Origin of the sequence: Yinghuangia aomiensis (genome assembly GCF_039542225.1) — a bacterium.
Taxonomy (GTDB): domain Bacteria; phylum Actinomycetota; class Actinomycetes; order Streptomycetales; family Streptomycetaceae; genus Yinghuangia; species Yinghuangia aomiensis.
On record NZ_BAABHS010000027.1, the window covers coordinates 1 to 108,210 of the forward strand.

Sequence of the window (108,210 nt, forward strand, 5' to 3'; positions counted from 1 at the left end):
TCGATTGGCTTCGACACCACCGAGATTCCAAGAGGCCCTGCTTTCATGCGCGTACGGCTCAGACTTCACCCCATCGGGAAACCAAGTCCTATAACCCGACGCCAAGTTCGGTACGACCACAGCTTCTTAATCCGCTCATCGACGAAGCCGGACCGGACTGTTTGCTCTACCGGGCGGCAATCGCAGACACCCTCTCAGCACAGGGCCTTACTGTGCTGTGGACCGTCCTCGGCGAGAAACACCGCATGGGCGGCGAAACTTGGGACCAGCGCCGCCAAGACGACTACCACTGGGTTGAATTCTCCGCCTCCTACTTCCTCGCTCCCGAGGGCCCTGTCCTCAACCACACACACGGTGTACGCAAGCGTGCACGTGGCAATGCGGATTGCACTTTGGACTGGGCGGTGTGATTATCGCGCCGAGCACTAACGACGCTCGGCGAATATCCCGCCCAGAGGCCCTGCCAACGCAGCGGATCTGCTTGCCCGGTCGGGCCTTGCTACTGGCTCGCGACTCCTGGACGGCGAGCTGTCGAGGCCCACCATCTACCCTCAGCCCCTGACAGCGCAGACTTGCCGGAGATCAGCGTGAGGCTGCTTCGCTGGCCGCCGCCCCGCCCATCGCGCCGTCATGCCGCGATCGCTCCAGCTACCGCGCACAGTTCCCGCATCGTCCCCGTGAACTCCTCGAGAAGACCCAAAGCCACGGCCCATCGTTCCACCTGCGTGCCCAGCGTCGCCTGGGTGATGACGCCGAGTGCCGCCCGTGCGTCAGGCATGCAGTCCTGCGCCGGCGTGCCGAACACCATCAGCGCGCACTTCGCCGGCGCTCCGTCAGCCAGGATCGCGGACGCTGAGAGCAGCCCTCGTCGGTGAACCTCCCGAACCTTCGCACGTGCCGCCCTGTCTCCCAATGCCGTGCACAACGGAAGCACTGCCTGACGCGTGCGATTTGCGTCTCTTCGTCTTTCGAAGACCGGTCGCGTGTTCGGCATAAAAGGTCGGCTCTGCAACTCGGGCGGACAACCGTGCTGAACCCTCAGCGCCATCAAGGCGTTCTCATCGAATGGCCTTATACGGTGCGCCTCGACAAGCATCGCCCAGTTCAACAGCACACGTGGGGCCACGAGCAGCAGATCGAAAGCCCGCACGGCGAAACGATGGTTGGCCATCCGGTCAATGATTACCGGCATGCTGCGCTCGTGCTCCAGAGCGTGCCTGACGAATCGGGCGTCGCCCGGGTCAGCGAAGGCTTCGCGCACCACACGCGGCACGTACTGATATTGGCGTCGCTGCAGTCCTGCGATGATGCCAACCGCGGCGGCGCGAGTGGCATCGGCGCCCACGGTGTCGAGAAGACCGACGCAGCCGCGCAGGATGACAGCCGGCAGCCCAGGGAGATTCGCGGTCCAGTCCAACGCCCCGAACACCCGCGCAGTCAGATCTGCGTCATCCAGTTCGACGAGCGGGTAGAGGCGCCGTTGTGCGTCGAACCTCGTCTCAGCATGCCGTACCGAGAACGGGTCGAGGTCCGTGACGGTGGCCGACATCATCGCGCGGAGCATGACTTCGCGGGTTGCGGAGCCGTTGCGGTACAGCTCAACGGCGACCTGCCGGTGACCGAACTGTGCCAGGGCAGCCAGGACTTCAGGATCGCATCCCAGGTTCGCCGCCAAGGCAGCTCGGTCGTCGACCGTTCCAGCCTCCAGTACACGCTGGATCAGCACCTTCCCCGGAGCCTGACTACCACCGAGCAGCACACGACGGATTGGTGCGCCGAGGCGCGCCAGCAGGGCGTGCTGCACCTCGATAGGGGCTTGGTCCGCCAGAAAGGCGTGCGGATTCATGAGGTGGTCATTTTAGCCGTCATCTCTGGGCGAGTTCAGGCACACGAGATAAGCGCAAGTAATAGCAGCAATGGTTCAAGAACGTCTGTCACGGCACGAGCTTCCCTGCGGTGGAGATGGCTACGGCCGCCTTGTCCGGAACCGCGTGGTGTCGGTGAATTCGGCCGCTAAGGGCTGTCCCGTTACTGGTGTGGCCGGTGGGATGATCTTGGTGTGGCTGGTGTGATCACGGCGTCTGAGCCCTCCTGGATAGCTCCGTTCACCGGCCTGAGCCCGCGTCAGTTCGGCAGGCTGGTGCGGGCGTTGCGGCATGAGGGCGCCGACCCGGTCCGGAAGGGCCGGCCGTGGGCGCTGCCGCTGGAGGACCGGGTATTGCTGGTCGCCGCGTACTGGCGCACGAACCTGACGCTGCGCCAGCTCGCGCCGTTGTTCGGGGTATCGAAGTCCGCGGCCGACCGCGTCGTGGACCACATCGGGCCGCTGCTCGCGCTCGCGCCGCGCAAGCGGTTCCGCAAGGACGCCGTGCTGATCGTCGACGGCACGCTGGTGCCGACGCGCGACCACGCGGTCGCCGAACGCTCGAAGAACTACCGGTACTCCACGAACCACCAGGTCGTCATCGACGCCGACACCCGCCTGGTCGTCGCCGTCGGCCGCCCGGTCACCGGCAACCGCAACGACTGCAAAGCGTGGGGGCTGTCCGGTGCCGAGGCCGCCGTCGGCAAGACCAGGGTGATCGGCGACGGCGGCTACCGCGGCACCGGAGTCCTCGTCCCCCACCGCCGCGAACGCGGCCAGGACGAACTCCCCGACTGGAAACACCGGCACAACGCCGACTTCCGCCGCGTTCGAGCCCGCGTAGAGCACGTCTTCGCCCGCATGAAGGCATGGAAGATCCTCCGCGACTGCCGACTCAAAGGCGACGGCGTCCACTTCGCCATGCTCGGCATCGCCCGCCTCCACAACCTGGTCCTCGCCGGGTAACCGGCGAGCCGAGCCGACCTCGGATACCCCAAGATCAATTACGGGACAACCCTTAGGCGGTGCTCGTGGGTGACTACAGCGAGGGCCGTCCCGTGGTCCGCGCACCTGGAGCGGAGGAGTTCCATGATGGCGGTGGTGGTTGCGGGGCCGAGGGCGCTGGTGATCTCGTCGCAGAGGAGATAGTCGGGCTCGGTGGCCAAGGCGCGGGCGATGGCCACGCGTTGGCGTTGTCCGCCGGACAGCTCGGTCGGGTACCGGGTGGCGAAGTCCGCGGGGAGTTCGACGAGGTCGAGGAGTTCCGCGATGCGTTGCCGTCGGCGTTCGCGGCTGAGGGCGGTGTGCAGCTTCAGCGGGCGTTCGAGTGCCGCGCCGACGGTACGGCTGGGGTTGGGGGTAGCGAGCGGGTTCTGCGGGATGAGTTGGATGCGGCGTTGCCGGTCCCGTCCGCGACGGCGCACCGAGGCCGGCATAGGAGTGCCGCCGAGGCTGACGGTTCCCGCCGCTGTGGTGGTAAGGCCGACGAGCACGCGCAGCAGGGTGGTCTTGCCGGATCCCGACGGACCGACGATGGCCACCGCCTCGCCGGGATGCAGGGTGACGTCGACCGTGTCCAGCGCGCGGGTTTGGTGTTTGCCGCTGCCGAAAGCGACGGTGATCCCTCGTGCCGCGAGGCCTCTTTTGGCCTGTGCTGTCGGTCGAGTTGCGGCGATCGGGTCGAGTGCCTTCCCTTGTCCGTCCCGCGGGGCCGCCGGACACGGTTCGGCTGGACGACTGGACGGGGACCGACAGTGGCCGTTCGGCAGGTGGCGCAGCGACTGTTCCGGCGTCACGTCCGGCGTCGAGCGTGACGTGGTTATCGGCGCATGCGTCGACCAGTTCCGGGTCGTGGCAGGCCATCAGCGCACGGTAATGCCGCGCGTGGTTGCGAGGTGGCGCAGCAATTCCGCGATTTCGTCGCGAAGTTCCGGGTCGAGTCCAGCGGTCGGTTCGTCGAGCAGCAGCAGTTTCGGCTTGCACGCCAGCGCGCGGGCGAGGGCGACGCGGCGTTGCTGGCCACCGGATAGCGCTCCGGGCCTGCGGTCGGGCAAGCCGTAGGCGAGGGGCAGGCGGCATTCGGCGAGGAGCACGTCGACGGCGCCGCGCCCGGAGTCCGCGGCGGTTTCGGCCACGAGGCGCCGGACGGTCATCCTGGGGTTGAGGGCCGAGCCTGGGTCTTGGCCGACGTAGGCGAGTTGCGTGCGGCGGAGGCCGGTGAGTGCGTGGCGGTCCAGGCGCAGGACGTCGTGTCCCAGCACGTGGAGTCCGGCTTCGGCGACGGCTCCCGCGGGGAGGTGCCCGGCGATCGCTTTGAGCAAGGTGGTTTTACCGGAGCCGGAGGGCCCGGTGATCGCGGTGATCCGGCCTTCGGGGACGAGGGCATCCGTCGCCCACAGCAGGGGGTTCCGTCAATAGTGTGGATGGCCAGCTTGGTGCCATATCCGGGCAGCACCTGCTTGACCATGGCGTCCCGGTCGACGACAAGGCGGAACGCCTCGCGGACGCGCGGGTCGTCAGCCTCATTCCGTTCAAGGCCGACCGCACCGCGGTGCGGCGCCTGATCGGCCTGGGCGTGCCGATCGCCGCGACCTACGGCTCCGAAGCCGGCTTCTTCTCCCTCACCGCGCTGCTCGCCGGCTCCTTCGGACCGGCGGCACTCGCCGCGCACACCGCCGTCAACCAACTCGTCTACATCGTCTTCCAGGTCGCCGTCGGCCTCTCCCACGCCGCGTCGATCAACGTCAGCCGGGAGATCGCGCTCGGGAACCACGCCCGCGCCCAACGCCTCATGCGCACCGCACTCGGCTGCGCCGCGCTCGTGATGGCCGTTGTCGGCGCCGCGTACGTCTCGGTGCCGCGCCTGGTGCTGGCACCGTTCCTCGACGCGTCGTCCGACGATGCCGTCACGGTCGCCACCCACCTGCTGATCGTCGCCGCGGTCCTGCAGTTCTTCGACTGCACCCGGAACATCGGCGTCGGCCTCCTCCGCGGCCTCGACGACACCAAAACCGGCTTCCGGGCAACACTGATCGGCTACTGGGCCGTCGACCTCCCCGCGTCGTGCGTGTTCGCGTTCGGCTTCGGCTGGGACACGGTCGGGCTGTGGCTCAGGCTCCTGGTCGGTCTGGCCGCCACCGCGGCGCTGCTCATGCGGGCTTTTGACGCGGGCGTCTCCCGCCTCGCCGCAGCGAGCGCCGCCGTCTAGGGTTCCGAGGCCGTCCACCAGGCCATCGGGGCACACCTGGCTCCGACGGCACTTGGCCCCCAGCTGCGGTCACGGAAGAGGAGCCGGGGTGTAGCGGGCAAGTGCCTGGCCCGGGCGGACGACCAGCTCCGTGCCGGACTCGGCGGTGCGCAGCGTCTGTTCGACGGCGGCCGCGACCTCGTCGGCGCCCAGCATCGGGATGCCCGCCGCGCGGAAGCGCTCCCGGCCGCCGGCAACGAGCGGGGTGTCCACCAGGCCGGGGCACACGGCGCTGAAGCGGATGCCTTCCTGGGCCAGTGGGCCCGACAGCGACCGGACCAGGCCGATGACCGCGTGCTTGGTCATGGTGTACACGGGGTCCTGCGGAGTCCCGCGCAGGGCAGCGAGCGAGGCGGTTGCCACGATGGAGCCGGCGCCGTGGCGGCGCATCACGGGAAGTGCCGCACGGAGCCCGTAGACCACGGAATGCTGGTTGACTCCGACGACCGCCTGATACCGGTCGAGGTCGAGGTCGGCCAGATCCTTGTCAGCCGAGTTCACACCCGCGTTGAGCACCAGCATGTCCAGGCGGTCGCCGGCCGCGGCAACCGCTCGGAGCGACAGGTCGGGGTCGGCGAGGTCACCGACGAGGGCCGTTCCGCCTATCGCCACGGCGACTTGCTCGACCATCGGGTTCCGGTCCACCACAACGCATCGCGTCCCTGTCGCGGCCAGTCTGCGTGCGACGGCTTCCCCGATCCCGCCCGCCGCTCCCGTGACAATCGCTGTTTCTCCCACGCGCGTTCCTCTCGGCACTCCGTAATCAGCCACCCGTCGCGCCGGCTCCGGTCCGAGCGACCCACCACACCCAATGACATTCTCTCAATGGAGAATAGTATTCTCATCGTTGATGCGCCGCACGTGCGGGCGGCCGGAAGGGAGCGAGATGGGATTCGCGGACGACCTCTTCGACCTGACCGATCGGGTGGTTCTGGTCACCGGAGGAAGCAAAGGGCTCGGGCGGGAGATGGCCCTGGCAGCCGCCCGCTGCGGTGCCGACGTCGTGATCGCCAGCCGCAAATCCGAGGCCTGCCAAGCGGTCGCGAAGGAGATCGAATCGGCAACCGGCCGGCGTGCGATGCCCTACGGCGTCCACGTCGGCCGTTGGGACGAGCTTCCCGGCCTGGTGGATGCCGTCTACGACCGCTTCGGCAGACTGGACGCACTGGTCAACAACGCCGGCCTGTCGCCCGTCTACGACACGCCGGCCTCGGTGAGCGAGAAGTTGTTCGACGCCGTCATCGGCGTCAATCTGAAGGGCCCGTTCCGACTGGCGATTCTGGCCGGCGAGCGGATGGCGGCCGCGGGCGGCGGCGTCATCGTCAACGTCAGTTCGAGCGGCTCGCTGCGCCCAGGACCGGCGATCCTGCCGTACGCGGCGGCCAAAGCCGGCCTCAACGCGTTGACTGAGGGACTGGCGCACACCTTCGGGCCGAGCGTGCGTGTCAACACGCTGATGGCGGGCCCGTTCGCGACCGCCGCCCATGACTGGGACCCGGAGCAACTCGCCGCCGGCGTACGGCATCACGCACTCCAACGCATCGGCCGTCCGGAAGAGGTGGTCGGGGCGGCGCTCTACCTGATCTCGGACGCGTCGGCGTACGCCAGCGCCTCGACCGTCCGGATCGACGGCGGCATGCGCTGAGCGGTCCGCGGGCAACCCGCGCGGGGCGGCGGCCGGATGCCCGCCGCCCCGCGCAGGCGTTACGCGCGAGCGATCTCCGCCTCGGCCTTCGGCCACAGCGACTCGGCGTATGTGTGCAGCCCTTCGCCGAGTGCCCGGTCCATACGGCCCTCCAGGGCACGCACGTAACTTCCCTCGAGCAGTGCCGCGAGACGGAAGCACGCCAAGACCTGGAACCACGGGAAATCGCCGGTGTCGCGTCCCGTGAGGTCGGCGTAGTGGGCGATGAGTTCGGCGCGGGTCGGCATGACGTCCCACGGCCGGACGTACGGGTCGGCGCCGGGCGGGTCGCCCTCCTCACGCCACGCGGTCAGGATCCAGCCGAGGTCGACGAACGGGTCGCCGAGCCCTGCCATCTCCCAGTCCACGATGGCGGCGAGGCGCGGCTCGTCGTGGGCGAACAGGACGTTGGCGAACTGGAGGTCGCCGTGCACGATGCCGATGCGCACGTCGGCGGGCCGATTGTCGTCCAGCCACTTTCCGATGGTGTCCACCAGCGGAGACTCTGCGTCCCGGTACTCGGCGTTGCTTCGATAGCCACGCAACATGTCCCAGTAGCGCGCGACTTGGCGCTCCGCCCAGTGCTCCGTCCGGCTGAGGCCGTCGAGGCCGATCGCGTACGGATCGACAGCCGCCAGCCGGGCGGCGCCGCCGACGAGTTCGAAGGCCATCTGTCGGCGCCACGCCGGGTCGCTGCCGTAGCCGCCGGGCAGGTCTCCCTGCGGACTGAACCCGTCGATCTTCTCCAGCACCGAGAACGGCGAGCCGATGACCGACGCGTCGGTGCAGCTCGCGTGCAGGCGCGCGTGCGGGACGGCCGTGCCGGCCAGCGCGGTCAGGACCCGGTTCTCGCGGAGGAACGGCTTTGCGGCATCGGGTCCTGCGGACCGGCCCGGCCTGCGCAGGACCAGCTCGGTGCCGTCGGTGCGGCGCATCGTGTGCAGAATGTTCTGCGCTCCCCCGGTGAGACGGGTGAGCGAGACGACCGGTCCGCTGCCGGGCAGGTCCGCGCCGTCGAGCCAGGCGTTGAAGCGGGCGAGATCGACCGAGGAAGACGTCGAGTCGGTCATCGGGCAACCACCGTTTCCCCGGCGAGCAGCTCCGCGTACTTCACGCGGGCGGCGGCCAGCCGTGTCGGAATGTGCTCGGACCCGAAGAGCCGGTCTTCGGCGGGCTCCGCATCGGCGAGCAAGAGCTTGGCCACGACGTCCTTGTGCACTTCGGTGGGCCCGTCGGCGATGCCGAGCACCGGTCCCGCGTTCCACATGCGGGTGAGCGGCAGTTCGTTGGAGACACCGAGCGCGCCGTGGACGTGCATCGCCCGGTAGACGATGTCCACAAGGGTCTTGGGAGTGGCGGCTTTCACCGCCGATATGTGCAGGCGCGCCGAACGGGCATGCCCGCGGTCGCCGGTCCGTGCCGAACGATCGACCTGCCAGGCCGCATGCAGCACCTGGAGGCGGAACTGCTCGAGCTGGATCCACGTGTCGGCGAGCAACTGGCGGACGGACTGCTGATCGGACAACCGGCCGCCGCGCGTCGTCCGGCTTGCGATCCGTTCCGTGGTCATCTCCAACGCCCGCTTGCCGAGGCCGACCGAGCGCATGGCGTGGTGGAGCCTCCCACCGCCGAGCCTGGTCTGCGCGATCGCGAAAGCCGACCCGGGGTCGCCGAGGAGGTTCTCGGCCGGGACGCGGCATCCGGTGAAACGCAGGTAGCCGTGCGCTCCTTCACCCAACTTCTCGTTGCCGAGTCCGGTGCCGCGCACCATCTCCATTCCGGGGGTGCCCTGCGGAATGATGAACATCGACGCGCCGCGCTGGACGGGAACGTCGGGATCGGTCACGACCATGGCGATGACGAACGCGGCGTGCGGGTAGTTGGACGCGAACCACTTCTCACCGTCGATGACCCACTCGTCACCGTCCCGGACAGCCCGGCAGGTGAAGCCGCCCGGGTCCGCGCCACCGCTCGGCTCGGTCATGGCGAACGTGGACACGATGCGGCCGTCCAGCAGCGGCTCGAGGAACGTCCGGCGCTGCTCTTCGTTGGCGTAGTGCGCGAGGATCTCGGCGTTCCCGGAATCCGGGGCCTGGGTGCCGAAGACCATCGGCGCCCACGACGAACGCCCCAAAATCTCGTTGAGCAGCGCAAGTTGGACCTGGCCCATGCCCATGCCGCCGAGCGAGGGCGGAAGGTGCGCGGCCCACAGGCCCCGCGCCTTCACCTGCTCCTGGAGCGGACGGACGGCCTCGCGGTAGACCCGTCCGGCGCGGTCGTACGGCTCATCGTTGCCGGGGAACAGCAGGTCGAGCGGTTCGATCTCCTCGCGGACGAACTCGCCGGCCCAGTCGAGTTCGGCCTGGAAACCAGGATCGGTACTGAAATCCCACATGCGGGCTCCTTCTCCCTGACGGGCGCGATGCGGTGATCCGCAGGCGGGTGCCGAGGCGCGTGCGGAAGCCACAGGTGCGGAATGTCATAGGAACCCTAGCAGAATGCCATTCTCCAATCTAGGAATGTGATTCTGCTTCTGCAAGAGCGAAGCGCGCCAGTCGGGCGATGTCCTCGTCGTCGGGCGCCGACGCGCGGAACAGATGGTCCTGCATGACGCCGACGACCGCCGCGGACAGCGTGCGTGCGACGCGCTCCGGGTCTGCAACCCCACATTCTGCGATCGACCCGGCAAACAGTTCCGTCAGCGCGTCCACGAGCCCGACCGAGACATGCCGCGAACTCGACGGCATACCCGTCGCGTTGGCGAGCACCATGCGGGTCTGTGCGGCCAGCCCGCTGTCGGAGGCCTGCCTCATCACGGCCGAGATCCCGGCTCGGACGCGGTCCTCGGGATCGCCGGCCGCGGCCATGCAGTGGCGAACGTAGCTCACGACCGTGCGCGCACCTTGCTCGACGATCGCCTCGACGAGGGCGCCCTTGCCCGCGAAGTAGCGGTAGAACGAGTCGTTCGACAAGCCGGCGGCCGCCACGATGTCGGCGACCCGCGGCGCCCGGCGGCCGCCGTCCGCCAACATCAGCGCAAGCCCGGCGTCCATGAGCGCCTGCACATCGGACCGCGCGGATTGCTGCAACTCACCGGTCCGGCGCCGGACGGCACTCTCGGCCAGCGTGGGCCGATCGCCGGGAATGACACTCTCGGTGGCCATACGGCTCCCTCCGGGCGATGAAGATGCGAGATCAAGATTCCCTCTAAGTGGAAGCATGATTCTCGCACCCTGAACGTGGCAACAGAGCCCTGCATGAAGCCGCGTCGCACCGCCCGACCGACACCTCAGCGGCTATCGACAGCCGTTGCCCGGACGGCCATGAATTCCTTGCCCGGCATGCTGATGCGGCATATGCCGCGATACACGCCGGACAGGCGGGTGACGGTCATCTCCCACGTATCGATGACGTCGATGTGGAAGTCGCGATCGGGCGGCAGCCGCAGAGAGGCGAATGCCGGCTGCTGACGTCCGTAGTAGTAGAGGTGGTGCACGCCGACGATGCCGCCGTACGGAACGCCCACGTACGTGGACAACGGCTCCAGAACGCCGCCGGGCGACTCGGCGACGATCCTGCCGAGAAATGCGATGCGGTCCGGTGAGTCGCCGGTGAGGTCGCCGCCCTTCGCCCACCAGAGTTGTTCGTCGCTGCGGTAGTACGTCTCGCCGTGACCGACGTAGCCGCCGCGGATGGCACCCTCCCAGCAGCGCCGGACCATCTCCTCGCCCGTCAGGTTGCCCCAACCGTGTTCGAGGTCGCCTTCATACCCGCATTCGTCGACGACAACGGGTTTGCCCCACATCCGGCGCCAGATGTCGACCTCTTCAGCGGTGCGGTACTGGTCGATGCGCTGGACGCTGGCATGGGTGATCCACGGGCGGGAGTGGTCGTAGAAGGCCAGCCCGTTGTGGATGGACAGCAAATGCCGAGCCGGGTCGTTGGCCACGACGATGTCCGCGAGGCGCTCCCAGTCGGATTCGGTCTTCCCCAGCACGAAGTCGTACTCGTTGGCCATCGACCACCACACGTTCGGATACGCCCACAGGCGCCTCACGAGGTAGCGGGTGTAGCTGTCGTCGGTGGCCTGGCCCAGCTCCGCAAAGCCCCACCGGTCGTACGGGTGGAAGAGGATGATGTCCGCCTGGATGCCGCGGCGCCCCAGCTCGACCACCGCGGACTCCAGACGCCGGAAGAACTCCGGGTCGAACCGGCTGTGATCGAAGCCCTGTTCAGGGTCTCCGGGGAAGGGATACAGCTCCGGTTCATCGGCGTTGTAGTCGTACGCCTTGGGGAAGACCAGCATCCGCAGTTTGTTGAACGGCGCCGATTCCAAGGTGCGCAGCGTTGCCTCACGGTCGGCTTCGGGCTGGTGGATCCACGCGTATGCCGTCGTCCCCCAGGGGCTGTACCGCGTTCCGTCCGCGTGGGCGAAGTGGAAGCCGTCCACACGTACCGGTCCGTGCTCGCCGAGGGGTGCCTCCGCGACGTCGAAGCGCCCTGTCAATCCATGCAAGCTGCGGGCATTGGAAGATGTGACGAACTCCCAGCAGCCGGAGCTCTCCGGGAGAAAACGAATGATCCACCGGCCATCCCCGTCGTAGAACCCGCCCACAGTGACGGTGGTCCCGTCGCGGCTGAACCGTGCCGTCAGCTCGACATCGATGAACGGATTGCCGTGCGAGGGCCCCGCGATCACGATCTCCGCCGGAGACCAACGTGTCGCCCCGCGGGGAACCTCCGGCTTGGCCGAGGCCTCCGCAACTCCGGGCCCCTCGTAGTCGGGACGGCCGGCCGTCGAAGGGACCGCAGAAGTGACGGGGATGGGCGGCGTCTCCAGGCCGGCGAGTGCCTCCCAGAGAAGCGCCGGATCGGTCGTCGCCGCGGTGGCCGTCGAGAATTGTTCGGCAAGAAGCCACATCGGCCAGGTCCGCAAATGTTCCAGCGCAGGATGGCCGAGCAGACTGGGGAAGGCCGTCTCCACCACGCGTCGCCCTTCAGGGCTCCGCAAGATGTCATGTACCCGTGAGTTGCGATCGAAGCTCATGAGGAAGCCTTCCTGTCGTGGCCGGGCGACAAAGAGCACGAGGGTCAGGGGCGCCGCTACCCGGCGGAGGTCGCCCGGGGTTCGGCGAGATGCGTGTCGTAGGCGAATTCCGTCAGAACGGCGTCGCCTTCCAGAGCCTCGACGCCGACCACGCGCCCGGTGAATCCGCACGCCACCTCGGTGGACAGGTAGCGGCCGTCCATTTCGGCAAGCACCCGGAATCGGCCGTCTTGGACGTAGCCGAGTTCGAGCCGGTCCGGGCCGTTGTGGAGACCGTAGGCCTCGGACATGTCCACGGCGCGGATCGCCAGCGGGCTGTGTGCGGAGACACCGGCCGCGGCACCCAGTTCCTGGTCGAAAGGCCCGACGACCGCCCGTGCCGTGAGTACATCGCCGCGTCGCTCGACGCCGACCCAGTGCTCAGCGTCGATCTGGACGACCAACGCGACGTCGCCGACGGGAACAGTTGCCTTCGCCTGCCACTCCGCGTCGCGGGCCCGGACCGCCAGGAGATGGTGCGGCTCTCGTCCACCTTGCGGACGTCCGGCACGGAGGGTCACGCCGCCGTCCCGAGGCGCGTCGGCGTCTTCGCACCGGACGAAGGTGTCCAGGGTCACGCCTGGTGAGATCCACCTCGGATGCAGCACACCGTCGGCGAAGTCGTCGACGAACGAGGTCGGCTGAGGCGGGACGCCGAAGGCGTCTTCGACGACGACCGGCCAGTCGTCGACCCATTCGACCCCCGCAAGAAACGTCTCTCGGCCGTTGACGTGGAACCCCGGCGTGCTGCCGCGCGGACGAACACCGAGATAGACCATGGCCCAGCTGCCGTCAGGCGAGGCGACCAGGTCCGCGTGGCCGGTGTTCTGGACCGGGTGACGCGTGCTCCGATGCGAGAAGACCGGGTTGGCCGGGTGGGGGTCGAAAGGTCCGCCGACGGAACGTGACCGGGCGACCGACACGGCATGACCGCGTTCGGTTCCGCCTTCGGCAATGACCAAGTACCACCAGCCGTTGCGGGCGTACAAATGGGGTGCCTCGGGATGCGCCAGTCCGGTTCCGGTCCACACCGTACGGGGCTCGGACAGCAAGTGGCCGGTGCGAGGATCGACCGCCGCCTGCCGGATGCCGTCCTCGTGCGCCCACGTCAGGTGGCAGGTCCCTTGCTCGTCCCAGGCGAGGTCGGGGTCGATACCGATCGCTCCGTCCGTGTAGACGGGGGCGCTCCAGCCCTTGCCCGGATCCGTTGTATGCACGATCAGATGGCCCTTGGCGCGCTCGATGAGATTGGTGGTCACCAACCAGAACTCACCGTCGTGGAACCGGAGCGTCGGCGCGAAGATGCCCGTGCTCCCCGCGGCAGCACCTCGCACCACCCGCAGTTGCTCGGCCCTGTCCAGAACGTTGCCGACCTGCTCCCACCTCAGCAGGTCCGTGCTTCGAAAGAGCGGGACCCCGGGGAAGTACTCGAAACTTGAGGTCGCGAGGTAGTAGGCGTCCCCTGCCCAGCAGACGGAGGGGTCCGGGTGGAAGCCGGGAAGGATCGGATGCGTGCTCATGCCTTGTCTTTCTTCATGATCGGAAGTGCGGGCGCCGGCCCTGCCGCGCGCGAAGCTCCACGTGTCTACGTCGGCGCGTCCGCCGTCCGGCGTCGTGTGCCCGTCCCCGGACCGGGCGCGGTGCTCCGTTCGATGGCCCTTTCGTCGGTGCCGAGGTAGCTGGCGACGACCTTCGGATCGTTGCGGACCGTTTCCGGCGCTCCCGACGCGATCACCCGGCCGGCTTCGAGGCAGTAGACGCGATCGCTGATGCCCATGATCAGCGGCATATCGTGCTCGATGACGAGCATCGAGGCACCCATTTCGCGGCGGACCTCCAGGATGAGCGGCCCGAACGCTTCGGTTTCGCGCTGGGCGACTCCGGCGGTGGGCTCGTCCAGGCACAGCACGCGAGCATCCAGCGCCAGCAGACCGGCGAGTTCGACGATGCGCCGGGTTCCGGTCGACAGATCGCCGATGAATGCGTCCGCATAGCGGCCGAGTCCGAGGAAATCGATGAGGTCGTCGGCGTCCGACCGCTTCGCCTTCTCGTGCTTGAACGTGTGCGGCAGGTGCAGCGCGGTGGACAGCAGGCCGGTCCTGCGGCGGGCTTCCAGAGCGATCTGAACCGTCTCGCGAACGGTGAGTTCCGGGAACAGCGTGGCGGCCTGGAACGTGCGCCCCAAGCCCACGCGGGCACGGGCCGCAGACGCCATGCCGGACACATCCTTGCCCAGCAGTTCCACAGATCCGCGGGCCGGAACGAATCCGCCGATCGCGTTCATGAGGGTCGACTTGCCCGCACCGTTCGTGCCGATCAGACCGACGATCTCGTTCGGCCCCACCTCCAGGGTCACGCCGTCGACCGCCTTGCGTCCCCCGAACTTGACTCCGATGTCCGACGCCGACAGCACGGCCCGGTCGTCCGGAAGAGGCCGGGGGCGCTCACGGGTCAATGCCCGGGGCGCGGAGGTTGCGGTTTTGGCCGGCAGCGCAGGGGCAACACGCTTGTCGGCCCACGCCAAGACGGCGTCCCGGGCCGAATAACCGATCTGGACCAAGCCTCCCGGGAAGTACAGCAGCAGGACCAGCAGGCCGAGACTCGACGTCAGCAGCGGTACCAGCTCGTTGCCCGGGAAGATGGCAGGCAGGCCTATCACCCAAAGCGCGCCGAGGACCGGCCCGGAGACGGACCCGAGACCACCGATCACCACAATCGACACCAAGGTCAGCGAGTCCGGGCTCAGAAAGTACTTGTCCGTGTACGGCACCGTCTGCACGGCGCCGGCCAGGAGAGCCCCGCCGAGGCCGGCGATGCCGCCCGCAAGCGCGAACGCCCGGAGCTTCACCCGGGTCGCACTGACGGTGTAGGCCGCAGCCGTCGCCGCATTGTCGCGAACACCGATGGTGGTCCGCCCGATTCCGGACTTCCGCAGCCGGGCGACCACGGCCAGGACGACGACCAGGACGACGAGGACGACGTAGTAGTAGGCGCGTTGCGTCGAAACGTCGATCCCGAAGACCGTGCTGCGCGGGAACGACGCCGTGTCCATACCCGCATCGTGGAAGACGTCGCGCCGGTAGAAGTACTGCTCGGCCGCGACAGCAAACGCAAATGTGCTGACCGCGAGAAGGAGCCCGCGAACCCTGAGCGCGCCGGCGCCGACGACGGCGGCGAGAGCGGCGGCCGTCAACGTCGCCACGGCTACCGCAGCCGGGAACGTCAGAGGCCGCAGGGAGTAGACGTTCGCTCCGATTTCGATGTGCATCCCGCGGTTGAGAGCCGCGGCGACCAGGGCCCCGAGCCCGGCGAAAGCCATCTGTCCCAAGGACAGTTGGCCCGCCCATCCCGTCAAGACCGTCACCGATGCGGCGCATATCGCGTACGCCAGGATGACCGTGTACAAGAGGTGACGCGACGGCTGGGTCACAGCCAACGGCACGATCACCGCTGTCAGACCGAGGACGACCAGACCTGCGCGTTCCATGTGGCGGACCCACCACACCGTGCGCAGACGCTCGGGCACGGGCTTCACCTTGGGAGCGAACGAGAACGTCGACGCCTCGGCTCCGCGGCCCCGGCCGACGAAGAACACCGCAGTCAGCACGACGGCGAAAACGACGAGGTCGGTCAAGCCCGGCTGGTCCAACCAGTTGAACTGGATGAACGACTGCATCAAGCCGAGAAGCACCCCGGACACCAGAGCCACGCCGAAGGACACCATTCTGGCGACCACCGCCGCAGCCAGAGCCCTCAGCAGCGTCGTGGGACCGAGTTCGGTGACCTGGGTGAGAGAGGCGTTCTGGGCCGAGATGAGAATCATGCACAACGTTGCGAGCAGCCCGGCGATGGCCCACACAGCGGTGGACACCAGCTTCGGGTTGATCCCGTTCAGCCGTGCCAGTTCCGGGTTGGCCGCGGAAGCCTTGACGGTCTTGCCCAGGACGGTGCGGCCCAGGAACAAACTGAGCGCGATCGCGGCGACCGGGACCCCGACAAGGACGGACACCTGCGCCCCGGTGATCCGGAGATTGTCGACGGGCGACCAGGTGCCCGACCACGGCACCGGATATGTGTGGTCGGAGTAGCCGTCCAGGTCCGGGTACGCGGTGACGATCGTCAGCGCGAGCTGGGCAATGCCAATGGTGGCGACCAGCATGATGACACGCGGCGCTTGGAAGAGCCGCCGGACGACCGCGAGGTCGACGATGGCGCCGAAGACGGTGCCGGCGAGCAGGGCGATGGCCAGGGCGATCCAGTACGGCACGTGGTAGCGCACCGCGAGCAGGGCGAACAGTCCCGAGCCGACCAGGCCCATGTTGGCGACCGCGAAGTTGATCACCCGGGTGGAACGGTGTACCAGGACGATCCCCATGGCCAGCAGACCGATGATCAGTCCGGTGACCGCCCCGTCGAACAGCAGTTGCATCGTGGGCATTTGCATGACCTTCAGCCTCCTTCCCGGCCGAGGAACACGGCGCGCGCCAAGTCGTCGCGCTCGGCGAGTTCACGGGCCGGCCCGGTGAAGCGGACCTGCCCCTTCTCCAGGAACACCGCACGGTCCGCGATCGCCAGGGCGATGTTGAGGGACTGCTCGACCACGATCATCGTGAGACCGTCGGCCTTGAGGCGTTCGAGGATCACGAGGAGTTCCTGCACCACCACCGGGGCCAGCCCCAGAGACAGTTCGTCGATCAACAGGACCTCGGGCTCGTGCATGAGCACCATCGCCAACGCCAACATCTGCTGCTGGCCGCCCGACAGCGAACCGGCAACCTGGCTCTGGCGCCCCGCCAGATCCGGGAAGAGATCCAAGACATAGGCGAATTGCTGATCCCGGCGCCCGACGTCCCGCCGCATGCGGAAGGCCGCCATTTCCAGGTTCTCCCGCACCGTCATGTCCGGGAACACGCCCTTGCCGCCCGGCAGGAGATGGATGCCGTACCGCCCCCTCTGCTCGGGCGCGACGTAGGTGATGGTCCTGCCACCCAGACGCACCACACCTCGCGACGGTGTCCCCAGACCGCAGACGACCTTGAGGATCGTCGACTTGCCCGCACCGTTGGTCCCCAGCAGCGCCAGGGTCTCGCCGCGCCGGACGTCGAACGCGACGTCGAACAGCACCTGGACGTGGCCGTACGAGAAGTCGATGTTGTTGACCTGCAGCACGGGGATGTTCTCGGGGTCCTCCTTCTGGCGTTCCGCCTCGTCCAGTTCCTCGCGGAGTTCCTGAACCACCAACGACAGGTCGTTCCGGATGAATGAGGCGCTGCGGACCATCAGCAGGCCCCCCACCGCGCTGGCGGGCACTCCGAGCACCAGGACGGCGACGCGCGGATCATAGGCGTTGCTGATCAGACCGGAGAGAATGGCACCGCCGGTCGCCCCGACGAAGAAGATGTACAGCGATCCCAGAGCCGCCCCCAGCCCACGCAGGCGATAAGGGATGACCGACTGCATGATCGGCGCCGTCATCGCGAAGGCCACCGAACTGAGCATCCCGCCGGGAATTCCCACCAGCATGAACGCCCAACCCGTCGGCATGAACCACTGCAGGGGCAGCAGAACCACACTGGGCAGAAGCAGATATCCGAGCATCACCAACGCGCGAGCCGGGTCGCGGTGGTAGACCCGGTCGTACCAGGGGCCGACGAACGGAAGCAGCGCCAGCACGGCGACGCCTGTGACGGAGCCCCACACGCCGCGCTCAAACGTGGACATGCCGTAGTGGTCGTCGGCCCACAGGTTGCTCAGCACCGAACCCGTGAAGAGGCTGAATCCCAGCGCGGAGAAGGCGAGGATGGCCGTCTTCATGGTGCGGATCCGCATCAGTCGAGCGAACGCCGCCTCGACCGAAATAGGCATGGGCCGAGCGTCTTCGATCACATCGCCGAGCACCGACTTCATCTCGTGCCGGCCCCGCTGCGGCTCGGGAAGCCGGAACGCCCACAAAGCCACTACGAGCGTAGGCAGCCCGAGCACCAGGAAGGGCCATCGCCACCCGTTCGCCCCTCCGGCCCACGTGGCGATGCCCGCGACGATGAGCGGGCTCAAGGCCCCGGCTGTGCGTGCCGAGCTGAAGGTGACCGCGGAAATCCGTCCGCGTACTCCGATCGGATAGGCGTCGGCAAGCAACGACCCGTTCGCCGTGTTGTTGCTGGCCTTGGCCACACCGACGCCGAAACGCGCGAGGAAGAAGAGGAAGGCATTTGCCGCCAAGCCGGACGCCAGGACCATCGCGGAAAACATGACCCCCGCCGCACCGATGACCCGGCTGCGCCGGTACCGGTCCGCCAGCCAGCCCATCGGCAGTGCACCGAGCACCAGGAAGGCGCCCGCGGCTGCCGAGATGAAGACGATCGCCGCGTCGCTCAGCCCGAAGGAGTCCCGGATGTCCGGCGCGAGGATGCCCAGGGTCGCCGACTCGAGTTCGTCGAGGGTCGCCAGGGCGGCCAGTGTCAGGAAGGTGACCGATCCGCCGGCCGCCAATCCGTCCCGCAGCGTGAGGTGTTCGCCACCTACCCCGGGGAGCAGCTCGTCCGCGAACAGCACTTCCTTCTGCGCTTCGGCCTGCTGCTCGCGCCTCTGGGTCTCGGCGTCGATCAGTCCCGCGGCGAGTCCGGCCGCCGACGTTTGCGGTTCTCCGGGAGACCGGGCGGAGTCGTACGGCGCGCTCACCGAACGAGCCGGTTCGCGCGCAGGAAGGGAACAAACGGTGGCATGACAATCTCCGCGGATTACGGGACGGGAGTGCCGCCGACGCGACGCCCCGGATCCGAACTGCCGGTGCGGCCATGGTGTTCGGGCACCCGGTCGGTCGCGTCGGCGACGCATCCGGCGGTTCAGGAGGTGGCGACGAACTTCCGCTTGGCGGGGTCGAAGACGGCCAGCCGCATCGGAATCGCTCCGTGCGGCGTTTCACGCGAGTAGTTGGCCTTGTCGGCGTTTCCGGGCAACTGCAGCGGGCCGAGGCCGAATCCGGCGTTCTGGAAGGTCTCGTAGTTCAGGTCCTTGCCGGCCTTGTCGGCGATCGCCTTGAACAGCGTGAGGGCGCGGCAAGCCGTCTGGGTGGACACCTGCGGCGTCGGCTTGCCCGCGGGCACGGTCTCGGGATCCACGGACAACGTGCCCTTGAGCGCGGGAATGGCCGACTCGACGGTGGCGACGCAGTCCTGCAGCGTCGGTTCGTTCCACGTCGTCTTCGGACCGAGCGCGGCGGCGTTCGTCACGGGAGTCAGATCCCGCGTGTTCGCATCACCCGTGTAGATGGATGCCGACGACGAGCTGGTGAACAGCAGGCGCGGCCGGTAGTCCGTCTTCGCCAGCTGCTTGGGGAACTCCCCTCCCATGCCACCGACCACGACGACCGTGTCGGCCCCCGCCGCCTGGAACTTCTGGATGAACACGCCCGTCTGCTGGGCGACCGCGGCCGCGTCGCGGAACGAGGCATCCAGGATGCCGGTCGCGACCGGGGTGACGCCGATCTTCTGCAGCGCGGGAATCACGGTGTCCGACACCAGGGACTGCTCGTTGACGACGCCGACGACGGCGACCTTCTTGCCCGCCAGCGCGTTGTCGGCGTTGAACAGGGCCATGGCGTCGCCTACTTCGTCTCCCCCGCGCTGATCGGAGAACCAGGGGGCTTGCGCCTGCGCATAGTTCTTGGAGGTGAGCGGGCCGCCGACGACGGCGGTCTTGTTCGTCTGCACATAGCAGAGCGGTTCGTTGGCGTTGAAGGTGCCGACAACGGCGAAGACCTTGGCGTCCTGGGTGAGCTTGACGCAGGTCTCCTGCGCGGCCGCCGGCGAAGCCACGTTGATCGCGCCGAATACCGGGACGATCTTGCGGCCGTTGATGCCGCCCGCGTCGTTGATCTTCTTGATCAGCGCGTTGTACGTCGCCTCGTAGTCCCCCTGGTCGACGTTCAGGTACTGCTTGACCGCGGACAGGTCGGGGTAGGCAATGCCCACCTTGATCGAATCCTGGGTCACCCCGGGCGCGGTCTTGGCCGCCGGAGGCGCGCCGCCCTGCGAACCGGCACTGCCGGGGCTGTTCTTCTTCTCCGCGGAGCAGCCTGTGGCGACAAGCGTCGCGGCGGCCGCCAGCACGAAGGCTGTTCTCCATCTGGTGCGCAGGGACTTCATCTCGGGCTCCGATTTCGTCGGGGTCGATTCGGTGCAAGCCGTGCGGTGCCGTCACGTCGCGGCAGTAAGGGGCATTGCCGAGCCGGATGGTGAAGGGCTCAGGCGACCGGCGGGAGCTGTGCGGGCCGTGTTCGATGCGGGCCGGCCGGTGCGGCCGGCACGGGAGGCTCTGCAACCAAGCCGTCTTCCACGACCTATAATGCGCATTACTAATGCGGAACATCACACTCCCAGCCACCTGGGAGACCGGCAAGACACCTGCCGGTTACATTTCGGTAACCGGATGACCTTGTGGATCGAGCGCGCCGCGGACGTCCGTCACATGCGGATGTCCCGTCGACGACGCCCGTCCGGGCCGTATCCTGAGCCCGGTCACCCACCCGGCACTGCGACGAGAAGGCAATGACGCGTCCTCGAAAGCGCCCCACCAGCACCGATGTCGCCCGCGCCGCGGGGGTCTCGCAAACGACGGTCAGCTTCGTGCTCAACAACCGGCCGGGGCATTCGATCCCCGAAGAGACCCGGCAGCGAGTACTGGACGCCGCACGTCAGCTGGACTACCGCCTGAACGCGTCCGCGCGAAGCCTGGCCGCGGGGCGCAGCGACATTGTGCTCTTGGCCGTCCCGGACGTTCCCCTGGGAGCGGGCCTCAGCCACTTCATCGAGGGGCTTGCCGACGCCTTGGCCGCCCATCGCCTGACCCTGGTCACCCACCTGGCCGGGCCGCGCGGGCGCGCGCTGCCCGATGTCTGTGCCAGTGTCGGTGCTTCGGTCGTCGTCGGTTCCGAACCGTTCGACGCGGAGACGGTCGAAGCACTGCACCGCGCCGGCGCCGATGTGGTGCTGCCCGCCGCCGCCGAAGGCGTCTCCTCAATGGCGCCCATAGGCCATATGCAGGCCCAACACCTCATCGATCGCGGTCATCGCCGCCTCGGCTACGCGATGCCCGCTCACCACGCGCTGCGGCGGATGGGGGAAGAGCGTCTCCGCGGCGCAAGGGACGCCTGCACGGCCGCGGGTCTCCCGGAACCCGTCGTCGCAACAATCGGCCTGGCCACGGCGAGTGCCTCCGAGGCGGTGGCCGGCTGGCGGGCGGAGTCGGTGACGGCCGTGTGCGCTTTCAACGACGAGACCGCGATCGCGGTCCTCGCGGGCATGCGGGCCCATGATCTCCGGGCGCCGGGGGACATCGCCGTGATCGGTGTCGACGACATCCCCACCGCGCCCCTCTCCGACCCGCCCCTGACCACGGTCCACTTCGACGTGGACGCCGTGGTCCGCCGCCGCGCCGAATGGGTCGTGGCCGAACTGAGGGGGGGCGAGCCGGTCCCCGTGACCGAAGGGTTCGCACCGGAGTTGGTGCTGCGGTCCTCGACATGAAATCGAGGGCAGCGGAAGCATCCGCCTCGCCATGACGCGCCGTCCCCGGAACGGGCCGGCGAGCGGTCGACGATGCGGAACACGGGAACCGGCGCGTGTGGCCGGGCGAGTCCGTCCGTCGGCCTACACGTGCTCCCCGGCATCGAAGAGGCCGAAGATCTCTTCGGGGTCCATCCGGCCCCCGCTCATCGAGACGAGGCGGGACAGCGGCAGCGACTCGACCATTCGCATCACCGTGGGGTCGCTGGCCGCCGCCGACCCTTCCACCCGGCTCATGGCTCGGAGGAGTGCCGGGCCGGCCTTGGGGTGTGCCAGCCACTCGCCGACCGTGGAGTCCGGGGTGAGCGCCGCCTGCTGTGCAGGCGCATCGATGGTTACGCGGGCGGCCAGGCGGCAGTCCCGGGAGGAACCGCCGACGTGGATGTCGAAGTCTCCCGCTTCGAGGACCCAGCCGCCGCGCGTGCTGCTGTAGAAGGAGAAATCGCGTGCGCGCAGTTCGAATTCGACCTGCGTCGACGCACCGGGGGCGAGTTCGACCTTGGCAAACGCCTTCAGTTCGCGCACGGGCCGGTCGATCGAGGATTCGGGGTCGCCGACGTACACCTGCACGACCTCTTTGCCCGGGAGTGAACCCGAGTTGGTCAAGGTGAACCGAAGGCGTACCGCGACGCCGTCCCCCGCGCCGGCAATGCTGGTGCCGAGATCGCTGTACTCGAAGGCCGTGTAGGACAACCCGTGCCCGAACGGGTAGGCAACCTGCATGTTCCGGGCGTCGTAGTAGCGGTAGCCGACGTACAGCCGCTCGGCGTAGGAGACCACGCTGTCACTGCCGGGGAAATCCAGAAACGACGGGGTGTCCTCCAGCCGCAGCGGGATGGTTTCTGCCAGTCGCCCGCAAGGGTTGGCACGGCCAAACAGCAGATCGGCTATCGCCCCGCCTCCCGCCTGCCCGGTGAGCCACCCCTCCAGCACGGCCGCGGCGTGCCCTTCCCAGCTCGCAACGTCGACCACGCCGCCGTTCGCCAGGACGACGACCACACGGCTGTTGACCTCCGCCACGGCCTCCAGAAGACGCCGCTGGTCCGCCGGCAGCTCGATGTCCGTGCGATCGTGCCCCTCGGACTCCACTCCTTCGGACAGGCCGAGGAACAACACGGCGACATCAGCCCTCCCGGCCGCGGCCACCGCTGCGGACAGCAGCTCCGGGTCCTCCTCGCCGGAGAGCCGGAAACCGGGTGAGAACTCGAGGCGCATCGACTGCCCCGCAGTCTCGGTCATCGCATCGAGGGTGTTGTCGACCTTGGTCGCGTTGACACGCGAGCTGCCCGCGCCCTGGTACCGCGGGGTGCGCGCGAACTCGCCGATGACCGCCACGCTCACGTCCGCGTCGGGGTCCAGCGGCAGAATCGCGTGGTCGTTCTTCAGCAGGACGGCGGATTCCGCGGCGGCGATCCGCGCCAGCGCGTGGTGACCGTCGAGATCGACGGCTCCGCCGGGCTCGCGCCCCGGTGCGGTGCGGCCGACGAGTTCGAGCAGGCGCGTCACGGCACGGTCGAGCACCGACTCGTCCAGTTCTCCCGCGGTGACCGCCCGGACGAGCGACTCCGCGCTCGCGCCGTTGTTGGACGGCATCTCCAGGTCCAGGCCGGCCGACACCGCGGCAACGGGACTGGTGACCGCCCCCCAGTCGGAGACCACCACACCGTCGAAGCCCCACTCGTCGCGCAGCACCTCAGTGAGCAGCCAGGAGTTCTGGGTCGCGTAGACGCCGTTGAGCTTGTTGTACGCCGCCATCACCGTCCACGGCTTGGCGGTGGTGACGATGTGCTCGAACGCGGCGAGGTAGATCTCGCGGAGCGTGCGCTCGTCGACGCGCGCGTCGATCCGCATGCGGTCGGTCTCCTGGTTGTTGGCCGCGAAGTGCTTGACCGAAGCAGCGACGCCGGCGCCCTGCACTCCGGTCACGAAGGCGGCTCCGAGGTGTCCGCTCAGCAGCGGGTCCTCCGAGAGGTACTCGAAGTTCCGCCCGCACAGCGGCGACCGCTTGATGTTGACACCCGGCCCCAGGAGTACGGAGACCCCGGCTGCCCGGCTCTCCGCCGCCACGGCCTCGCCGATCCGGCCGATCAGGCCCACATCCCACGAGGACCCGAGTGCCGCCGCGGTGGGGAAGCATGTGGCGGGAATGCTCGCCTCGAAGCTGAACCGCTCGGCGGCGGGATCCTGCATGCGGAGACCGTGGGGACCGTCGGTCAGCACGATCGACGGCACGGCGACCCGCTCGACGGCGAACGTGTCCCAGCCGCCTCGGCCGGAGAGCAGCCTCGCCTTCTCCTGCAGGGTGAGAGCAGAAACAACCAGCCGGATGTCCGTCGCGTCGTGCACAGCCGTCCTCCGAGTCATGTCGAAGAGCCCGCGGGTCCGCACCGACAACTGCCGGCGGCCCACAGTCGGAATCTTGTTGTAATGCGCATTACTAGCGCCCGTAGGCAAGATAGGCGAACAGTGAGGGCTCGACAAGCGGCTATCTCGAGCAGCGGCCGGGGATTTGCCTCGGCAGCCGAGGGTAGGCAACGGGCGCCGCCGGCCGCCCATGGCTGGGGCGGCAGGTTTCGAGACTGTTGCCGGCAGGTGTCTTGTGCGCCATCCGCCGATGTGCATACAGTGCTATTCCACGGTAGGTAATACGCATTAGCGCGAGGGTTCCTGCTTCGCCTCGGGCGCATACCTCCGCCGGGCGACCCCTCGCCGAACATCCTCTGTGCCGTCGGCAGCCGAGGGCGAAGGCCGCCGTTCACAACACTGCCTTCTGAACCCTGCGACGTCTGCTGCGACGCCCCCTGCGAAAGGCACCACCCCATGGTTCTCGCCATGCCCAAGGCGTCGGCACCACCTTCCGCCGACCCCACGCGATTCGGCGCCCGCCACGCCTTGACGCTGACTGCGTTGCTGCTGGCGGTTCAGCTTGTCCCCATCGTCGGGTTGATCGGCGGGAACGCTCAGTCGGAAGTGGCGATCCACTTCCATACGACGAAGATCGCGTGGTTCAACCTGACCGGGGCGCTGGTCGGCACGTTCGTCATGCCGTTCGCGGTCAAGGCAGCCAACATCTACGGCAAGAAGCGCATGATGGTCGCCCTGACGATCTGCGGCCTCGTCGGCGACCTCATCGCGGCCGTCGCGACGAACTACAGCACGCTGCTGATCGGGCGCGGAGTGGCCGGCCTCTACAGCCCGCTCGGGCCGCTGGCCTACTCCATGGCGCGGGACGTCTTCCCGCGGAAGCTGGTCGGCCCCGCGAGCGGGCTCCTCGGGGGAGGTGTGGGGCTGGTTGCGCTCGGCGGCCCCTTCCTGTCCGGCTGGCTGATCGACAGCCACGGGTTCCGCGGCGCGCTGTGGTTCATGGTCATCGCCACCGTGGTCGTGCTGGGCCTGATCCTCGCCTTCATTCCCGAGAGCTCCGTCCGGGAGCGGGAAAGCCGGATGGACTGGCTGGGCGGACTCCTTCTGGGCGGCGGGCTCACCATGGTCGTCTACGCCATCGGCCAGGGTTCGGAATGGGGATGGACCAGCACGACGACGCTGGCGTGGGCCGGGGCGGGTGTCGTGGCCGTAGTGGCGTTCGGCTTCGTGGAAGGCCGGGTGGCGCATCCGCTGTTCCCGAAGGCCCTGCTCAGCCGCCGCCGGGTGTGGACGGTGCTGCTGGCTACGTCCGTGGCCGCCGGGGCCGTCTACGCCGTGGGAACCATGATGCAGCTCCTGGCACTGATGCCGGCTATTCCCGGTGTCTCCGACGGACTGGGGTGGTCGGCGACCCGGAACGCCACGGTCACGGCACCGATGAGCGCCCTGCTCCTGGTCGTGGCAGTGGCCACCGGCGCACTGGCCCGAAGGACCGACACCCGCATCCTCCTCGCGGTGGGCGGCATCTTCACCGCCGGCGGATACGGCCTCGCTTCGCAGCTGCACCACTCTGCCGGCGACATCCTCGTGGTCGGACTCATCGCAGGCGTGGGCATGGGCATCGTCGTCGCGGTCGTGCCCATCATGGTCATCCAGTCGGTGTCATCCGAAGAACAGGCACTCGGCAACGGCGCGCAGAACATCGCGCAGGGCGTGGTCCAGGTAATCGCGACCCAGGTCGTGTTCGTAATCATGGCGCGCGACGGCAAGGTCATGCACGGGACGCAGTTCTACCTCGACTCGGGCTTCACCCACGGCTTCTGGCTCATCGCCGCCATCTGCGCCGTCGGTGTGCCGCTCGCTCTGCTGATCCCGAAGATCCCGCGTTCCGAAAAGGTCGATTCCGCCGCCGACATCGGCTGACGTCACGCCCCGGTAAGCCGTGGGGACATCGGTCCTTGCAGCACCTCCTCTGCGGTCACCGACAAATCGGGCCGCCGGCACCACACAGGGAGCACGAGTGATCCGCCGTTCGTTCAACGAAGACTGGCAGATGCGGCCGAAGGTGAATCCCTTCGCCGAGTTGTCCGGCCAGGCCGTGCCCTACACGGCGGTCACTCTGCCCCACGACGCGATGATCGGGCTGCAGCGCGACAAGGAGTCGGGGGGCGAGGCAGGAGCGAACGCCTACTTCCCCGGCGGGGCGTTCGAGTACCGGAAGAACTTCTTCGTCCCGGCCGACCATCGTGGGCGGCACATTCTCGTCGAGTTCGAAGGCGTCTACCGAGATGCCACGGTGTATGTCAACGGCGCCTATGCGGGGCAGCGTCCTTACGGCTACTCGCGGTTCCACGTCGACATCGCACCGTTCCTGCGCTTCGGACAGGACAACGAGATCCGCGTCGAAGCCCGGGCACACCGGGACGCCCGTTGGTACACCGGCGCCGGCATCTATCGCGACACCTGGATGCTCGTCGGAGGTCCGGTGCGGATTGCCGCCGACGGCGTCCGCATCACCACCCCGGACATCGACGCGGACCTTGCGACCGTCGACGTGGCGAGCACCGTCGAGAACAAGTCCTGCGAAACGCGCACGCTGAGCCTGGCCACCGAGATCCGTGACGCCGACGGGACTACGGTCGCCCACGCAGACTCCCCCGTGACCGTGCTGCCCGGTGAATCCGCGGTCGTCCGCGCGAGGCACTACGTCGAGAGCCCGCTGCTGTGGGGGCCCGACACTCCCCACTTGTACACCGCGCACGTGAGCCTCACCGACGAAGAAGGCGGCCTCGACAGCGAGACCGCGACATTCGGTATCCGCTCCCTCCGCCTCGATCCGCGACGCGGCCTGCGCCTCAACGGTGAGCCGGTCAAGCTGCGCGGTACCTGCGTGCACCACGACAACGGTGTGCTGGGCGCCGCGACATTCGCCTCGGCCGAGGAACGGCGCGTCCGGATCCTCAAGGAGGCCGGGTTCAACGCGATCCGCATGTCCCACTACCCGATGAGCGTTGCCATGCTGGACGCGTGCGACAGGCTCGGCATGCTGGTCATGGACGAGACCTTCGATGTGTGGACGTCGGCGAAGAGCCCGTTCGACTACAGCCTCGACTTCCCGGAATGGTGGGAACGGGACGTTGAGGCGATGGTGGCCAAGGACTTCAACCACCCCAGCGTCGTCATGTACTCGATAGGGAACGAGATTCCCGAGACCGGCTCTCCGGCGGGCGCAGTGTGGGGCCGTCGGCTCGCCGAGAAGGTGCGGTCGCTCGACCCCACCCGGTACGTCACCAACGCGGTCAACGGAATGCTCGCCGTGATGGACGACCTGGCGAGCCTGCGGAAGCAGGCGGCCGAGGGCGCCGGCATCAACACGCTCATGGCGACTGATCCGGGCGACATGATGAACGCGGTCAGCACGTCGGAGCTGGTCACCCGGCGTACAGCCGAGTCGTTCGGTGTGCTCGACGTGGCGGGTATCAACTACGCGGAGGACCGCTACGGTCTCGACCGGGAACTGTTCCCCGACCGCATCATCGTCGGCACCGAGACGTTCCCGACCCGGATCGACCGCAACTGGCAGCTGGTCACAGAACACCCCCACGTCGTCGGGGACTTCACCTGGACGGGCTGGGATTACCTCGGCGAAGTGGGGGTCGGCCGAGCCCAGTACATCACCGAGGAGAACCCGCGGCCCGCCTTCGTCGCGCCTTACCCCCATCTGGTGGCCGGCTGCGGCGACATCGACATCACGGGCCACCGGCGCCCGGCGTCCTACTACCGCGAGATCGTCTTCGGGCTTCGCGACCGCCCCTACATCGCCGTCCAGCGCCCGGAACACCATGGCAAGACCTTCGCCGGTACACCGTGGGCGTGGAGCGATGCCCTGCCGAGCTGGACCTGGCCCGGCTTCGACGGAGCCCCGGTGGTGGTCGAGGTCTACAGCGACGCCGACGAAGTCGAACTCCTGCTCAACGGCCGTTCCCTGGGACGTCGTCCGGTCGGCAAGGGTCACCGCTTCCGTACGGCGTTCGATGCGACCTACGAGCCGGGCGAGCTGACCGCGGTCGCCTACCGCGAGGGCCGGGAAAGCGGCCGCTGCGCCGTGCGGACCGCTGAAGGGCCACTCTGCCTGCAGACCGAGATCGACCGTCCCACCCTCAGCGCGACGGCCGGGGAACTGGCGTACGTGACCTTCACACTCACTGACGCGCACGGCACCCCGCACTCGGCAGCCGACCGACCCCTCTGCGTCGAAGTATCGGGCGACGGCGTGCTCCAGGCCTTCGGCAGCGCGGACCCGTCCACCGAGGAACGCTTCGACACGGCGGAACGCCGAACGTTCGAGGGACGGGCCTTGGCCGTGCTCCGGCCGACAGGCCCCGGCAAGATCCGCCTGGTCGCCACCGCTCCCGAGTGCGAACCGGTGGAGGTCCTGGTGACGGTCGAGTAGACCGCGTGGCGCAATCAGCGAATCTTCATCACGACCACTATGAGGAAGGCACGATATGGCTCAGCCGAGCCGCGTCGCCTCGACGCGCAATGACTTCCGCGGCGGTGCGCATGCCCCCCGTACGAGGACCCCACCCTCCCCGTCGACCAGCGGATCGAGGACCTCCTCGCGCGCATGACGCCCGAGGAGAAGGCGGGGCTGATGTTCCAGCACATCGCCATGCCTGGCGCGGACGGGGAACTGGTCGACGATCCCGCCCAGACACGGTGGCTGCCCTTGGTCCGCGACATGATCGACAAGCAGGCGATCAACCACCTGAACCTGGTGGGGAGTGCCCTGCCTGCGCAGATCGCAGCCTGGCACAACACCGTGCAGGAAATCGCCGTCTCGACGCGCCTGGGCATTCCCATGACGCTGTCGAGCGACCCGCGGCACCACTTCACCGACAATCCCGCGACCTCGGCCATCGCCCTCGGATTCACCCAGTTCCCGGAAACGACCGGGCTTGCGGCCATCCGCGACGAAGAGCTGGTCCGCGAGTTCGCCGACCTGGTGCGCCGTGAGTACTTGGCCGTCGGAATCCGGGTGGCGCTGCACCCGCAGATCGACCTGGCGACCGAACCGCGCTGGTCCCGCATCAACGGCACCTTCGGCGAGAATGCGGAGCTGACCGGCCGTATGGCCGCCGCCTACATCCGCGGACTCCAAGGGGACCGGATCGGGCCGAACTCCGTGGCCGCGATGACGAAGCACTTCCCCGGCGGCGGCGCACAGAAGGACGGGGAAGATCCCCACTTCCCGCATGGCCGCGAACAGGTCTACCCGGGCGGCAGGTTCGACTATCACCTCGCCCCCTTCCTCAAGGCCTTGGAGGCGGGGACTTCCCAGATCATGCCGTACTACGGCATGCCGGTCGGCACCGAGATGGAGCCGGTGGGGTTCGGGTTCAACCGCGGCGTGATCACCGGACTCCTCCGGGAGAAGCTCGGTTTCGACGGCATCGTCTGCACGGACTGGGGGCTGATCACCGACGCCCCGATCTACGCCGCCCGCGCGTGGGGTGTGGAACACCTGAGCGAGTCCGAGCGGGTGCTGAAGGTCATCGAGGCCGGCTGCGACCAGATCGGCGGTGAGGCCTGTCCCGAGCTTCTCGTCGACCTCATCCGCGCCGGGCGGATCTCCTCGGAGCGGATCGACGCATCGGTACGGCGGCTGCTGCGCGAGAAGTTCGTCCTCGGCCTCTTCGACAACCCGTTCGTCGATGTCGACGCCGCCGCCGCGCTGGTCGGCGCGCCCGCGGCGCTCGAGGCAGGCCTCCTCGCACAGAGTCGGTCCGTCACGGTCCTGAAGAATCCCGCGGCCCGGGAAGCGGCCGGGGACCCGTCCGCGCTCCTGCCGTTGGCGCCGGGAACCAGGCTGTACGTGGAAGGTGTCGACCCTCAGGTTGCCGCCGCCTACGGCACGGTCGTCGCCAGTCCCGAGGAAGCGGACGTGGCAATCCTGCGGCTGAAGACCCCGTACGAGGAGCGCTCCGGCTGGATCGAGCAGAGCTTCCATTCCGGCAGCCTGGCGTTCGCCGACGAGGAGATCACGCGAATCCAGCGGGTGTGCGCGGCGGTGCCGACCGTGGTCGACATCTACCTCGACCGCCCGGCGGTGTTCCCGGAGATCGCCGAAGCAGCGGCCGCGGTCGTCGCGAACTACGGTGCCGCCGACGCGCCGCTGTTGGACGTCCTCTTCGGGCATCGCCGGCCCGAGGGCAAACTGCCGTTCCAGCTTCCGCGTTCGATGGCCGACGTCGAACGTCAGCGCAGCGACGTCCCGAGCGACGGTAGCGAGGCCGTCTATCAGTTCGGGCACGGCTTGGCGTACTGACCGACTCCCCCGACCACGCACGCCGCGACGGGCGCGACGCCGCCCATGGCGCCGCGCCCGTCAACGACGAGGAAAGCCCGACGATGAACCCCGACCACACCGACGTGTTCCGCGTACAACCTTGGGACGCGCCCGAGCTGACGTCGTCCAACCGTGTGCCGATGCACGCCGTGCCTCATGCCGAGCAGCTCTCGCTCGACGGCGCATGGGACTTCCAGCTGCTGCCACACCCGACAGCCGAACGAAGCGACCAGTGGCAGACCGCCCAGGTGCCCGGTCTGTGGACGATGCAAGGTGCAGGCGACCGCCCGCACTACACCAACATCCCCATGCCGTTCGCGTCGAACCTCCCGCATCCGCCCGATGAGAACCCGACCGGCGTCTACCGGAGGACGTTCACCGCCGGTGATTGGGACGGCCGCCGGGTCGTCCTCCACGTCGGGGCCGCGGAGAGCGTGCTGCTGGTCCGGCTGAACGGATGGGATGTCGGGTTCAGCAAGGACTCCCACCTCGCGGCGGAGTTCGACATCACGGCGCAAGTGCAGCCCGGTGACAACGTCCTGGAACTGACCGTCGTCAAATGGTCGGACGCCACCTACGTCGAGGATCAGGATCACTGGTGGCACGGCGGTATCAGCAGGCCGGTGTTCATCTACACCACCGGCACGACGTACCTGGCCGACGTCCACGCGGTCGCGGACTTCGACGCTCAGCAGGCCGACGGTGACCTGAAGGTGGAGGTGCTGGTCTCCAGCACTGGGGTACTGGCGCCCGGGTGGACCGTCCGTGCCCGAGTGCCGGACCTGTACGCGTCGGAGCCCGCAGCGGTCCCCATCGACGAGCCGCCGCCGGCCGTCCCGCAGGCAAGCGGCAAGAAGTACCCGGACGAACCGCCGGTTTCGCGCATCGCGGACGGGATGCTGGACCTGCGGACCTTGGACGCGGCGGGCGCAGCATTGTCCCCCGAACACAAGGCGATCGCCCAGCGCATGCACAAGCAGGCGATGCCGGGACGCATCGGCCACGTCGCGTTCCACAGCCCGGTGCCGACCGTCCGCCCGTGGTCGGCCGAGCAGCCCACCCTGTATCCCCTGGAAGTCGAACTGGTTTCGCCCACCGGGGAGTCGGCCGAACGTATCACGGTCCAGGTCGGGTTCCGCCGTGTCGAGATCCGCGGCCGGGACCTGCTGGTCAACGGCGGCCGGGTGTGGATCCAGGGGGTGAACCGCCACGACTTCAACGCTCGCACCGGCCGTGTCATCTCCCGCGATCAGATGCGCGCCGAACTCGCGATGCTCAAGCGCTTCAACGTCAACGCCGTCCGCACCTCGCACTACCCCAACGATCCGTACTTCCTCGAGCTGTGCGACGAATACGGGATGTATGTCGTGGACGAGGCGGACATCGAAGCGCACGGCCATTCCGGAACCGCTTGCGAAGACGCCCGTTACCTGGGGGCGTTCGTGGATCGAGTCTCCCGCATGGTGCGTCGCGACAAGAACCACCCGTCGGTGATCATGTGGTCGCTGGGAAACGAGAGCGGGTACGGCACCAACCACGACGCCGCCGCCGGATGGGCCCGGTCCTACGACCCGACGCGTCCGCTCCACTATGAAGGTGCGATCGCCGAGAACTGGCACGGCGGTCATCGCGCTACCGACGTGGTGTGCCCCATGTACCCAGCCTTCGACGCACTGCGGGCCTACGCAGCGCACCCCGCAGCCGACCGGCCGGTGATCGCGTGCGAATACGCCTACTCCCAGGGGAACTCGACCGGCGGTCTCGGCGACTACTGGGACTTGTTCGAGTCGACGCCGGGTCTCCAAGGCGGCTTCATCTGGGAGCTGTACGACCACGGACTCGACCCTGATTGTGACGGCCGTTTCCGCTTCGGCGGCGACTTCGGAGACGAGCCCCATGACGGCGCCGTCTGTATCAACGGCATCGCGTTCTCCGACGGCACGCCCAAGCCCGCGCTTTTCGAGGCGCGGTACCTCTTCGCACCGGTCCGCATCCTGTCCGGTGCCGATGAGGCCAAGCACGGGCTGGTGCGTTTGCGAAACCGCCAGACCTTCCGCGACCTGTCCGGTCTCCGCCTGGGGCTGACCGTGGAACGGACGCAAGGACCAGGTGACTTGGTCGTCGTCGAAGCACCCGATATCCCCGCCGGCGGCGAAGGCGTCCTCGAGTTGCCCGAGGACATCGGTGCACAGCTCGCGGCACCCGATGCGGTCGCACTCACCGTGGTGGTACAGCTTGCCGAGGCAACCGCGTGGGCGGAAGCAGGTGACGAACTCGTCCGCCTCCATGTGCCGCTGCCTGTCGTCCCGCCGCGTCGGGCCGCCACCCCGGGGTCCGAAGCCGTGCTTCGCCTTGACGACGCGGGCCTCCTGGTGCACCCCTTGCTCAGCGACGCTCCCAAACTGTCGCTCTGGCGTGCGCCGACAGAGAACGATGTCTCCATCGGCTTGGACTCCCGGTTCGTTCGCAGCGGTCTGTTCCGCGTCAGCCGCGCCCTGGTCGAGACGCGTGTCCGCGGTGCCACAGCAACTGTCGTCTGCGAGTACACGACCGCTTACGGCGCGGTCATCCAGCATCGTCAGGAAGTAACTGCGCTATCCGACGGTCTGTATGCCTTCCACGAGCACGTCGTCATTCCGGCGGATATCGACGACATCCCGCGTCTGGGCATCGCATTCGCCACCGTTCCGGGTTTCGACACCGTCTCATGGCTCGGCTTGGGACCGCACGAGACGTATCCGGACCGCAAGCGATCCGGCACGTATGCGCGTTGGAACTCCACTGTCGACGATCTGTTCGTCCCCTATTTGGTCCCCCAGGAGAACGGCGGGCGGGCGGATGTCAACGAATTCACCCTGGCCGACAGCGCCGGGAGCCGTGTCACGGTCATCAACGACCGGCCTGCGCAACTGAACGCATCCCACTACCTCCCCGCTGATCTGGAAGCCGCGGCTCACGCCTGGGAACTCGAGCCCCGGCCGGAGACCTTCATTCACGTCGACATCGCCCATCGGGGGATGGGAACCGGCGCGCTCGGCCCCGACACGCTGCCGCAGTACCGGGTGGGTGGCGGCACCTACAGCTGGTCGTGGCAGCTGGAACTGGCTCAGGGAACGTAATCGGACACGATGCCGAATGACGCCGCCGGCGCCCCTATGGGCACCGGCGGCGTCGTCGCGTGTGGCCCCGCAGCGGGCGGCGTCAGGCCTCCTTCACCGTGTGAGGCGCCACAGCCCGGATGTCCGTCGCGGACGCGGCCACGATGATGTCGTACTCACCGGGATCGACAACCCACCCATGGCTCGCCAGGTCCCAGCGCGCGAACGAACGACTACTCAACTCGACGCGTGCCGTGGTGGTTTCGCCCGGGACCAGATGCACCTTGGCAAAGCCGGCCAGTTCCTTGCGCGGCCGGTGGACCGGCGCGGCCTTGGGCGCTATGTACACCTGCACGACCTCGCTGCCGGGCCGTTCGGAGGTGTTGCTCACCAGGACGTCGACAGCCAGATCAGTACCGTTGCCGCTGACCTGGGGGGCGCTCCAGGTGAACTGCGCGTAGGAACCACCGTGTCCGAAGGGGACCAAAGGCTCGATCTTGCGGGCGTCATACCAGCGGTAGCCCACGTAGATCCCCTCGCCGTAGTGAACCGTGTCGGCTTCGCCGGGGAAATTGAGATACGCGGGAGTGTCCTCCTCGCGGTGCGCCCACGTGGTCGGCATGCGACCACCGGGATCGGCGTCGCCGAGCAGCACGTCGGCGATGGCCTCGCCGCCCTCCTGCCCGGGATACCAGGCGAGCAGCGCGGACGGAGCGTCCTGCAACCACGGCATGGTCACGGGAGCACCGCAGTTGAGGACGACAACAGTGGCGGGGTTGGCCGCAAGCACGCGTCGGACCAACTCGTCCTGGTTGCCTGGGAGGTTCATGGACGTGCGGTCTTGGCCTTCGCTCTCCCATTCGTCCGTGGAGCCGATGACCACAACTGCCACATCGGCCGCTGCTGCCGCCGCCTCCGCTTCGCGCAGCAGTTCCTCGGCGGAGTGGGGGTCGTACTCCAGCCCCAGGCGAGTCATGACCAGGGGCACGGGCATCTGAGGGGTGTGCTCGAGGACGAACTCATAGGCGCGCCCCGCCTCAAGGTGGATCGGAACGGTGGTCGCGTTGACTGCCATCCACGCCGGGAACGTGTCACCTGTGTTCTCCGCCGCCAGTACTCCGTCGACAAAGACCCGAGCGAGCCCGAAACCACCCGCCATGAGGAGATGGCGGCCGGACGACTCCGGGGTGACGACGGCCCTGAGGCGCACCGAAAGCGCAGCGGCGCCCTCGGCGGGGCGGTAGGTACCCCAGTGGCCGTCGAAGTCCTGCCGCGACTCCACTGCCACCGGTTCGCCGGAGCAGGTGTCCCCCGCGAACAGTTCGACGGTGACTCCGTCCGGTCCGAGCCAGCTCTTGGGCACCGGGTCCGCCTTGCGGCGCAAGCGGACACCCGCGGCGGACGTCACCACCTCACTGCCGAGCCGATCGGTCAATGCCGCGAGCACGTTAGTCGTGCGGTAGGGCTCGATCGTCGCCGATCCACCACCGAGCAGGCTGGTCTCTGCGGCGCATGGGCCGATGACTGCGACCCGGCGATCACGAGGCAACGGAAGCAGCCCGGTTTCGTTGCGCAGCAAGACGAAGGAGGCCGCGGCGGCCTTACGGGCAATTACCCGGTGCTCCGCGGTCTCCCGAGGCGACTCGTCATTGTCGGTAATGCCGGGCAGTCTGCCGCGCCATTCCAGGAGAGCAAGCAGGCGGCGGACCTTGTCGTCGACCAGTGCCTCGTCGACCGATCCGGACTCCACGGCGGCCTGGAGCTTGCCGTTGCCCCAGTGGTCACCTGGGCCGGGCATCTCCACGTCCAGGCCGTGAAGTGCCGGGGCGACCGTCTCCTTCGCCGCACCCCAATCCGAGATCACGACGCCGTCGAAGCCCCATTCCTTCTTCAGGAGCCGTTCCACCAGGTCGGGCTGGGCGCAGGCGTGCGCCCCGTTGACGTAGTTGTAGGCGGCCATGACGGAGCGGACGCCAGCTGCCTTGACCGCGGCTTCGAACGGCGGCAGGTAGATCTCCCGCAAGGCGCGTTCGTCGACGCGCACGTCCACCGTGTGGCGGTTGGTCTCCTGGTCATTCGCGACGAAATGCTTGACGCAGGCACCGACCCCGGTCGACTGGAGGCCCTCGATGTAGGCCACGGCCATCGCGGAGGACAGCCGCGGGTCCTCGCTGAAGGACTCGAAATGCCTGCCGCCTCGAGGTGACCTGTGCAGGTTGACCGTCGGCCCGAGCAGCACGTCCACGTTCTTGTCCAGGCACTCGGCCCCAAGCGCCGCGCCGATCCGGCCGACGAGGTCGGGATCCCACGTAGAGGCCAGCGCCGAAGGCCCCGGCACCAACAGGCCGGGGCCCATGCGTCGCCCGCGGACGCCCACAGGCCCGTCGCTGACCGTCACGTCCGGAATGCCCAACCGTTCGCAGCCTGCGATGGTCCAGCTGCTCTGCCCTGCGACCATCACGCACTTTTCGGCGAGTGTCAGCTCGCCCAGCAGCGCTTCGATTCGGTTGTCCCTGCTCAATGCGCTCATCCTCATCCGCTGGTCCCTGGGCCGACGGCCACAGGGTGGTCCGCGTCTCTGCCAAAGGCAGGACACCAGCCACAGTAATGCGCATTATCTCGGATGTCAGCACTGTCGACCCGCAGAGGCCCGAAGGGCCGCTGCCCGCGATGCCCTCACGGGCGACGGCAGGCGGGCGACGATGGCTCAGTCCACCGCGGTCAACCGCAGCGCGATGAATTCCCGGCCCGGCAAATCGATGCGGACGGTTCCGGCGTACGTGCCCGGCAGGCGGTCCACGGTCATGTTCCAGGTGTCGATCACGTCGATGTGATAGCTGCGCCCGGACGGCATGTTCACATGGCGGAACGAGGGCCGGTTGAAGCCGAAGTAGTACAGGAGGTACTCGTCGCCGACCCCGACCTGGACGACGTCGGGGTGCGGGGGACGAGGCTCGAACAGGCCACCGGGTGCCTCTTCGACGATACGGCGGAGGAAAGCGATGCGGGCCGGCGAGTCGCCCACGAGGTGTCCGCCTTTCGACCACCAGATCTGGTCGTCGGTGCGATTGTACGTTTCGCCGTGGCCGACGTATCCGCCGCGGACGGCGCCTTCCCAGAAGCGGCGCACCAGCTCCTCGCCGGACAGATTGCCCCAGCCGTACTCGAGGTTCCCCTCGTAACCGCATTCGTCGACGACGACGGGCTTCCCCCATTTCCGACGCCACTCGTCGACGTGGACTGTCGCCTCGTACGGATTGGTGGTCTGGAGGCTGGCGTGGGTGATCCAAGCGCGGCTTTGGTCGTACACAACGGGGCCGTTGTGGATGGAAAGAAGATGGCGCACGGGGTCGTTGGCCACGACCAACGCAGCCAGCCGCTCCCAGTCGGCCTCGGTCTTGGACAGGATGAGGTCGTATTCGTTCGCCATGGACCACCACACGTTCGCAAAGGCCGAAAGACGCCTGACCACGTAGCTTGTGTAGCGGTCGTCCGCGCCGGCCCCCATCTGAACGAAGCCCCAGTCGTCGTAGGGGTGGAACAGGATGACGTCGGCCTGGATCCCCAGTCGGCCCAGATCGATGACGGCGTCCTCCAAGTGCCGAAAGAACGCGGGGTTGAAGCGGGTGAAATCGAATCCTTCCTCCCGGCTCCCGGCGAACGGGTAGAGTTCCGGTTCGTTGGCATTGTGCAGGTACGCCTTGGGAAAGACGCACATCCGCATCTTGGTGAACGGCGAATTCGCGAGCGTGCGCAGCGTCGCCGCGCGAACGTCTGCGGGCTGGTGGATCCATGCATAGGCGGTGGTGCCCAACGGCAGATGACGGGTCCCGTCGGCGTGCGCGAAGTGGAACCCGTCGACACGGACCGGCCCGGACTCGCCTTCGGCGGCATCGGTCACGTCGAACGTCCCCGTGACCGCGTCGAGGCTGCGGGCGTTCGAGGACGTGGTGAACGTCCATGGCCCGACGGCCTCCGGGAGGAATCTGACGACCCAGCTTCCGTCCCCGTCGTAGAACCCGCCGGCCGAAACGGCCTTCCCGCCGTCGGGACCGCCGAGGGTGAAGTCGGCGGTCAGTTCGACATCGGTGAAGGGATTGCCGTGGGAGGGGCCGGCGATGCGTATCTCGACGGTCGACCAGAGCGGCGCAGAGGCGGGATGAGCAGCAGTGGCGGATCCGAGCGGGACGTCGTCGCTCTCGTAGTCGGGGATCGGGACCGACACGACACCGATTCCGCGGTGCCTGACCGCCATCTCGACGGCGCCGAGCGCAGCCCAGAACTCCTGGATCGCTGCTTCGTCCGGGGAGTCTCCGGCCTGGTGGTACACCAGAAACTCGACGGACTTGTCACGGATCAAAGCCACCGCCGGGTGGTCGGCGAGCCCCGGGAACCGTTCTTCGACGACCCGCCGGGCGTCGGGGTGTTCAAGAGCGTCACCGAGGCGGGACGAGGGACCGAACTTCACAGGCTGACTCCTGCCGGTGTGGGTGGTGCTTGGTTGTTTGTGTGCGTACCGGATCACGCCGGCCAAGACCCTCACGCATGAGGGTCGGCAGTCCCCTGACGTGCCCTGCGCAGGGCGTCGTGCCAGCGGAGTAGCGCCTCACGACGCCATTGCGCACCGCGGGTTGGGACGAAAACGACGCTGGGCGTGGATTGTCCGACCACGTGCTCGGTGTCCCACAAGCCGAGGGCAAGCCCGGCAAGGCGGGCTGCGCCGAGGGCGGAGTTCTCCGGCCGCGCACTGCGGGCGACTGGGCGGGCGCAGAGGTCTGCCTGGAACTGCATCAGCGCGGTGTTCGCGGTCGGCCCTCCGTCGGCGCGCAGTTCCTGGCAGGTTCCCAGCGCGTCGTCGAACAGAGCGAGAGTGTCGGTGATTTGGTAGGCGACCGACTCGATTGCGGCTCTGGCGATATCGGCTTTGCCGGTGCCGAAGCCGAATCCGGTGATCAACGCCTGCGCATCGCGGTCCCAGTACGGCGCCCCGAGACCTTCGAACGCGGGAACGATGACGACGTCGGTGTGGTCGATCTCGGCGGCCCATGCCGCGAGTGAGGCCTCGTCGGTCCCGAGAAGGTCCGCCGCCCACCGTACGGTCGTCCCGGAAGCGGCGATGTTGGCTTCCAGCGCGACTGCGGGCCTCTCGCCCGGCATCTGCCACGCGATCGTGCGGGCCAGCCCGGCCCCGGCCTCGTCAGTCCCGGGCGCCAGTGCCATGAGCGACGAACCGCTGCCGTAGGTCGCCTTGACGATCCCGGTCCGCCCCGCCGACTGGGCGAACAGCGAGGCATGCGAGTCTCCGAGCACCGCCGCGACGGGCGTTCCGTCCGGCACCCCTGGTAGGCCGATCGTCCCGCCGAACGGTCCGGTGGATGCGGTCGGTTCCGCCAAAGCGCTGCGCGGAATCCCGAAGAGGTCAAGCAGCACGGGATGGTAATCGCCGGTGGAGATGTCGAGCAGAAGGGTGCGCGAGGCATTGCCCATCTCGGTACGGTCCGCACCGGTGAGACGGCACAGAAGCCATGCATCGACCGTGCCGACGCGAAGTGCGCCGGCCCGGGCGGACACGCGCCCCGCATCGAACTCGTCGAGCAGGGCTTCGGCTTTGGTGGCGGAGAACATGGGGTCGATCGGCAGGCCAGTTGCGGCCCTGACCATCGTCGCGTGGGGACCCGCAGCCACGTCGGCGCAGCGCGCGACTCCGCGCCTGTCCTGCCAACTCACCAAGGGGCTCAACGGGTTTCCCGTATCCGGATCCCACAGGAGTACCGATTCGCGTTGTGTGCTGAGTGCGACACTGGCGACGAAAGCATCGGGTTGCTCGTGGGTGAGCTTCCCCACCGCTTCGATGACGCTGGACCAGATTTCGTGAGGGGATTGCTCGACCCGGCCCGGCCCGGGGTGGTGCTGGGTCAGCTTCCGAGTCGTCGATGCCACGGCGTTGCCCCGGGCATCGACCAGGACGGCTTTGGTGCCGCTCGTGCCCTGATCGATGGCCAGAATGTGGGGAGCGGTCATGGGCCGGTTCCGACGATCTCCAGTGCGGCGGCCGCAACGGCCTGCGGGGTCAGTCCGAAGTGCTCGAACAGGAAGCCAGTGCTGCCGGTCGGCGCAAAGACTCCCGGCACACCGATGATGCGCATGGGCGTCGGCCGGCTGGTGGCGACGATTTCGGCGACCGCGCCTCCCAAACCCCCGCGAACGGTGTGCTCCTCGATGGTGACGATGCCTCGGGTTTGCCCGATGGCGTCGTGCACCGCCTCGGCGTCGAGCGGACTGACCGTCGACATGTTGAGAACGCTTGCGCTGACACCCTGCTCATCCAGCAGGTCGGCGGCGGCGAGGGCGATCGCCACGGTGGTGCCCACGCCGATCAGCGTGATGTCGCTGCCCGCGCGAAGCTGGGCGGCACGACCGGGAGCGAACGTGACGTGCGGCTCGAGGTCGGGGACCGCCGTACGGCCGATCCGCAGGAACACCGGACCCTCGTACTCGTACGCCCAGCGGACCGCCTCGCGGGTCTCGGCCGGGTCCGCGGGCACGACGACGGTGATATCGGCGAGAGCGCGCAGCCAGGCGAGGTCTTCGATGCTGTGATGGGTGGGGCCGAGTTCACCGTAGGCGAGCCCGGGGCTCATACCGCACAGCTTGACGTTCGCCTGCGAGTAGGCGACGTCCGCTTTGATCTGCTCCAACGCACGGCCCGTGAGGAAGGGGGAGGCGGCGCAGACGAACGGGATGCGGCCGCCGTTGGCGAGCCCCGCACCGATGCCGACCATCGCCTGTTCGGCGATACCCACGTTGACGAGTCGGCTGGGATGCCCGTCGGCGAAGGCTTTGAGGTTGCTGGAGCCGACGGAGTCGTTGCACACGGCCACCACGCGCTGGTCGGCGGTGGCGAGTTCGTGCAGGGTCTCGGCGAACGCCTTGCGGCAGTCGTGAAGCGCGCTCAGGGGCGCAGCTGCTTCTGTCGTGCTCATCGGGACAGCTCCTCCAGGGCTTGTGCCGCCTGGTCGGCGGACGGAACCTTGTGATGCCACTCGACGCGGTCGGCCATGAAGGAGACACCGCGCCCCTTCGAGGTCCGCGCGATCAGGCACGTGGGGCGCCCCGAGGCCCGTGGTGAGGCGGACAACTCACGGTAGAGCGCTTCGTGATCATGACCGTCGATCTCGCGGGTGGTGAAGCCGAATGCGGTCCACTTGTCCGCGAGGGGCTCCAGCGCCGAGGTGTCCTCGGTGGGCGCGCCTTGCTGGAGACGGTTGCGGTCGACGATAACCGTGAGGTTGTCCAGGCGGTACTGGGCCGCGGACAGGGCCGCCTCCCAGTTGCTGCCCTCTTGGAGTTCCCCGTCGCCGGTGAGGACGAAAGTGCGCTGCGGGCGTCCGTCGAGCTTGGCCGCCATCGCCATGCCGACGGCGACCGGGAAACCGTGCCCAAGCGGGCCGGTGTTGGTCTCCACGCCCGGGACCTTGCGCCGGTTCGGGTGCCCGTTGAGCGGCGACAGCGGCGCCATGAAGGTATCGAGCTCTGCATCCGGAAAGTACCCGACCGAAGCCAGAGTCGCGTAGAGCGCTCCCGCACTGTGCCCCTTGCTCAGCACGAAGCGGTCGCGGTCCACCGAGTCGGGCCGCTCGGGGTCATGCCGGAGTACCAGGTGGTAGAGCACCGTCAGGATGTCGATCGCGGAGAAGTCTCCTCCGATATGCCCCAGTCCGGCGCGGCGGATCATCTCCAGATCACGACGGCGGATCGCGTTCGCGGCGGCGGCGAGCCGCGCGTTCCGCTCGACTGGGGTGGCTTCCACCAGGGACTGCCGGAGTTCACGCAGCCGGTCGCTGCTTCCGGGAACCGCCTTCAGCGTCATGTGAATACCTATTCACTCATGAATGTTGATGCAGGCTCACGCTAACCTCGGGTGCGTCGCGTCGTCAACGACGCCTCGACCACCTGGTGGCGCCCCTGGTCAGGGCACCCGGGGTGTTCACGGAGATGCGCACAGCCGCGCGTCAGTACAGTTGTGCGCCACAGCCGACGCGGGCCCCACGGCGTCCGGCATGGCCGAAAGGACACGAGGAGCAATGGCGTCGGCCGAAGAGCTGCGGATCATGACGCGGGTCGCGCACATGTACTACACCGAGCACATCCGCCAGCCGCAGATCGCCGCGCGCCTCGGGCTGTCGCAGGCCCGGGTCTCCCGGTTGCTGAAGAAGGCCGAGACCGAAGGCATCGTGCGGATCACCGTGGCGACTCCGCCGGGCACGCATCCGGACCTCGAGGACGCGCTGCAGCAGCGCTACGGCCTCAAGCTCGCCCTGGTCGTCGACGCCGCCGAGGACGACGAACAGCACATCATCAACCGGCTCGGCCCGGCCGCCGCCTACTACCTCGAAGCCACGCTCCGCTCCGGGGACGTCGTGGGCATCTCGTCGTGGAGTGCTTCCCTTTTGGCCACCGTGGATGCGATGCACCCGCTGCCCAACCTGACCGAGGTACGCGTGGTGCAGATTCTCGGCGGCATCGGCGACCCGGCGGCCGCCGAACACGCCACTCGATTGACCGACCGCATGGCCCGCCTCGTCGGAGGCGAGGCCGTGCACCTGCCCTCGCCGGGAGTCGCGGGATCCGCCGCCAGCGCCAAGGCGCTGCGGGAGGACCCCTTCGTTTCGGCCGCGACGGACCTGTTCGACGAACTCACCCTTGCGTTGATCGGCATCGGCGCGCTCGAGCCGTCCCGCGTGGTCGCCGCCAGCGGCAATGTCTTTTCCGCCGAGGAACTCGACGACCTGCGTGCCGCAGGCGCGGTCGGCGACGTGTGCATGCGCTTCTTCGACGCCGACGGACGCCCCGCGGACTCCGCGACCGCGGACCGCGTCATCGGCATCGACCCGGAACGCCTGCGCGCCGCACCGCGCAGCGTTGCCGTGGCCGGCGGGCGGCGCAAGACCGAGGCGGTGCGCGCGGCCTTGCGCGGCGGGCTCGCCAACGTTCTCATCACCGACCACTTCACGGCCCGCCGCCTGACGGACTGAGGCCGACTGCACCGAGCGGCACCCGTGAGCTTGGCCACTCGGTGTGGCTGACGGACGTCGACTGTGTGAATATCTACGCAGCAGCAAATTTCCATACGCGTTGGCGGGGTTCGGTGGAATTCCGAACCGGCGGTGACAGCCCGCGACCCGGTCGAGCGATCGATCGGCTGACCCGGTGGAACTCCGGGGCCGACGGTGAGAGTCCGGAAGAGAGTCCGCGCGTAGGCGATGACGCACATCCGGCGAAGTCGGCGTCCGCAGGGAGAGGAGCGTCTCCCCGTGCCGAGCCCGCCGTGCGTCCTCGCTGTGCCGTTTTGCGGCGCTCCCACCCCGCCGAGCCCGGACCACCGAGCGCCCCAGCGGGAAGGAAGCACCATGAACCAGCCGGACACCCTCGCCCCCGACATCGCCCTCGATTCGATCGAAGAGGCGATCGCGAGCATCGCCGTGGGGCGCGCGGTCGTCGTCGTCGACGACGAGACGCGCGAGAACGAGGGCGACCTGATCTTCGCCGCGGAACACGCGACCCCCGAACTGGTCGCGTTCATGGTCCGCTACACATCCGGGTACGTCTGCGTGCCGCTGCTGCCGGAAGCCTGTGACCGGCTCGAACTTCCGCCGATGTACCACACCAACCAGGACCGGCGCGGAACTGCGTACGCTGTCGCCGTCGACGCCCGCGAAGGCGTGGCCACCGGAATTTCCGCCGCCGACCGCGCCCGAACCATCCGCCTGCTCGGTTCCCCCGCAACCAGCCCGGGCGACCTGTCCCGCCCCGGCCACGTCGTCCCCCTGCGTGCCGATCCGGGCGGCGTTCTCGCCCGTCTCGGCCACACCGAGGCGACGATCGACCTCGCTCGCCTCGCCGGCTGTGAACCCGCCGGCGTGCTGTGCGAACTGGTCAACGACGACGGCACCATGATGCGCTTGCCCGAACTGCGTGCGTTCGCGGACAGGTTTGGTCTGCGGCTGGTGAGCATCGCCGACCTGGTGGCCTACCGGCAGCGCATCGGTGACACCGCAAGCAGCCGTCGAGTGGACCCGCTCGGCTGACGCCGCTGCGGCATCCGCACCGCATCGAGCGGTCGGGCGGTCGGGCGGGGAGACCCTCAGGGGGCACCCCGCCCGCTCCGACATCACCCAGGCGTCAGCCCGACGCGCCACGGCATGCCGCTAGGCGTACGAGCCGGCCTCGGCAACAGCTGCCCACCAAATGTGCTGCACCGCAAGGGCATCCTGTGCGCGGCGCGCATCGCGCACCGCGGCGAGGTCGGCCCCGTCCACGACGGCGTCCAGCCACCGGATCGTCCGGATGCTGTGGGACAGCGCCGCGACCGGGTCCTCGCGGAAGGGGAACTGGTCCAGCAACACCGGCTGTTCCCAGCCGATCTCGCGCAGGGCGAGCAGGAACTCCAGGGTTTCGAACAGGTGCACCGACGCGACCGGAAGATCGTCGTCCCAGGCGCGCCAGTTGTCGTTCAGCTCTGCGGACACCAATTTGCCGTGTCGGTGCACCAAATGCAGCGCTTCCGCGGGGCTCTCGCCGGCCATCAGCGAATGGCCGAAGTCGAGAACGATCCCGACGTTGTCCACCCCGGAGGCCGCGATCGCCAGCAGCGTCTTCGCCGCGTTGCCCAGCGTGATCTGCACGCGCGGTTCCTTGGGCTTGTACTCGATGGCGAACTGCACGTCCGGATGTTCGGCGGCGAGTTCGCGCACCGTGTCCACCGTCAGATCCCACATCTGTGCATGGTCCACCTGCCCCGGCATGTCGAATCCGTCCTGGCCGGGCCAGAACTTCACATAGCCGGCGTCCAGTACCCTCGCGACCTCCACCGCCGCGCGCACCCGCTCCTTCGCGGCCTCACGCACCGCAGGGTCGGGATTCGTAAAGGCTCCACGCGCGAACTGCCGCGTATAGATGTGCGGAGTGACGGCACGGGCTTTGAGCCCGAGGTCGTTCAACTGCACCGCCACGGACTTCGCCGTGGTGGAGTCCTCGACGAACGGGTGGTTGATGTCGAGGTAGTCCAATCCGTCGACACTCGCTGCCAGCTCCAGCATCTCGGCGGTACTGCGGGCCGGGCCATATCCGTCGGCGGCGTACCGGTCGACGATCTGACCGAAGGCCCAGATACCGGCTCCGAAGGAGAACTGCGACATGACCACTCCATGTGACTATATATTCATGACTGCATGAACATGCACGCCGATTATGCACTGTCCATGTCATGTGGGGTCGGCCGGCGGTGGGCACGGGTCCTGACTGGACGAAGCGACCGCCGAACGCTCAACGCGTGCGGTATTCGGTACCCCGCGCCGCGAACCGGCGGTTCTGCTCGGCCCAAGGCAGGCTGCCGAGCGCGGTGAGGTGCGGCGCCACCGACAGGGCCTGCGCGCGCGTCATGTCACGGGCCGCCCAGACCGCCCGAACCGTGCCTTCGACCGCGTGCGGAGGCTGCTGGGCTATCACCTCGGCAGCCCACTGCGCGGTCTGCCGGAGTTCGGCGGCCGGGACGACCTGGGAGACCATGCCGATCTCGTACGCCCTCTCGGCCCCGATGCGTTCGGAGCTTCCGAGGAGTGTCAGCCGGGCGACTTCGCCGAGCGGCATGCGCTGGAGCAGGTGCATGGACTCGAAGCCGGAGACCATGCCGTAGGTCGTGTGCGGGTCGAAGAACGTCGCGTGGTCGGCGGCGATGACGAACTCGCATTCGCCCAGGAGGTAGAAGGCGGCGCCGCACGCCATGCCGTTGACGGCGACGATGACGGGCTTCCACAGGTCCGAGTACTTCGGCCCGATCTTCGGCATCGGGTCCTCGGGCATGTACGGGGAGGTCGGCTGCGCGATCTCCACGCCGCGATCGAGGCCCGTGCAGAAGGCACGGTCGCCGGCGCCGGTGACCACGATGACGCGAACCTCGTCGTCGTGGCGCAGCGCGAGCCACAGCTCGTGCAGTTCCTCGATCATCGTCAGGTTGATCGCGTTGTGCCGCTCCGGACGATTCAGGGTGACCCACGCCACCCCGTCCCGCTGCGTGTATTCGAGCGTGGCGAGGTGGTTGCGGTCGATGTCCATGCACGCTCCCGTACCGGTCGATGACGTCACTCTGCGAATGCGAGAGTATCGTTCTCGCCATTCAAGAGGAATACATGCCAACCGTTGCGGGAGCGAATCCCGTTCAGACCGTGTAGCCGCCGTCCACGTCCAGACACTGCCCCGTGACGAACCCCGCGCGGTCCGAGGCCAGGAAGGCGACCGCCTCGGCCACGTCGACCGCATCACCGAAGCGGCGCAGCGGGATGTTGCGCACCGTCACCGCGAGCGCGGCCTCGTCGAGTTCACCGGTCTGGATCAGGCGGCCGCCGATGCCGTCGGTCAGCATTCCGGGGCCGACGCAGTTCACCCGGACGCCGAAGCGCCCTTCCTCCGCGGCCAGAGCCCGCGCGACCGCTTCCACCGCGCCTTTGACGCCCGCGGACAGCCCGTCGCGGACCGGGAAGCGACGGGTGGCCGCCGTGGTGACGGCCACGATGCTGCCGTGCGCCCGCCGCAGTTCGGGGAGCACGGCGTGGGCGAGATTGAAGAAGGCAGCCGCATCCGCATTCAACTGCTCGCGGTAGCGCTTCGGTTCGACGCGGCTCAGGTGGATCATCGGCACATGCGGGCCCGCGGCATAGACCACGGTGTGGATGCCGCCAAATGCCGCGGCGATCTCCGCCACGGTGTCGGCGGTTGCCTGAGCATCGCCCAGGTCCAAGCTGTAGGACGAGGCTTTGCGGCCCAGTTCGCGGATCTCGCCGACCAGGGATTCGGCCGCTTCCGTGTTGGCGCGGTAGGTGAAGGCGACATCGCTGCCACGCCGCGAGAGAAGGCGGACGACTGCCGCACCTATGCCTCCCGTGCCGCCTGCGACGAGTGCGGCGCCTGTCTTCCCGGAGAAGTCCTGCATCGATGTTCCTTACAGTCCCAAGGACTTCGCGATGATGACCTTCATGACCTCGCTCGTTCCGCCGTAGATGCGGGCGACCCGGGCGTCGGTGAATAGGCGGGCGATCGGGTACTCCATCATGTAGCCGTATCCGCCGAAGAGCTGAAGGCAGCGGTCGACCGCGCGGGCCTGCACCTCGGTGCAGAACAGTTTCGTCTTGGCAGCGTCGGCGCTCGACAGTTCGCCGTCGACCAGTTCGACGACGGCGCGGTCGAGCATGGTCTGCGCGGCCTCGATCTCGGCGGCGACCGCGGCCAGTTCGAACTTCGTGTTCTGGAAGGACGCCACCGGCGTGCCGAAGGCCTTCCGTTCCTTCACGTAGGCGATGGTCGCGTCCAGGGCGGCCCGCGCCTGCGCCACCGAGCCCACCGCCACCGTCAGCCGCTCCTGCGACAGGTTGTGGCCGAGGTATCCGAAGGCTGCGCCTTCCTGACCGAGACGGTTCGCCACCGGAACCCGGACATCGTCGAATGCCAGCTCGACCGTGTCCTGGACCTTGTTGCCCATCTTGTCCAGCACACGGCCGCGGGTGAACCCGGGCATGCCGTCCTCGACCACGAGCAAGGTGAGTCCGGCGCGGCGGTTGTCCGGGTCCTTCGAAGTGCGGGCCACCACGATCACCAGATCCGCCAGCAGTCCGCCGGTGATGAAGGTCTTCGCACCGTTGAGAACGTAATGGTCGCCGTCCCGCACCGCGGTCGTGCGGATGCCCGCGAGGTCCGATCCGGTGCCCGGCTCGGTCATCGCGATAGCGGTGAGCAGGGTGCCCGCGGCCAGGCCGGGGAACCAGCGCGCCCGTTGCTCCGAGTCGGCGTACTCGAGGAAGTACGGGTGGATGACGTCCAGTTGGGTGCGCACCGTGCTCATCGTGACCAGGGCACGGGCGGCCTCTTCCTGGAGGACCACGTTGTAGCGGTAGTCGCGTTGCCCCGCTCCCCCGTATTCCTCCGGGATGGCGATCCCGAACACACCGATGGCGCCCAGCATTTCGAAGACCGAGCGCGGGGTGCGCCCGGCGTGTTCCCAGTCGGAGTAGTAGGGGGCGATCTCCTTGGCCACGAAGTCGCGGACAAGTCCGCGGAAGGCTTCGTGGTCCTCGGTGAAGAGCGTTCTGCGCACGGCGATCCTCCGTCAGGACACGAGTTCGACGAGGGTGGCGTTGGCGGTGCCGCCGCCCTCGCACATGGTCTGCAGGCCATAGCGGATGCCGCGGTCCCGCATGTGGTGGATCATGCGGGTCATGAGCACGGCGCCGGATGCGCCCAGCGGGTGGCCGAGCGCGATGGCACCCCCGAGCGGATTGACCAGCGTGGGGTCGGCACCCGTCTCGGCCAGCCAGGCCATCGGGACCGACGCGAAGGCTTCGTTCACCTCGAAGACGCCGACGTCGGCCAGTGCCACGCCGGCTCGCCGCAGGACCTTCTCGGTCGCCGGGATCGGCCCGGTAAGCATGAGCACAGGGTCGGATCCGGTGACCGCGCCCGAGTGGAACCGCACGATCGGCGCGAGTCCGAGGGAGTGCGCCTTCTCCGGCGTCGTGACCAGCAGCGCGGCCGCACCGTCGGAGATCTGCGAGGAGTTGCCCGCGTGGATGACGCCGTCGTCCTGGAACGACGGCTTCAGTCCCGCCAGGGACTCGACGCTCGTCCCGCGGCGAATGCCCTCGTCCGCGGAGACCAGGGTCTCTCCGGTCGCGACCGGCACGATCTGCGCGGCGAACGCACCGCCGTCCTGCGCGGCCGCGGCCCGTTCGTGCGACCGCGCGGCGTACTCGTCCAACCGGGTCCGGGTGAGTCCCCACTTGGTGGCGATCAACTCGGCCGAAATCCCCTGGTTGAAGGAGAAGCCGTCGTAGCGGGCGAGTGCCTTCGGCCCGAAGGGGACGCCGCCGGCGCGTGCCGCCCCCAGGGGGACGCGGCTCATCACTTCGACGCCGCCTGCCACCACGACGTCCTGCTGTCCGGACATCACCGCGAAGACGGCGAAGTCCAAGGCCTGCTGGCTCGACCCGCAGGCACGGTTCACCGTGCTGCCGGGAACGGTCTCGGGCCAGCCCGCGGCCAGGACGGCGTACCGGCCGATGTTGGCGGATTGGTCGCCGACCTGTCCCACACAGCCCCACACCACGTCGTCGACGATCGCGGGGTCGATAGCGGTGCGCTCGACGAGCGCGTTGAGGACCACGGCGGAGAGATCCGCGGCGTGCACCCCGGCCAGTCCCCCGTTGCGTTTGCCGACGGGCGTACGGACGGCCTCGACGATCACTGCTTCACGCATGTTTGTGTCTCTCCAACTCCGACGGGACGGTCCGGCTCGGCCGTGGTCCACCCGGCACGGCCCAGCGGCCGGTGAATCGCGGCCGGCGCTTCTCGGTGAAGGCCGCGTATGCCTCCTGGGTGTCCGCCGTGGCGAAATTGACGGTCTGGGCGCGGGATTCCGCGGCGAGGGCGTCGCGCATCGTGCGGTCGACGGATTCGTGGAGGAGCGCCTTGGTCTGCGCGAGCGCGATCGGCGGCCCGTCCGCGAGACGTCCGGCGAGGTCCGCCACGAAAGCGTCGATCTCATCCGCCGACACCACCCAGGTCACCAAGTTCAGGTCCCACGCTTCGTCCGCGTCGATGGTTTCGGCGAGGAGGGCGAGCCGTTTGGCTTGCTGCAGGCCGACGAGCCTGGGCAGCAGCCACGAGCCGCCGCAGTCGACGGACAGTCCGCGGCGGGCGAATACCTGCGAGAACGTCGACTCGGGTGTGGCGACCACCAAGTCGCAGCCGAGCGCGAGGTTCCAGCCCGCGCCCATCGCCGCGCCGTTCACCTTGGCCACCGTCGGCACCGGGAGTTCGTGGAGGGCCAGGGCGACATCCGACAACGCGCGGAGCCCGTGCAGCGGATGTGTTCCGTCCGCCGGCCGCGAGATGTCCGCGTCGACCACGTCGGCCCCCGAGCAGAACGCGCCCGGTGCTCCGGTGAGCACCAGCGCGCGCACCCGCCGGTCGCGGGCCGCCTCCGCGAGAGCCTCCCGAAGCGCGGCCCACAGTTCACCGTTGATCGCATTGCGCCGGTGCGGACGGTTGAGGGTGAGGGTCCGGATACCGTCCTGGTCGTCGCAGAGGAGTACGGAGTCGTCGGTCATGTGCGGTCTTCCCCTCCCGCAAGGCCCACGGTTCCCTTGGCCCGCAGTGCGGCGATCTCGTCGGCGTCGAGACCGAGTTCGGCGAGAACGGCGCCGGTGTCCTGGCCGAGTGCGGGAACGGCTCCCATCGGTTGCTCGAATCCCCGGATGACGGGAGGCGGCAGCAGCGCGGGGACGGTCGAGCCCGGGATCTCGATGTCCCGCCAGCGGTCGCGCGCCTTCAGGTGCGGATGCGCGACGACGTCGGACGGCGTGTTGTAGCGGGAGTTCCCGATCCCGGCCGCATCCGCGGCCTCCTGTATGCCTGCGAGTTCGTGGCGCGCACACCAGGCGCCGATCGCCTCGTCCAGCAGGGGACGGTGCCGCACGCGTCCCGGGTTCGTCTCGAACCGCGGGTCCTCGGCCAGGTCGGGGCGGTCGATGAGGTCACGGGCGAGGCGCTGCCACTCACGGTCGTTCGTGGTGCCGAGCACGACAGTGTGGGCATCGGCGGTGCGGTAGGCGCCATACGGGGCCACCGCGGGCGAGCTCATGCCCAACGGCTGTTGGTCGATGCCGGAGTGCCGGGTGTACGTGAGGGCGTAGCCCATCAGTTCCGCCATCGTGTCGAACATGCTCACCGAGACCGCGCCGCCGGTCGACTCGGTGCGGTCGCCGCGGCCGTTGCCCACCAGCATGGCCATGATCGAGAGGGCCGCGTACAGCCCTGTGCACACGTCCGCCATCGGCGGGCCGGGTTTGGCAGGCTCGCCGGGGCGCCCGGTGATGGCGCAGGCTCCCGATTCCGCCTGCACCAACAGGTCGTAGGCGCGCTTGTGCGAGAGCGGCCCGCCGGGCCCATAGCCGTCGATCTCGACGGCGATCAGGTCCGGGTGGCGTGCGGCCAGGTCATCAGGTGCGATGCCGAGCTTCGCGGTCGCGCCGGGGGCGAGATTGGACACCAGGACGTCGGCCCGGGCCAGCAGGCGATGGAGGACCGCCATGCCGGCGGGATCTTTGAGATCGATCGCCACCGACTCCTTGCCCCGGTTGAGCCAGACGAAGTGCGCCGCCTGCCCGTCCACGACGTCGTCGTAGGAGCGGGCGAAGTCGCCGCCGTCCGGGTTCTCGACCTTGACGATGCGCGCGCCGAAGTCGCCGAGTGTGCGGGTGCACATCGGTGCCGACACCGCTTGTTCCAGCGTCACGACGGTCACGCCGGCCAGCGGCCCGGTCCCCTTGCCCGCCGACGTCCCGGGGGTACCGCTGCGGCCGTGCCGCTCCTGCCGCCCCGTCATCGGTCCGTCGGCGCGAACCGCGCCCGGAGTTCGTGCTTGAGCACCTTCTGGCTGGCATTGCGCGGCAGCTGCTCGACGACCCGGACGTACCGCGGGACCTTGAAGTTGGCCATATGGTCGCGGGCCCAGGCGACGAGGTCGGCTTCGACGACGTCGTGGCCGGGCTTCGGAATGATGTAGGCGCAGCCCACCTCGCCGAGCCGCGTGTCGGGGACCCCGACGACGGCGGCATGCGCGACCGGCGGATACTCCAGCAGGAGCCTCTCGATCTCGGCCGGGTAGGCGTTGAAGCCGCCGACGATGAACATTTCCTTCTTGCGGTCGACGATGGCCAGGTTGCCCGCCGCGTCGAATTGTCCGACGTCGCCGGTATGCAGCCATCCGAAGGGGTCGACGGTCTCGGCAGTGGCCTCCGGGTCGTCCCAGTACCCGCGGGTGACGTTGAAGCCGCGCACGAGGATCTCCCCTGCCTGCCCGGCCGGGAGGTCGTTCCCGTCGTCGTCGGCGATCCGGACCTCCACGCCGGGGATCGGCCGGCCGGTGGTGCGTGCCACGGTCTCTGCCGTATCGCCGAGTCGAGTGGTGGTCACCAGCGCGGTGGACTCGGTGAGCCCGTAGGCGCTCATGACGATGTCGAAGCCGAGTTCGGTCTTCATGGCGTGGATGAGCGTCTCGGGAATGGTGGTGCCGCCGGTCATGGACACGCGCAGCGAGGACACGTCCGTGTTGGGCCGGTCGGGATGGTCGACGAGGTCCTGGAAGATCGTGGGCGGCCCGAGCATGATGCTCACGCGTTCCCGCGCGATGACGTCCAGGGCTTCGCCGGCGTCGAAGACCCGCATCGGGACGACGGTGACGCCGTGGATGAAGGACGCAAGCCACCCGGCCTTGTAGCCGAAGCAGTGGAAGAACGGCGGGACGACGAGGAAGGTGTCCTTCGGCCCGAAGGTGTACTCCTCGGCCATCCAGCCATAGGCACGCAGCGATTGGCCGTGGGTGAGGGTGACGCCCTTGGGATGGCCCGTCGTTCCGGACGTGAAGATGATGTCGGCGACGCTGTCGGGTGTCGCCTGGTCGATGGCGTCGTGCGCCGTGCTGGTGTCGATTCCGTGCCCGCCGGCCAGGAAGTCCGGCCAGGACAGGTCGGCGGCGCCCTGCGGCCCGAGCACGGACACGGTCTTGCCGAGCGCGCGCAGGTCGGGGGCGTGCCTCTTCAATTCGGCGATGTAGTCGTTGCCGAGGAATGACGACGCGAAGACGGCGCGCGCCTGGCACTTGTCCAGGATGTACGCCTGTTCCTGCGCCTTGAACCGGGTGTTGAGCGGCACGACGATGCCGCCCGCGCCTTGGATGCCGAGTGCCGCGACGATCCACTCGGCGGAGTTCGGTGCGCACAGGCCGACCCGGTCCCCGGGCTGGATCCCGAGGGCGAGCGCGGCTTTGACGCTCCGGAGCATCTGCTGTTCCAGCTCCCGGAAGCTCCAGCGGGAGTTGCCGTCGACGAGGGCGGGAGCGTCGCCGAAGCGTGCGGCGGCCACCCGGACGACGTCGGGGATGCTCGCGTACTCGTGGTCGTATCGCATCGGGGAATCCATTCGGGGGCTCGGCGCGGGCCGGAGACGGCCTAGTCGCCGGACGGCAGGGCGAGGATGCGCTTGGCGATGATGTTGCGCTGGATCTGCGACGTACCGCCGTAGACGGACGCAGCCCGCGAGTAGAGGTACTCGGCGAAGACCTCGGCCTCGCCGTCGCCGTGCAGCGTCTCGGGGAACACGTCGAGTGCCGTCTGGTACAGCCGCTGTTCGGTACGGGTCATGAGCAGCTTGTCGACGGACGACTCGAAGCCCGCCTGCCCGCCGCCGAGGCGTTCGGCGATGCGGCGCCGCGTGTGGGCGACAAGGACCTCGTAGTCGACGACACACCGACCGACAGCCGAACGCAGGCCGTCCGGGAGGGCGGCCCCGCGTTCCCGGACGGCATCGCGGAGCCGGTCCACGAGCAGGCCGTACTTGGAGATGTGCCCGGTGTCGAGGGCGTTGCGCTCGTACGACACGGTGGTCATGGCGAGCGCCCAGCCGATCCCTTCATCCCCGATGCGTTCCGCATCCTCGATACGTACGTCGTCGAGGAACAGTTCGCAGAACTCGTCGTCGCCATTTGCCGCGCGAAGCGGACGCACGGTCACGCCGGGACGGTCGAGGGGAAGCGCGAACGCCGAGATCGTCTTGTGCGGGGCGCCGGCGCGGTCGGTGCGGGCGAGGAGGAGGCACAGGTTCGAGTACTGCGCGTAGCTCGTCCACAATTTCTGGCCGCGCACGACGTAGTGTCCGTCGCGGCGTTCGGCAAAGGTGGTCATTCCGGCGAGGTCGGATCCGGCGCCGGGCTCGCTGAAGCCCTGGCACCAGACGTCGTCGCCGGCGAGCATGCGCGGGACCAAGCGCCTGCGCTGCTCTTCGGAGCCGAAGCTCAGGAGCGCCTGGGCCAGGTACCCGATGCGCGGCACCCCGGGCGCCCCGCAGGCGCCGAGTTCGTCGCTGACCGCGACCTGGTGGAGCGTGGTGAGGCCGCGACCGCCGTATTCGGCGGGGACGTCGAGGCCGACCCACCCGCCCGAGTGCAGGAGCTTGTGCCAGCGGTGCAGGAACTCGGGCGTGGCTTCCTCGGCGCCACGCTCCGGCAGCGGGTGGTCGGCCAGCCAGGCGCGGAACTCGCCGCGCAGCCGTGCGAGGTCGGCCGGGTCGCCGAAGTCGAGGGGCATGTCGTTCATCGGTCGGCCTCCGGTGCGGCCAGGATGGTCAGCAGGTCCGCCGTCGTCGCGAGCAGCCCCGCGCCCGCGAGGACCTTGCGGAGGTACAAGTGGGCGGCGTGCTCCCAGGTCTGCGCGATGCCGCCGAAGACCTGCATCCCGGCGTAGACGACGTCTCGCGCGGAGGAGTTCGCTTCGGCCTTGGCGACCCGGGCCGCGGTGAGGGCCACCCGAGGGGATTCGTGGTCGAGGCACCAGGCGGCGTAGCGGGTGGCGCTGACGCAGGCTTCGACGAGGACTGCGGCATCCGCCAGCACGTGCTGGACGGATTGGAACGAGCCGATCGGCCGGCCGTACTGCCGCCGGTCGCCCGCGTAGTCGACGGCCTGGTCGAGGAACGAGGCTGCGGCACCGGTCAGTTCACCGCACACCATGACCAGGGCGAACGCCTGCCACCGGGCGTGCGCGTCCGTGTCGAGCCGCCCGAGGATGTGCGGCTCGGTGTCGTCAACTACGTGTCGGACCGGGCGGAGCAGGTCCGCGGATGGGGACTCCACCCCGAGCGCACCGACGGACACAGTCCCGTCCGCGGCAATGCACAGTGCGACGTCGGCACCCTCGCAGTCCCAAGCCGCGAACTCGTCTGTGTCCCCAGAGGGAAACCGCAGGTCGCGGGCGAACGCGACGGTCGGCTTGCCGCCCGGCACGGCGGAACTGCCGAGGAGGCGCAGCAGCTCGGGGGCCAGCAGCCCGGTACCGAGCAAGGAGGTGCACAGCGGCTGCTTGCCGTGTTCTTCGGCGAGCAGGGCGCAGTCCTGCACCGCCGCGGCCGGGGGCAGGCCGCGGCGGAGTTCGTCGAGCCCGAGTGCGTCGAGCGCCTTCTGCGCGTCGGCGCGATCCGCCGTCGCCACGTCGGCCGCGGCGACCCCGAAGCGTCCGGCGAAGGTCCGGAACATGTCCCGCACGAGCTGGAATTCGTCCGCGTCCACGGTCACCGTTCCGGGTCGGCGGCGGCACGCCGCTCGGCGCGGGCCGCCAGGTCGTCGATGATCCGGATGTGGTCGGGGCTCGTCATGGTGGCACGCTCGGCCATGAGCGCGGCTTCCATTCCGCCGCGCGAGACCTGTTCGGCCACTACGGCCAAAGCTGCCTTCGTGGCGCGCAGCGCCTCGGCCGGCTGCGCCGCGAGACGCTGTGCCAAGGCCAGCGCTTCCTTGGCCAGCTCGGCCGCCGGCACGACGCGGTTGGCCAGACCGAGTTCGACGGCTTTGGCGGCGGGGATGCGGTCGCCGGTGAAGAGGTATTCCTTGGCGCGCAGCAGGCTGGTGAGCAACGGCCAGAACGTCACTCCCCCATCGCCTGCGACCAGGCCGACCGAGACGTGGGGGTCGGCGAGGTAGGCGTCGTCGGCGACGAGGACGAGGTCGCAGCCGAGCGCCAAACTGCATCCCAGCCCGACCGCGGGGCCGTTCACGGCAGCGACGACTGGCAGCGGGAATCGCAGCATCGCGGTCTGGATCCGCCGGTCGAAGCGGATCGAGCGGTCCCGGATCTCCGCGTCATGGTGGTGCGCTTGGAGGTGGTCGAAATCGCCGCCCGCGCAGAACGCCCGGCCGGCGCCGGTGAGCACGACGGCCCGGGCCGTCGTGTCCTCGGCGAGTTCGTCCCAGACTTCGGCCAGACGGCGGTGGAGTTCGGCGGATACGCCGTTCAGCCGGTCCGGCCGGTTCAACGTGACGATGCGGACGTCGCCTTCGGCGGCCACGGTCAGCACCGGATTCTCCCCGCTCATGCCGGCTCCTCTCCCCTCCTGGAAGTGCTGTTGATGCTAAAGGTCAGACCGAAAATCGTCAATGACACTCCCGCATTTGGAGAATGTCATTTCCAGATGCGATGAGCAAGGCCGCGCGCGGCGATCCGTTCGCTGCGCGCGTGCGGTGCTTGGGGTTGTGCGGGACTCGCCGAGAATGCGCCGGGCACGTCGCCCACCGGGAACGGACCGAGCGTCACCACGGTCCACGCTCCCGGAACACGGCGCTTCTCACCGAAGCGGTCACCCGCCCACAGACCGGCGGGCGGTAGTTCCCGATAGCCGACACACCACACCTGCGTGGGGTCGAAGCCGCCGATAAGCGCCTGACCGCAGCGGAGGTGACGCGGCTGCGGCCTCACGCCTCCCGCGCGGCTCCCAGGTCCACACGGCCGCGTTGGTCCACGTCGGCCGCCGCGATCGAGAATCCGCACACGTGACGCGTCATGCGGCGGGATGCCGCGGCGCGGTCCCCGGCGCGGATGGCGTCGGCGATCTTCCCGTGCGCCCGCGCGGTCACCCGGCGGATGTCGGCGTCCATGAAGGGCTCGATGTCGGTGGCCGCGTAGATGGCCTCCGACAGGGCGCTCATGAATCCGATGAGAAGCTCGTTGCCGCTCGCGCGGGCTACCGCGGTGTGCCAGCGGACGTTGGCGCGCAGGAACCGCGGGATGTCGCCGTCCGCGGCGACCAGTTCGGCGTTCGCGTCGTCCAGTGCGGCGAGGTCGGCGTCCGTGCGGCGTTCCGCCGCCAATCCCGCGCAGGTCGGCTCGATGGCCTCACGGGTCTCGTGCAGGGCGGACAAACGGATCCGCTGACCGCGGATGACCAGGTGAACGGTGTTCGCCAACGACTCCCTGCCGGGGCGGTGGACGAAGGCCCCGCCTCCCCTGCCTGGGCGGATTTCCAGCAGGTTCTCGACTTCGAGGATCCGCAGGGCTTCGCGTACCGTGGCGCGGCTCAGCCCGGTCTGTTCCACGAGTTGGCGCTCCGGAGGCAAGGCCGTGCCTTCCCCGAACTCGCCCGAGAGAATGCGCTCGCGCACCTCGGCGGCCAGGACGTCCGACGCCTTGGGCACGGTGAGGGCCGCGAACGTCGGCGTCTGCTGCTGAGGCACGGCACGCTCCCCGGTCGACTGCTTTGGCTGAACCATTCGACCATTATCGGTCGGGCCTCTCCCGTATCCGGGGTCAGATCACCAGGCCGCCGTCGACCGGCAGGACCTGACCGGTCACGAAAGACGCCGCATCGGATGCCAGGAAGACGAATGCGCCCGCGACTTCGGACGGCTCGGCCCACCGGCCCAGCGGGATGCGGGCCAGCATCTGCGGCGCGAACTTCTCGTTCGTGCGGATCGTCGCGGTCATCGGTGTCGCGGCCAGCGGAGCCAGGGCGTTCACCAGGATCTGCCGTCGCGCGAGTTCGCGGGCAAGCGACTTGGTGAACCCGATGATGCCGGCCTTGGCGGCGGAGTAGTTCACCTGCCCGAGGGTGCCGGTGAGGCCCGCCGACGACGTCACATTGATGATGCGGCCGGTACCGTCCTCCGGAAGGTACGGCAGGACTGCTTGGGAGCAGCGGAACGTGCCGGTCACGTGGATGTCCAGCATCCGCGCGAAGGATTCCTCGGAGAGGTTCCCGAACATCGCCGGGTCGGTGGCACCCGCGTTGTTCACCAGGATGTGCAGGGTGCCGTCGGCCAGTACGGCGCCCTTGGCCGCGGCGGCGTCCACGGACGCCCGGTCGCGGACGTCCATCGCCGTGCTGTGCGCGACGCCTCCCCCGGCCCTGATCTTGGCGGCGACCGCCTCGGCGGCATCCGCATCGAGGTCGCCGACCAGCACCGCGGCGCCCGCGTCGGCCAGGGCGGCGGCGACCGCGGAGCCGATGCCGCCCGCGGCCCCGGTGACCAGCGCGGCGCGGCCGGTGAGATCGAAGAGGCCTTGGGTTGCCATCAGTAGCTCCTCGGGAGGCCCAGCACGTGCGAGCCCAGGTAGTTGAGAATCATTTCCTGGCTGATCGGCGCGATGCGCATCAGGCGCGTCTCGCGGAAGTAGCGGGCGACGTTGTACTCCTCGGCGTAGCCCATGCCGCCGTGCGTCTGCAGCGCCCGGTCCGCGGCGGCGAAGCCGGCGTCCGCGCACAGGTACTTCGCGGTGTTGGCCTCGCGGCCGCACGGCCGGCCGTTGTCGTACAGCCAGGTCGCCTTGCGCAGCACGAGTTCGGCGGCGTCGAGGCGGGCGAGCGCGTCGGCCAAGGGGAACTGGATGCCCTGGTTCATGCCGATCGGCCGGCCGAAGACCTCGCGCTCCTTGCCATAGGCGACGGCCTTCTCCAGCGCGACTCGGCCCAGGCCCAGCGCTTCGGCGGCGATGAGCATGCGCTCGGGGTTCAAACCGTCGAGAAGGTAGCGGAAGCCCTGCCCCTCTTCGCCGACGCGGTCCTCGACGGGGATGCGAAGGCCGTCGATGAACAGTTCGTTCGAACTGACCGCGTTCCGGCCCATCTTGTCGATGGGCCGGATGTCCACATGGCGGCGGTCGAGGTCGGTGAGGAAGAGCGTCATGCCGTCGGTCTTCTTGGCGACCTCGTCGGCCTTGGTGGTACGGGTGAGGAGGAGGATCTTCTCCGACTCCAAGGCCTTGGAGATCCACACCTTGCGGCCGTTGACGATGTAGTGGTCGCCTTCGCGCCGGGCGAAGGTGGTGATCTGCGTGGTGTCCAGGCCGGCACCCGGTTCGGTCACCCCGAAGCACACGTGGAGTTCCCCGGTCGCGATGTGCGGGAGGGTCCGCCGCTTGAGGTCCTCCGAGCCGTGCACCACGACCGGGTGCATGCCGAAGATCGACAGATGGATGGCGCTCGCCGCGTTCATGCCGCCGCCGGAGCGCGCGACTTCCTCGAGCAGGAGCGTCGCCTCGGTGATGCCGAGGCCGTGGCCGCCGTACTCCTCCGGCATGGTGATGCCGAGCCAGCCGCCTTGCGCGATCGCGTCGTAGAACTCCAGCGGGAACTCGTGCTTCCGGTCCTTCTCCATCCAGTACCGGTCGTCGAACCTGCGCATCAGCTCGGCCACCGTCTTGCGGATGGTCTTCTGATCCTCGGTCAGCTCGAAGTCCACGCCCGGACACCTCCCGCAACAGCTCATCACTCGATTGAATGATCAGAACTTATTAAAGGTCAGACCGAAACTTCAACCCCGAGCGGTGCCTCGGTCGCCGCGACCACCTGCTCCACGGAGACACCCGGAGCGGTCTCCACGAGGACGAGGCCCTCGGGGGTGACATCGATGACGGCCAGGTCGGTGATCACCCGGTGCACGACGCCCAGGCCGGTGAGCGGAAGGCTGCACCGGCGCACCAGTTTCGGCGCCCCGTCGCGTGTGGTGTGCTCCATGAGGACGATGACTCGCCGGACGCCGTGCACCAGGTCCATGGCCCCGCCCATGCCCTTGACCATGCGGCCGGGCACCGTCCAGTTCGCCAGATCGCCGGTCGCCGACACCTGCATGCCGCCCAGGACGGCGGCGTCGATGTGCCCGCCGCGGATCATCGCGAAGGACATCGCCGAGTCGAAGAACGACGCTCCGGCGCGCGTCGTCACCGTCTCCTTGCCGGCGTTGATCAGATCGGGGTCGACAGAGGAGGCATCCGGATAGGGGCCGACCCCGAGGATGCCGTTCTCGCTTTGCAGGATCACGTCGACACCGGGCGGCAGGTGGTCGGGGATGAGCGTGGGCAGGCCTATCCCGAGGTTGACGTAACTGCCCGGGACCAGCTCGCGCGCGGCGCGGGCCGCCATCTCTTCGCGGGTGAGTGCCATGTCAGTTCCCTGCCTCGGCCGTGGTGACGGGTGCGATGGTGCGCTTCTCGATGCGCTTGAGTGCCGGATCCGCCACCTGGACGACCCGCTGTACGAAAGCACCGGGGAGATGGATGGCGTCCGGGTCCAGCTCGCCCGCGGGAACCAGGCGTTCGACTTCCGCGATGGCGACCCGCCCGGCCGCCGCGGCAAGCGGATTGAAGTTGCGCGCCGACGAATGGAACACCAAGTTGCCGTGCGTGTCGCCCACCGCCGCCCGGACGAGGGCGAAGTCGGCGGTGACGGATTCTTCGAGCACGTACGCGGCGCCGCCGAACATCCGGGTCTCACGGGCAGGCGAGGCGACGGCGACCGTGCCGTCGGCGGCGTAGCGCCACGGGAGCCCGCCCTCGGCGACCGCCGTTCCCACACCGGCCGGCGTATAGAACGCGGGGATGCCCGCGCCCCCGGCACGCAGGCGTTCGGCGAGCGTGCCCTGCGGCACGAGTTCGACTTCGAGTTCACCGGCGAGGTATTGGCGCGCGAACTCCTTGTTCTCGCCGACATAGCTCGACGTCATGCGGGCGATCCGCTTGGCGGCGAGCAAAACGCCCAGGCCGCCGTCGTCGACGCCGCAATTGTTCGAGATCACCCGCAGTCCGCCGACGCCGGCCGCGAGGAGCGCCTGGATCAGGTCGTGCGGGATGCCGCACAACCCGAAACCGCCGACCGCGGCCGTCGCGCCGTCCGGGATGTCGGCCACGGCCGCAGCCGCGGAAGTCCATGTCTTGTCCATAGTCGGGCGACATTAGGCACGCACATAGCGATCACATATGGGTACGGCTCCCACAACCACGGCGCGGGCGATGGCGGATTCCCCCATCGCGGCCGGCACCGCGTGGCCGTAGCCTGACCGGGCCGGGGCGGCGGCGTTGGCGGGCCGGGACTTCCGAGCCGCCGCGGGTGTCGCCTGTCGCCCCGTGCATAATCCCCGGGTGGACGCAGTCGAAGCGGTTGCCACCGTGCGCGAGTTTATGGACCTGCTGCTGCGCGAAGCCGGGGCAGCCGACTTCGACGCGCCGGTCGCGGACGCGCGAGAGGCCGGTCTCGGTCCCGCTCTCCTCGAGGAGATCGAGGCCACGCGTGCGGCGGCACTTCGCCTGCGCGACGTGCTCCTCGAACGCCGACGCCGCGAGGCCGAGTCCGCGGCGCTCAACGAAACCGCAGGCGACCTCGCGGCACTGCGCGATGTCGACGCCGTTCTCCGGGCCATCGTGCACCGGGCACGCTCCCTGCTGGGCTCGGACACCGCCTATCTCTCGCTGCATGACGCGATCGCCGGCGACACGTACCTGCGGGTCACATCGGGCTCGGTGTCACCGCGCTTCCAACGGCTGCGCATGGCCGTGGGCGAAGGCATCGGAGGACTGGTCGCGGTACGAGGCGTGCCCTTCGTGACCGCGGACTACTTCGCGGACGACAGCTTCCGGCACACGCCGTCCCTGGACGCCGGGGTTCGCGACGAGGGTCTGGTGGCCATGCTCGCCGTGCCGCTGGTCGTCGGCGACACGGTGATCGGCGTCCTGTGGGCGTCCGACCGCCGGGCCCGGCGTTTCGGTCCGGCCGAGGTCGCTCTCCTCGCCTCGCTCGCCGCCCATGCGGCAGTGGCGTTGGACAACGCCCGTCTCCTCGCCGAGACACGGGCCGCGGTCGCGGATCTGGCCGCGGCGAATGCCCGGGAGCGTGCGCACACCGCGTCGGTGGAACGCGCTGCCGCCGCACACGACCGGCTCACGGAGCTGGTGCTCGCGGGGGCCGGGGTCGACGAGGTGGTGGCCGCTGTCGACGAGCTGGTCGACGGGGACGTGTCGCTGCTGCTGCACGAAATGCCGCACGACCCGCACCTGCGTCCTGATGCCGCCGAAAGCCCCCGAGGCGACGAACCGACAGAAGACGACGGCGACTTCGCCCGTGCCCACCGGGAAGCCCTGACCACGGGACGGGCGACCCGCGCCGGCTCCGTCGAGGTGGCGCCGGTGGCGGCCGGGACCGAGAGGCTCGGCGTCTTGGTCCGGCGGGGCAGCAGTCGCGATGCGGACCTGGCACTTTCGGACACCCGGATCCTCGAGCGGGCGGCGATGATCGTCTCGTTGCTGCTCCTGTTCCGGCGTTCGATCGCCGAGACCGAGCACCGGCTGGCGGACGAACTCGTCCGGGAACTGCTCGGGGACAGCCCGCGCACCGACGAAGCGCTCGCGGAACGCGCCGCCCGGTTGGGGGCCGATCTGGCGCGGCCGCACGTCGCTGTCGTCGTGGACGCGCCGAGTGCGGACCGGAACCGGTTGGCGTCCGCCGCCGCCCATCTGGCGGCGACCGCCGAGGGGCTGGCCGGCGAGGTCGATGCACGCACCGTCCTGCTGCTGCCCGGAAGCAATCCGTCGGCGGCTGCCCGGCGTGCGGCAACCGACATAGGCGCGGCGTTGGGCCATCCCGCGACGGCGGGAGCGGCGGGTCCGGCCCTCGGCCGGAAGTCCTTGGCCGCGGCACACGCCGAAGCCGCCGGGTGCGCGACGGCCTTGGCCGCGCTGGGTCGCCGCGGCGAAGGCGCGGCCATGGGCGAACTCGGTTTCCTGGGAGTCCTCTTGGCGGACGCGAAGGACATCTCCGGATTCGTCCGCAGGACGCTGGGGCCGCTACTCGACTACGACCGCGTCCGAGGCTCGGAACTCACCCGGACGGCGTCGGCGTACTTCGACACGGGACGCAGCCTGACCAAGACCCGGGACACCTTGCACGTGCACATCAACACGGTGACCCAACGCCTCGACCGTATTGCGTCGCTGCTCGGCGCGGACTGGCGGGAGCCGCACCGGGAACTCCAGATCCGCCTGGCCCTGCACTTGCGCTCCCTGTTGCCGGCCTGACCTGCGGCGACGGCTGCCGCGGCCACATCGTCGCCGGACGGTCGCCGGCCCCGCACGACGCACCGGGCGAGCGGTGCGCGATGCGGCGGTGCGGGGCGGGCCTGTGTCACCTCCACTGCCGAGAGCCTGCTTCTCAGAAGCGCTATATGACGCTTCAAATTCCGGAAGGTACTCTCTCGATCCGCATCGCACCAGACCTTGTTACCGGCGAGTTCGCCACGGTATACATCTGGCGGCGCACAGCCTCCGGCGCTCCGTCACCAGCGGGACGGGCCGCCGAGCGACTACGAAGCTGTCCCGCCTTCCTGGGCGTCGTGGGGCTCCCCGGCGCTCCTCCCTCACCTGCTTCTCGCGGCCCACCTGTGCACGACACGCGTGCAACTACCGCACCCGTGACCTGTGTTGGAAGGGAATTCCGCATGTCTTCGTCCGCTTCGGCCCGCCGGATCCACCGGCGCCTGATGCGCTCCTCGCTCGCCGCCGCCCTGCTCGCGCTCGCCGTCCCGGTGCTGGTGGCACCCGGCTCCACGGCCTCCGCCGCGTCGGCCGTCAACCGCTACGTCGCCCTCGGCGACTCGTACGCCGCGGGGATCGGCATCCCCAACGACAAAGGCGCGCCTGCCGGTTGCGACCGGTCCGACCACAATTACGCGACGTTGACCGGCCAGGCCCTCGCCGTCCCGCAGGTCGTCGACGTCACCTGCGGAGGCGCGACCACCGTCGAGATGACCCAGCCGCAGACGGTCTCCGGCGGGACGAACCCGCCGCAGCTCGACGCCCTCACCGCCGACACCGACCTGGTGACGCTGCAGATCGGCGGCAACGACATCGGGTTCGGGAACATCCTCCAGAGCTGCATCGGCGCGAGCCTGACCAACCCGTTCGGCTCGCCTTGCCGCGACCAGTACACCGCCGGCGGCACCGACCAGCTCGCCCAGCGCATCGCCGCCACGGCACCGAAGATCGCGGCGGCCGTGCAGGCGATCCGCGAACGCGCCCCGCACGCCAAGGTGCTCGTCCTCGGCTACCCCGCGATCCTGCCCGACGCCGGCTGGGGATGCTGGCCGTCCGTGCCGATCGCCTTTGGCGACACCCCGTACCTGCGCGACAAGCAGAAGGCGCTCAACAGCATGATCGCCCAGAACGCCAAGGCCCAAGGCGCCACCTACGTCGACGTCTACAAGCCCAGCATCGGCCACGACGCCTGCCAGGGGAACGGGCGCTGGGTCGAGGGCCTCAACCAGCAGACCCCGTTCCACCCCAACGCGACCGGCCACCAGGGGATGGCCGCCGCCATCAAGTCGTCGCTGTCCTGACCCACCCGAGCCGGCGGCGGCCCGCCTCTCCGGGCCGCCGCCGCGCTACCCCGAGATCCGCCCGGCACCAGGCGTCAAGGCACGTGCCCGCGGTGGTTCGACGGCAATTCGGGGGTCATGCCTTGTGGGCGACCGGGGGCCGGAGATAGCGTGCGCGGCGAGATAATACGCATTAGTTCCGACTCGCTTGGACGGCCGAAGCGATGGTTGGAGCGACACATCCCCGGAGGACTCAACCATGATTCCCGAGCAGCTCAAACAGCGCATGCTGGCAGGGATGAACGCGCAGATGACGATGCGCGCCACGCAGTTCGAACAGCTGCCTCCGCCGCCGGGGCAGGTGGTGTTCTTCGGCGACAGCATCACCGAGGGCGGGCTGTGGCACGAGTGGTTCCCAGGCCTCCCGTTGGTGAACCGGGGCATCGGCGGGAACACCGTCGACGACCTGATCGCGCGCGTGGACACGGCGATCGCCGATCCGGCGGCGGTCTTCGTGCTCGTCGGAACCAACGACCTCGACACCAGCAGTGTCATGGAACTCGTGTTTCCCCGCGGCCCGCTGCTGACGGTGGACGAGATCGCGGCACGTATGCGCATCCTGGTCGCAGCCATTCGCGAACGCGCGCCGCAGGCACCCCTGTTCGTCCAGAGCGTGATGCCTCGCCAGGCGGAGCTGGCGGAGATGCTCGGGAAGCTCAACACCCACTATCGCCACATCGCACAGGGCTCGGGGGCAACGTACCTCGACCTGTGGCCGGCGCTCGCTGACGAATCGGGCGGCCTGCGGCCCGACTACACGCTCGACAACCTGCATCTGACCGGCCTCGGGTATGCGGCGTGGGTGGAGGTGCTGGCACCCCACGTCGCCGCTCTCGACCTCGCGCGCCCGTCCGACTCGATCAGGCACTGACTCGGGGCATCCGCAGGATCAGGCGAACTCGTATTCGTCGACGCCGTCCGCGTCGTAGCGCCGCAGGACGCCGCGGTCGGCGAGCAAGGCCAGCTGCGCCGCGGTTTCGCGTACAGCCAACGCTTGGACGACCGGGGCGAGTTCGCCGAGGCTTCGGCCGCGGCGCGCCCAGGGCGTCGCGGCGGCCACCGCGAACGCGGTGCGGCGGCCCGCGCGCACGTGGGCGATGGCGGCGTCCAGGCGTCGGCCGTGGTAGTCGAGCAGCTCGTCCACGCGGCGATGCGTGCTCTCCACCACGGGGCCGTGGGCGGGCAGCAGCAGAGTGTCCGACATGCCACGGACCAGCTCCAGCGAAGCGAGGAAATCCCGCAACGGCACTGCCGTGCACAGCGGTTCCGCGTCGAGCGCGGGCACGATGTGCGGAAGTACGTGGTCGCCGGCGAAAAGGAGGCCCGCTGCGGCGTCGCGGAACACGATATGGCCGCGGGTATGGCCCGGGGTCGCGAAGACATCGAGTTTCCGCGCGGCCAAACCCACCTTCTCGCCGTGGTCGAGCCATTCGTCCGGCATGCCTGTCGGAAGGTCCGCAGGCGGACGGGCGCCCAGGGATTCCGCCAGCACGTCCGCCAGTTTGTCCGCGCCACAGCGGCGCAGGACCGCGATGGCTTCGACGACTTCGCCGTCCGCGGACCGGTGCGCGGCGACCGCGGCGCGCTCGCCGCGCCCCAGGCGGACTTGGGCCCCGAAGCGCCGACGCAAGTCGAGCGCCTGGGTGTAATGGTCTTTGTGGGCGTGCGTGACGAGTATGGAGGCCACGTCGTCCAGGGTGTAGCCGAGCGTGCGGAGCGCCGCGCCGAGAGCCTGTTCGGTGGCAGGCTGCGCCCAGCCCGGGTCGATGAGCACCGGCCCGCCCTGATCGTCGATCAGGTAGGCGTTGACCGCACCGATTCCGGCGGCCGGCACGGGCAACGGGATCCGGTGGACGCCGGGCCGGACCGGCCAGGCACCGGGTTCCGTCCAACCGCCCCGCCCGTCCGCGGCGGTCGGCTCAGACACCCGCGAGCGTCCGGACCGCGCCGAGGCTGTGGAAGACCTCGGCTTCCGGGGCAAGGCCAGGGGGCTGCGAAGCGGCCATGAGCGCCTGGGTCTTGAAGGCTCGCGCCGCGGCGCTCGGCCGGTAGCGCGACGCTGTGCGGTCCGATCGGCTGCCAGGATCGCCGTGTCCCCACAGACGCACCTCGGCGGGGCTGCCGTCTGCTGTCACATGCAGGCGGTCGCGTATCTGCCGATGCGCGTGGTACAGGTCGGCGGCGACGGCAATCGCGTGCGGTCGTGGGCCGCGCAGTGGCGAGGCCAAGGCCGACTCCAGGTCCAGCGCGACTGCGCCCAGCACCTGCAAGGGGCGCTGGTCACCGGGCTCGGCGACCAGGACGAGCACGTGCCAGCCGGCGATCATCCGGTCGAAGATCAGACCGCCGGCCGCCTGGACGACATCCCCCACCGTGGGGGCGGCGAGCACCAGCCGGTGCCGCAGACGAGCACCCGACAGCGGTGCGGCCGCGGCGGCGATCCAGCCGTCCCGAGGAACATCGCGTCCGGCGGAGTCGTGGGGGCGAGGAGCCATGCTGTCTCCCATTCCATGGCGAAAGGCGGCGGTTCCTCCGACGCCAGGTACGTGCCGCCGGAGCCCTCGAACCAACTTACTGAACGTAAATTAGGTCACTTTCGCGCGTGTGACAAGGTTCATGCGGCGGAAACAAATCGCCGCTCCGGGGGGCGGGAGAGGGCACCGCGGCCAGGCGGCGGGTCCTGGGACGGGGCGGCAGCAGGCTCTCGCCCACCGCCGCCCGGCCCAACGCATCGCCTCGCTACTGCAGCTTCTTCTTCATCTCGTCCAACCGCGCGAGGATCGGATAGCCGGCGACACTGAGCGCGTTGCCGTGGCCGGTCTGGTGGATGTCGAAGGCGGACTGGATCGCGGCGTGGAACCCCTGCACATCGAGCGTCTGGTTCACCGCGCGCTTCGCCTGGCGGAGCGCGAAGGGGTGCATCTTGGCGATCTGCGCGGCGAGCGCGCGCGTTTCGGTGTCGAGTTCGGCGCGCGGCACGACCTTGTTCACCATGCCGGTCTTCTCGGCCTCCTCCGCGGTCAGCGGACGGCCGGTGAACAGGATCTCCTTCGCCTTTCGGGCACCCAACTCCCAGGTGTGCCCGTGGTATTCGACACCACCGATGCCCATGGTCGCGACCGGGTCGGAGAACAGGGCATCTTCCGCGGCCACGATCAGGTCGCACGGCCAGCAGAGCATGAGCCCGCCCGCGATGCAGCGGCCCTGCACGGCCGCTATCGAAGGCTTGGGCGTGTTGCGCCAGCGCAGTGTGTAGTCGAGATAGCGGCGGCTCTCGGCACGGTAGATCCATTCCAGGGTGATCTCGTCCGGAGAAGGCCAGCGGTCGTTGAGGTCGTGGCCCGCGGAGAAGTGCTTGCCTTCGGCGCGCAGGACGATGACCGACACCTCGTCGTCCTCGGCCGCCTTGGTCCAGGCGGCATCGAGTTCGTCCAGCAGCGCCATGTTCTGGGCGTTGGCGACCTCGGGGCGGTTGAGGGTGATGGTCGCGATCTTGTCGGCGGCCTCGTACAGGACGTTCACGTCGGGACTCCTCAGCTGCGGGGCAGTCCGAGCACACGCTCGGCGATGATGGTGCGTTGGATCTCGGAGGTGCCGCCGGCAATCGTGCCGGCGAAGCTGCGTGCGAAGCGTTCGAACCAGCCCGACACGAAGTGCTCGTTGTTCATGTGCGCATAGGGCCCGCTCATGCTCGGACATGCAAGCGCCTCGGGGCCGGACGCGTGGAGCGCCGCCTCGCACGCGGACTGCACCGCCTCCGACCCGAGGAGCTTGAGGACGGAGAGCGCGGCGACGTCTTCCTCGCCGCGGGCGGCGCGGGCCAGGGCCGCGGAGCCGAGCAGCCGCAGCGCCTGGGCGTCCATGGCGAGGGTGGCGTAGCGGTCCTTGTCGAGCGGGGTCCGGGGGCGGAAGTCGCGAACGAGTTCTTCGAGGCGCTCGGCGAAGCTGAGCCACAGCAGGGTGCGTTCGTGACCGAGCGAGCCGGTGGCCACCCGCCACCCCTGGTGGATTTCGCCGACCAGGTTCTCGGCGGGCACACGGACGTCTTCGAAGAAGACCTCGTTGAAGTCCAGGTCGTCGGGCGACACGATCGAGCCGAACGGGCGGCGGGTGACACCGGGGGTGTCCGTGGGGATCAGCAGCACGCTGATGCCGCGGTGCTTGGGAGCGTCCGGGTCGGTGCGCACGAACGTGAGGATGACGTCGGCGTCATGGGCACCGGATGTCCACACCTTTTGCCCGTTGACCACGAAGTGGTCGCCGTCACGTGTCGCGCGGGTCCGGAGGGACGCGAGGTCGGAGCCCGCACCGGGTTCGCTCATGCCCAGCGCGGCCGTGATGTCGGCGCGCAGGATGGGCACGGCCCATCGGTGCTTCTGTTCGTCGGTGCCGAAGGAAAGGATGGACGCGGCAATGATCCCGAGGCCCTGCGGGTTGAAGCTGTGGTAGATGTCGCGGCGGGACAGCTCCGCCAAGTGCACGTACTGCTGGAGGATCCCGGCGTTGCGGCCGCCGAACTCCGGCGGGTTGCCGGGGAGCAGCCACCCTTCGTCGAACAGCAGCCGCTGCCACCGGCGTGCCCACGCGGGAACGTGGGCACTGGAGCGGGCGCGTTCGGCGGCCTCGGCCTCGGACGGCAGGTGCGCGTCGAGGAACGCCGCGAACTCCGCGCGGAAGTCCTCGACTTCGGCATCAAACGTGAGCTGCACGGTACTCCTCGGCGATCAGGGCCCGGTGCTCCGCGGCGCCGCCCAGGAGCAGCTCGCCGGCCTTGGCCCGCTTGAGTGCGAATTGGAGGTCGTTCTCCCAGGTGAAGCCCATGGCGCCGAAGAGTTGCACCCCGTGCCGGAAGACCAGCGCTTGGCATTCCCCTGCCGCGGCCTTGGCCATCGAGGCGGCCAAGCGGCGGTCGGGGGTGTCCTCGGCGATGGCGAGGGCGGCGTAGTAGGCGAGGGCACGGGCCCGTTCGATGGCCACGTGCATGTCGGCGGCTTTGTGCTGGACGGCCTGGAACGAGCCGATGGGCGCGCCGAACTGGGTTCGTGCGGTCGCGTGCTCCAAGACCATGTCCAGCACGCGGCGGCAGGCACCGACCATGGTGAGCGCGACGCCGAGCAAGGCGCGGTGGCGGGCCTTCTCCGGGTCCGCTCCGGTGCGGGCGTCGTCGGACACGGGCACCGCGTCGAAGCACACGTCCGCGACGTGCAGCACAGGGTCGAAGACCGGGACGCGCCGTGCGGTCACCCGCGCGGAAGGGACGACGAAGACGCCCGCGCCGGTGACCGCGGCCACCAGCTCGGCGCGGTCGCCGTCCAGGACATGCCTGGCGGTGCCGTCGAGAATCCAGCCGTCGCCGGCGCGCCGAGCGGTGATGCCGTCGTAGGCCGCCGCTCCACCCGCGCCCGGCACGGTCGGACCGCTCGCCAGCGGAGCGAACTGGGTCATCGTGGCGAGGAACGGCGTGGGGTCCGCGGCCCGACCCAGCTCCTCCAGCACGATCCCGAGTTCCACCGAGTCCGCCGGGTCCGTCAGCTCCAGCCAGCCGAGGTCCGCGTACGTCTTCCATGCCGTACCGGGATCCGCGCCCCTGTCGACGACGCCGCGCACCAGCGAAGGCGGGCACTCCTTGGCCACGACGGCACGGACGGTCTCCTGCCACAACCGCTGGTCGGAGTCGAATTCAAAGAGCATCCGGGCCTCCGGCGCTCTGTTCGCAAGCCACGAACGGCCTCCTGGTCGGGCGAGTCGGGGTTTCGGTCCAAGCCGTGCGAGAATAGCATTCTCGCTCTTTGAGAGTAAGAGTCTCAGGATCTACGTCACATGCACTCAGAGATCGAAATGCCGCACCGTTATCGTCAGGTAAGGTTCCGAATATGCCGCAGAAGACGAATGCGTCCCCGAGCGCCGCGAACGACGAGCCCGCCTGGAAGCAACGCGCCGTCGAGCGGTCGACCAAGACCGCGAGGCTCCGCGCCGAGCAGCGCGTCGAACGCTTCCTCGATGCGGCGCAGGCGATCATCACCGAGAAGGGCACCACCGACTTCACCGTCCAGGAAGTCGTGGACCGCTCGCGCCAGTCGCTGCGCAGCTTCTACCAGCACTTCGACGGCAAGCACGAGTTGCTGCTCGCCCTGTTCGAGGACGCACTGCGACGTTCGGCCGACCAGATCCGCGCCGCCACCGAGGCGCACGGCACCCCCTTGGAACGCCTCAAGGTCGCGGTCCAGCTGCTCTTCGAACTCTGCCGCCCGGACCCGGCAGCACAGCGCCCCCTCTTCACGGACTTCGCACCCCAGCTCCTGCTGCGCCACCCCAACGAGGTGCGCGTCGCCCACGCCCCGCTGCTGACACTGTTCGCCGAGCTGATGACCGACGCGGCCGACGCCGGCGAGCTTCGTTCCGGTGTCAAGCCGCGCCGCGCGGCCGCACTGACGATGCAGACCGTCATGTTCACCGCCCAGTCCGCGGCCGCACCCGACGACGAGAGCGCGCACCCGATCACCGCGGACGAGATCTGGGAGTTCTGTGCGCGGGGATTCTCCGGCAATTAGTTGAGAATCTGATTCTCCGAGCGAGAGAACATGCCTACACTCGTAGGCATGTCTCTTCGCGATCCCTGGAGCGACCTGCTCGCCTGCCTCAACCTGGCTCCCGCCGCGCCCGCCGGCCCAACCGACGGCCGGGCCGTATGGACCGGTGTCAACCAACAACTGGGCTACCACCGGCTCTTCGGTGGTCAGTTGCTCGCCCAAACGGTCCGGGCCGCCGGGCTCACCGTCCCCGGCAAGTCCGTCAAGTCGCTGCATGTGCTGTTCGCCCGCCCCGGCGACACCGCCGAACCGGTCCGGTACGAGGTCGAACGCCACCACGAAGGAAGCACGTTCGCCTCTGTGTCCGTGACCGCCCGCCAATCGCACGGCGCGGTCGCCACCGCCACGGTCTCCCTCCACGTCCCGGAAGCCGGTCCGGACCGTCAGAGCACCGATCCGGTGCCCGCCGTCCCGGGGCCGGAACGGCGCGTCGAGTTGGAGCCGATCCCTTGGGAGACCCGTTCCACACTCGACCTCGACACCGTCAAAACCGAGGAGCCCGAGTACGCGTTCTGGATGCGCACTCCCCCTGCCGATCCGGCGCTGGCTCAGGCGCTGACCGCGTACGCCACCGATCTGACCCCCATAGGCACCGCACTGCGCCCGTTCGAGGCGGTCACACAGCACGACGCCGGAACCGTCTTCACCTCGGCGGTCACCGCACACAGCGTGTGGTTCCACCGAGCGTTCCGCACCGACGATGCTTGGCTGTTCGTTCGGCAGCACAGCCCGCTGGTCGCGCACGGCCGCTGCTTCGGCCGCGGCGACGTGCTGGCCGAAGACGGGTCACTGGTCGCCTCTTTCGCCCAGGAAGCCCTGCTCCGCTTCACCGCCTGACAGCAGCACATCGGCTGCCGTGTACACGTCCACCGCCCCGCTCGCCACACTCTCCGCGAGTGCGGCGAGCCCGGGGCGGTCGCGCAGGCGGGTCTGGGCGAGGGACAGGATCTGCGTCCGGGCGCGCGCGGTGCGCCGTTCCGGCACGTCCGTGACGTGGTGGGCGTCGATGGCTGCGACGAGAGCCGGGATGCCTTCGGCCCGTGCGGCGACCAGGGTGAGGATCGGCACGTCGAGTTCCATGTGCAAGTCGCGCACGGTCCGGTCCGCACCGTCGCGGTCGGCCTTATTGACCGCGACGATGTCGGCTACCTCCAGCAGGCCCGCCTTGGCCGCCTGCACGGCATCGCCCGCGCCGGGGGTCAGGACGACCACAGTCGTGTCCGCGACGGCCGCGATCTCGATCTCGGACTGCCCCACCCCGACGGTCTCGAGCAGGACGACGTCGAACCCGAGGGCTGCCAGCAGGCGAACAGCCGCCGGAACCGCCGCGGACAGGCCGCCGAGATGGCCGCGGGCCGCAACCGAGCGGATCAGCACACCGGGATCGTTGGTGTGCGCCGCCATGCGGATGCGGTCGCCGAGCAGCGCTCCGCCGCTGAACGGCGACGAGGGATCGACGGCCAGCACGGCGACCCGCACGCCGGTCGCCCGGTAGGCGCCTACCAGTGCCGCTGCCGTCGTGGACTTGCCCGCCCCGGGCGGCCCGGTCAGTCCCACCACGCGGGCTCGTACCCCGGGGTCCAGCAGCACGAGCACGTCGTCGCGCCGGCGGCCTTCGACCAGGCTCAGCAACCGCCCGGCGGCGCGCGGGGATCCCCCGCGCGCCGCCGCGAGCAGACCGGCGATGTCCGTGGTCAAGGCGCCGCCACTTCGATCACCGTCGCCGAGCCCATGCCGCCCCCGGCGCACATCGCCGCCACTCCGATCCCGCCGCCGCGCCTGCGGAGTTCGTGGACGAGCGTGACGAGCATGCGGGCACCGGACGCGGCGACCGGATGTCCCAGCGAGCACCCGCTGCCGCTGACGTTGACGCGGTCCGGGTCCAGGTCGAGGGCGGCGACCGCGGCGACCGCGACCGAAGCGAACGCCTCGTTGATCTCGAACAGGTCGACGTCCCGGACCGAGAGGCCGGCACGGGACAAGGCTTTCCGGATGGCCGGGCTCGGTGCGAGCCCGGTCTCCGCCGGGTTCACGCCGACGGACGCCCACGAGCGGACGACCGCCAGTGCCGGCAGACCGAGAGCGTCGCTCGCCACCGCGAGAACAGCCGCGGCGTCGTTGGCGCCGGAGGCGTTGCCCGCGGTGATGCTGAACCCCTCAATCTCGGGGTGCAGCGGCTTCAGGGCCGCGAGCTTCTCCAGGCTCGTGTCGCGGCGCGGGTGCTCGTCGACCGAGAACACGCCATGGGGCGTTTTGATCGGCACGATCTCGTCGCGCAACCGGCCTTCGTCGATGGCCCTCACGGCGTTCCGGTGCGAGCGGAGCGCCCAGGCATCCTGGTCGGCGCGGTTGATGCCGGCCTTGACGGCGGTGTTCCAGCCGACTGTGATGCTCGTGTCCAGCCCCGGGGCGTCGGCCTGGTCGGGGTGGGTCGGCGATGTCCACGGATCGACCCATTCGCCGTCCCGCAAGACCCGGGAGCGCGGCGAGGTCGACGCCGAGTTGACGCCGCCGGCCAGGACCAGGCGGTCCATGCCCGCCCGGATGCCGGCCGCGGCGATCTGCACCGCCGAGAGGCCGGCGGCGCAATGCCGGTTGTCGGCGAGCCCGGGGACTGCGGTGAGTCCCGCACTCAGCGCGGCGTGCCGGGCGATCACCCCTCCTCCGTAGAGGCCTTCGCCGAGGACGACGTCGTCGACCAAGGCGGTGTCGACGCGCTCGGCCGCGGCGGCCAGCACATGGCGGGCGAGTTCGAACGCGTCGGTGTCGCGGAGCGTCCCCTTGAACGCGGTTCCTATCGGCGTGCGGAGCGCTTCGACGATGACGGCTTCAGGCATGGGCGTCCTCCAAGTCGGTCTGCAGGGCCCGGCGCAGGAGCTTGCCGGTGTCGGTCTTGGGCAGTTCGGGGCGGAACACGATCCGGTCGGGGGTCTTCGACGAGCGCAGCCGGTCCCTGACCCAGGAGCGGATTTCTTCCGCGTCGCCGTCGCCGACGACTACGGCGACCAGGCGCTGGCCCCATTCGGGGTCGGGCACGCCGATCACGGCGGCCTCCCGGACTCCCGGGTGGCCGAGCAGGACGTCCTCGATCTCGGCGGGCGCGATGTTCTCGCCGCCGCGGATGATGGTGTCGTCGGCGCGGCCATCGATGAACAGATAGCCGTCCGCGTCCAGGCGGCCGAGGTCGCGGGTGGGGAACCAGCCTTCGCCGTCGAGGGCACTGCGCCCGCCGTACTCGCCGGAGATCTGGTCCCCGCGCACGAAGACGAGGCCCGTCTCGCCGGGCGGCGCGGGCGTGCCTTCCGGAGTGCGGATGAGGAATTCGATGCCGGGAAGGGGTCGGCCCACCGAGCCGAGCCGGTCGCGAACCGCGGGGTCGTCGGACGTGAACGCGGCGCGGTGGTCGTCGGGGCCGAGGACGGCGACCGAGGACGCCGTTTCGGTGAGGCCGTAGGCGTTGACGAAGCCCGTGTGCGGGAAGAGCGCCAGCGCCTTCTCCAGCACGGGGCGGGGTGTGCGGGAACCCCCGTAGGCGAGGCTGCGAAGGGTGGGTGCGTCCGCTTCGTCGCCGGGTACCGCCGCGACGATGCGAGCCAGCATCGTCGGGACGACCAAGGCGTGGGACACCTGCTCGTGGCGGACGGTCGCCAGCCATTCGTCGGGGTCGAATGCGGGCAGGTACACGATCCGTCGGCCCGTGTAGAGGTTGGACAGCACGTTGGTCAGGCCGGCGATGTGGTACGGCGGAACGGCCACGAGCGCGGCCTCGTCGGAGTCCGCTGCGGCGAACTCCAGGGTGTTGAACAGGTAGGCGAGCAGGTGCCGGTGCCGCAGCAGGGCCGCCTTCGGTGCTGCGGTCGTCCCGCTGGTGTACAGGATGACCGCGACGGCGTCCTGATCCGACGGGGCTTCGGCCTCATCGGCCTCCTCGGAGGCCGACGGGTCGAGGAGGCCGTCCAGGTCTTCCGGCCGGAGCACCAGTGCGCCCGGATGCCGCTCCTCCAACGCCGTCAACTGGTCTTCGCCGAGGCGGTAGTTGAGCGGCACGAACGGCACTCCCGCCAGTGCCGCGCCGAAGAGTGCCACCGGGTACGCGAGATGGTTCGCGCCCAGGTAGAGCACGGCAGGCCGGCCGCGAAACCGGGCGGCGGCGGCGCGCGCGAGGCGTTCCAGGTCCGGTGCGCTCAGAGAGCGCCCGCCTACGGTCACGACCGGCCGGTCGCCGGCCGCCGCGGCCATCTGGAGAATCATCCATACATTCATGAGAATGATACTCTCTCAAATCAAGAGTCTTGTTAACAAGGAGGGATCGGGATGCTGGTCAGCGGTAGCTCGGCGCTCGTCGTCGGCGGGGCGGGGGGTCTCGGCGAGGCCACGGTGCGGCGTCTGCACGCGGGCGGAGCACGGGTCGTGGTCGCCGATCTCGCCGACGACAAAGGCAAGGCCCTCGAAACCGAGCTGGGGGTCCGGTACGTCCGCACCGACGCCACCGACGAGGCCGACGTCCGAGCTGCGGTCGAGGCCGCCGAAGACCTGGGGCCGCTGCGGATTTCGGTGGACGCCCACGGCGGCCCCGCCGCGGGCGGCCGGCTCGTGGGCAAGGACGGGAGCCCGCTCGACCTGGCCGGATTCCGCACCACCGTGGACGTGTACCTGACGGGCGTCTTCAACGTGATGCGGCTCGCCGCGGCCGGCATGGCACGCCAGGAGCCGACCGCGGACGGTCATCGGGGCGTCATCGTCAACACCGCGTCCATTGCGGCTTACGAGGGGCAGATCGGACAACTCCCCTATGCCGCGGCCAAGGGCGGTGTCGTCAGCATGACGCTGGTGGCGGCCCGCGACCTGGCCCCGCTCGGCATCCGGGTCGTGACGATCGCGCCCGGCACCTTCCTCACCCCCGCGTACGGCAAAGCCGGCGAGCAGTTGGAGGCGTACTGGGGACCGCAGGTTCCGCATCCGAAGCGCATGGGGCGCTCCCCGGAGTACGCGGAACTCGCCTACCACATCGTGGAGAACGACTACCTCAACGGCGAGGTCATCCGCCTGGACGGGGCGCTGCGCTTCCCGCCCAAGTGACCTGCGACGGCGGCCTCGCATCCGAACCGAGGCCGCCCTCCGCACCCGTACGCGAACCGCCGAGCCACACGCACCGAAAGCAGGCCGCCATGTCCCGACCCCCCATGTTCGAGCGCGCGACCGTCGTCCGGGTCGTCCGGGAGACCCCGGACGCACGGACGTTCGTGCTCGCTCCGCACGGGGAGCCGTTCGTCTACCGCGCCGGGCAGTTCTGCACGCTCCGGGTGCACGTCGACGGCGAGGAACTCCTGCGCTCGTACTCGATGTCGAGCGCGCCGGAGACCGACGACGAACTCACGACGACGGTGAAGCGCGTGCCCGGCGGGCGCGTGTCGAACTGGCTGGTCGACCGTGTCGCGGCCGGGGACGAGATCGAACTGACACGCCCAGCCGGGGTGTTCTGCCTGCGTGAGGCGGACGCCCCCGTGTTGGGGTTCGCGGGCGGGAGCGGCATAACGCCGATCATCTCCTTGGCCAAGAGTGCCCTGGCCACGACCGAGCGGCCGGTCCGGCTGCTGTGCGCCGACCGCGATCGGGAATCGGCGATCTTCACGGAGGCCCTCGCGGAACTCGTGGAGAAGTATCGCGGACGACTCACCGTCGTCCGGCATTTCGACGCCGAGCGCGGCTTCGCGGACGCGGCGACGATACGGGACTTCGTGGGCCGGGATGCCGACGCGGACGCTTACCTGTGCGGGCCCTCACCGTTCATGGACCTGGTGGAGGCGGCATGGCGGGGGCCGGGGCGCATCTTCACGGAACGGTTCGGGGGTGCTGCGCCGACGGCCGCCGTGGCCGGAGACTCGGTGGACGGGACGGTGACCGTCGTGCTGGGCCGGAAGAAGGCGTCCGTGCCCCGGCACGAGAACGAGACGCTGTTGGAGAGCGCCCGGCGCGCCGGCCTTACTCCGCCGTTCTCCTGCGAGGGCGGCAGCTGCGCAACATGCATGGCGCTGGTGACCGAAGGCTCCGCGACGATGCGGGTGAACGACGCGTTGACGGAGGACGAAGTGGCCGAGGGATGGGTGCTGACCTGCCAGGCCGTACCGGACTCGGCTTCGATCACGGTGCGCTACGAGTGAGGTGCGCCGAAGGGGCGCCGCGCACGGTTGCGCGGCGCCCCTTCGGCGTTTCGGGAACGGTAGCCGTCCGCACTCAGGCCGGCGCACCGGCCGCAGGGCTGTGCTCGTCGAGCGCGGGCGGCGGCCCGTACCGCGGTTCGTATCCGGCCACGCGGATCGGGCTGCCGATCAAGCGGAACCCGCCGGCGGTCACGATCGCGTCCGGGTTCTCCGCCAGGGCTTCCGGCAGCGTGCGCACCGCGGCCGCGGGGACCCCAAGTGCGCGGAGACGAGCCTCCCACCCCTTGGCCGTGTCCCCCGACAGCGCGTGCGTGACGGCCGCCAGCACGTCGTCCCGGTGTGCGGCACGTTCCGCCATCGTCGGATACCCGTCGACGCCGGCCTCGGCGGCGAACGACTTCCAGAACCCGTCGTGGGTGATGAAGAGGGCCAGATGCCCCTCGGCGGTCGGGAAGAGTTGCGCCGGAACGTAGTAGGAGTGGGCGCCGTTGGGCATACGCCGGGGCTCGGTGCCTTCGTTGAGGTAGGCGGACGCCCGGTAGTTGAGCTGCGACAGCATCACGTCGCGGAGTGACACGTCGACCTGGCCGCCGCGGCCGGAGACGATCTGCGCAAGTAGGCCCAGTGCGGCGGTCAGTCCCGTCGAATTGTCGGCGGCGGAGTAGCCGGGCAACGTGGGCGGCGCTTCCGGGTCGCCGGTGAGCGCGGCAATACCTGTCACTGCCTGGATCACGTAGTCGAACGCGGGTTGATCGCCGGATTCGAGGCCGAAGCCGGTGACCGCGACGCACACGATGCGGTCGTTCCAACGGCGCAGCGCGTCGTAGGTCAGACCGTAGCGACGGATCGACGAGGGCTTGAGGTTGACGATCAGCGCGTGAGCGTCCGCGACGAGTTCGCCGAGGCGGGCTTGGCCCGCTTCTGAGGTCAGGTCGACGACGATGCTGCGCTTGCCGCGGTTGATGCTGGCGAAGTAGGCGTCGCTCACCTGCCGGGAGATGTCTCCGGTGGCCGGTTCGAGCTTGGTGACTTCGGCGCCGAGGTCGGCAAGCAGCATGGTGGCGTACGGCCCGGCGAGCATGGTGCCGACCTCGAGGATGCGGATGCCGTCGAGCGGACCCGTTCGGGCCGGGACGAGGATCACCGGAACTCCGTTGCGAGCGCGGCGATCATCTCGCGGGTGCGGCGCTTGGAGGCGATCAGAGCGTCGCGGTCGGCGCCGATCGGAAGGAGACGCACCGACAGATCGGTGGCCCCGGCATCGCGGAACCGACGGAAGCGTTCGGCGATCATGTCCTCGTCGCCCGCGGCACACAGGTCGCCGACGTCGCGGGCATCGCCGTTCTCCAGCAGACGCTGATAGTTGGGCGAGATCTCGGCCTCGCCGAGGATGCGGTTGGCGCGTTCCCGGGCGGCGTCGACTTCGGACGGCGCGCACAGGCAGACCGGGATCCCGGCAACGACGCGCGGCGCGGGGCGGCCGGCCTCTTGGGCAGCCTTGCCGATGCGCGGGACGACGTGGTCGCCGACCGCGCGTTCGTCGGCCATCCAGAGGACCGTGCCGTCGGCTTGTTCGCCCGCAATGCGCAGCATGACGGGGCCGAGGGCGGCCAGCAGGACCGGCACGGGTTCGACGGGTCCGAGGTCGAACGGGTTGTGCACGGTGAACGTGTCGTTCTCGACGTCCACCGGACCGGGGCCGCGCAGCGCGGCGTTCAGGACGTCGAGGCAGTCGCGGGTGTACCCGGCGGGCTTGTCGTAGGGCAGGCCCAGCATGTCGCGGATGATCCAGTGGTGGGACGGGCCGACGCCGAGTGCCAGCCGCCCCCGGGCCGCGCCTTGCACAGACAAGGCTTGGCGGGCGAGAGCGATCGGATGCTGGGCCTGCAACGGGACGACCGCGGTGCCGAGTTCGATGCGGTCGGTGTTCGCGCCCATGATCGCGGCCGCGGTGAGCGCGTCGAAGTCGGACGGAACCTGGGGGATCCACGCGGTGTCCAGGCCGGCGGATTCGGCCCACTTGATGTCGTCGATCAGGCGAGAGGCCTTGCGGGCGGCATCGCCGCGCTCAGCCCCGATCATGACGCCGATGCGCATTGCGGTCTCCTGAAGGTGGGTCATCGGGGGTTGTCAGGCGGGTTTTGCTCCCGCCCCGGTAGTCGGGCCCTCCCTCCTCCCACCGTGTGCCGGGAGTCGGTCCCACGCCGAAGGCCCCTCCCCCGCCCCCGCCGCCGTCGGACGGATCCGACGCACACACTCTCGTCTCGCCACGGCAGAACCCGCACACCGTTTCGCGTCCGGCTGTGGACAACCGCGCCGCTTACCCCAACGCTCACAACGGTGTGTCCCCGCCCGTCAACTTCCGGACTTCGGTCACCACCGCTTCCAGCGGCGTCCCGGTCGGGAACACCCCCGCCGCCCCTGCCTCGTGCAGTCGCGCCACATCCCCGGCCGGGATGGTTCCGCCGACCACCACGGCGATGTCTCCCGCTTCCGCCGCCCGGAGCGCGTCCACCGTGCGCGCGGTCAACGCGACATGCGCTCCCGAGAGGATGCTGAGCCCGACAACCGCCACGTCCTCCTGCAGCGCGATCGCGACGATGTCCTCGACCCGCTGCCGGATTCCGGTGAAGATCACCTCGAACCCCGCGTCGCGCAAGGCCCGCGCGACGATCTTCGCCCCGCGGTCGTGTCCGTCGAGGCCGGGCTTCGCGACCAGAACTCGTGCTGTCATCAGAACACCACCGGCTGTTGGAACTCGCCCCAGACCGCCTTGAGCGCGGCGACCATCTCGCCGACCGTGCAGTAGGCGTTGGCGCAGTCGATCAAGGGACCCATCAGGTTGTCGGTGCCTTCTGCGGCATGCTTGAGTGCCGCGAGGCTGGTGGCGACCGCGGCGTTGTCGCGCTCGGCTTTGACCTTGGCGAGGCGCTTGAGCTGCCGTTCGCGCCCTTCCGCGTCCAACTCGTACGTGGCCAGGTCGGGCGCCGGCTCGTCGGCGACGAAGCGGTTCACGCCCACGACCGGCCGGACACCGCTCTCGACGTCCTGGTGGTTCCGGTAGGCCTCGTCGGCGATCAGCCCTTGCAGGTAGCCGTCTTCGATGGCCCGGACCATACCCCCGTGATCGTCCAAGTCCTTCATGATCTCGACGATGCGGGCCTCGGTCTCGTCGGTCAGCGCCTCGACGAAGTAGGAACCGCCGAGCGGATCGGCTACTCGGGTCACACCGGTCTCGTACGCGAGGATCTGCTGCGTCCGCAATGCCAAGGTCGCGGACTCCTCGCTGGGCAGGGCGAAAGGCTCGTCCCACGCCGCCGTGAACATCGACTGCACACCGCCGAGCACCGAGGCCATGGACTCGTAGGCGACCCGCACGATGTTGTTCTGCGCCTGCGGCGCGTAGAGCGACGCTCCACCCGCAACGCACCCGAAGCGGAACATCGAGGCCTTGTCGGCTGTCGCTCCGTACCGCTCCCGCACGATCGTCGCCCAGCGACGCCTCCCCGCACGGTACTTGGCGATCTCTTCGAAGAAGTCGCCGTGGGTGTAGAAGAAGAACGAGACCTGCGGGGCGAACTCCTCGATGGTCATCCGCCCGCGTTCCACGACGGTGTCGCAGTACGTGACGCCGTCGGCCAAGGTGAAAGCCATCTCCTGTACGGCGTTGGCCCCGGCGTCGCGGAAGTGCGCGCCCGCCACGGAGATCGCGTTGAACCGCGGCACCTCGGCGGCGCAGAACTCGATCGTGTCGGCGATCAGCCGCAGTGACGGTTCGGGCGGCCAGATCCAGGTCCCTCGGGAGGCGTATTCCTTGAGGATGTCGTTCTGGATCGTCCCGGTGAGCTTCGCCCGCGGCACGCCGCTGCGCTCTGCGGCCGCCACGTAGAAGGCCAGCAGGATCGCGGCTGTGCCGTTGATGGTGAAGCTGGTGCTGATCTTGTCCAGGGGAATGCCGTCGAACAGCACTTCCGCGTCGGCGAGGGTGTCCACGGCGACGCCGACGCGGCCGACTTCCTCGGTGACTTCGGGGTCGTCCGAGTCGTAGCCGCACTGGGTCGGCAGGTCGAGCGCGACGGACAGGCCGGTCCCGCCTTGGCCGAGCAGATAGCGGTAGCGGCTGTTGGATTCCTCGGCCGTGCCGAAGCCGGAGTACTGGCGGAAGGTCCACAGCCGGCCGCGGTACCCGGTGGCGAAGTTGCCGCGGGTGAAGGGGAAACGGCCGGGCTCGGGCGGTTCTTCGATGCGGTCCTGCGGGCCGTATACGGGTTCGAGCGGGATACCCGACGAGGTCGCGAAGTCGTTGGTCATTGGAGTCGGTCCTTCATCACCTTGCCGGTGGCGTTGAGCGGCAGTTCCGGTCGGAACTCCACGTACCGGGGCACCTTGTAGCCGGCCATGCGCTCGCGGCTCCAGGCGATCAGCTCGTCGGCGGAGACGTCTGCGCGCGGCACCACGAACGCTTTGCCGACCTGGCCCATCCGCTCGTCCGGGACGCCGATGACGGCCGCCTGCACCACTGCGGGATGCTCCGTCAGGTAGCCCTCGATCTCGGCCGGGTACGCGTTGAACCCGCCGACGATGAACATGTCCTTCTTCCGCCCGACGATCCGCAGCCGGCCGTTCTCGTCGAGGGTGCCGAGGTCGCCGGTGTGCAGCCAGCCGCCGGGGTCGACGGCTTCCGCCGTGGCGGCAGGATCGTCGAGGTAGCCCTGCATCACGCCGTAGCCGCGGACCAGCACTTCGCCGTCGTCGCCAAGGCGCACCTCGAAACCGTCGCACGGCGTGCCCACGGTCGTGGCGATGTCCTCGAACGTGTCTCCGGGGCGGGACGCGGTGACGGTGCCGGCCTCGGTGAGCCCGTAGCCCGTCATGATGTGGCGGAACGGCAGTTCGTGCTTCATCCGCCGGATCAGCTCGACGGGAATGTCGGCCGATCCGGTGACCGCGACGCGGAGCGTGGACAGATCCCGGCCCTGCCGCGCTTCCAGCAGCGCGTGGTACAGGGTCGGTGGACCGGGCAGCACCGTGACGCGTTCGCGTTCCACCAGGTCGAGGACGGTATCCACGTCGAAGACCGGCACCGGCAGGACGGTCGCGCCGCGGATGAACGAGGCGACGAGTCCCGCTTTGTAGCCGAACGTATGGAAGAACGGGTTGACGATCAGGTAGCGGTCGCCTTCGCGCAGGTCGGCCAGCTCGCACCATTCGGTGTAGGCGCGGAGCGTCTGGCGGTGCGTCATCACCGCGCCTTTGGGCCGTCCGGTGGTGCCGGACGTGAAGATGATGTCCGAGACGTCGTCCGGCGCCACGTCGGCCTCGTAAGCCGCTCCGTCCGACAGGAAGCCCCCTTTGAGATCGACGGCCAACACGCCCTCGGGCGCCGGGTAATCCTGGTCGAGGAACCCCTGCTGGACGAGGACGAGTTTGGCTCCGCTGCGCCGGATGACGTCATGGGCTTCGTCCGGCTTGAAGCGGGTGTTGACCGGGACGAGCACGCCGCCGGCCGTGTGGAGGCCGAACGCGGCGATCATCCACTCGGCGGAGTTGGGCGCCCATATCGCAGCCCGATCGCCTTTGCGGATGCCCGCCGCCGCGAACGCGCCGGCTGCGGTTCGCACGCGGTCGGCGAGTTCCGCGAAGGTCAGACGGAGCGGACCGTCGACGACCGCCTCGGCATCGCCGAAGCGGTCGCCCGCGGCCAGCACCATCCCGGGGATGGTGTCGGTGTTCATGCCTTCATCAGCCTGGCGAGGTTGCCGCCCATGATGAGCGCCTTGTGCTCGTCCGTCATGCCCTGAAGCTCGTCGATGTAGGTGACCGGGTCGGCGAGGCCTTCCGGGTGCGGGTAGTCCGAGCCGAACAGCACACGTTCGACGCCGATGAGTTCGGAGAGTTCGGCCATGTCCTCTTCCCAGAACGGGCTGATGTGGACCTGGCGGCGCACGACCTCGACCGGGTTTTCCAGGAACTGGTGCGGCATCTTCTTGTAGAGGTCCGCGAAGGTGTCGAGAAGCGGCTTGACCCAGGAGGCGCCGTTCTCGACGACGGCGATGTTGAGGTCGGGGAACCGCGAGAGCGCCCCGTGGCAGACCAGCGCGGCCACCGAGTCCTGGATGGGGCGCCATTCGGCGACCATGCGGAAGACGTCGGGCGCGAAGGGCAGGAACTCGCGCTTGCTGCCTTCCCAGTCGTTGGCGTAGCGGCTGTAGCCGCTGTCGGAGGAGTGCAGGGCGACCAGCACACCGCTCTCCACGACGCGCTCCCAGAACGGGTCGAACTCCGGGAGCCCGAACGAGCGGGAGCCGCCATGCCCCGGCACGGGTGCGGGGCGGACGAGGATCGCCTTGGCACCGCGTTCGACCACCCAGTCGAGTTCCTCGATGGCCTTCTCCACGATGGGGAGCGTGATGACCGGGGTGGTGAAGATGCGGTCCTCGTAGTTGAACGACCAGGTCTCGTGGAGCCATTCGTTCAGTGCGTGGATCACGACGTGGATGAGTTCCGGGTCGTCGCGCATGCGCTCTTCGATGAGGCTCGCCAGGGTCGGGAACATCAGGGTGCGCTGGATGCCCAGTTCGTCCATGAGCTTCAGGCGCGGCCCGGGCTCGCGGAACGCGGGAATCGCCTTCATCGGTTCGCCGAAGATCTGCCGGCGGTCCTTGCCGTCCGGGTTTCCGACGCGGAAGTACTCCTCCATCGCCCCCGGCCGTGCCACGACCTCGAAGGTGGGGTTGGGGATGTACTCGCTGATCTGGCCGCGGATGGCGATCTTGGTGCGGCCACGCACCTGCACGTACTCGATCGCTCCCCGGTACTCCTCGGGCAGGTACTTGGTCAGCGCTTCTTCGGTCTCGTACAAGTGGTTGTCGGCGTCGAAGAGCGGGAACGGCACATCGCGAGACGGCATGGAGATCCTCCTTTGCAAACTTTGAGAATCATATTCTCCGAATATGCGCAGCCGCAATGGCGAGCCTCAGGTCGGCCGCGCCGCGAGGCTCCGGCGGAGCACGAACTTCTGCACCTTTCCGCTGGCCGTCCGCGGGAAATCGGCGACGGTGTGCAGCTCTTCGGGCCACTTCTGCCGGGCGAGACCGACCTGCTCCAGGTGCACGCGCACAGCGTCGAGGGCCGGCATCGGATGACCGGGGAGCATGCGGAGGAACGCCGCCGCATGTTCGCCGAGACGTTCGTCGGGCGCGGCGACGAGGGCCGCTTCGGCGACCCCGGGCAGGGCAAGCAGCGCTTCCTCGACTTCGAGGGCGCCGATGTTCTCCCCGCCGCGGATGATCACGTCCGACTTGCGGTCGGTGATCGTGAGGTACCCGTCACCGTCGACGACCCCGATGTCGCCGGTGCGGTACCAGCCTTCGTCGTCGAAGACGGCGGCCGTCAGCTCCGGGTCCGTGTAGCCGGCGCACAGATCGGGGCCGCGGCTGAGGATCTCGCCGTCGTCAGCGATGCGGATCTCCACGCCGGGCAGGGCCTCCCCGTCGGTGTGGAGGCGCTTGCCCTCGGGTGCAGTGTGCCGCGATCCGGTGATGGACGGCTGCTCGGTGCTGCCGTAGGAGCGGAACACCGTGATCCCCAGCTCGGCGAGCCGCCGGGTCACCGACGACGCCACCGACGAACCTCCGAGGCCCGCGTATTTCATGTGCCGCAGATGCTCGGGCGTGAAGTCCGGGTGCTCCAGCAAGGACGTCATGTAGTACGTGGCACCGCCGCCCACGGTGAGGCCCTCGCCGAGCATCAGTTCCAGCACCTGCCGCGGATCCCACACGTCGGCCAGGTTGACCGGCATGGCGTCCAGGACGGGGATGAGGAAGGCGTTCACCATGCCGATGAAGTGGCCCACCGGCGCGGCGGTCAGCTGGCGGCCACGGTCCGCGGGATAGAGCCCGGCCAGTTGCCGTGTTTCGAAGCCGAGTGTGCGGTGGCTGTGGACGACGCCCTTGGGGTCGCGGGTTGTCCCCGAGGTGAAGGCGATGAGCGCCCGGTCGGCGGGGTCGACCGCCGCGTGCCCGGACATCGGCTCGTCGGCGAGCAGCGCCTCGAAGCCCTGGGCGTCGTCTCGGCCGACCACGCCGACAATCGGCACGTCGGCGCTCAGCTCCGGCCGGAACTCCAGGCGGCCAAATCGCTCCGCCCCGACGAAGACCTTCGGCTCGGTGGCTTTGAGGATGTAGCCGAGTTCCTTGGGACCGTAGAAGTGCACCACCGGGACCACGGTGGCCCCCAGGAATGCCGCGGCCCAGAAGACGGCGGCCGCCTCCGTCCAGTTCGGGAGCTGGAAGGCCACCGTGTCGCCCGGCGCCACGCCGCGGTCCCGCAGTCCGGCGGCCAGGCGCCGCGCCATCACTTCGACGTCCCGGAACGTGCCGCGCCACGGCCGCACCGCGGAGTGGACGCGAAACTCGGTGTCGGGCGCGGCGGCGAGGCCCCGGGCCAGCAGGTCTCCGACGGAGTCCCGCGTCCACCAGCCTTCCGCTTCATACCGTTCGACCAGCTCTGCGGGGATCGTTCGCATCCGGCGACTCCGTCTCGGGGTGGCACTCCTCGGGCGAATATGATGTTCTCTCAAAACGAGAATGCCAATACCCTGGGGAGCGCATGTCGATGGTCGATCTCGAGCTGGACGACGGCGTCGCCGTCGTCACCATCAACCGCCCGGAGGCTCGGAACGCGATCGCCCCGGCCACCATGGACGCCCTGGACAAGACCCTCGATGCCGCGGAAGGCGCCCGGGTCCTCGTCGTCACCGGCGCGGGCGACCGGGCCTTCGTATCCGGCGGCGACCTGAAAGAACTTGCCGCGATCCGCACCGAGGACGAGGCGACCGCGATGGCCATGCGGATGCGCGGGATCTGCGACCGGATCGCCGCGTTCCCCGGTCCCGTGGTCGCCGCGCTGAACGGGCACGCCCTCGGCGGCGGGGCGGAAGTCGCGGTGGCCGCGGACATCCGCGTGGCCGCCGACGACATCAAGATCGGCTTCAACCAGACCGCACTGGCGATCATGCCGGCGTGGGGCGGCGCCGAACGGCTCGCCGCGCTCGTCGGCCGCGGTCGCGCCCTCATGCTCGCGGGTACCGGAAGCGTGCTCACCGCCGCGGAAGCCGAACGGCACGGTCTGGTCGACCTGTTGCTCCCCCGCGCGGCCTTCGCCGAAGGCTGGCGGACGCTGGCCAAGTCGCTGGCGACGGACGCCGCAGGCGAGATCAAGAAAGTGATGGGCGGCAGCCTGTCCGCCGAGGAGGCTGCCCGCTGCTTCGCCCGGCTCTGGGTCGACGACGCGCACTGGGATGCCGCCGACCGGGTCCTGTCCCGCACCAAGCGCTGACCCTCGGGGGCCGGCCCGGGCCGGCACCGTCCGAGGCACTTCGAGGAGAGCACGTGCCCGAAACACCCCAGCGTCCCGCGCCCGCGACCAGCCAGGAGGACGAGTTCTTCTGGCGGTCAGGCGCCGACGGCAAGCTGCGCATCAAGGCGTGCAAGGCCTGCGCGGCACTGATCCATCCTCCGCAGCCGGTCTGCCGGTACTGCCGCAGCCAGGAGCTCGGCATCCGCACGGTATCGGGCTACGCGACGCTCATCGGATTCACCGTCAACGAACGGTTCGGCCTACCCGGCCTGCCGCCGCCGTACATCGTCGCCCAGGTCGCACTGGAAGAGGACCCACGGGTGCGGCTCACCACCAACGCGGTCGGATGCGCCGCCGAGGACTTGGTGCTGGGCATGCGCATGGAGGTCGTGTTCGAGCGGACCGGCGACGCGTGGCTGCCGCTCTTCCGGCCGACCGTCGAACAGGGCGAACCAGCTCCGCTGCCGGCGGACGAGATCGCACCGGAGCGGATGAGGGACTACGTCCGGCCCATGGCGACGCCCGAGAAATTCGAGGACAAGGTCGCTCTTACCGGCATCGGCATGTCGCAGATCGGCCGCCGTCTGATGGTGCCTCCGCTGGCGCTCACGGTGGAGGCGTGCAAGCAAGCGGTCGCGGACGCGGGGCTCACGCTCGACGACATCGACGGGCTGGCGACGTACCCGGGCGGCGGAGCGTACGGCGGGTTCTCCGAGGGCGGCGTGACCGCGCTCCAAGCCGCTTTGGGGATGCGCCCCACCTGGATCAGTGGCGGCCCCGAGACGTTCGGGCCCGGCGGATCGATCATCGAGGCGATGCTCGCCGTCGCCGGCGGCCTTGCCCGGCATGTGCTGTGCTTCCGAACGCTCTGGGAGGCGACCTTCGCGGAGTTGGTCAAGCAGGGCAAGATCCGTCTGTCCGCCCAGGACACGGCCGACGGCTGGATGAAGCCTTTCGGGGCCGTCTCCGCCGCGCACACTCTCGCGCAGAACGCGCAGCGGCATTTCCACCGTTACGGCACGACCCGGGAAACTCTCGGTTGGATCGCCCTCAACCAACGTGCCAACGCCGCGTTGAACCCCACCGCGCTCTACCGGGAACCGATGACCATGGACGACTACCTGTCGGCGCGGACGATCACGACCCCCCTGGGCCTTTTCGACTGCGACGTGCCGTGCGACGGCGCGGTCGCGGTGGTGGTCTCGGCCGTCGACGCCGCCCGTGACCTGCGCAAGCCGCCGGTCTTGGTCGAAGCCGTGGGAACCCAGAGCATCGAACGGCTCGAATGGGACCAGAGCACCCTGACCCACGAACCGCAAGTCCTGGGGCAGGCAGCTCACTTGTGGTCGCGTACCTCGCTCACGCCGGCCGATGTCGACGTCGCGGAGCTGTACGACGGATTCACTATCAACTGCCTGTCGTGGATCGAAGCCCTCGGCTTCTGCGGAATCGGCGAAGCCAAGGACTTCCTCGACGGAGGCAAGAACATCGCCCGGGACGGCGTCCTGCCCCTGAACACCCACGGCGGCCAGCTCTCCCACGGACGCACGCACGGCATGGGCCTCGTGCACGAGGCCGTGTCCCAGCTCCGCGGCGAGGCCGGCGAGCGCCAGATATCCGGAGCCAAGGTCGCCGTGGTCAGCGGCGGCGGGCTCACCCCGAGTGGAGTGATGCTCCTCCGAACGGACGCATGACCATGGACGGTTTGCGCCACATCGTGGTGGTCGGCGGCGGCCCCGCCGGGGTTACCGCCGTCGAGACGCTGCGCCGTGAAGGCCATGCGGGTCCGATCGTGCTCGTCACCGGAGAACCGGGGCTCCCCTACGACCGTCCGCCGCTGTCCAAGCAAGTGCTCACCGGCGCCTGGGAGTCGGACCGCATCCGGTTGCGCGCCGCCGCGCACTACCGGGACCTCGGAGTGACCATGGCCCACGCCCGCGCGACGGCGCTCGACCGGGACCGTCGGCGCCTGCGGCTCGACGACGGCGGCGACCTCGCTTACGACGGGCTGATCATCGCCACGGGCGTGCGCCCACGCCAGCTCCCGGGGAATCGTCTGCTCAAAGGCGTCCACGTCCTGCGCGACCTCGGTCACGCGGACCGCTTGCGCACGGACTTGCTCGAGGGCGGCCGCCTGGTGGTCGTCGGTGCAGGCTTTCTCGGCATGGAAGTAGCAGCGTCGGCGCGCGGACTGGGCCTCGACGTCACGGTCGTCGACCCCGCACCGCTGCCCATGCTGCGCCAACTGGGGGGCACCGTCGCCGAAGCCGTCGCACGACTGCACCGCGCCCACGGAATCGGCTTGCGACTCGGCGTGGGCGTCAGGGAACTGCGTGACGACGGCCGGCAGGTCACCGCGGTGGCGTTGTCGGACGGGACGGTCGTCCCGGCGGACTGCGTCCTGGTGGCGATCGGCGCGTCGCCCGCTGTCGATTGGCTGCGGTCGTCGGGTCTGCCTCTCGGCGACGGCATCGAATGCGACGAGTACTGCCGAACTGCTCCGCGCATCCACGCGGCCGGCGACGCCGCGTCGTGGGTCAACCCGCGGTACGGGCGGCGCATGCGGTTGGAGCACCGGACCAATGCCGGGGAGCAGGGCGCGGCCGCGGCGTTCAACCTGCTGCACGGACCGGTCCGCCCGTACGCACCGCTGCCCTACTTCTGGACCGACCAATTCGGGATCAAGGTCCAAGCCTGCGGTGTACTCGCCGAGGACAGCGACGTGGCGATCGAGTTCGGCGCCGTCGAGCAGGACCGGTTCGTGGCGGCGTACCGCAGTGCGGGCCGGTTGACCGGGGTGGTGACCTGGAACGCTCCTGCGCAAATGGTCGCGTACCGCGCGGAGCTGCTCGGCCAGGACCACGCGTCGTCCGAGCGGGTCGGCTGATGGCGGGCCCAGAGGAATTCTGGGACCTTCTGGCCGATCGTCGCCAGGGTGTCCTGGCGACGATCGGCCCGGAAGGCCTCCCCCATCTGTCGAACGTCCATTACGTTCCCGATACGGCAAGGCGCCTCGTGCGCATCTCGACTACGGCGGCCCGGGTCAAGGGCCGCAACGTGCTGCGCGACCGCCGTGCCGTGCTGCACGTCCCCGGTCCGGACTTCTTCACCTTCGCCGTCGCCGAAGGAAGGGTCTCCGTTGGCGTTCCCCGGAAGGTCGGCGAGGAGTCGATCGACGAACTGTACGCATTGCACGCCGCTTTCAACGGCGAAGCGCCGCGTCCTGCTTTTGACGAGCGCATGTTGCGGGAGCGTCGCTTCGTCATCCGCCTGAATGTCACCAAGCTGTACGGCTTGATCCCGCCCAGGCGTTGAACCGCCCGTACACGAGTGTCCTCATGGCCGGTTGGGTGCGCGGCCTCCCCGCCGTGCACATCACACGCGGCGCTCCAGGCGGTCCCACATCACGATGCCGTCGTCGCACAGTTCGACGCCGCCGATGCTCGGGCTGGAGACGGCCGCGGCCTGGGACTCCTGGTAGACCCACACGGGGAAGTCGCGGTTCAGTTCCATCTGGACGGCGGTGTAAGCCTCGCGGCGGGCGACCAGGTCGACGGTGGCGCGGGCGTTGTCGAGCGCCTTGTCCACGGCCGGATTGGCATAGCCGGTCAGGTTGGTGCTGCTTGCCGAGTACAGGAAGTCGTAGACGCCGGGCTCGGGGTCGCTGAACCATTGTTGGGTGAGCGCCGCGTTCCAGGTCCAGTCACCCTTGCGGACGGTTCTGATGAAATCGACGGCGTCGGCGGCCTGGATCTGCGCGTCGACGCCCGGGAAGCGGTTGAGCACGTCGCGGATGTGCTCCGCAACCTTCACCAGAGTGGGGGTGTTCGGCACGACCATCACGAACGGGAGCCGCCGTTTGCCGTCAGCGGTGATCTGCGCGAACAGGGCGCGGGCTTGCTCGGGGTCGTTCTCCGTCATGACGAGTTGGCCGTTGGCGACCGGTGACGCGGCCGAGAAGATGCCGTGGGCCACGGCACCCGCCCCTTTGAAGTACGTGTTGTTGAGGTCCGCTCCGCTCAGCGCAAGCACGACCGCTTTGCGGACGTTCGGGTCGCCGAACGGGGTGGCGACGGTGTTGAACATCAGCATCGCCCCGCCGTCCAAGTGGATCTGGTCGACGGCAAGCCGCCGCTCCGCGGCACGCGCGACTCCGTCCGGTGCGAACATCACGGACATGTCCAGTCGTCCCGCTGAAACCTCGTCGGCGGTGTGCCCGGCGTCCGGGTCGACTTCCATCGTCAGCCGCTCGAAGCGCGGCAGACCGCGATCCCGTTGCCAATAACCGGGGTTGCGGACGTAGACCTGCTTTCCGTCCGCCGCCCAATCGGTGAGCATGTACGGGCCGGCGCCGACCGGCTTGCGTCCCACACCGACGGGATCACTGCGGATCGCGGTCGGGGATCCCACGAAACTCAGCTGCCGGGCCACGATCCGGTCGAAGTTGGCGTTCGGCCGGCTCAGCACGACCCGGAGTGTCAGCGGATCGGTGACCTGCAGGCTGGTGATGTCCACGGTAGCCGGGTACTGCAGGGAGTGATTGGTGACGTCGTGATGGCGTTCCCAGTTGAACCGAACCGCTTCGGCGTCCAAGGGGGTCGCGTCGCTGAAGGTGATTCCGGCGCGGAGTCGAAGGATCCATGTCCGGCCGCCATCGGCCGAGGTAAAGCTGTCCGCGAGCTGGGGGCGCACAATGCCGGTCGCCGGATCCGACCACACCAGGACGTCGTACACCGCCGCCATCCGGTTCCCATCGACGGCACCGTACGGGTAGGTCACCATGGGATCCATGCTCGCCGGCCCCTGCGGCAGCGCGACCGTCAGTGCTCCGGCCGCACCGGGGGCCGAGGAACTCGGTGCAGGACGTGCGCCCCCGGAGTCGGAACAGGCCGCTACGAACGGCAAAAGGAGGGCCAGCGCTGCCGCCGAACCCCGGCGGAGGGGAAGGCCGATCCGCATGGTCATACCTCGATTGGGAAGAAGGGAAGGACAGCGCAGCCGGACGTGGCGTGCGCCGGCTGATGGGGCTGCCGGGGGCGCGGGCGCCCGACGAACGTGCGTCAGTTCTGGGTGCTGACGAATTTCCGGGCGGAGGGGTCGTACCTCCAGAGTCGGGCGGGTACCGCACCGTGTGGGGTCGTCGCGCTGTAGCGCGCCTTGTCCGCGTAGCCGGGCACCGCGAACGCGCCAAGGCCGTTTCCGGCATCCCGGAAGCTCCGGTACGTCAGCGATCGACCTGCCTTCTCCGCGATGGCTCGGAAGAGGGCCAGGCCCTGGCACGCGACCTGCAGCGAGCTCTGCGGCGAGGGGGCGCCGGCCGGGAGCGTGAGCGGATCGACCGAAAGCTTGCCGCGCAGCGCGGGTACCGCCGATTCCATGGTCGCCACGCACCGCTGCATCCCCGGTTCGTTCCAGCGCACATCGATGCCGAGTCCGGCAGCGCCGGCCAGCGTCGAGAAGTCGTGCTTTGCGGCGTCGCCCGTGTAAGCGGCCACACTGCCGAGAGGGGCGAAGAGCAGCCGGGGCCGGTACTTGGTGCGTTCCAGGGCCTGGGGGAAGCCTCCGGACATTCCGCCGACAACGACCACGGTGTCGGCGCCTGCGGCCTGGAATTTGGCGATGAACGCGCCGATCTGCTGCCCTACCGCGGACGTGTCTCCGAGGTCCACGTCGAGGATCCCGGTCTCCACAGGTGTGACGCCGAGGCGTTGCAGGGCAGGCAGAACGGTGTCCTTGACCAGACCCTCTTCGTTCACCACGCCGACGACGGCGACCTTCTTGCCGGCCAAGGCGTTCCCGTCGGCGAAGAGCCCCATCGCGTCGCCGACCTCCTCGCCGCCGCGGTCGAAGGAGAACCACGGCGCTTGGGCGAGAGCGCCGTTCTTGCCGGTGAGCGGCCCACCGATGATGGCGGTCCGGTTGGTCTGGACGTAGCACAAGGGCTCACGGCCGTTGAACGTGCCGATCACCGCGAAGACTTTCTCGTCCTGTGTGAGCCGCGCGCAGGTCTGCTGGGCGGCAGCCGGGGATGCCATGTCGACGGCGCCGTACACCGGCACGATTCTGCGGCCGTTGATGCCGCCGGCGTCGTTGATCTCCTTGATCAGTGCGTTGTAGGTCGCCTCGTAGTCGCCATGGTCGATCTTGAGGAACTGCTTGACCGCGGTGAGATCGGGATAGACGACACCGATCTTGACGGTGTCCGCGGTGACTCCGGGGGCGACTTCGGCCACGGAGGACGCGGACGACTTGCCGGGCGTCGGAGCACCGTCGCCTGGGCCGTGCCCGTCGGCCGTGCAGGCGGCGGAGAACAGCACGACGGCAAGCGCGGCCACCGGCAGGGGATGGCGGCGCAGCGCGCGGTATGTGGTGGTGGACATCGGATCCTGACGGAATGGTGAAGTGGGAACAGCCGCCGGTCTTCCCATGCCGGCGGTCGGCGCGGCAATAAGGGTCTGCTGGATGACGTGTTCTGAGTCGCCGAGGTGGCGGAGCCTGCGGCGTTGCCGGGGACCGCTCCGGGACCGCGGGTGATGTCCCGGCCGAGGACGCCCCGCGGTCGGCGGCCTACCCGCCCGACGGCGAGCTGCATACGGCGGCCGCTGGCGGGCGGGTTGCCCATGCGCGCGACTGCGTTGCTTGCGGGTCCGACGAAGTGGATCGGGTCCTGGATACAGGCCCGTTCGGCCCGATCACGCGAACAGATGTGTGGATGGCCCCTGGGCGGCGGCCCAGGGGCCATCACACCGGTCAGGTGACGACGGATGCGGCCTTGAGTGCCAGAATGCGGTCCCAGTCGAGGCCGAGTTCGAGGAGGATCTCCTCGGTTTGCGCCGCGAACTCCGGCGCGGGTGCCAGGTCGGGCGCGGTGACGTCGAACTGTACGGGGTTGGCCACGAGTTGCAGGTCACCGGCATCTCGCAGGTATTCGTTGGCGCGGATCTGCGGATCCTCGCCGACCTGGAGGGTGTCCTGGACGGGCGCCCACGGGCCCGACAGCGTGCCGAAGCGCTCGGTCCACTCGGCCAGGGTGCGCGAACCGATGGCTTCCCGGAGGACGGCCGTCGCCTCGTCGATGTGCGCCGCGATCTGCTCGACCGTGGCGAAGCGCGGGTCGTCGGCGAGTTCCGGGCGGTCGATGTGCCGGCATACGTCGGCCCAGAATCGGGTGGGTTGGAGCATGACGAGCGAGAGGTAGCGGCCGTCGGCGGTGGCGTACAGCCCGGACAGCGGGTTGCCGGGTGAGCCGTGTGCGCCCAAGGCGGGCGCGATCCACGGTTTGCCGAGGTGCTGGGACAAGGCGATGCCGTGGCCCATCGCCCAAAGGCCGCTGCCGAGCAGCGACACGTCCACGACCGAAGGCTCACCGGTGCGTTCGCGCTTGAGCAGGGCCGCAGCGATGCCGCCGGCGAGGTTGGTGCCGGAGATGGTATCGCCGTATGCGGGTGCGGGAGCGGGGATGATGCCCTCGACGCCCGGCGGGGTGATGCTCGCTGCGGTGGCTCCGCGCGCCCAGAAGGCGGTCATGTCGTAGCCGCCCTTGGCCGCTTCGGGACCACGGGGGCCGAGGGCGCTGCCACGCGCGTACACGATCTTCGGGTTGACAGCCCGGATGTCGTCCACGTCGATGCCGAGCTTGGTTCGCGCCGCGGGCAGCAGGCTGGTGAGGAACACATCTGCGCGGCGCGCCAGTTCGAGCAGCAGCTCGGCGCCTTCGGGTTGGCCGATGTCCAGGCCAATGCTGCGCTTTCCGCGGTTGGCGTGCTCGACATTGGGGTTGGGGTCCCCGTCGACCCGGAAGGTGCCCGTCTGGCGGAGCCCGCGTTGCGGATCGCCTTTGACCGCGTGCTCGACTTTGACGACCTCCGCACCCCAGTCCGCGAGCACTGCGCCCGCCGACGGGACGAAGCCGTACATCGCCACTTCGAGGACGCGGATGCCGTCGAGCGGCTTCACGCCTTCACCGCCGCGAATGTCTTCCCTTCCAGGAACTCTTCGAGCCCGGCCACACCCATCTCCCGGCCGATGCCCGACTGTTTGAAGCCGCCGAACGGGGCGTCGGGTCCGAAGTAGTTGCCGCCGTTGATGCCGAACGTGCCACTGCGGATACGCCGGGCGACGGCCACGGCCCGATCCTCGTCGGCGCTGTAGACACCCCCGGACAGGCCGAAGATGGAGTCGTTCGCAATACGCACGGCGTCGTCGTCGCCGTCGAACGGGATGACCACGAGGACCGGCCCGAAGACCTCCTCCTGGGCAATCTCGTCCGCGGAGTCGACACCGGTGAGCAGCGTCGGTGTGTAGAAGAAGCCGGGGTCGACCTTCTTGCCGCCGGTCACCAGCGTGGCCCCGGAGGCCACCGCGCGCCGGACCATACCGTCGACTTTTTCGCGCTGGCGTTCGCTGATGAGCGGGCCCATGTAGGTCGTCGGGGCACTCGGGTCGCCGTACGGGATGCGTTCGAGCGCTGCGGCGACCTTGGCGACGATGGCGTCGTGGTGTTCACGGGGCACCAGCAGCCGGGAGGTGAGCGCACAGCCCTGCCCCGAGTGCGAGCAGATCGTGAATGCGGCGAACATCGCTGCGGTGTCGAAGTCGGCGTCGTCGAGAACGACCATGGCCGACTTGCCGCCGAGTTCCAGAAACACCTTCTTCACCGTAGGTGCGGCGGCCGCCATGATGCGCCGGCCCACGGCGGTCGAGCCGGTGAACGTGACCATGTCGACGTCGGGGTGGGTGGTGAGCACCTCGCCCACCTGCACGTCGGTGGAGGACAGCACGTTGACCACGCCGGCGGGGATGTCGGTGTGTTCGGCGATGAGTTCGCCGAGGGCGAGCGTCGTCAGCGGGGTGTCCGGGGCGCCCTTGAGGACGACGGTGCATCCGGCGGCCAGCGCGGGCACCAGCTTGGCGAGGGCGAGCTGGTTCGGGAAGTTGTACGCGGTGATGGCGGCCACCACGCCGGCGGCTTCCTTCTCGACCCAACGGCGGTGTGTCTGACCGCGGAACTCGATGTCGGCAAGGTCCGCGGTCAGCGGGTAGTCCTGCAGCAAGTCCGCGTAGTAGCGGGCAATCTCGATGGGTTGATCGAGCTGGGGGCCGTGCGTGAGCATGCGCGGCGCGCCGACCTCGGCGATCGTCAGCTCGCGCAGCTCCTCCTTGTGCTCGGTGAGCGCGCGGTGGAGCTGGTCGAGACAGCGGACCCGCAGGTCGCGGTCGGTGGACCAGGTGGTGGTGTCGAAGGCGCGCCGGGCGGCGGCCACGGCCGTCTCGGCGTCGGCGATCGTGGCGTCGGCGGATTGTCCGACGACGTCGCCGGTGGCCGGGTTGAGCGAATCGAACGACGCGGGGGTCTCGACGAGCCGGCCGTCGATGAGGAGTCGCTTCATCACAGCCTCACGATCTGTCCGCCGTCGACGCTGACGACCTGGCCGGTGAGCCAGGCAGCCGCATCGGAAAGCAGGAAGAGCACCGTGCCGGCCATGTCTTCGGGGGTGCCGAGGCGCTTCAGCGCGAGCTGCTGCACCATCGCGCCGCGGTACTCCTCCGGCACGATCCCGCGCGTCGCCTCGGTGTCGGTCGGCCCGGGGGCGATGCCGTTGACGCGGATGCCGCGCGACCCGAGTTCGGCGGCCAGGGATGCGGTGAGGCTGTTGATCCCGGCCTTGGCGAGACCGTAGTAGCCGCCGCCCATCCAGGCCGCGGTCGACGACTGGTTCACGATGGCGCCGCCGTCGGGCATGTGCGGGATGACCGCGCGCGTGACGTGCAGCGCACCGAGCAGGTTGACCTTGAGGAATCGGTCGAGGTAGTCGAGGTCGACGCTGCACAGGGTGTCGCGGCGCATGCCGCCGAAGATGGCGGCGTTGTTGACGAGGTAATCGATCCGGCCGAACTGCTCGACCGCGGCGGCGGCCATCGCCTCGCACGAGGCCGGGTCGGCTACGTCCACCCGGGTGAAGAGCCCCGACGGCAGATCCTTGGCGACGCGTGTTCCTTGTTCTTCGTTGATCTCGGCGACCACGACCTGGGCGCCCTCGGCGGCGAGGGCGCGCGCATAGGCCTCCCCGATCCCCTGGCCGGCGCCGGTGACGACGGCCACCTTGTCCCGGAATCGCATGTTGCCTCCCTTTCTTCGCGGCCCGACTGAGTGGAAACTACATTCTCTGATTTGGCGAATCAACATACCGCCGAGCGGAAGGATCTGGCCCACACAATCCACCCCTCCCCCGGGCGCCGGCGGAACGACGCGACATCCCGCCGGACAGGCACTTCCGTCGCACCCGCCATGAGAATAGTATTCTCCAAATCGGAAGGGAGCTTTTCATGATCGAGACGACCGCGCTCAGCCCCGGTCTGGGTGTCGAGGTCACAGGTGCCACGGATCTGCTTGACGACGCGCTGGTGGCGCGCTGCGCCGAGGCCCTCAAGTGGCGCGGCGTCCTGTTGGTGCGCGGCGCCAACCTGGACGACGCTGCGCAACTGGCGTTCAGCCGCAAGCTCGGCGAGGTGGTCAGTCTCGGCGGCCAGGAGATCTTCAAGGTCTCGCTCGACCCGTCCGTGAACCCCGCCGCCGAGTACCTCAAGGGCACGTTTCACTGGCACATCGACGGCACCAACGACGAGGTGCCGATCAAGGCGACCACGCTGACCGCGCGGCACGTTGCGATGGTGGGCGGCGGCACGGAGTTCGCGAGTACCTATGCCGCCTACGAGAACCTGCCCGACGACGAGCGCAAGCGCTACGACGAGCTCCGGGTGGTCCACACGTTCGAGGCCGCGCAGCGCCGGGTGAACCCCGACCCGGACGAGCGCGAGCTGGCCGCATGGCGCGCGCTGCCGCCCCGCGAGATGTCGCTCGTCTGGCGGCGCCGCGACGGCCGCCGGTCGCTGGCCATCGGCGCGACCGCGGACCACATCGTCGGAATGGCACCCGAGGAGGGCCGCGCCCTGCTCGACGGCCTGCTGGAGTGGACGACGCAGGAGCGGTTCCGCTACACCCACGAGTGGCAGGTCGGGGACCTCGTCGTGTGGGACAACACCGGGATGCTGCACCGGGCGCTGCCGTACGACGCGTCGTCGCAGCGCACCCTGCACCGGACCACGATCGTCGGCGACGAGGCGTGGGCCTGATGAAGAACGCGGTCGTCACCGGCGGCGCTTCGGGCATCGGCCGGTCCATCGCGGAGCGGCTGAGGGCGGACGGCCACCACGTCGCCACCCTGGACCTCAACCCCTCCGACACGGACTCCGACGGAACCTTGGCTCTCACCGCGGACGTCACGGACCGGGGCGCCGTCGACGCGGCCATCGACACAGTCCGAGAACGCCTGGGGCCAGTCGGGATTCTGGTCAACGCGGCCGGAATGGAAGGCCACAAACGCTTTCGCAACCTCACCTTCGAGGCATGGCACCAGGTCGTCGACGTCAACCTCAACGGTGTCTTCCACTGCATCCAGGCGGTGTTGCCGGACATGACCGATGCCGGCTGGGGCCGCATCGTCAACATCTCGTCCTCCAGCGCGCACTCCGGCCAGCCGTTCATGACGCACTACGTGGCCGCCAAGTCCGCGGTCAACGGACTCACCAAGGCGCTCGCCCTCGAACTGGGCCCGCAGGGCATCACCGTCAACGCGGTGCCGCCCGGATTCATCGATACCCCGATGCTCCGCCGGTCCGAGGCCCGCAACCTGCTCGGCGGCACGATCGACGACCACATCGCGCGGACCCCGGTACGGCGTGCCGGGCGTCCCGAGGACATCGCGGCGGCGTGTGCGTTCCTGGTCTCCGAGGAGGCCGGCTACATCACCGGCCAGATCCTCGGCGTCAACGGCGGCCGCAACACGTGAACGGCTGCGCCGCCGCGGCGTGATGCCGCCGGACGGCCCCCCATCAGCCCGTCTGCCATCGCATTCCCGGGAGCGAACCATGAAGGTCCACGTCGACGCCGAACGCTGCCAGGGCCACACGCTGTGCGCCATGATCGCGCCGGAAGTCTTCGAGCTGAGCGACATCGACGGGCACTCCTCGGCGATCACCGAAGACGTTCCCGCGGAGCTGGAACAGAAGGTGATCGAGGCAGTCAACTCCTGTCCGGAGGGCGCTATTTCCGTCTCCTGACCGTCTCCGGCCCCTCCGCACCGCCCGAAGGAGAATCACCCGTGCCCCAGGAAGAAGCCGCGGACGACACGCGCAAGGCGCCGCGCTTCCGGTTCGACCGGCATGCGCCCGACTACCACGAGCAGTTCGAGGCGATCACGCAGGAGATGCACGCCAAGTGCCCGATCGCGTGGTCGGATACCTACGACGGCCATTGGGTCGCCGCGGGCAACGGCCAGGTCTTCGACCTCGCCCGGTCCGCCGAATTCCTGTCCAACGACCACGACGTCAAGGGCGAGCGCCGCGGCTACCAGGGCATCAGCATCCCGGCGCCGCAGAAGTCGGGCCAGGGCGGCATCCTCGAGATGGACCCGCCGAGGCAGCGGTACTACCGGCAGGCGCTCAACCCCTACTTGTCGCCCGCGGCGGTGGCCCGGTGGGTGCCGTTCGTGGACGAAGTGGTGCGCGCCTGCCTCGACGAGAAGATCGAGTCGGGCAGCATCGACTTCGTCGACGACCTCGCCAACGTGGTGCCGGCTGTCCTCACCTTGGCCATGATGGGCATCCCGCTCCAACGCTGGGTGATCTACAACGAGCCCGCCCACGCCGGCGTCTACACACCGCCGGACTCCCCCGACATGCCGCGGGTCATCGCGTTGCACCAGGAAATGATCATGGATCTGGTGCGGCAGTTGCACGACGTCCGCGCCAACCCCCGACCGGGCCTCATCGACGCTCTGGTCGCCCTCCGGATCGACGGGGAGGCCCCGCCGGACGCGGAACTGATGGGCAACCTGGCCCTGTTGATCGGCGGCGGTTTCGACACCACGACGGCGCTTACCGCACACGCCCTGGAGTGGCTGTCCGAGAACCCGGTCGAGCGCGAGCGGCTCAGCCGGGAACGGGACACGCTCCTGGACTCGGCGACCGAGGAGTTCCTGCGCTTCTACACCCCCGCGGTCGGCGACGGCCGCACCATTTCCGCGGACTGCGAGATCGCCGGCGTGCGGTTCCGGGAGGGCGACCGGCTGTGGCTGTCCTGGGCGATGGCCAACCGCGACGCGGCGGCGTTCCCCGATCCGAACGAGGTCGATCTGGCCCGCCGGAACAACCGGCACAGCAGCTTCGGGCTCGGCGTGCACCGGTGCATCGGGTCGAACGTGGCCCGCATGGTCTTCAAGCGCATGCTTCTCGCGGTGCTCGACCGCATGCCCGACTACGGGTGCGATCCCGATGGCGCCGTGCACTACGACTCGATCGGCGTCATCAACGGCATGCGCCACCTGCCCGCGACGTTCACCCCCGGGCCACGCGTCGGTCCCGGGCTCGCCGAAACGCTCGACGTCCTCCAGCGTGCCTGCGACGAGCAGGGCCTCGCCGCGCCGGTGACGGTCCGCCAGGGCCGCGCCCAGATCGGCAGCACGTGACGGGCACCGGAAGCGTGGGCACCAACGCGGCGCCCGATCGGCCGTACCGCGTCGTGCAGTGGGCAACCGGCACCATCGGCGCACGGGCGCTCCGGCAGGTCATCGGGCACCCCCGCATGCAGCTCGCCGGGCTCTGGGTGCACAGCCCGGACAAGGTCGGACGCGACGCGAGCGAGTTGTGCGGCGTCGAAACCGACGAGGTCGGTGGGCTCGCCGATACCACCGGAGTCGCGGCGACGAACCGTCTCGACGACATCCTGGAACTCGACGCGGACTGCGTCCTGTACATGCCGCAGGCCTGCGACGCCGACGAGGTCTGCCGGCTGCTCGCGTCGGGACTGAACGTGGTCACGACCCGCAGCGAGTTCCATCGGCCGGCAAGCATGGACCCCGATCTGCGTCGGCGCGTCGAAGACGCTTGCGCCGAGGGCGGCACATCGATCCACAGCACGGGCAGCAGCCCTGGGTTCATCACCGAAGCGGTGCCGCTGGTCCTGGCCTCGGTACAGCGGCGGCTGGACATGATGACGATCGACGAGTTCGCCGACCTGTCGCGGCGCGACTCGCCCGAGCTGCTCTTCGAGGTCATGGGGTTCGGGCGCGCGCCGGCCGAGTTCGCCGAGGTCCGGACGGAACACGCCCGATCGCCTTTCGGACAGTCGCTCGCCCTGGTGGCCGACGGGCTGGGGCTGCCGCTCGACAAGATCGACGTCACCGGGGAGTTCGCGACGGCCTCCCGCACCGTCGAGATCGCCGCCGGCCGTCTGGAAGCCGGAACCGTGGCGGCCCAGCGCATCACCGTGACCGGTACACGTGACGGTGAGCCGCTGCTGAGGTTCCGCGCGACGTGGTACTGCACCACCGAACTCGACCGGCTCTGGGATGTCCGGCCCACGGGCTGGCGCGTGGTGGTCGACGGAGACGCGCCGCTGGACATCGACATGACATTTCCTGTGCCGATGGAACGGATGGCCGCCGTCTCGCCCGCGTACACGGCGAACCGCGCCGTCAACGCGGTCCCGGCCGTCTGCGGGGCCGCGCCCGGTATCCGCACGACGCTCGACCTGCCCGGCATCACGGCGCTCCTCGCCTGACCCGTGCAGATGCGCCGGGCTCGGCATTCCGTGCCGAACCCGGCGCCGTGAACACGTACTCGTGGACCTCCCAGGTGCCGAAACCACGGGTACGTGCTCACGGCGCCGGGCACGCAACGCGGCTGTTCCGCGCGCGGCTGATCCCCGCACGCCCGGCGCCGTACCCACCTGCCGCGCCTGCCGCGCCGGCGGCGGCACGGCCGACGACATCCCGGAGAACCGATGGCGGACGACGACCAATTGCAGCGAGCCGAGGCCATACGTCGTGCCGTGCTCGGTGACGCTTACGTAGACGGCATGGCCGCCGACAGCGATCCGGTAGCGGCCGACTTCCAGGCGTACATCACCGCGACCGCTTGGGGTGTCTGGGCCCGAGAAGGCCCGCTCTCCAATCGCGACCGCAGCTTGCTCGTCCTCGCCATGACGGCGGCTCTCGGCCGCATGGAGGAGTTCCGCCTGCATGCGCGCAGCGCACCGCGGGCGGGCGTCACCGCACGCGAGATCGACGAATTGCTGTTCCAGATCGCCGCGTATTGCGGCGCGCCGGCCGGTGTCGCCGCCCGTCGGGTCGTGCGTGAACTGCGAACCACACCCGAGGAGGGCTGAGCATGCCGGTCGTCGGATTCATCGGGCTGGGGAACATGGGGCGGGCGCTCGCGGCGAACCTCGTCGCCGCGGGCCACCACGTCGTCGCCTACGATGCCGCGGGCCCGGATCGGGTGCCGCCCGGAGCCGAAACCGCCGCCGACGTCCCCGAAGTCGCCCGCCTGGCCGAGACCGTGGTGCTGAGTCTGCCGGACGGCGACGCGTCCGGGCAGGTCGCCGTGGCCGTCGCCGGCACCTCCGGACGCCGAACCGCGCACGTCGTCGATACCTCGACCATCGGGCCGAAGGCCGCCCGGACGATCGACACCCTGCTCGCCGAGGCGGGCATCGGCTACGTCGACGCGCCCGTCTCGGGCGGCGTCGCCGGGGCACGCGCCCGCACACTTTTCGTCATGTACAGCGGCAGCGACGCCGCCTGCGCCGCCGTCGCGCCGGTGCTCGCGGGTCTGAGCGACCGCCGCCGCCGGGTCGGCGACCGTCCGGGCCCGGCGCAGGCCCTCAAGTTGGCCAACAACTTCCTGGCTGCGACCGCGCTCGCCGCGACCAGCGAAGCGGTCGCTTTCGGTGTGGCGGCGGGCCTCGACATGGCGGACATGCTCGACGTCCTCAACGCGTCGAGCGGCCGCAACTCCGCCACGGCCGACAAGTTCCCGCACCACGTCGCGACCGAAAGCTTCGCGGCCGGGTTCGCCAACTCGCTGATGGCCAAGGACGTCCGCCTGTATCTCCGCAGTGTCGCCGAACTCGGCGGGCCGGCGGCCGTCGGCGAGGCCGTGGGGCCCCTGTGGGATCGGTTCGCGGCCGATGAGCCGGGCGCGGACTTCACGCGCATCTATCCGTACGTCCGCACGGACTGAAGTCCGCGCCCGCCCCCTCAGCCGTCGACTTCCGCGGCTGCCGCGGCGAACTGCGCGGCGTAGAGCCGGGCGTAGGCACCATCTGCGGCGAGCAGCGTGTCGTGACTGCCCTGTTCCACGATGCGGCCGTCTTCCATGACGACGATGGCGTCCGCGTCACGGATGGTGGACAGCCGGTGCGCGATGACGAACGCCGTGCGCCCTTCACGGAGCTTGGCCGTGGCCTGCTGGATGAGCACCTCGGTCCGCGTGTCGACCGAGCTGGTGGCTTCGTCCAGGATGAGGATCGCGGGTTCGGCGAGGAAGGCCCGTGCGATCGTGATCAGTTGCTTCTCGCCGGCACTGAGACCGGCGCCGTCGTCGTCGACGTGCGTGTCGTAGCCCTCGGGGAGCGTGCGGATGAAGCGGTCGGCATGCGCGGCCTTGGCGGCGGCGACGATGCGTTCCGGGTCCGGGTTGTCGGCGCCGTAGGCGATGTTCTCGGCGATGGTGCCGCCGAACAGCCAGGTGTCCTGGAGCACCATGCCGATGCGGGAACGGAGTTCATGCCGCGGCATGGCGGCGATGTCGACACCGTCGAGGGTGATGCTGCCCCGGTCGATGTCGTAGAACCGCATGATGAGGTTGACCAGGGTGGTCTTGCCGGCTCCGGTGGGGCCGACGATGGCGACCGTGTGGCCGGGTTCCGCGGTCAAGGACAGGTTCTCGATCAGCGGCTTGTCGGGCGTGTAGCGGAAGACGACGTCGTGGAAGGACACCCGGCCCGCCGCCTCGTGCCCGCCCTGCTTCCCGACCGGGCCGACGGCGGGAGGGTCCGCGGGCTCTTCGGGGGCGTCGAGGAGTTCGAAGACGCGTTCCGCGGAGGCCAGTCCCGACTGCACCATGCCGGCCATGGCGGCGAGGAACGAGAAGGGCTGGCTGTACTGCCGCGAGTACTGGATGAACGCCTGGACGTCACCGACGCTCAGTGCTCCGGCCGCCACCCGCACGCCTCCGACGACGGCGATCAGCACGTAGTTGAGGTTGCTCAGGAACATCATCGACGGCTGGATCGCGTTGGACAGCGCGCCTGCCTTGCGGGTCGCGGCGGCCAAACGCTCGTTGTGCTCGGCAAAGGCCTCTTCGGCCTGGGCTTCGCGGCCGAATGCCTTGATCAGCGCGTGCCCGGTGTACATCTCCTCGATGTGCGCGTTGAGGCGGCCGGTGTGCTTCCACTGCTCGCCGAACGCCGGCTGGGCACGTTTGCCGAGCTTGAACACCACCCACACCGACACCGGTGCGGTGACCAACGCGATCAACGCGAGCATCCAGGAGATCCAGAACATCACCGCGAGCATCCCGAAGATGCTGAACAGCGGGATGACGAGTTGACCGACCGCCTGTTGCAGGGTGACGCCCAGGTTGTCGATGTCGTTCGTGACCCGGCTGAGGATCTCGCCGCGGCGGCGCTGGTCGACGTAGCCGAGCGGGATCCGGGAGATCTTGGCCTGGACGTCGTCGCGCAGCCGCTGGACGATGCGCTGCACGGCGAGGTTGGCGAGCCAGGACTGGACCACGGCGAAGGTGCCGGCGCCCAGGTAGACGAGCGTGGCGTACAGCAGTACTTCGCCGACGCCGCCGAAGTCGATGCCGTCTCCGAGCACCCCGTCGAGCACCCGGTCCGTGGCACGGCCGAGCAGCCACGGACCGGCGGAAGCCAACGCGACGCTGACCAGTCCGGCGACGAGGATCCACCCGATGAGCGGGCGTTCGGTGGCCAGCAGCGTGCCCATCCGGCGCAGCGCGGCGCGCGCGTCGGACGAGCGGTCGGGGCGCCGGGGCGCGTTCTCTTTGTCGGAAAGGGTGTTCCGGCCCGCTTTCATGCCGCCTCCGCCTCGGTCATCTGGGACAACACGATCTCCCGGTACGTCGCGTTGCCGGCGAGGAGTTGGTGGTGGGTGCCGGTGCCGACGACGCGCCCTTCGTCGAGGACGACGATGCGGTCCGCGTCCCGGATCGTGCCGACGCGTTGGGCGACGACGATCACCGTGACACCCGTGGTCTCACGGGCGAGGGCGTCGCGGAGCCGGGCGTCGGTGGCGTAGTCGAGGGCGCTGAAGGAATCGTCGAACAAGTACACGTCGGGTCTGCCGACCAAGGCGCGGGCGATCGCCAGACGCTGGCGTTGGCCGCCCGAGACGTTCGTGCCGCCCTGCGCAATGGGCGCGTTCAGCCTCGCTGGGAGGCGTTCGACGAAGTCGCGGGCCTGCGCGATGTCCAGGGCGCGCCAAAGTTCGTCGTCGGTGGCTTCCAGAGCACCGAAGCGCAGGTTGGTCGCGATGGTGCCGGAGAAGAGGAACGGGCGTTGCGGGACATAGCCGACGGTCTTGCTGAGGGTCGCAGGGTCGATGTCGCGGACGTCGACGCCGCCTACCGCGACGGCGCCCGCACTCGCGTCGGCGAGCCTGGGTATCAGGCTGAGGAGGGTGCTCTTGCCACTGCCGGTGCTCCCGATGACGGCGACCGTCTCGCCGGGGGCCGCGGTGAGGGAGACGCCGTCGAGCACGGGGGCTTCGGCTCCCGGGTACCGGAAGCCGGCACCACTGATTTCGACGCGGCCCGGCTCGGGCAGATCGTCCACGGGCAGCACCGGTGCGTCGATGGAGGTCGGCGTCTCCAGGACTTCGCGGACGCGCGCGGCGCAGACTTCCGCGCGGGGCAGCTGGCGCAGCAGGTAGGCGGCCATGATCGCGGCGCCCAGGACCTGCATCACGTAGCCGAGGAAGGCGGACAGTGCGCCCACATCGATCGCCCCGCTGTCGATGCGCCGTGCTCCGAACCACACGACGGCGACGCCCGCGACTCCGGTGACCGTGGTCAGCACCGGCTGGAGCAGTGCCATGAGGCGGCCGACCCGGAGTGACACGTCGGTGAGCTGCGCGTTGGCTTCGCCGAACCGGTCGTGCTCGCGGCGTTCTTGGACGAACGCGCGGATGACGCGCAACCCGGTGATCTGTTCGCGCATGATGCGGTTGACCGTGTCGATCGTGTCCTGCATGACGACCGAGAGGGGTGTCATGCGGCGCAGGACGGCCCAGATGACCAGGCCCAGGAGCGGCATCACCACCACCAGGAGGAGCGACAACGGGACGTCCTGGCCGAGCGCGAACACGATGCCGCCGACGCACATGATCGGTGCGGTGACCATGAAGGTCAGCACGACCTGCACGAGCATCTGGATCTGCTGCACGTCGTTGGTGGTGCGGGTGATGAGCGACGGCGCGCCGAAGTGGTGGAGTTCGCGCGCGGAGAACGACTGGACTCGGGTGAACAGCGCGGCGCGGAGGTCCTGCGCGAGGCCGGCCGCGGCGCGGTTGCTCAGCACGGTCGCGGCGAGGGCGGCGGCGAACTGGGCCAGCGACACGGCGGTCATCAGACCGCCGACCCGCCAGATGTGGCCGGTATCGCCGCGGAGGACGCCCTTGCTGATGATGTCCGCGCTGAGGTCGGGCAGGTAGAGGGCTGCGGCGGACTGGCCGAGTTGCAGCACCAGGACGACGGCGATGACGCGGCGGTAGGGACGCAGATGGGGCACGAGAAGTCGGATCAGCACGCGGTCTCACAGCGCGTTGGGCCTGCGGCAGGGCAGGCGTCGGACGGCGTACCGAGGACAGTAATGGATCAGACTTGATGCATCAAGTGTGATGCATCTTCCTTGATGTAATATGGCGAGGCATGGACGGACACGAGCTGTACCACCTCGGCCGCACGCTGATGAAGCTCGGCGAGCAGTCGATCCCGCCGATGGGCATCGAGGGATTGTCGGCCCCCACGCGGGCGATCGTGTCCGACATCTTCGAGAACCCGGGGAGTTCGATCTCGGACATCACCGCGCGGGTGCGGTTCCCGCAGAGCCAGGTGTCGGCCTGCGTGGCCCGACTGCGCGACGCGGGCGCGGTGGAGACGGTGACCGATCCGCAAGACCGCCGACGCACGCTGGTCCGGCCGACAGCCGAGACGCTGCGACGGGCGAAAAACCGCCCGCCGGCCGCGATCGACGGGGCGGTCGCCGCGGCGATCGGCAGCACGGACCCGAAGGAGATCGCGCGCGTGCACGAGGCGCTGGACCGGCTGCGCGAGGCGTTGCGTCCCCGGGAAAGCTAGAGCCGCCTGCCCGGCACGGTCGGCCCCGCCGACGCCCGCGATGCCGCGCGCGGAGGACACGGCAAGAGCGCGGATCGCCTTCCCCGAGAGACGCCGACTTCACGCTTCAGGGCGGCACATGGACCGCCCGCGCACTCCGCCTGCCCAGACACCTTGAGAATAGTATTCTCAAATTCGAGATTGCCATTTAGCATGCACGGGTAGCCCCAGTTCACCGTGACTTGGAGTCCGCATGCCGAAGCCCGACTTCGCCGACCGCCGCGTTCTCGTCGTCGGGGGATCCTCCGGCGTCGGCCGCGGCATCGCCCTCGCCGCCGCGGCTCAGGGGGCACGCGTCGCCGTGGTGGGGCGGCGCGCCGCCCTGCTGGCCGAAGTCGCCGCCGAGACCGGCGGCACCGCGATCACCGCCGATCTCGCCGAGCCCGAGGACTGTGCCCGGATCGCCGACGAGGCGGTCGCCGCACTCGGCGGCGACATCCACGCCGTGGTCCACACCGCGGGAGTCTCGCCGCTCATGCGGATCGCCCATACGCCGCCCGAGGTTTGGCGGCGCCTGATGGCCACCAACATCATCGGCCCGGTCCTCGTCACCTCCGCCGTCCTCCCCGCTCTGGCCCCGGACGCCTTGGTGGCCTTCACTTCGTCCCGCAGCGTCGGGCACCCTTACCACGGTGTCGGCGCCTACAGCGCCAGCAAGGCCGCTCTCGACCAGGCCATCCTCAGCCTCCGCCTGGAGAACCCTCGCGTCCGCTTCACCCGCGTCGAAATCGGCGACACCGCAGGCACCGACATCAACCGCGACTTCGACATGGCCACCCGTGGCGAACTCGCCCCGCTGTGGCTGTCCCACGGCGTGCTGTCCGAGGTCCTCATGGACTGCGGCGACCTGTCCGGCATGATCACCGAGGCGCTCGGCCAGCTGCTCGCTCGTCCCGGCATCTCCGCGAACAACCTGGTCTTCCACGGCGCCGGCGGGGTACTCACCTCGTTCGACCAGAAGCCGTCCGTCGGCGTACCCCAGCCCGAGCGGCTCCCCATCGCCGACAACGGAAACCGCCGGTGACTCCCCCGGGCGTCCGCCTTTCCCTTCGGTTCGACTTCCGCAACCCGCAGTTCGCAGGCACGTCCATGAGCGACCGCTATGCGGCCGCCCTCGACATGGCCGTGTGGGCCGACCGGCTCGGATTCGCCGCCGTCACCCTGTCCGAGCACCACGGTTTCGCCGACGGCTACCTTCCCGCACCCCTGACGATGGCGGCAGCGGTGGCGGCTCGCACCGAACGGCTTCACATCATCATCGCGGCCGCCCCCGCACCGCTCTACGACCCGGTCCGGCTGGCCGAGGAAGCCGCCGTCGTGGATCTGCTCAGCCGCGGTCGGCTCACCCTCGTTCTCGCCAACGGCTATATGGCCTCCGAGTTCGCCATGCTCGGTATCTCGATGCGCGACCGCGCGAAGCTCACCACCGAAGCCGTCCGCGTCCTTCGCGCGGCATGGTCCGGTGAGCCGTTCGAGCACCGCGGAGAGACCATCCGCGTCACGCCTACCCCCGCCATCCCGGGCGGCCCGCGCATCCTCCTCGGCGGTGCGGTCGAGGCAGCGGCACGCCGCGCGGCACACATCGCGGACGGCTTCGTGCCCAACTGGCCGGGGGTCTGGGAGCATTACCGCGACGAACGACTCAAGCTCGGCCATCCGGACCCGGGCCCGTTCATCGGCACGGTCGGCACATTCCTCCACGTGTCCCGCGACCCGGAACGCGACTGGCCGCGCATCCTGCCCTACGCGATGCACGAATCAGTCGAATATGGCACCCACGCGGCGGCGTCCGGAACGTCGGGCCGAGGAACATACGAAGTGCCCGACTCCGCTGACGAATTGCGCCGAAGCGGCCAGTACCGCGTCGTCACCCCCGACGTGCTGCTCACCGAACTCAAAGCAGCCGGCCCCGCAGCACAAGTCGGCCTCCACCCACTGATGGGCGGTATCCCGCCCGAACTCGCTTGGGAGAGTCTGAGGTTGTTCGAATCGGAAGTGCTGGCGCGGCTCTGAACGCGATCAAGGGCCCGATGCGGTCGTGCGATCTCACCCCCGCCGGACGGCGGGAGGCGCCTCAGAACGCCGTGTCCAAGCCGAGCGCGGCCGCGACTCCGGCACCGTCCGAACCGACAGCCCCGTCCAATCGCTGCTCGGTCCAGACGGTCTTGCCGGTGCGCCGATACCGGCTCCCCCAGCGCGACGTCAGTTGGGCGACGAGGAACAACCCGCGGCCGCCCTCGTCGGTGTCGCGGGCTCGCCGCAACCGCGGCTGTGCGTTGCCCGCGTCACTGACCTCGCAGATGAGGACATCGTCCCGGATCAGTCGCAGCGCGACTGGCGAACCGCCGTACCGAATCGCATTGGTGACCAGCTCGCTCACCACTAGGGCCTGTTCTGAGTTCGGATCACGATCGGGTCATTCCGGCCTCGGCGGCCGGGGGAATGCGGTAGACCGGACGGCATGACCCGGGGTGATCTGTCGGATGGCGAGTGGGAGTTGGTCGAGCCG

The 108,210-nt window shown here is 69.2% G+C and carries 88 protein-coding genes, 1 pseudogene and 1 riboswitch; of the genes and pseudogenes, 32 read left to right on the plus strand and 57 right to left on the minus strand.

The window, feature by feature from the left end; all coding sequences use genetic code 11:
- The coding region (locus tag ABEA93_RS30285; RefSeq protein ID WP_345679035.1) for a hypothetical protein at positions 1-410 on the plus strand (410 nt) is incomplete at its 5' end.
- Between the two features lie 218 nt (positions 411-628).
- On the opposite strand, the gene ABEA93_RS30290 is transcribed toward ABEA93_RS30285, so the two are convergent.
- Positions 629-1,846 carry a hypothetical protein gene (locus tag ABEA93_RS30290; protein ID WP_345679036.1) on the minus strand — a complete coding sequence of 406 codons (1,218 nt, stop codon included), beginning with the start codon at positions 1,844-1,846 and terminating at the stop codon, positions 629-631.
- Between the two features lie 213 nt (positions 1,847-2,059).
- On the opposite strand from ABEA93_RS30290, the gene ABEA93_RS30295 reads away from it, so the two are divergent.
- A complete protein-coding gene (locus tag ABEA93_RS30295; RefSeq protein ID WP_345679037.1) occupies positions 2,060-2,830 on the plus strand; it encodes a transposase in 771 nt (256 codons plus the stop codon).
- A gap of 38 nt (positions 2,831-2,868) precedes the next feature.
- Here ABEA93_RS30295 and ABEA93_RS30300 read toward each other — a convergent pair whose 3' ends face one another.
- The gene (locus ABEA93_RS30300) at positions 2,869-3,660 is read right to left on the minus strand and encodes an ABC transporter ATP-binding protein (RefSeq protein ID WP_345679038.1); all 792 of its coding nucleotides are present in this window, start codon (positions 3,658-3,660) and stop codon (positions 2,869-2,871) included.
- A 66-nt stretch (positions 3,661-3,726) separates the two neighbouring features.
- Complete coding sequence (locus ABEA93_RS30305) at positions 3,727-4,185, minus strand: ATP-binding cassette domain-containing protein (protein ID WP_425585169.1); 459 nt, start codon at positions 4,183-4,185, stop codon at positions 3,727-3,729.
- 98 nt (positions 4,186-4,283) lie between these two features.
- On the opposite strand from ABEA93_RS30305, the gene ABEA93_RS30310 reads away from it, so the two are divergent.
- Positions 4,284-5,072: an MATE family efflux transporter gene (locus ABEA93_RS30310; protein WP_425585170.1), complete on the plus strand. Its 789-nt coding sequence runs from the start codon at positions 4,284-4,286 to the stop codon at positions 5,070-5,072.
- A 69-nt stretch (positions 5,073-5,141) separates the two neighbouring features.
- Here the strand turns inward: ABEA93_RS30310 and ABEA93_RS30315 are convergent, their stop codons facing one another.
- Complete coding sequence (locus ABEA93_RS30315; protein ID WP_345679039.1) at positions 5,142-5,882, minus strand: SDR family oxidoreductase; 741 nt, start codon at positions 5,880-5,882, stop codon at positions 5,142-5,144.
- A gap of 79 nt (positions 5,883-5,961) precedes the next feature.
- On the opposite strand from ABEA93_RS30315, the gene ABEA93_RS30320 reads away from it, so the two are divergent.
- Positions 5,962-6,756 carry an SDR family NAD(P)-dependent oxidoreductase gene (locus tag ABEA93_RS30320; RefSeq protein WP_345679120.1) on the plus strand — a complete coding sequence of 265 codons (795 nt, stop codon included), beginning with the start codon at positions 5,962-5,964 and terminating at the stop codon, positions 6,754-6,756.
- 59 nt (positions 6,757-6,815) lie between these two features.
- On the opposite strand, the gene ABEA93_RS30325 is transcribed toward ABEA93_RS30320, so the two are convergent.
- The 8 genes from ABEA93_RS30325 to ABEA93_RS30360 form a co-directional block, all read right to left on the minus strand.
- Complete coding sequence (locus ABEA93_RS30325) at positions 6,816-7,865, minus strand: phosphotransferase family protein (RefSeq protein ID WP_345679040.1); 1,050 nt, start codon at positions 7,863-7,865, stop codon at positions 6,816-6,818.
- On the minus strand, positions 7,862-9,190 hold the full coding sequence (locus ABEA93_RS30330; protein ID WP_345679041.1) for an acyl-CoA dehydrogenase family protein: 1,329 nt from the start codon (positions 9,188-9,190) through the stop codon (positions 7,862-7,864). Before ABEA93_RS30330 ends, ABEA93_RS30325 begins: the two co-directional genes overlap by 4 nt.
- Before the next feature lie 118 nt (positions 9,191-9,308).
- Positions 9,309-9,959, minus strand: a complete 651-nt coding sequence (locus ABEA93_RS30335) for a TetR/AcrR family transcriptional regulator (RefSeq protein ID WP_345679042.1) — start codon at positions 9,957-9,959, stop codon at positions 9,309-9,311.
- A 125-nt stretch (positions 9,960-10,084) separates the two neighbouring features.
- The gene (locus ABEA93_RS30340; RefSeq protein ID WP_345679043.1) at positions 10,085-11,881 is read right to left on the minus strand and encodes a DUF5605 domain-containing protein; all 1,797 of its coding nucleotides are present in this window, start codon (positions 11,879-11,881) and stop codon (positions 10,085-10,087) included.
- A gap of 17 nt (positions 11,882-11,898) precedes the next feature.
- Positions 11,899-13,401 carry a glycoside hydrolase family 43 protein gene (locus ABEA93_RS30345; RefSeq protein ID WP_345679044.1) on the minus strand — a complete coding sequence of 501 codons (1,503 nt, stop codon included), beginning with the start codon at positions 13,399-13,401 and terminating at the stop codon, positions 11,899-11,901.
- Positions 13,402-13,466: 65 nt separating this feature from the next.
- Positions 13,467-16,325, minus strand: a complete 2,859-nt coding sequence (locus tag ABEA93_RS30350; RefSeq protein ID WP_345679045.1) for an ABC transporter permease subunit — start codon at positions 16,323-16,325, stop codon at positions 13,467-13,469.
- Between the two features lie 5 nt (positions 16,326-16,330).
- On the minus strand, positions 16,331-18,715 hold the full coding sequence (locus tag ABEA93_RS30355; protein ID WP_345679046.1) for an ATP-binding protein: 2,385 nt from the start codon (positions 18,713-18,715) through the stop codon (positions 16,331-16,333).
- Positions 18,716-18,723: 8 nt separating this feature from the next.
- The gene (locus tag ABEA93_RS30360; protein WP_345679047.1) at positions 18,724-20,025 is read right to left on the minus strand and encodes an ABC transporter substrate-binding protein; all 1,302 of its coding nucleotides are present in this window, start codon (positions 20,023-20,025) and stop codon (positions 18,724-18,726) included.
- 402 nt (positions 20,026-20,427) lie between these two features.
- On the opposite strand from ABEA93_RS30360, the gene ABEA93_RS30365 reads away from it, so the two are divergent.
- The gene (locus ABEA93_RS30365; RefSeq protein WP_345679048.1) at positions 20,428-21,405 is read left to right on the plus strand and encodes a LacI family DNA-binding transcriptional regulator; all 978 of its coding nucleotides are present in this window, start codon (positions 20,428-20,430) and stop codon (positions 21,403-21,405) included.
- Between the two features lie 123 nt (positions 21,406-21,528).
- Here ABEA93_RS30365 and ABEA93_RS30370 read toward each other — a convergent pair whose 3' ends face one another.
- Positions 21,529-23,790 (minus strand): glycoside hydrolase family 3 C-terminal domain-containing protein, encoded by a 2,262-nt coding sequence (locus ABEA93_RS30370; RefSeq protein ID WP_345679049.1) that lies wholly within the window; start codon positions 23,788-23,790, stop codon positions 21,529-21,531.
- A gap of 474 nt (positions 23,791-24,264) precedes the next feature.
- On the opposite strand from ABEA93_RS30370, the gene ABEA93_RS30375 reads away from it, so the two are divergent.
- The 4 genes from ABEA93_RS30375 (at position 24,265) to ABEA93_RS30390 (ending at position 33,276) form a co-directional block, all read left to right on the plus strand.
- Complete coding sequence (locus ABEA93_RS30375) at positions 24,265-25,731, plus strand: MFS transporter (protein ID WP_345679050.1); 1,467 nt, start codon at positions 24,265-24,267, stop codon at positions 25,729-25,731.
- A 97-nt stretch (positions 25,732-25,828) separates the two neighbouring features.
- Positions 25,829-28,261: a glycoside hydrolase family 2 TIM barrel-domain containing protein gene (locus ABEA93_RS30380; RefSeq protein WP_345679051.1), complete on the plus strand. Its 2,433-nt coding sequence runs from the start codon at positions 25,829-25,831 to the stop codon at positions 28,259-28,261.
- A gap of 174 nt (positions 28,262-28,435) precedes the next feature.
- Positions 28,436-30,136: a glycoside hydrolase family 3 protein gene (locus tag ABEA93_RS30385; protein ID WP_345679052.1), complete on the plus strand. Its 1,701-nt coding sequence runs from the start codon at positions 28,436-28,438 to the stop codon at positions 30,134-30,136.
- Positions 30,137-30,219: 83 nt separating this feature from the next.
- Positions 30,220-33,276 (plus strand): glycoside hydrolase family 2 TIM barrel-domain containing protein, encoded by a 3,057-nt coding sequence (locus ABEA93_RS30390; RefSeq protein ID WP_345679053.1) that lies wholly within the window; start codon positions 30,220-30,222, stop codon positions 33,274-33,276.
- Positions 33,277-33,358: 82 nt separating this feature from the next.
- Here the strand turns inward: ABEA93_RS30390 and ABEA93_RS30395 are convergent, their stop codons facing one another.
- The 5 genes from ABEA93_RS30395 to ABEA93_RS30415 form a co-directional block, all read right to left on the minus strand.
- The gene (locus ABEA93_RS30395) at positions 33,359-35,776 is read right to left on the minus strand and encodes a glycoside hydrolase family 3 C-terminal domain-containing protein (protein ID WP_345679054.1); all 2,418 of its coding nucleotides are present in this window, start codon (positions 35,774-35,776) and stop codon (positions 33,359-33,361) included.
- A 186-nt stretch (positions 35,777-35,962) separates the two neighbouring features.
- A complete protein-coding gene (locus tag ABEA93_RS30400) occupies positions 35,963-37,723 on the minus strand; it encodes a DUF5605 domain-containing protein (protein WP_345679055.1) in 1,761 nt (586 codons plus the stop codon).
- A gap of 71 nt (positions 37,724-37,794) precedes the next feature.
- Positions 37,795-39,276, minus strand: coding sequence for an FGGY family carbohydrate kinase (locus ABEA93_RS30405; RefSeq protein ID WP_345679056.1), 1,482 nt, complete (start codon positions 39,274-39,276; stop codon positions 37,795-37,797).
- Positions 39,273-40,238, minus strand: a complete 966-nt coding sequence (locus tag ABEA93_RS30410; RefSeq protein WP_345679057.1) for a transketolase family protein — start codon at positions 40,236-40,238, stop codon at positions 39,273-39,275. The genes ABEA93_RS30405 and ABEA93_RS30410 overlap by 4 nt, the downstream gene beginning before the upstream one ends.
- Entirely contained in the window at positions 40,235-41,125 is an 891-nt protein-coding gene (locus ABEA93_RS30415) for a transketolase (protein ID WP_345679058.1), read from the minus strand. The genes ABEA93_RS30410 and ABEA93_RS30415 overlap by 4 nt, the downstream gene beginning before the upstream one ends.
- A 214-nt stretch (positions 41,126-41,339) precedes the next feature.
- Here ABEA93_RS30415 and ABEA93_RS30420 point away from each other — a divergent pair, with 214 nt between their 5' ends.
- Positions 41,340-42,290, plus strand: coding sequence for a sugar-binding transcriptional regulator (locus ABEA93_RS30420; protein ID WP_345679059.1), 951 nt, complete (start codon positions 41,340-41,342; stop codon positions 42,288-42,290).
- Positions 42,291-42,385: 95 nt separating this feature from the next.
- Positions 42,386-42,513: riboswitch (FMN riboswitch) on the plus strand.
- 152 nt (positions 42,514-42,665) lie between these two features.
- Complete coding sequence (gene ribB, locus ABEA93_RS30425; RefSeq protein WP_345679060.1) at positions 42,666-43,343, plus strand: 3,4-dihydroxy-2-butanone-4-phosphate synthase; 678 nt, start codon at positions 42,666-42,668, stop codon at positions 43,341-43,343.
- A gap of 120 nt (positions 43,344-43,463) precedes the next feature.
- Here the strand turns inward: ribB and ABEA93_RS30430 are convergent, their stop codons facing one another.
- From ABEA93_RS30430 to ABEA93_RS30505, 16 genes are all read right to left on the minus strand, one after another.
- Positions 43,464-44,453 carry a sugar phosphate isomerase/epimerase family protein gene (locus ABEA93_RS30430; RefSeq protein ID WP_345679061.1) on the minus strand — a complete coding sequence of 330 codons (990 nt, stop codon included), beginning with the start codon at positions 44,451-44,453 and terminating at the stop codon, positions 43,464-43,466.
- A 127-nt stretch (positions 44,454-44,580) separates the two neighbouring features.
- Positions 44,581-45,369, minus strand: coding sequence for an enoyl-CoA hydratase/isomerase family protein (locus ABEA93_RS30435; RefSeq protein ID WP_345679062.1), 789 nt, complete (start codon positions 45,367-45,369; stop codon positions 44,581-44,583).
- Positions 45,370-45,472: 103 nt separating this feature from the next.
- Complete coding sequence (locus ABEA93_RS30440) at positions 45,473-46,243, minus strand: SDR family NAD(P)-dependent oxidoreductase (RefSeq protein WP_345679063.1); 771 nt, start codon at positions 46,241-46,243, stop codon at positions 45,473-45,475.
- A 9-nt stretch (positions 46,244-46,252) separates the two neighbouring features.
- Positions 46,253-47,401, minus strand: a complete 1,149-nt coding sequence (locus ABEA93_RS30445) for an acyl-CoA dehydrogenase family protein (protein WP_345679064.1) — start codon at positions 47,399-47,401, stop codon at positions 46,253-46,255.
- A 12-nt stretch (positions 47,402-47,413) separates the two neighbouring features.
- Positions 47,414-48,559, minus strand: coding sequence for a thiolase family protein (locus tag ABEA93_RS30450; protein ID WP_345679065.1), 1,146 nt, complete (start codon positions 48,557-48,559; stop codon positions 47,414-47,416).
- Positions 48,552-49,412 carry an enoyl-CoA hydratase/isomerase family protein gene (locus ABEA93_RS30455; RefSeq protein WP_345679066.1) on the minus strand — a complete coding sequence of 287 codons (861 nt, stop codon included), beginning with the start codon at positions 49,410-49,412 and terminating at the stop codon, positions 48,552-48,554. Before ABEA93_RS30455 ends, ABEA93_RS30450 begins: the two co-directional genes overlap by 8 nt.
- Positions 49,409-50,689: a CaiB/BaiF CoA transferase family protein gene (locus tag ABEA93_RS30460; RefSeq protein ID WP_345679067.1), complete on the minus strand. Its 1,281-nt coding sequence runs from the start codon at positions 50,687-50,689 to the stop codon at positions 49,409-49,411. Before ABEA93_RS30460 ends, ABEA93_RS30455 begins: the two co-directional genes overlap by 4 nt.
- Entirely contained in the window at positions 50,686-52,272 is a 1,587-nt protein-coding gene (locus ABEA93_RS30465) for a FadD3 family acyl-CoA ligase (protein ID WP_345679068.1), read from the minus strand. The genes ABEA93_RS30460 and ABEA93_RS30465 overlap by 4 nt, the downstream gene beginning before the upstream one ends.
- Positions 52,273-52,313: 41 nt before the next feature.
- Complete coding sequence (locus tag ABEA93_RS30470; RefSeq protein WP_345679069.1) at positions 52,314-53,456, minus strand: acyl-CoA dehydrogenase family protein; 1,143 nt, start codon at positions 53,454-53,456, stop codon at positions 52,314-52,316.
- Complete coding sequence (locus tag ABEA93_RS30475; RefSeq protein ID WP_345679070.1) at positions 53,453-54,424, minus strand: acyl-CoA dehydrogenase family protein; 972 nt, start codon at positions 54,422-54,424, stop codon at positions 53,453-53,455. The genes ABEA93_RS30470 and ABEA93_RS30475 overlap by 4 nt, the downstream gene beginning before the upstream one ends.
- A gap of 2 nt (positions 54,425-54,426) precedes the next feature.
- Complete coding sequence (locus tag ABEA93_RS30480) at positions 54,427-55,227, minus strand: enoyl-CoA hydratase/isomerase family protein (RefSeq protein ID WP_345679071.1); 801 nt, start codon at positions 55,225-55,227, stop codon at positions 54,427-54,429.
- A gap of 376 nt (positions 55,228-55,603) precedes the next feature.
- Entirely contained in the window at positions 55,604-56,362 is a 759-nt protein-coding gene (locus ABEA93_RS30485; protein ID WP_345679072.1) for a FadR/GntR family transcriptional regulator, read from the minus strand.
- Positions 56,363-56,435: 73 nt separating this feature from the next.
- Positions 56,436-57,200, minus strand: coding sequence for an SDR family NAD(P)-dependent oxidoreductase (locus tag ABEA93_RS30490; protein WP_345679073.1), 765 nt, complete (start codon positions 57,198-57,200; stop codon positions 56,436-56,438).
- Positions 57,200-58,366 carry an acyl-CoA dehydrogenase family protein gene (locus ABEA93_RS30495; RefSeq protein ID WP_345679074.1) on the minus strand — a complete coding sequence of 389 codons (1,167 nt, stop codon included), beginning with the start codon at positions 58,364-58,366 and terminating at the stop codon, positions 57,200-57,202. Before ABEA93_RS30495 ends, ABEA93_RS30490 begins: the two co-directional genes overlap by 1 nt.
- Before the next feature lie 59 nt (positions 58,367-58,425).
- Positions 58,426-59,067, minus strand: coding sequence for a 3-oxoacid CoA-transferase subunit B (locus ABEA93_RS30500; protein WP_345679075.1), 642 nt, complete (start codon positions 59,065-59,067; stop codon positions 58,426-58,428).
- 1 nt (position 59,068) lies between these two features.
- Positions 59,069-59,842, minus strand: a complete 774-nt coding sequence (locus tag ABEA93_RS30505; protein ID WP_345679076.1) for a CoA transferase subunit A — start codon at positions 59,840-59,842, stop codon at positions 59,069-59,071.
- Positions 59,843-60,041: 199 nt separating this feature from the next.
- On the opposite strand from ABEA93_RS30505, the gene ABEA93_RS30510 reads away from it, so the two are divergent.
- From ABEA93_RS30510 to ABEA93_RS30520, 3 genes are all read left to right on the plus strand, one after another.
- On the plus strand, positions 60,042-61,970 hold the full coding sequence (locus ABEA93_RS30510; RefSeq protein ID WP_345679077.1) for a helix-turn-helix domain-containing protein: 1,929 nt from the start codon (positions 60,042-60,044) through the stop codon (positions 61,968-61,970).
- Positions 61,971-62,389: 419 nt separating this feature from the next.
- Positions 62,390-63,286: an SGNH/GDSL hydrolase family protein gene (locus ABEA93_RS30515; protein WP_345679078.1), complete on the plus strand. Its 897-nt coding sequence runs from the start codon at positions 62,390-62,392 to the stop codon at positions 63,284-63,286.
- A 238-nt stretch (positions 63,287-63,524) separates the two neighbouring features.
- Complete coding sequence (locus tag ABEA93_RS30520) at positions 63,525-64,196, plus strand: GDSL-type esterase/lipase family protein (protein ID WP_345679079.1); 672 nt, start codon at positions 63,525-63,527, stop codon at positions 64,194-64,196.
- An 18-nt stretch (positions 64,197-64,214) separates the two neighbouring features.
- Here ABEA93_RS30520 and ABEA93_RS30525 read toward each other — a convergent pair whose 3' ends face one another.
- From ABEA93_RS30525 to ABEA93_RS30545, 5 genes are all read right to left on the minus strand, one after another.
- Positions 64,215-65,159, minus strand: coding sequence for an MBL fold metallo-hydrolase (locus tag ABEA93_RS30525; protein WP_345679080.1), 945 nt, complete (start codon positions 65,157-65,159; stop codon positions 64,215-64,217).
- Between the two features lie 85 nt (positions 65,160-65,244).
- The gene (locus ABEA93_RS30530; protein ID WP_345679081.1) at positions 65,245-65,820 is read right to left on the minus strand and encodes a hypothetical protein; all 576 of its coding nucleotides are present in this window, start codon (positions 65,818-65,820) and stop codon (positions 65,245-65,247) included.
- 244 nt (positions 65,821-66,064) lie between these two features.
- Positions 66,065-66,847 carry an enoyl-CoA hydratase gene (locus tag ABEA93_RS30535; RefSeq protein ID WP_345679082.1) on the minus strand — a complete coding sequence of 261 codons (783 nt, stop codon included), beginning with the start codon at positions 66,845-66,847 and terminating at the stop codon, positions 66,065-66,067.
- 11 nt (positions 66,848-66,858) lie between these two features.
- Complete coding sequence (locus ABEA93_RS30540; RefSeq protein WP_345679083.1) at positions 66,859-68,034, minus strand: acyl-CoA dehydrogenase family protein; 1,176 nt, start codon at positions 68,032-68,034, stop codon at positions 66,859-66,861.
- A complete protein-coding gene (locus tag ABEA93_RS30545) occupies positions 68,018-69,016 on the minus strand; it encodes an acyl-CoA dehydrogenase family protein (RefSeq protein ID WP_345679084.1) in 999 nt (332 codons plus the stop codon). Before ABEA93_RS30545 ends, ABEA93_RS30540 begins: the two co-directional genes overlap by 17 nt.
- Before the next feature lie 182 nt (positions 69,017-69,198).
- Between ABEA93_RS30545 and ABEA93_RS30550 the strand changes: the two genes are divergently transcribed.
- A complete protein-coding gene (locus tag ABEA93_RS30550) occupies positions 69,199-69,876 on the plus strand; it encodes a TetR/AcrR family transcriptional regulator (protein WP_345679085.1) in 678 nt (225 codons plus the stop codon).
- Positions 69,877-69,924: 48 nt separating this feature from the next.
- Positions 69,925-70,752, plus strand: coding sequence for an acyl-CoA thioesterase (locus ABEA93_RS30555; RefSeq protein ID WP_345679086.1), 828 nt, complete (start codon positions 69,925-69,927; stop codon positions 70,750-70,752).
- Here the strand turns inward: ABEA93_RS30555 and meaB are convergent.
- Genes meaB through ABEA93_RS30570 form a run of 3 tightly spaced genes read right to left on the minus strand, consistent with a single transcriptional unit; the run spans position 70,702 to position 74,178 of the window.
- Positions 70,702-71,613: a methylmalonyl Co-A mutase-associated GTPase MeaB gene (meaB, locus tag ABEA93_RS30560; protein WP_345679087.1), complete on the minus strand. Its 912-nt coding sequence runs from the start codon at positions 71,611-71,613 to the stop codon at positions 70,702-70,704. The two genes, ABEA93_RS30555 and meaB, sit on opposite strands and share 51 nt — an antisense overlap.
- Positions 71,610-72,752, minus strand: coding sequence for a thiolase family protein (locus ABEA93_RS30565; RefSeq protein WP_345679088.1), 1,143 nt, complete (start codon positions 72,750-72,752; stop codon positions 71,610-71,612). Before ABEA93_RS30565 ends, meaB begins: the two co-directional genes overlap by 4 nt.
- On the minus strand, positions 72,745-74,178 hold the full coding sequence (locus tag ABEA93_RS30570; RefSeq protein WP_345679089.1) for a class I adenylate-forming enzyme family protein: 1,434 nt from the start codon (positions 74,176-74,178) through the stop codon (positions 72,745-72,747). Before ABEA93_RS30570 ends, ABEA93_RS30565 begins: the two co-directional genes overlap by 8 nt.
- Before the next feature lie 51 nt (positions 74,179-74,229).
- Here ABEA93_RS30570 and ABEA93_RS30575 point away from each other — a divergent pair, with 51 nt between their 5' ends.
- Together ABEA93_RS30575 and ABEA93_RS30580 are read left to right on the plus strand one after the other, a co-directional pair.
- The gene (locus ABEA93_RS30575; protein ID WP_345679090.1) at positions 74,230-74,994 is read left to right on the plus strand and encodes an SDR family NAD(P)-dependent oxidoreductase; all 765 of its coding nucleotides are present in this window, start codon (positions 74,230-74,232) and stop codon (positions 74,992-74,994) included.
- Positions 74,995-75,083: 89 nt separating this feature from the next.
- A complete protein-coding gene (locus ABEA93_RS30580) occupies positions 75,084-76,076 on the plus strand; it encodes a 2Fe-2S iron-sulfur cluster-binding protein (RefSeq protein WP_345679091.1) in 993 nt (330 codons plus the stop codon).
- Between the two features lie 73 nt (positions 76,077-76,149).
- Here ABEA93_RS30580 and ABEA93_RS30585 read toward each other — a convergent pair whose 3' ends face one another.
- From ABEA93_RS30585 to ABEA93_RS30615, 7 genes are all read right to left on the minus strand, one after another.
- Positions 76,150-77,220, minus strand: coding sequence for a CaiB/BaiF CoA transferase family protein (locus ABEA93_RS30585; protein ID WP_345679092.1), 1,071 nt, complete (start codon positions 77,218-77,220; stop codon positions 76,150-76,152).
- The gene (locus tag ABEA93_RS30590; RefSeq protein ID WP_345679093.1) at positions 77,217-78,173 is read right to left on the minus strand and encodes an LLM class F420-dependent oxidoreductase; all 957 of its coding nucleotides are present in this window, start codon (positions 78,171-78,173) and stop codon (positions 77,217-77,219) included. Before ABEA93_RS30590 ends, ABEA93_RS30585 begins: the two co-directional genes overlap by 4 nt.
- Positions 78,174-78,408: 235 nt before the next feature.
- Positions 78,409-78,810 (minus strand): cobalamin B12-binding domain-containing protein, encoded by a 402-nt coding sequence (locus tag ABEA93_RS30595; RefSeq protein ID WP_345679094.1) that lies wholly within the window; start codon positions 78,808-78,810, stop codon positions 78,409-78,411.
- Complete coding sequence (locus ABEA93_RS30600; RefSeq protein WP_345679095.1) at positions 78,810-80,387, minus strand: methylmalonyl-CoA mutase family protein; 1,578 nt, start codon at positions 80,385-80,387, stop codon at positions 78,810-78,812. The genes ABEA93_RS30595 and ABEA93_RS30600 overlap by 1 nt, the downstream gene beginning before the upstream one ends.
- Positions 80,384-81,811, minus strand: a complete 1,428-nt coding sequence (locus ABEA93_RS30605) for a FadD3 family acyl-CoA ligase (RefSeq protein ID WP_345679096.1) — start codon at positions 81,809-81,811, stop codon at positions 80,384-80,386. The genes ABEA93_RS30600 and ABEA93_RS30605 overlap by 4 nt, the downstream gene beginning before the upstream one ends.
- Positions 81,808-82,986, minus strand: a complete 1,179-nt coding sequence (locus ABEA93_RS30610; RefSeq protein ID WP_345679097.1) for an amidohydrolase family protein — start codon at positions 82,984-82,986, stop codon at positions 81,808-81,810. The genes ABEA93_RS30605 and ABEA93_RS30610 overlap by 4 nt, the downstream gene beginning before the upstream one ends.
- A gap of 66 nt (positions 82,987-83,052) precedes the next feature.
- Positions 83,053-84,603 carry an AMP-binding protein gene (locus ABEA93_RS30615; RefSeq protein WP_345679098.1) on the minus strand — a complete coding sequence of 517 codons (1,551 nt, stop codon included), beginning with the start codon at positions 84,601-84,603 and terminating at the stop codon, positions 83,053-83,055.
- Positions 84,604-84,686: 83 nt separating this feature from the next.
- On the opposite strand from ABEA93_RS30615, the gene ABEA93_RS30620 reads away from it, so the two are divergent.
- From ABEA93_RS30620 to ABEA93_RS30635, 4 genes are read left to right on the plus strand one after another with little or no spacing between them, the layout of a single operon-like run.
- Entirely contained in the window at positions 84,687-85,415 is a 729-nt protein-coding gene (locus tag ABEA93_RS30620; protein ID WP_345679099.1) for an enoyl-CoA hydratase/isomerase family protein, read from the plus strand.
- 53 nt (positions 85,416-85,468) lie between these two features.
- On the plus strand, positions 85,469-87,130 hold the full coding sequence (locus ABEA93_RS30625) for a thiolase C-terminal domain-containing protein (RefSeq protein WP_345679100.1): 1,662 nt from the start codon (positions 85,469-85,471) through the stop codon (positions 87,128-87,130).
- A 2-nt stretch (positions 87,131-87,132) separates the two neighbouring features.
- Positions 87,133-88,323: an NAD(P)/FAD-dependent oxidoreductase gene (locus tag ABEA93_RS30630; protein WP_345679101.1), complete on the plus strand. Its 1,191-nt coding sequence runs from the start codon at positions 87,133-87,135 to the stop codon at positions 88,321-88,323.
- Positions 88,323-88,751 carry a TIGR03618 family F420-dependent PPOX class oxidoreductase gene (locus ABEA93_RS30635; RefSeq protein WP_345679102.1) on the plus strand — a complete coding sequence of 143 codons (429 nt, stop codon included), beginning with the start codon at positions 88,323-88,325 and terminating at the stop codon, positions 88,749-88,751. Before ABEA93_RS30630 ends, ABEA93_RS30635 begins: the two co-directional genes overlap by 1 nt.
- Positions 88,752-88,811: 60 nt before the next feature.
- Here the strand turns inward: ABEA93_RS30635 and ABEA93_RS30640 are convergent, their stop codons facing one another.
- From ABEA93_RS30640 to ABEA93_RS30660, 5 genes are all read right to left on the minus strand, one after another.
- Positions 88,812-90,218, minus strand: coding sequence for an ABC transporter substrate-binding protein (locus ABEA93_RS30640; protein WP_345679103.1), 1,407 nt, complete (start codon positions 90,216-90,218; stop codon positions 88,812-88,814).
- A 278-nt stretch (positions 90,219-90,496) separates the two neighbouring features.
- A complete protein-coding gene (locus ABEA93_RS30645) occupies positions 90,497-91,816 on the minus strand; it encodes an ABC transporter substrate-binding protein (protein WP_345679104.1) in 1,320 nt (439 codons plus the stop codon).
- 370 nt (positions 91,817-92,186) lie between these two features.
- Positions 92,187-93,392: a CaiB/BaiF CoA transferase family protein gene (locus tag ABEA93_RS30650; protein WP_345679105.1), complete on the minus strand. Its 1,206-nt coding sequence runs from the start codon at positions 93,390-93,392 to the stop codon at positions 92,187-92,189.
- Positions 93,389-94,825, minus strand: coding sequence for an aldehyde dehydrogenase family protein (locus ABEA93_RS30655; RefSeq protein WP_345679121.1), 1,437 nt, complete (start codon positions 94,823-94,825; stop codon positions 93,389-93,391). The genes ABEA93_RS30650 and ABEA93_RS30655 overlap by 4 nt, the downstream gene beginning before the upstream one ends.
- Positions 94,825-95,556: an SDR family oxidoreductase gene (locus ABEA93_RS30660; protein ID WP_345679106.1), complete on the minus strand. Its 732-nt coding sequence runs from the start codon at positions 95,554-95,556 to the stop codon at positions 94,825-94,827. Before ABEA93_RS30660 ends, ABEA93_RS30655 begins: the two co-directional genes overlap by 1 nt.
- Positions 95,557-95,762: 206 nt before the next feature.
- Here ABEA93_RS30660 and ABEA93_RS30665 point away from each other — a divergent pair, with 206 nt between their 5' ends.
- The 7 genes from ABEA93_RS30665 (at position 95,763) to ABEA93_RS30695 (ending at position 101,519) form a co-directional block, all read left to right on the plus strand.
- Positions 95,763-96,569 carry a TauD/TfdA dioxygenase family protein gene (locus ABEA93_RS30665; RefSeq protein ID WP_345679107.1) on the plus strand — a complete coding sequence of 269 codons (807 nt, stop codon included), beginning with the start codon at positions 95,763-95,765 and terminating at the stop codon, positions 96,567-96,569.
- On the plus strand, positions 96,569-97,285 hold the full coding sequence (locus ABEA93_RS30670; protein WP_345679108.1) for an SDR family NAD(P)-dependent oxidoreductase: 717 nt from the start codon (positions 96,569-96,571) through the stop codon (positions 97,283-97,285). Before ABEA93_RS30665 ends, ABEA93_RS30670 begins: the two co-directional genes overlap by 1 nt.
- A 79-nt stretch (positions 97,286-97,364) precedes the next feature.
- On the plus strand, positions 97,365-97,556 hold the full coding sequence (locus ABEA93_RS30675) for a ferredoxin (protein WP_345679109.1): 192 nt from the start codon (positions 97,365-97,367) through the stop codon (positions 97,554-97,556).
- A 41-nt stretch (positions 97,557-97,597) separates the two neighbouring features.
- Complete coding sequence (locus ABEA93_RS30680; protein ID WP_345679110.1) at positions 97,598-98,962, plus strand: cytochrome P450; 1,365 nt, start codon at positions 97,598-97,600, stop codon at positions 98,960-98,962.
- Entirely contained in the window at positions 98,959-100,056 is a 1,098-nt protein-coding gene (locus ABEA93_RS30685; protein ID WP_345679111.1) for an NAD(P)H-dependent amine dehydrogenase family protein, read from the plus strand. The genes ABEA93_RS30680 and ABEA93_RS30685 overlap by 4 nt, the downstream gene beginning before the upstream one ends.
- 222 nt (positions 100,057-100,278) lie before the next feature.
- Positions 100,279-100,662 (plus strand): carboxymuconolactone decarboxylase family protein, encoded by a 384-nt coding sequence (locus ABEA93_RS30690; RefSeq protein ID WP_345679112.1) that lies wholly within the window; start codon positions 100,279-100,281, stop codon positions 100,660-100,662.
- Positions 100,663-100,664: 2 nt separating this feature from the next.
- A complete protein-coding gene (locus ABEA93_RS30695; RefSeq protein ID WP_345679113.1) occupies positions 100,665-101,519 on the plus strand; it encodes an NAD(P)-dependent oxidoreductase in 855 nt (284 codons plus the stop codon).
- Between the two features lie 17 nt (positions 101,520-101,536).
- Here ABEA93_RS30695 and ABEA93_RS30700 read toward each other — a convergent pair whose 3' ends face one another.
- Positions 101,537-103,381 carry an ABC transporter ATP-binding protein gene (locus ABEA93_RS30700; RefSeq protein ID WP_345679114.1) on the minus strand — a complete coding sequence of 615 codons (1,845 nt, stop codon included), beginning with the start codon at positions 103,379-103,381 and terminating at the stop codon, positions 101,537-101,539.
- On the minus strand, positions 103,378-105,111 hold the full coding sequence (locus ABEA93_RS30705) for an ABC transporter ATP-binding protein (protein WP_345679115.1): 1,734 nt from the start codon (positions 105,109-105,111) through the stop codon (positions 103,378-103,380). The genes ABEA93_RS30700 and ABEA93_RS30705 overlap by 4 nt, the downstream gene beginning before the upstream one ends.
- 122 nt (positions 105,112-105,233) lie before the next feature.
- Here ABEA93_RS30705 and ABEA93_RS30710 point away from each other — a divergent pair, with 122 nt between their 5' ends.
- The 3 genes from ABEA93_RS30710 to ABEA93_RS30720 all read left to right on the plus strand — a co-directional run bounded on the left by ABEA93_RS30710 (position 105,234) and on the right by ABEA93_RS30720 (position 107,714).
- Positions 105,234-105,662: a winged helix DNA-binding protein gene (locus tag ABEA93_RS30710; RefSeq protein ID WP_345679116.1), complete on the plus strand. Its 429-nt coding sequence runs from the start codon at positions 105,234-105,236 to the stop codon at positions 105,660-105,662.
- A 232-nt stretch (positions 105,663-105,894) separates the two neighbouring features.
- Positions 105,895-106,725, plus strand: coding sequence for an SDR family oxidoreductase (locus ABEA93_RS30715; protein WP_345679117.1), 831 nt, complete (start codon positions 105,895-105,897; stop codon positions 106,723-106,725).
- 65 nt (positions 106,726-106,790) lie between these two features.
- Positions 106,791-107,714 (plus strand): LLM class flavin-dependent oxidoreductase, encoded by a 924-nt coding sequence (locus ABEA93_RS30720; protein WP_345679118.1) that lies wholly within the window; start codon positions 106,791-106,793, stop codon positions 107,712-107,714.
- Positions 107,715-107,775: 61 nt separating this feature from the next.
- On the opposite strand, the pseudogene ABEA93_RS30725 reads toward ABEA93_RS30720, so the two are convergent.
- Positions 107,776-108,087: pseudogene (locus tag ABEA93_RS30725) on the minus strand (ATP-binding protein); the annotation flags it as partial.
- Positions 108,088-108,210 lie beyond the last annotated feature (123 nt).

Bases quoted from the DNA above. Each gene is read 5' to 3' on its own strand.
- ABEA93_RS30290 (WP_345679036.1), bottom strand. From the start codon at position 1,846: ATGAATCCGCACGCCTTTCTGGCGGACCAAGCCCCTATCGAGGTGCAG.
- ABEA93_RS30320 (WP_345679120.1), top strand. From the start codon at position 5,962: ATGCGCCGCACGTGCGGGCGGCCGGAAGGGAGCGAGATGGGATTCGCG.
- ABEA93_RS30325 (WP_345679040.1), bottom strand. From the start codon at position 7,865: ATGACCGACTCGACGTCTTCCTCGGTCGATCTCGCCCGCTTCAACGCC.
- ABEA93_RS30330 (WP_345679041.1), bottom strand. From the start codon at position 9,190: ATGTGGGATTTCAGTACCGATCCTGGTTTCCAGGCCGAACTCGACTGG.
- ABEA93_RS30335 (WP_345679042.1), bottom strand. From the start codon at position 9,959: ATGGCCACCGAGAGTGTCATTCCCGGCGATCGGCCCACGCTGGCCGAG.
- ABEA93_RS30345 (WP_345679044.1), bottom strand. From the start codon at position 13,401: ATGAGCACGCATCCGATCCTTCCCGGCTTCCACCCGGACCCCTCCGTC.
- ABEA93_RS30350 (WP_345679045.1), bottom strand. From the start codon at position 16,325: ATGCAAATGCCCACGATGCAACTGCTGTTCGACGGGGCGGTCACCGGA.
- ABEA93_RS30355 (WP_345679046.1), bottom strand. From the start codon at position 18,715: ATGCGTCGCCGACGCGACCGACCGGGTGCCCGAACACCATGGCCGCAC.
- ABEA93_RS30360 (WP_345679047.1), bottom strand. From the start codon at position 20,025: ATGAAGTCCCTGCGCACCAGATGGAGAACAGCCTTCGTGCTGGCGGCC.
- ABEA93_RS30365 (WP_345679048.1), top strand. From the start codon at position 20,428: ATGACGCGTCCTCGAAAGCGCCCCACCAGCACCGATGTCGCCCGCGCC.
- ABEA93_RS30375 (WP_345679050.1), top strand. From the start codon at position 24,265: ATGGTTCTCGCCATGCCCAAGGCGTCGGCACCACCTTCCGCCGACCCC.
- ABEA93_RS30385 (WP_345679052.1), top strand. From the start codon at position 28,436: ATGACGCCCGAGGAGAAGGCGGGGCTGATGTTCCAGCACATCGCCATG.
- ABEA93_RS30390 (WP_345679053.1), top strand. From the start codon at position 30,220: ATGAACCCCGACCACACCGACGTGTTCCGCGTACAACCTTGGGACGCG.
- ABEA93_RS30405 (WP_345679056.1), bottom strand. From the start codon at position 39,276: ATGACCGCTCCCCACATTCTGGCCATCGATCAGGGCACGAGCGGCACC.
- ABEA93_RS30410 (WP_345679057.1), bottom strand. From the start codon at position 40,238: ATGAGCACGACAGAAGCAGCTGCGCCCCTGAGCGCGCTTCACGACTGC.
- ABEA93_RS30415 (WP_345679058.1), bottom strand. From the start codon at position 41,125: ATGACGCTGAAGGCGGTTCCCGGAAGCAGCGACCGGCTGCGTGAACTC.
- ABEA93_RS30420 (WP_345679059.1), top strand. From the start codon at position 41,340: ATGGCGTCGGCCGAAGAGCTGCGGATCATGACGCGGGTCGCGCACATG.
- ribB (WP_345679060.1), top strand. From the start codon at position 42,666: ATGAACCAGCCGGACACCCTCGCCCCCGACATCGCCCTCGATTCGATC.
- ABEA93_RS30430 (WP_345679061.1), bottom strand. From the start codon at position 44,453: ATGTCGCAGTTCTCCTTCGGAGCCGGTATCTGGGCCTTCGGTCAGATC.
- ABEA93_RS30435 (WP_345679062.1), bottom strand. From the start codon at position 45,369: ATGGACATCGACCGCAACCACCTCGCCACGCTCGAATACACGCAGCGG.
- ABEA93_RS30440 (WP_345679063.1), bottom strand. From the start codon at position 46,243: ATGCAGGACTTCTCCGGGAAGACAGGCGCCGCACTCGTCGCAGGCGGC.
- ABEA93_RS30450 (WP_345679065.1), bottom strand. From the start codon at position 48,559: ATGCGTGAAGCAGTGATCGTCGAGGCCGTCCGTACGCCCGTCGGCAAA.
- ABEA93_RS30455 (WP_345679066.1), bottom strand. From the start codon at position 49,412: ATGACCGACGACTCCGTACTCCTCTGCGACGACCAGGACGGTATCCGG.
- ABEA93_RS30460 (WP_345679067.1), bottom strand. From the start codon at position 50,689: ATGACGGGGCGGCAGGAGCGGCACGGCCGCAGCGGTACCCCCGGGACG.
- ABEA93_RS30465 (WP_345679068.1), bottom strand. From the start codon at position 52,272: ATGCGATACGACCACGAGTACGCGAGCATCCCCGACGTCGTCCGGGTG.
- ABEA93_RS30470 (WP_345679069.1), bottom strand. From the start codon at position 53,456: ATGAACGACATGCCCCTCGACTTCGGCGACCCGGCCGACCTCGCACGG.
- ABEA93_RS30480 (WP_345679071.1), bottom strand. From the start codon at position 55,227: ATGAGCGGGGAGAATCCGGTGCTGACCGTGGCCGCCGAAGGCGACGTC.
- ABEA93_RS30490 (WP_345679073.1), bottom strand. From the start codon at position 57,200: ATGGCAACCCAAGGCCTCTTCGATCTCACCGGCCGCGCCGCGCTGGTC.
- ABEA93_RS30500 (WP_345679075.1), bottom strand. From the start codon at position 59,067: ATGGCACTCACCCGCGAAGAGATGGCGGCCCGCGCCGCGCGCGAGCTG.
- ABEA93_RS30505 (WP_345679076.1), bottom strand. From the start codon at position 59,842: ATGGACAAGACATGGACTTCCGCGGCTGCGGCCGTGGCCGACATCCCG.
- ABEA93_RS30515 (WP_345679078.1), top strand. From the start codon at position 62,390: ATGTCTTCGTCCGCTTCGGCCCGCCGGATCCACCGGCGCCTGATGCGC.
- ABEA93_RS30520 (WP_345679079.1), top strand. From the start codon at position 63,525: ATGATTCCCGAGCAGCTCAAACAGCGCATGCTGGCAGGGATGAACGCG.
- ABEA93_RS30530 (WP_345679081.1), bottom strand. From the start codon at position 65,820: ATGGCTCCTCGCCCCCACGACTCCGCCGGACGCGATGTTCCTCGGGAC.
- ABEA93_RS30545 (WP_345679084.1), bottom strand. From the start codon at position 69,016: ATGCTCTTTGAATTCGACTCCGACCAGCGGTTGTGGCAGGAGACCGTC.
- ABEA93_RS30550 (WP_345679085.1), top strand. From the start codon at position 69,199: ATGCCGCAGAAGACGAATGCGTCCCCGAGCGCCGCGAACGACGAGCCC.
- ABEA93_RS30555 (WP_345679086.1), top strand. From the start codon at position 69,925: ATGTCTCTTCGCGATCCCTGGAGCGACCTGCTCGCCTGCCTCAACCTG.
- ABEA93_RS30565 (WP_345679088.1), bottom strand. From the start codon at position 72,752: ATGCCTGAAGCCGTCATCGTCGAAGCGCTCCGCACGCCGATAGGAACC.
- ABEA93_RS30570 (WP_345679089.1), bottom strand. From the start codon at position 74,178: ATGAATGTATGGATGATTCTCCAGATGGCCGCGGCGGCCGGCGACCGG.
- ABEA93_RS30575 (WP_345679090.1), top strand. From the start codon at position 74,230: ATGCTGGTCAGCGGTAGCTCGGCGCTCGTCGTCGGCGGGGCGGGGGGT.
- ABEA93_RS30580 (WP_345679091.1), top strand. From the start codon at position 75,084: ATGTCCCGACCCCCCATGTTCGAGCGCGCGACCGTCGTCCGGGTCGTC.
- ABEA93_RS30590 (WP_345679093.1), bottom strand. From the start codon at position 78,173: ATGCGCATCGGCGTCATGATCGGGGCTGAGCGCGGCGATGCCGCCCGC.
- ABEA93_RS30595 (WP_345679094.1), bottom strand. From the start codon at position 78,810: ATGACAGCACGAGTTCTGGTCGCGAAGCCCGGCCTCGACGGACACGAC.
- ABEA93_RS30600 (WP_345679095.1), bottom strand. From the start codon at position 80,387: ATGACCAACGACTTCGCGACCTCGTCGGGTATCCCGCTCGAACCCGTA.
- ABEA93_RS30605 (WP_345679096.1), bottom strand. From the start codon at position 81,811: ATGAACACCGACACCATCCCCGGGATGGTGCTGGCCGCGGGCGACCGC.
- ABEA93_RS30610 (WP_345679097.1), bottom strand. From the start codon at position 82,986: ATGCCGTCTCGCGATGTGCCGTTCCCGCTCTTCGACGCCGACAACCAC.
- ABEA93_RS30615 (WP_345679098.1), bottom strand. From the start codon at position 84,603: ATGCGAACGATCCCCGCAGAGCTGGTCGAACGGTATGAAGCGGAAGGC.
- ABEA93_RS30620 (WP_345679099.1), top strand. From the start codon at position 84,687: ATGTCGATGGTCGATCTCGAGCTGGACGACGGCGTCGCCGTCGTCACC.
- ABEA93_RS30630 (WP_345679101.1), top strand. From the start codon at position 87,133: ATGGACGGTTTGCGCCACATCGTGGTGGTCGGCGGCGGCCCCGCCGGG.
- ABEA93_RS30635 (WP_345679102.1), top strand. From the start codon at position 88,323: ATGGCGGGCCCAGAGGAATTCTGGGACCTTCTGGCCGATCGTCGCCAG.
- ABEA93_RS30640 (WP_345679103.1), bottom strand. From the start codon at position 90,218: ATGGTGACCTACCCGTACGGTGCCGTCGATGGGAACCGGATGGCGGCG.
- ABEA93_RS30645 (WP_345679104.1), bottom strand. From the start codon at position 91,816: ATGTCCACCACCACATACCGCGCGCTGCGCCGCCATCCCCTGCCGGTG.
- ABEA93_RS30655 (WP_345679121.1), bottom strand. From the start codon at position 94,825: ATGAAGCGACTCCTCATCGACGGCCGGCTCGTCGAGACCCCCGCGTCG.
- ABEA93_RS30660 (WP_345679106.1), bottom strand. From the start codon at position 95,556: ATGCGATTCCGGGACAAGGTGGCCGTCGTCACCGGCGCCGGCCAGGGG.
- ABEA93_RS30665 (WP_345679107.1), top strand. From the start codon at position 95,763: ATGATCGAGACGACCGCGCTCAGCCCCGGTCTGGGTGTCGAGGTCACA.
- ABEA93_RS30670 (WP_345679108.1), top strand. From the start codon at position 96,569: ATGAAGAACGCGGTCGTCACCGGCGGCGCTTCGGGCATCGGCCGGTCC.
- ABEA93_RS30675 (WP_345679109.1), top strand. From the start codon at position 97,365: ATGAAGGTCCACGTCGACGCCGAACGCTGCCAGGGCCACACGCTGTGC.
- ABEA93_RS30690 (WP_345679112.1), top strand. From the start codon at position 100,279: ATGGCGGACGACGACCAATTGCAGCGAGCCGAGGCCATACGTCGTGCC.
- ABEA93_RS30695 (WP_345679113.1), top strand. From the start codon at position 100,665: ATGCCGGTCGTCGGATTCATCGGGCTGGGGAACATGGGGCGGGCGCTC.
- ABEA93_RS30700 (WP_345679114.1), bottom strand. From the start codon at position 103,381: ATGAAAGCGGGCCGGAACACCCTTTCCGACAAAGAGAACGCGCCCCGG.
- ABEA93_RS30710 (WP_345679116.1), top strand. From the start codon at position 105,234: ATGGACGGACACGAGCTGTACCACCTCGGCCGCACGCTGATGAAGCTC.
- ABEA93_RS30715 (WP_345679117.1), top strand. From the start codon at position 105,895: ATGCCGAAGCCCGACTTCGCCGACCGCCGCGTTCTCGTCGTCGGGGGA.
- ABEA93_RS30720 (WP_345679118.1), top strand. From the start codon at position 106,791: ATGAGCGACCGCTATGCGGCCGCCCTCGACATGGCCGTGTGGGCCGAC.